Raw genomic sequence first — 83,157 nt, forward strand, 5'->3', positions numbered from 1 at the left:
TAAAGAATAGCTTTTTCTTATTAGTCTTATACTATAACATTATATATTTTTATAATTAATGTGTGAAACCATATGCACCTTTTTTAGTTTCTCTATCTTGAAGTACACGAGCTTTATTAAGAGCTTCAATACCATCTTTAATGTCTTGCATTAATTGTTCTGCCATATTATGACCAAGGTCAGCACGACATACAATACGTTGAATTATTACATCTTGTAAGTTTTCTGGTAATGGATAAGCAGGTACTTGCCATCCCTTCATTAATAGTCTATCTGCTAAATCGTATAATGTCCATTCTACATTAGCATCTTCTTTTAATTTAAAGCATACTATTGGTAAGTTTGATCCATCATTATATATTTCAAATAATCCCATATTTTCTATTTCTTTTGCTAAGTACATAGCTACATCTTTTGTTCTTTGATGTATTTGTCTATATCCTTCAAATCCATATCTTAAGAAATTATAATATTGACCTATGATTTGACTTGCACTTCTTGAGAAGTTAATAGCCATTGTTGGTAATTTACCACCTAAGTAACTTACTTCAAATACTAATTCTTTTGGTAAGTATTGTTCATCTTTCCACATTACCCAACCTATTCCTGGATAAACAAGTCCATATTTATGACCTGATGTACTGATTGAAACAACATTTTTTAATCTAAAATCCCATTCTAAATCTGGTTCAATAAATGGTGCAAATAATCCACCTGAAGCACCATCAACGTGAATTGGCACTGATAATTTTGCTGTTTTATTGTATTCTTCTATTTTTGCATCTAATGCCTTAATATCATCATATTTACCAGTATAAGTTATACCAAGTATACCAACTACACCAATTGTATATTCATCAACATAGTCTAATACTTTATCTATATTTAAACTCATATGTGTTTCATCTAATGGAACTAATCTCATTTCAATATCCCAATATACACAGAATTTTTCCCAACAAACTTGGTATCCTGATGATACTACTAAATTTGGTTTCTTAGCCATAACATCAATACCAGCTGCCTTAGCTCTGTTTCTCCATCTAAACTTCATTGCCATACCACCTAGCATACAAGCTTCTGATGATCCAACTGTTGAAGTACCCATATATTTCATATTTTCTGGTGCATGCCATAAATCAGCAAGTATATTAACACATCTGTTTTCAAGTTCAGTTGTTTGTGGATATTCTGATTTATCTATTGCATTTTTTTCTAATGTTTCTGCCATAATTTTAGTTGCTTCTGGTTCCATATATGTTTGACAGAATGTAGCTAAATTTAATCTTGCATTACCTTCATCCATTAATTCATCTTTAACTAATCTATAAGCTATTCTTGGTTCTATTGGATTTTTATGAAGAGTATATCTTGGTAACTCAACATCTTCCTCTTCAGTACCAAATATAGGTGTTCTATAAGTATCCTTTAACTTTTTATCATCTCTACTAAATAACATAGTAAATGCCTCCTTAAATTTTTATTTTCTAGGTTATTTATTTGAGTGTTCATTGGTAAAGTAGCACTTTCTTTAATAATTTTTTAGTCACTTACCTTATCAATGAACACAAATAAGCTATTTTTAAGATTTTTTATCTTTATCCATATTACTTGATTGATTCATAATATCTTCTGGATCTGGATTAATTTGATGTTGTCCTCTTGCAATCGGAGGAACAAATTTATTAACTTCATTATATTTTAATGCAACTGGTTCTTTAATATTTTTGTGTTCACTCTTATCATGTAATGCATAAATTGCAAATGGTATTATTAATACTATTACAAAACCTATTATAAGTATTGCTTCATACTCTTTAGCACTAGCTGCATCTAATGATGCTGGTGGCACAAAAGATATAACAAATGCAAATATTGACATAATAAAGCCAACTATACTAATTATCATTTTTACAATTGTTCCACCTGGTATTTGATACGCTCTTTTTAAATTCTTTTTCTTCAATACTAAAATAAAGTATGCTATAAAGAAGAAGAAATAAGCTACTAAGTAAACGACGACTGTAAGTGACATTGCAGTTAAGAATGAAACGTTATTACCACCGCCTCCAAATGTTAAAACTGCTGCCCATATTGTACATAAAATACCTTGAACAATAATTAATGGAACTGGAACATTATGTTTATTAACTTTTCTAAATGTTTTTGGAAGAATTCCTTTTTGAGCTGCTACATATAAACCTCTTGATGGTCCAACAACCCATGAACTAACTTCTCCCATAACTCCAACTGCAATCATTAATGCTATAATTTTTACAAGCCAAGTTCCGTGAGTAGTAAAATGTCCTATTAAAGCTGCAAATGTTTGAATAACACCTGAACTTAAATTTAAATCTGATTGTGGTATAACTGCTGCAACAGATAAACCACCCATAGTATCTAAAACTATTGCACATATTACTAATAGTAACATTGCTAATGGATAATCTCTTTTTGGATTTTTCATTTCATTAGCATGAGTAGCTGAAGCTTCAACACCCATATAAGCTAAAATAAATGATACGAAAATAACTAATGTATTTAATTTTGTAAAGTCTGGAAAAAATGTTCCAGAACTAATCTTAACGTCTATAGGATTTCCTTGAGCTATATAAGCTATTGCTAATCCAAATAATATTATTGAAGGAATTATTATACCTATAATAAATCCTGCTTTAGCTATTTTTGCTGTATACTTTGTACCAGCTAATTGAGTAAATGTTAATGCCCAAAATACTATTAATACACCGATAAATTTAATTGTTGGATTTGTATTAAGTGCTGGGAAATCAAATACATAAGATAATGCTCCTAGTATAAAGTAAAGCATTGTTATAAAACCGATTGATATTTCAAAAAATTGAAATGCAATTGCTGCAAAACCAAATCTTTCACCTAAAGTGTTTCCAACCCAAGCGAAAACACCACCTTCTTGCCAACCTTCAACAGTTGCCATTTCAGCTGCGCATAATGCTACTGGTATAAACCATAAGAATCCACCTGCTAATAGATAAAATACTAAAGTGAATCCAGATGTTGCAAATGTTGGATACTCATATGAAGCCATAACCATTGACGCTGTTATTGCAAAGAACCCAAACAAACTTAATGACTTAGCACTATTTGCTTTTGATCCGTTGTCCATATTTACACGACCCTTCAATATTTCTTTTTTATTAACTCCGATTCTTAAATTTGTCGACAAGTTTAAGTAAAGTAGGAGCTTTGGAACTCTATTGTTCCTGTCCATGGCTAAAGTATATCAACTGGTTTTTTTAGTGTAAATATTTAAAATTATCCATATTATACTATAAAACCAATATATATCTTTTAATCTTTAATTTTTAAAAACTATTTTCCTCTTTATCTATTTTCCTTAATTTTTCTTAGTTTTTCATACCACTTTATTTTTATAAGATATTAAAAGCCTTGTGTTTAAGCCATTTTTCACATTTATTCTTGTTTTTTCCAATTTATGAATTTTAATATCATCTACAAATACCCTATTTTACAGCATTTCAAAACAATTAACCTTAATATTATTTTCAATTAATTACTATTTATTTATAATTGTTACTTTTTTCAATTTATAGACACATACTAAAGTTCTTTCTTACTAATTTGTTTACTTGTTTCTATTTTGTTAAACTAAATAGACTATTTTTCTATAAAAATACATATTTTTAAGGCTTTATTGCAAAAAAGAAAGCAGTATTTTTAATTTTTAAAATACTGCTTCAGATTCAAAAAATATTTATTTATATATTTCAAAATATTTTTTCTCTAAATAATCTATAAAATATTTTGAATTTAATTCTTCTCCACTTACTTTTAATATAATTTCACTTGGTGAATATAAGCTAGCATATTTATGAATATTTTCATTTAACCAATTATGAATTCCACTTAAATTTCCATTTGTTATATCAGAATACATATCTTTATAGTCTTTTTTCATAACTTCTAGCATTTGAGCTCCATATAGATTTCCTAATGCATAACTAGGGAAATAACCAAATGAGCCATCTGACCAATGTATATCTTGTAATATTCCTTCACTATCATTTGAAGGTTCTACACCTAAATATTCTTTATATTTTCTATTCCACTCTTCTTTAACATTATCTACATCTAAGCTTCCATTTATAAGAGCTTTTTCAATTTCATATCTTATTATTATATGAAGGCTATATGTTAATTCATCAGATTCAGTTCTTATTAAAGATGGTTTTACACAATTTATAGCTTCATAAAATTCATTTAAACTTATATCTTTAAATTGTTTAAATTCATATTTTGCAAATGGTAAAAAGTATTCCCAAAATTCTTTACTTCTTCCTATAATATTTTCATAAAATCTTGATTGTGATTCATGAATACTCATTGAGAGTGATGTATCTAATCCTGTTTTTTGGAATTCATCTGGAATATCTTGATCATATATTCCATGACCACCTTCATGTATACAACTAAATAATGCTGATGTAAAATCAGGTACATTATAGTTTGTTGTTATTCTTACATCCCTATTTCCAAAGCTAGTTGTAAAAGGATGCATACTTTCATCTAATCTTCCAGCTTCAAAGTCATATCCCATTTTATTTAATATAAATTTTGATAGTTTTTCTTGAGATTCTTTATTAAATTCTCCTAATAGGAAACTTTTATCTACAACTTTGCCACTAGCATCTATTTTATTAAGTATATTTATTATACCTTCTTTAAGTTCTCCAAAAACCTTATCAAGTTTTTTAACTGTTAGACCTTCTTCATATTTATTTAATAATGTATCGTATTTATTGTCCTTATATCCTAAATAATCAATAAATTCTTTTTGAAAATCTATTATTTTCTTTAAATGCGGTTTAAATATTTCAAAATCTTTTTTCTCTTTAGCTTCTTCCCATGCACTTTCTGAAAGTGCTTGAGCTACTACAAATTTTCTATATCTATCTTCTGGAATTTTCTTTGTTTCATCATATTCTTTTCTTGCATTTTTAATTATAGCTTTATCAATTTTATTTAATCCTTCAACATTTTCATCAAAAAATTTTAGTAATTCTCCCATCTTATCTGATGTTGTCATCTTAAATATTTCACCTGATAAATGTTCAATTATTTCTGAGCGTTGCTCTATAGCCTTTCTTGGCATTTTAGTTTGCATATCCCAATAGATAATTTCTAAAGCCCCCATTGTCTTATGTATATCTTTAATATACTCTTTTAATTCTTTTAACTTTTCTTCTATCATAGCCCCCAAGTCTCCTTATTTTAATATTCTTTATCAAAATACAGTACAGATTCAGTTTCTCTACAGTATTTTGTTATTATACATTCACTTAATTTTCTTGGACATTTAAAACATACACATTGTAAGTCATTTCCATTACAGTTACCGTTTCTTTTTTCTGGACATTCTAAACAGTTAACTCCAACTCCTGCTGCCATAAAATATTCACTCCTTCATTAATCTTATAATCTAATTATATCAAAGATATAAAAAATAAGTTAGAAACCATTAAGTCCTAACTTATTTTATAAATTCTATTATTTAATTTTACATTAACATATCTCTCTTAATAAATACAAAATGTGCAACTATATATGATAATATAATTGTTATAATCATTGTTATAACCCCAAGTTGTGGAGTAAAGTGTATATTATTATGATACATAAACGCTATATCACCGGTAATTACACTTGGTGTACTACCATAATTTAAGAATACATATTGTGCTATTTCTGAAATCTTTTCACTTACCATAGGTAATACTGTTGATGCAACTGATATAATTACTGAAACTGCCATTGTTATCATACTACTCTTAAATAATGCTGATATCATAAATACAAATGCACAACAAGCTATTATAAATAATACTTGTAATAAGAAACTTTGAAGTACATAGTCACCCATAGTTGATTGATACCCAGAACCTATAACTCTATCTATTTGTTTATAACCATTTCTAAGAAGTACTTCTTGATTAACTTGATATTTGATTCCAAGCTCTACTGGCATCTTTAAATCACTAAATCCAGTAAATGCCCCTACAATCCCAAAGGTTGCAATTTCCGCACCACATATCAATCCTACAACTGTTATTATTACAGCTATGAATTTTGATAATATAACTTTTGCTCTTGATATAGGCTGAACTAATAAAAATTTAACAGTAGCAGGTGTACATTCTCCTGAAACTATATCACTCATAAATACAGCTATACCTGCAACTAATATTACCATCCCTAATATAGTCATCCCTTGAATTGCTAAGTTTCCAGGATATAATTCCCATCTTTCAACTGGTTTTATATTATTATCTAATAAATATTGCTTATTTTCTATTTGTTGCTTTACACCTTGTATATATTCCTTATTTTCTTTTGTCTGATCAGCACCTTTTAATTCATTTTTTAAATTCGCAATTTCAGTTTTAACTGTTTCTCTCCAATCAACAGCTACACCAGTTGCTAATATTTTTTCTTGGTGCTTTCTTTCACTTTCTAATCTATCAATTTCACTTTTTAAAGATAAAATATGCTCTTCTTGTGATTTTATAACTTCTTTACTTTCTTTTCTAGATTTAAAATCATTTAATTGACTTGTTGCGTTTTTAAGTTCTTCTTTTTGCCAATTTAAATTATTATCTATCATTTCTATTTGACCTTGAGGAGATCTCCAATGTTCCATACCATCTGCATTTATCTTTTGAACTGCAACTAATCCAACCATTGATAAACAGAATAATCCAAATACTATCCAAGTTTTTCCTCTTTTAAACATCTTAATTAATTCATTCTTAACTAAGGTAAATAACATTATCTTATCCCCCCTTCAACAAGCTCCATGTACCTTTGTTCTAATCCTTCTCTATTTTTATAAACTTCTTCTACTGATACATTTTCTTTTACTAATATTTTTATAAGTTCTGGAGTTGTTCCTGAGTGAATAACTACATTTATTCTAGAGTCTAATATAGTTGAAGTTATTACAAAAGGCTGTTTTGTAAGTATTTCACAAACTTTCTTTTGCTCATCATTAATTATTAGTGTTATACTTTCTTTTTCTGTCCCCGTTACTGCTTCTTCCATATTTTCAACAGCTTTAATAACTCCATCATTTATGAAAGCAACGGTATCACATAATTGTTGAACTTCACTTAATATATGTGATGATATAAATACAGCCATTCCTCTTTCCCTTGCTGCTTTTTTTACTATTTCTCTAAAATCTATAATTCCTGATGGGTCTAATCCATTTGTAGGTTCATCTAATATTAATAATCTCGGATTTCCTATAAGTGCTGCTGCAAGTCCAAGTCTTTGCTTCATTCCTAGTGAGTACTTTTTAACCTTATCATTAATTCTATTTTCTAATCCTACAAGTTTTATTAAATCATCAACTTCATCTTTAGTTACTTTTCTTATTCTTGCAATTTGCATTAAGTTTTCTCTTCCAGAAAGGTACTTATAAAGTTCAGGATTTTCAACAACTGCTCCTACATCCCTTAATGCCTTCTCTTTATTCTTAAAAAGATCTTCTCCACATATCTTAACATCTCCAGAAGTAGGATTAATAAGTCCAACTAACATTCTTATTGTTGTTGTCTTACCAGCACCATTTGGTCCTAAAAATCCATATATTTCTCCTTCTTGTACTGTAAAGTTTAAATCTTTTATTATTTCACGTTTACCGATTATTTTTTTAAGATTTTTAACTTCTAAAACATTCATTTATTAACCTCCCTAGGATTTTCTATATTCTAATTGTAAACACAACTTCTTAATATAAATTAATATTAAATCTTATTAAATTCTTAACAATTCCTTAACTATATAATTATAATTTAAATGTTCCAAATAAAAAATAGAAAGACTGTAACTAAAAGATGATTTTTAATCATCTTTTAGTTGCAGTCTCTACTTATACATAAATCTTACTATTTTTTAATTATTATTCCCAGTAAGCATCTTCACCTAATAAAGTATCATCTAATCCTTTTATCTGTTCCTTCTTAGTAGTTCTAATTGGGAATATACTATCTATAACCTTAAGTATTATAAATGTTAATATAAATGAATAAACAGCAACTATTGCTACTCCTAATAATTGTATTAAAAATTGATGCATTCCACCTTGAATATGATTAATTGTAGCACTTGCAAATATACCAACTAATAAACTACCTGTAAGTCCTCCCATTCCATGAACTCCCCAAACATCAAGAGCATCATCCCATTTCATTTTATTTTTAAATTCAATACTTAAAAAACAAACTATAGGTCCTATTATTCCTATTATTATAGCCATCTTTGGATCAACATAGCCTGCACATGGAGTAATTGTAGCAAGTCCTGCAACTGAACCTGTAAGCAAATCTGTAAATAATAATTTTTTATTTATTATTATTGAAATTATCATCCAAACTACCATGGCAACTGCTGCAGCTATTGCTGTATTTATAAATGCTGCTGCTGCAACACTATCTGCTGCAAGTGAACCACCAGTATTAAATCCAAACCATCCAAACCATAATAAACCTGTACCTATTGCAACTATAACAAGATTATTAGGATTCATCTTTTCTCCTGATTTTATTGCTCTTTTTCCTAAATACATTACTGTAGCTAATGCTCCAAAACCTGCACTAACATGAATTACTGTTCCTCCAGCAAAATCTATAAAACCTAATTTGCTTAAAAAGCCTCCACCCCATACCCAATGGCATACTGGAATATATATTAATATAGTCCATATTATAAGTATAGTTATGTATCCTTTTAAATTAAGTCTATCTGCAAAAGCTCCTGTCATTAATGGAGCTGTTATTACTGCAAACATTAATTGATATGCAAAAAACATTACAAATGGTATTGTTGAACCATAAGTTGGATTTGGTGCCAATCCAACTGATTTCATCGCGAAAAATTGACTAATATTACCTATTACTCCTCCATGATCCGCTCCATAAGCTAAACTAAAACCTCCAAATATCCATATTACAGTTACTATACCCATTGATATGAAACATTGCATCATCATTATGACTACATTTTTTTTCCTGACTAATCCACCATAAAAAAATGCTAATCCAGGTGTCATTAAACATACTAATGCAGTACATATAATCATAAATGCAGTATTACCTGTATTTATTGCTGCCATAATATTATCTCCTTTCATAATTTAATTTCTAATCTATCATTTTGATAATATTTCAGCTCTTATTTTATAACTAAGATTTACTTTTGTAATATAAAAATAGAAATTTTTACAAACCTAATATAACGTTAAAACTAAAAAGTAATTAATTTGAATTTATGTATTTTTATTGATTTTAAATCTTATATAAAGTTACTATTTATTGAATTATAAAAACTATAATTTTATAATCTTCATTTTTTAGTAAATTTATGGAAAAAATCACCTAAAATTTATATATTCTTATACTTTTTTTATACTATTTCCTCAAAAAGTTACCATTTTAAAAATAAAGAAACATTTCTAAGATATTTATTACATTAAAACTAATATTATTTCTCATATATATTTTAAAAATACTTTTATTCTTTCTCATTAAACTTCTTTATTTCTCTTTATTTAAATCATTTTTTAATTTATAAATCTCTCATTTTATATAGATTTTTTTGTTTAATTTATTTTACATAATTATGTAAATATTCATTTTACGTTAATTGATTAGAAAATATTACAGTGCTATGCTTTAGCTATACGCCAAAGTATTGACGCAAATAAATCAAATATGAGGTGAATGTTATGAATATGAATAATATTAATTTAGAAACTCTAGTAGAAAAAAATAAAAAATATATAAAAGATGGACACGTTGCTACATACATACCAGCTCTTGCAAAAGTTAATCCTAACCAACTAGGTGTTTCAATTTATAACCTAGAAGATAATAAAGAATACTCATCAGGTGACTATGAAGTAAGATTTGCAATCGAAAGTATTTCTAAAGTTCCAACTTTAATACTTGCTATATTAGACAACGGAATTGAAAATGTATTTAAAGAAGTTGGTACTGAACCAACTGGCTTTGCATTTAATTCTATTATGAATATGCAAATAAATCATAGAAATAAACCAACTAATCCATTTATTAATGCAGGAGCCATTAAAGTAACTTCTCTTGTTAAAGATAAAGATACAGAAGAGCGTTCAGGCAGAATATTAAATTTTTTCAAAAAAATAATGGGCGATGACGGAATTACATTAGATACTGAAATTTATTTATCCGAAAAATCTACTGGAGATGTTAACAGATCTCTTGCTTACTATATGAAGGGAAATAATATGATTAAAGGAGATATTCCTGATATATTAGATTCTTATTTTAGACAATGTTCTATGTTAGTTACTGCAAAAGGTTTAGCAAGAATGGGAGCTGTACTTGCAAATGAAGGTGTTATGCCTTGGAATAATGAAAGATTATTCTCAATTGAAACAGCTACTGTTGTTAAATCATTAATGACTACTTGTGGATTATATGATGAATCTGGAACATTTTCAGTTCACGTTGGAGTTCCTTCAAAAAGTGGTGTAGGTGGAGGAATACTTTCAGCAGTTCCAAGTAAATGCGGAATAGGTTTATTTAGTCCTGCACTTGATGTTCCTGGTAATAGTGCTGCTAGTATAAAATTACTTAAAGATATAACTGATACATTAGAATTAGATATTTTCAGATAAAAAAAGTCTAACCTTTTTATAAAAAAGGTTAGGCTTTTTTTATTTATAAATTTTTATTTAGTATTAAGTTATCAATTGCTTTATCTTACATTAATTTAATAAAAAATACTCTATAAATTTTTATAGAGTATTTTTTATGTTCTATATTATAAAAACATTTGAAATAATATTATTGCTATTACACCTGGTATCCCAAATATACCTGCAACAAGTGCAGTTATAACATTAATTCCTATATATATACCAAAATGTACACCTATTAAATTAATGATATATAATAACACAACTCCACATATACCATTTATTAATAGTTTAAGTGGCCACTTTAATAGCTTTAAAAGAACATATAATATTACTAATCCTATTATTCCATAAATAATTAAATCAAGATTCATAATCTCACCCTCTTTATTTTTAAATTATATTTTATATATACATTAAAACATTTTTATTTATAACAGATTATTATATTAACCATTGTTATCATTCATTATAATAGACAACATTTATAATATTAATACATTTAATAAAAATATTGTTTTTATTTAACTTTTAAGTAACACTTTTTTCTAAACATCATACATTGTTATCATAAGAAGCTTTTCACTCATTCTCAAACAAAACTTCTAACTCCCATCTATATTAAGGGCTCTTTAGAGCCCTTCTTTTTATATTTGAGTTCTTCCCTGTAATGCCTTTGAAAGTGTAACCTCATCTGCGTACTCTAAATCTCCTCCAACTGGAATACCTGCAGCAATTCTTGTTACCTTAACATCTAATGGCTTAAGTATTTTTGCTATATACATAGCTGTAGCTTCGCCTTCAATATTAGGATTTGTCGCTATTATAACTTCTTTAATTTCTTCTCTCATTCTTGAAACTAATTCTCTTATTCTAATATCTTGAGGTCCTCTCCCTTGCATTGGTGAAAGATTTCCATGAAGTACATGATAAAGACCATTATATTCTTTAACTTTTTCCATAGTCATAATATCTTTTGGCTGTTCAACTACACATATAGTGCTTTTATCCCTACTTGGGTTACTACATATTGCACAAGGATCTGAATCAGTGAAGTTACCACAAACTGAACAATATTTTATTGTTCCTCTAGCTTTAACTAATGCATCAGCAAATTCTCTAACTTCATCTTCTGGTAAATTTAATACATGAAGTGTTAATCTCTGCGCTGTTTTTTTACCTATACTAGGTAATTTCGCGAATTCTTCTATTAATTTTTCTATTGTAACTGGATAAAATTCCATAAATATCTCCCCTTAAATTTATATAAATTTATTTTTACTTTTATTAATATACGTAAAACTATCTTTTAGTTTAATATAGTTTATAACTTTTAACAACTCATATATAAAAATTATAAAAAGCCAGCTAAAAGCTGGCTTTAAATCTACTTTTTTTAATTAAAATAATCCTGGTATGTTTAATCCACCAGTTACTTTACCCATTTGACTTGCAGTTTCTTGTTCTGCCTTTCTTAGAGCTTCATTTACTGCACTTAGTACTAAATCTTCTAACATTTCTATGTCATCTTCATCTACTACTTCTGGCTTTATGTTAATAGATAATATATCTTTTTTACCATTTGCAGTTACAGTTACAGCTCCGCCTCCAACTGATGCTACAAATTCTTTTTCTTCAAGCTCTTTTTGCATTTGCTCCATTTTCTTTTGCATTTGCTGTGCTTGTTTCATTAAGTTATTCATTCCTCCCATACCGCCTGGGAATCCACCTCTTGCCATATATATATCCTCCTTATAAATAGATTCTAACTTTAATTATATAGCATTTTCTTTTACATTACTATACATATAAACTCAGTATTTACTAGTATGCTTACTATTATAGGTATGTTTTTTATTTTATAATGTACCAATTAATATTAGTCTTTATTCATCAATAATATCTAAAAACTCTGATCCTATGACATCCGTTAAAACTTGCTCTGGATCTGAATTTTCTTTATGTTCATCAATTACAGTAAAGTGAACTCTTACTTTATTTCTTAATACTTCTGAGAAAACTTCATTTATAATTTTATTGTTTTCTGGTTTTTCTAATCTATTTTTATTAAATGAATATTGCTCATTATATTGAATAGTTATTACACCATTTTTACAATCAACAGGTCTTCCTGTTGTTATTGATGCATAAATTATCATTGCTCTTCTATTTTTAAATTCTTCTAATATATCTTTCCAAGCAGATTTAACTAATTGAATTGTCACATCATTTGAAAGATTTTCATCTTCCATCTCTACATTTTTTGAAACTGTAGTTTTTAAATTATCTAAATTTTTTGCTGTATTATTAGGTGCAACTTGATTGCTTCTAACATTATTTGCATTAACAACATTGGCAACTGGAACTTGAATCTTTCCTGATTTTAATGCTGCTTCTAATTTATTAATTCTACTAAGTATTACCTCATTTGATGTGTCATATTCTATTTTGCATATTTTAATTATTGCAAGCTCTAAATATAATCTTGCTTGTTTTGACATCTTTGCATTAATTTCTGCCTCTTGAAGTATTCTTATACTTCTCATTATTTCTTCAACTCTTATTCTATCACCTTGCTCTTTTACTAAAGCAATATTTTCAAGTGACATATCAAGAACTTCTTCTGGATTATTTGTAACTTTAATCATTAAAAGATTTCTATAATGTGCTATTAAATCTTTTATAAATAAAAATACATCCTTACCTGCAAATACTATTTTATCAATTATAGTCATAGCTTTTTCTATATTTCTCTCTATAGTTGCAGATGTTAAATCAAATAAGTATTCATTAGTAACTAATCCAAGCATTGATACTAGCTCTTCATAGTCTACATTTCCATCACCCATAGCAATAGCTTGATCTAATATACTTAAAGAGTCTCTCATTGCTCCATCTGAAACTCTTGCAATAAGATCTAAACTTTTATCATCTGCAAAAACTCCTTTATCTTCTACAATAGTTCTAAGTCTTCCTGTTATTTCTGAATTATTTATTCTCTTAAAGTCAAATCTTTGACATCTTGAAAGAATTGTTATTGGAAGCTTTTGAGGATCTGTTGTTGCAAGTATAAATATTACATTTGCTGGTGGTTCTTCTAAAGTTTTAAGGAATGCATTAACGGCTCCAGTTGATAACATATGAACCTCATCCATTATATAAACTTTATATTTAGCTTCTTGTGGTGGATATTTAGAATCATCTATAATATCTCTAATTTTATCTACACCATTGTTTGAAGCTGCATCTAGTTCTGTAACATCAATTGCTAAGCCTTCATTTATTTTTTTACACATATCACATTCATTACAAGGCTCACCATCTTTAAGGTTTAAACAATTTAATGCTTTTGCAAATACTTTTGCAGTAGAAGTTTTACCTGTACCTCTTGTTCCACAAAAAAGGTACGCATGGGCTATTCTGTCATTTAATATTTGATTTTTTAATGTTGTTGTTATATGTTCTTGACCTACTACATCATCAAATGTTTTCGGTCTCCATTCTCTATATAACGCTGTATATGCCAAGGGCTTTCCACCTCTTTTTCTAAAGTTAAACTTAAATTAATTATACAATAAATATATTAATAAAACTACGGATAAACAGTTATTAGTAATTATGCCCCTTTATTAAGGTTTTCAATAAAATATTATATTTTTTATGTTAAATAACATAATATTTTTTTAAATTTAGTTTACATATAATAAAATCAAATACTTTAATGCTAATATAGTTATATAAAATAATTGAGGTGATTAACATGAAAAAAAAATTACTTCCTATGCAAAAAAGTCATCTAATATATTTTGTAGTAGGATTAATAGTTGCAATATTTTCTGCTATATTTATTTATTATTCAGTTTCAAATAATTATTTAATAAACTTTAATCCTAAAAGATTAAAAGATTTTGCAAAATCACTTGCAACAATAGCTGAAATAGGATTTTTCTTAGCAATTGGTTTATTTGTTCTTAGATTTATAATTAAAAATTTAAATCAAAAAGGAGTAACCATATTAGATAAAGGATTAAATAAAATTCATATAGATATTCCAAAAGAAGTTCAAAGTGAATTTTTAGAAAGTACTATATTAGCAAAGGTTAGAAAATTTTTATTAAGCATATCCAAAATTTTTCAAAGATTTCATATAATAATAGTTTTATTAGCTCTTTCAATAATAATAATTCATGCTTATATATTCTTGCATTTAGGATTTAAGTGGACTATTGGATATATTCTTGGAGTTTTAACTCTTATTGATTTAGCCTTAATGCTTATAACAGGTATATTTAGAATCTTTAATAAAAGCATCCATGCTCACAAAGGACTTGGCATAATTTTTATAATATTAATGTGCTTACACATAGCATTAGTTTAATTTTAAACTAATGCTTTTTTATTTTTTATAGTTTTTATTTTTTAACTATTTCCTACTAATAATATGATAAAATAATATGAAATGAAACGAGAGGAGATTTTTTAAATGAGCTTATACGATAATCAATATCTTGACATTGTAGAAAAAATTTTAGAAAACGGATATTATGACCAAAATAGAACTGGGGTGGCTACATACAAACTTCCACATCAAATAATGCAATTTGATTTAGAAAAGGAATTCCCTATTCTTACAACTAAATTCGTAGCTTTTAAAACTGCAGTTAAAGAACTTTTATGGATATATAAAGACCAATCAAATAGCGTTAAAAAGCTTCAAGAGCAAAACGTTAAGATTTGGAACGAATGGATGATGGATGACGGAACTATCGGTACATCATATGGATGGGTTGTTAAAAAATTTAATCAACTTGATAATTTAATAGATGCATTAAAAAATAACCCACAAGATAGAAGAATGATGATTAACTTATGGCAAATACCATACTTAGATACTGGTGCACTTCACCCATGCTGTTTCCTTACAATGTGGGATGTAACTGATGGAAGATTAAACTGTATGCTTGTACAACGTTCAGGAGATATTCCTCTAGGTGTTCCATTTAATACTAGTCAATATGCAGTACTTGTTCATCTTATAGCACAAGTAACAGGATTAAAACCAGGATTATTTACTCATGTTATAAATAATGCACATATTTATGAAAATCAAATTGAAGGAATGAAAATTCAATTATCAAGAAGAAATCAAGCATTTGAAGCTCCAAAACTATGGATAAACCCAGAAATAAAAGACTTCTATGATTTTACTCCAGATGATATAAAATTAGAAAACTATGAGCATCATCCTGCTATTAAAATGGAGGTATCTGTTTAATGTTATCTATAATAGTTGCAATAGCATCTAATAATGCAATAGGTAAAGATAATTCTCTTTTATGGCATATTTCTGAAGACTTAAAAAGATTTAAAGAAATAACATCAGGACATAAAATACTTATGGGAAGAAAAACTTTTGAATCTCTTCCAGGTATTTTACCAAATAGAGAACATATAATTCTAACTAGAGATAAAAACTTTAATTTAGATTCTGATAAAGTAACTGTTATCAATAATATTGAGGATGCTATCAAATTTTATAAAAATTCTGATGAAGAAGTTTTTATAATAGGTGGTGGAGAAATCTATAAACAATTCCTTAAATACGCAAATAAACTTTACTTAACAAAAGTTAATAAAGATTTTGATGCAGATACATTTTTTCCACAAATAAACTTGGATGAATGGGAAGTTATCCACAATTCAGAAACAAAAGTGGATGAAAAAAGTGGATTAAATTTTGAATTCATTGATTTTCTAAGAAAATAATTTTTTAAATAAATTAAATTAATTTAAGTGCGCCTCAAATTATATGGTTTTTTATATAATTTTAAGGTGCATTTTTTATAAAAATATTAGCCATATAAAGAAACTAAAAATAAAAAATTTATTTATAAACAAGAAAAAGAGGGTTACTTGCTCTTGGATGCAAGTTGCCCTCTCTTTCTTATCCTATTGTTTTTGTCCTATATTGTTAATCCTATTGAAGAGTAACCAAAATTAATTATTTACTGAATATATGTATTCTATCTTGAATATATGTATTCTCACGTTCAAAATAACATTAAAAAACCGTGCACCTCGCTTCGACAGTAGCTTATATGCGTTACCTATGCAGTTAGCTCAGGCCAGATTGATCCACGGCACACGGAAGGAACCACTTATTGCTGCTTCCTTCCGGACCTGACAAGGTTCATGGGCTCCCGTTGCGTGGGACCCAGCCATCAACACCACTTACATAGGGCAGGCCATACAAGCTAAAGCCTCCCCGAGGAATTCGATCCTGCTGTAGCGGATTGCAGGTTACAGGGCACCGCTAACTCCCCATCTAGCACGGTCTGGCGGAGAGAGTGGGATTTGAACCCACGGTAGAGTTTCCCCTACACACGCGTTCCAGGCGTGCTCCTTCGACCACTCGGACATCTCTCCAGATCAAAAACTTAAGCTTAAATAGTTTAACCTATCCAAATCTTAATATACAAAGTGTATTATAAACATATTAACTTTTAATACTGTTTCATTCTATCATAAATGTTATTTTAGTTCAATAGAAACATTTTCTTTATTAGTAAGCCTAATTATATAAAGAGATTAAACTTATACATAATATTATTTTTTATCATCTTCTGTTTTATTTAAGTCCTTATCTCTCATTTCTTTTTCTTCCTTAAACATTTGTTTTTTCATTTGTCCATTTATAAGTAAAATAGGCATTAAAAATACAAACAAAGCTATTCTTATTACTCCCGTTTTAGCAACAAATATTATACAAATAAGTACTATTAATTCTATTACGGTTAGTACATTAGATATTTTTCTCATTTCCATATTGTATTCCCCTAACTAAAAATATTTACTTTAAATTATATCAAATAATTGTTAAGTATATATAAATAAAAGCTAATCTATTATATATAGATTAGCTTTTATTTAATACTATTTTTAGAAAATATACTAACCTAATTAGAAAACGTTTTCTAATAATGTATAATTAATTTATTAAACTATTTAAGCCATAAACTAAATAGAATACCGGCTACTACTAATATTAATGCTCCACCTAATCTTGTAGCAATTTGTGCATAAGCCATTAAATTCATTCTTTTAGCTGCACCTAATATTTCTAAGTCTCCTGAACCACCTCTATTAACGTGACATAATCCAGCTGCTATTGATGCTTCTATTGGATAAAATCCAAATATTTTTGATGTAATCCAAGGACCTACTATAGCTCCAACAACTGCAAATAATGATATTACAATAGTTGTTAAATTAAATGAATGTAATAACTCTCCAAAATCAACCATTGCTATTCCAACACCTGCTATTAACACATAAAATAAATTTCCTACCATAAACTTTTGAACTTGCTTTGCTCCAACTCTTATATTTTCTGGAACTATATTTAATGCACAAGCTATTAATACAAACACAACCATATATGCAAATGGATGTATTACTATTCCCCCTATTGTTGGGAAAAATCCTTTTCCAAATAAATTAGCTAAGCAATAAAATGCTAATGTTATAAATAATCCAGCTGCTGCATCTTCAAAAGTAGCTTTTATATTAACTTTTTCTGATTTTGCATTAGCACTACCTTTTATTAATTCACCATGACCTGTCCATTGTGGTTTTTTATTACCTATACCATTTAAAATTGCACCTGCAATTATAGCTATAATATTTGCAATTGTAAGTATTGCCATAGCTGATGAATACCATATCTTTGGATCTTTTCCTGTAACTTGTCCCCAAATTTGGCTCATAGGTATTGCTCCAGCTCCATTACCACCACCCATTATTGGAAGTGCATAATTTAATATTACTTCTTTAGGTGATACTCCTGTTATTAATCCACCAATTACTGCTCCACCTGCTGCTGTAAGTGTTGCTATAAGTACCATTGGAATAAATCCACCAATTGTTTTTGCTAAAAACTTTCTATCAATAGATAATAAAGCTCCACAAATCATTATAGATATGTATAATTCTAAGAAACCACTATCAAAAAGTTGTTTTACATTTTTAACGTAAACAGTAGGTATAAGTCCTATATAAACAGCATATGATGTTGCTAAAAATGCAAGTATAGCTCCACCACCAAGGTAATCTTTCCAAATTGGTATTGAATCACCAATTTTACCCAAAACTATTCCTGATGTAAATACTAAAAATATACTTCCGACCATGTCTTTAGGTAATGATTTAGTTTCTATACCTAAAATAATTATAATTGCTCCAACAAGGAATAATGGCATAGGTATTCCAAAAAAACTTATTTTAAAAAACTTTTTTATAATTCCATCACCATGATCGCTTGTTTTATTTTTGCTTTGTATTTCCATATAACTTTCCTCCTTAAATACCTTTTATCTTAAATATAGTCTTACTGTTTCTGAAACTGCTTTGACTATATCACCCTCAAATACACCTGGTATAATTTTATCTTTTGTAGGATTTTCTACTAATGAAGCTAAATTCTTTGCAATAGCAATCATAAGATCATAACTTACTTCTTTAGCATTAGCTTCTAAAAGTCCTTTAAATAATCCTGGGAAAACTAATATGTTATTTATTTGATTTGGATAAGCTGGTCCACCTGTAGCTATTATAGCGGCACCTGCTTCTTTTGCTATTTCTGGTTTAATTTCTGGTGTAGGATTTGCAAGAGCAAATATGATTGGATCCTTACTCATAGTCTTTACCATATCAAAAGTTAAAACATTTCCTTCTGATAAACCTATAAATACATCTGCACCTTTAATTACATCTTCTAATTGACCTTTTATATGATTTGGATTTGTTATTTTTGCTATTTCTTGTTGAGGTTTATTTAATGTTTCATCTCCGCATACTAATGAACCATTTTTATCAACTAAAATTATATCTTTTATTCCTGCTTCATTTAATAATTTAGCAGTTGCTATTCCTGAAGCTCCAGCTCCTAATAATACAATTTTTAATGAATTAAAATCTTTATTTACAATCTTTGAAGCATTATACAATGCTGCTAATACAGCAATAGCAGTTCCATGTTGATCATCATGATAAACTGGTATATCTAGCTCTTTTTTTAGCATATCCTCTATATAAAAACATTCTGGTGCTTTTATATCCTCTAAATGTATTCCACTAAAACTATGAGCTATATTTTTTATTGTTTTTACTAATTCATCTCTTCCAACTTGATCTATACATAAAGGAATTGCATTTACTCCAGCTAATTGCTTATAAACTAAAGCTTTCGCTTCAACTATTGGAAATCCTGCCAATGTACCAATATTACCAAGCCCTAATACTGCTGTTCCATCAGTTATTACTGCTATTGAATTTCCTGTTGATGTTAATTTTCTTACACTGTTAGGATGATGTTCAACTTCTTTACAAACAGTTGATACTCCTGGTGTATATATTTGTGATAAATCTTCTTTATTCTTAATATCAAAATTTGAATTTATACTAATTAACCCATGTGCTAACTCACGTGTTTTTAATATCTCCTCTTTAGTCATATTAAAATACCTCTTTTCTAAATTTATACCAAATTTTTATTCAAAACCATGTTCAATATTATTTAAAATTTATATACACTTTTCCTTATATTCATTTATTAAATCATTTATAAAAGCTGTTAGTTCTTCTACTGAATGTTTTCTACTTCTTCCACATTCAACCGCGTCATTATTACATAGAAGGCATTTTCTTTTTGGCATACCTATATCTTCTCTACTTATTTTCAATAAATTTTTATAGAAAATATCTATATCAAACAATCTTCCTAAAGGATGTTCTTCTTCTAATTTAGCTGTTAACTCTTTAATCTCTTCTGGAGATTTATTTATTAAAAAATAAGCTTCGAATCCTGATGGACGTTCTACCTTATTTAGTGCTTTAGCATTTAGAATATTTTCTAATGATAAAACACCTTCAGAAAATGTAAAGCGATAATTATCACTTAATTTATAAGGGCCTGGACTATTAACAGTAAAGCACACTATAGTCTCTTTATTTTCTTCATTTAATTTTTTTATAAAAACTGCTCTCTCTTCTCGTCCTCTTAATATTTCATGTAGCAATTTGTTTTCAGCTCTCATACTTAATCCTCTTTTACTTTACGTATAACATCTATAATAGAACCATCACGATACTCTACAACTCCAACAACCTTATCTTCATATTTAATTGGTTCTGGATTTCCTGTAATGCTTATTGCCTTTTTATATAATTCTTCTATATCAAATACAGGTATATTATGATTCTTTTCTAATTTTTCTTTTAATTCTTTATTCTTAGGATTACTCAAATTAACTGCAACTCCACGTTCTGTAACTAATACATCTATTGATTCTCCAGGAGTTATTACAGTATTTACTTTTTCAACTACTGTTGGTATTCTTCCACGAACAAGTGGTGCAACTATCATTGCTAATTTAGCTCCCGCTGCTGTATCTGAGTGTCCACCTGATGCTCCACGTATTACTCCATCAGAACCAGTAATAACATTAACATTAAAATTTTTATCAATTTCTAAAGCACTTAAAATAACTATATCTAATTTATTTGCTATACAACCTTTATTATGTGGATTTGCATAAAGTGATGCATCTATCTCTACGTGATTATTATTTTTTCCTATTGATTCAACTGCTTTTAAATCAAATCCTTGTACATCAAATAAAGTCTTTATGAAACCTTCTTCATGTAAATCTACAAATTGCTTACTGATTCCACCTAATCCAAAGCTTGCTGTAATATTTTTTTCCACCATTTTATCCTTTAAGAAACGTGCAACTGCAAGTGATGCTCCTCCAGTACCTGCTTGTATAGAGAATCCATCTTTTAAATAACCAGATGCTTCTATTACAGCAGCTGCATATTTTGCAATTAACAATTCTTTAGGGTCTTTTGTAAAACGTGTTGCTCCTGATGATATTCCATTTGGATCTCCAATCTCATCTACCTCAACTACATAATCAACATCTTGTTGTGATATACTTGCTGGAACATTTGGGTATGGCATCATAGTATCTGTTATTAAAACAACTTGATCTGCATATTTAGAATCTATAATAGCATAACCTAATGAACCACATTGTGACTTACCATGTATTCCATTTGCATTTCCATAATCATCAGAACATGGAACTCCTAAAAATGCTACATCAATCTTGGAATCCCCTGCTTCAATAGCACGAGCACGTCCCCCATGTGAACGAATAACTATAGGTTTTTTCATAATTCCATTTGAAATAGCTTCTCCTAATTTTCCACGGACACCACTTGTTTCTATTCCAGTAACAATACCATCTTTTATATAATCAATTAAGAAATTATGTGCACTTGTTAATGAACTTACAAATAAAGTTAAATCCTTTATTCCAACCTTTTTGATTTCTTCCATAACCATTTTTACTACATAATCTCCTGCACGGAAATGATGGTGAAATGATATTGTCATTCCATCTTTAAGCCCTGTCTTTTTAATAGCTTCAGCTATAGATGGTAATTTTTTTTCTTTATCTTTAAATGTAGCTGTAATTTTTTTTCCTTCTATATTGCCTTCTGGTTTTAAACTATATTCACCTTCAAAGGCAACTGTTTTTCTATCCTTTAATATTTCATCAGGTATATTTATTCCTATACTATTAACTCCCATAATTACACTTCCTCTTCATATGATATTCCTGAAGCCTTAGCTAACATTAATACACGCTCCGCTCTAGCAATAACTGGTTTATCAATCATTTTTCCGTTGAGAGAAACAACTCCTGAACCTCTCTTTTCTGCTTCTTTAGCTGCATTTATTATATTTATTGCCTTATCTATTTCCTTTTGAGTTGGCTCATAAATTTTATGTAATAAATCTATTTGTCTTGGATTTATAAGTGACTTTCCATCAAAACCTAATTGTTTTATTAATGTAGCTTCTCTAATAAATCCTTCTTCATTATTAACATCTGAATATACTGTATCGAAAGCTGAAATTTTTGCTGCTCTTGAAGCTAATATTATTTGGCTACGTGCAGCAAATAATTCACTACCTTCTGGTGATCTATTTGTCTTCATATCAGTTACAAAATCTTCTGCCCCAAGAGCTATACCCATTAAACGTTTTGATGATTTTGCTATTTCATAAGCATTTAAAACTCCTAAAGCAGATTCTATAGCTGCCATCATTTTTGTAGTTCCTATAGGTAATCCTATTTCTTCTTCAATTGATGCAATTACTTTCTCCATATCTATAACATCTTGTGCTGTTTCTGTTTTAGGTAAACGTATAACATCAGGTTGTGCTCTAACAATTGCCTTTAAATCTTCTATTCCAAATTCAGAATCTAAAGCATTAACACGTACAACTGTTTCTGTATTTCCAAAATCCATTGATGTTAAAGCGTGATATACAAGTCTTCTAGCTGAATCTTTTTCAGCAATTGAAACTGAGTCTTCTAAATCAAACATTACTGAGTCTGCACCATATATAGTACAATCTTTTATCATTGCAGGTTTACTTCCAGGTACAAACATCATTGATCTTCTTAACCTTGCCATTAATAATTCCTCCAATCAAATTCATTCATTTCACAAGCTCTGCAAACTGCTGCTTCAATACGAGCTTCAATAACACAATCTAAAGCTCCCTTATCATTAATCTCCATAATAACTGAGTTAACACCAAGTTTTTCAAGAGTTTTTCTTGCAACTTCTAATATTTCTTTACCAAATTGTTTCTTAACTGTACTAGTTAAATTTATTTCTATCTCATTTGTGCTTGCTGGTTCTACTGAAACTATGCAATCACTTGATTCTAGTGTTCCTGCAAGTGCAGGTTTTTTTATTTCCATATTAAATACCTCCCAAAAATTTATTTTAAATTCATTAAATAATCAAATGTTGTTTTTGGTACAAGCTCTTTAACTTCCTGTATCTTTCCTTCTGACAATAAATTTCGAACCTTAGATGCTGATATAGCATTTTTATTGAATTCTTTTCTAGAAACTTCTATTACACTTATCCCAAACTCTGGTAATATTTCTTTCATGTAATAATTATATTCTCTAGTTAAATTAGAATAAGGTTCTTCACCAACATATCTCCTATTAATATCAAGAGCTTTTGCTATATATTTAGAAAACAATGTTAAGTCTAAATACGCATGAGCTTTTACAATGTTCTTTTCATCTTTTATAAAATAAGAAGGAAAAGTAGCACTTGAAATTATATATTTTCCAGCAGGATGTATGATAACGTTTTCTAAGTGTTTTGTTCCTAACTTTACCATTTTCATTCTATCTTCTGCACTAAATTCAGACTTATCTTCTGTTAATACAAATAAATGAACTATATCATTTTCTCTTGCTGCCTTTTCAACTAAATAAAGATGTCCATTAGTAAATGGATTACAATTCATAACTATTGAAGAAATTTTATTACCATCTACTTTATGTTTTTTTAATCTGTCTAAATATTTTTTTAATCCGTTAGATTTATTCTCCATTAGAACAACCAATTCAGGAATTTTTATTATTTTGTGATAGCCAAGACTTTCAAAAAGCTCACAATTTTCAGGTTTAGTATATATAAATAAGTGTGTTTTATTATTTTTAAAAGCCTCTTCTGTCAATATATTTAAAATTTTATTTGTTAAACCTTTTTTTCTAAAATCTTCTCTAATTGCAAAACATTTTAGTACATCATCATCTAAAGAACCAGTAGCTATTAATTCTTTATTTTTAAATACTGCTAAAGTAAATTTAATCGTATCTACAAATCTAAGATTTTCTCTTAATAAAAATTCCTTAACTTTTGTTCTGTTTTTTTCATCTACTTGAGGATTAAATAAAACAAAAGTTAAACTATCAATAAAATCATCTTCACAATTCCAATCTGACATATCCTTTCTCCTTATAATTTTAACATTTGTTTATTTTTTAAACATTTGTTATTTATATTTTTATTTTATCACATCTTTTCAAAAGAACAATATTTTTTCACAATTTCATTAATTTATAACGTTTACAAGATTTATAAAGCCTTTTTTTATCATATTATTTATATTTCAATGTTTTTTGTGATAATTTAAAAGTAATCTTATATTATTTTTAAAAATCATAATTTGTTAAGCTCAATCATTTGTGATATATTTTTCATATGTTAAAAGAAAGGATGATGAATTTTGAGAGTAGAAAAGCAAATTTTTATAAATAAAGTTAATAGCTTAATAATAAAATCTTTATTATATGAGGTTAGTTGTTACCCCTCTCCTGGTCTAGTATCTCCAATATCAAATGGAGCTCACGAAGATATGAATTATTACACATTTCTTGATAGCATTTCTGAAATCGGACCTTTGTTTAAAGAGATATGCGAGTTAAGTATGTCAAAAATACCTGAAGATAAATTACTCTCAAAAATTAGACCAATCGGAATTAAAATAGAAAAAAATATGTTTTCTGTTACAAATGATATAAATACTCACAAAGGATTAATATTTTTACTAGGAATTACTTGTGCCGCTGTCTCTAGGGCATTTTATAACAATCTTCCATTTTCAGAAATTCCTAATATAATAAAAAAAATATCATGTAATTTAGTAAAAAACGAATTGAAAACAAAACTAAATACCAAACCAAAAACATATGGTGAAAAAATATTTTTAGAATACGGAATAACTGGAATTAGAGGAGAAGTAGAACGAGGACTTCCAACTGTTTTTAATTATAGCCTTCCATTTTATAAATCTCATTCTTATATAGCTAAACGTCAAAGATTATTTATGACACTTTTGTGCATAATGGCTCATTGTGAGGATTCTACTCTTTTACATAGACATAAATTATCTGTATTAAAAGAAGTTAATTTAAAATCAAAAGAAATTTTAAGTATGTTTAACGGAGAAAATATAGACTTTATAGAATCTAAAGTAGAAAACTTAGATAAAAACTTCTCTGAAAGAAAAATCAGCCCTGGTGGAAGCGCTGATTTATTAGCCATCACAGTTTTTTTAGATGGAATTAAGCAATATTTTACTTTATAATTAAGTGTAGTTAACCGAATGTATTCTTAAAATATATAAACTTATTTTAAGAATGCATTCAACAAACAATTAAAAGCTGAGGTATGGTCACATGAAATTTGAAGAAAATTTTGAAGAACAATATAATGAATTTTTAGCTAATATATCAAATTTATATTACAACGAAAATAAAACTCAATCAGAAATAGCAAAAGAATTTGGAACTACTCGTTTTAAAATAGCTAAATACTTACAAGAAGCTCGCGATAAAAATATCGTTACTATAGAGATAAATCACCCAGAAACTAGGGTAACTTATCTTGAAAATAAATTCAAAAAACATTTTAACTTAAAGGAAGCAATCATACTTAAAGTTAATAATAATGATGTTATATCTATTTCTCAAACAATAGGCAAGACAGCCGCTGATTATATTCAATCTATAATAAATGAAAATAGTACAATTGGATTAACATGGGGAAAAACTTTATATCAAGTAATAAGCAATATAAAACCTCAAAAAAAATTACCACTTACTATTGTTCAGCCATTTGGTACATCTGGTAAAAAAAATATAACCATGGATACACCAAGTTTAGTTCATTTATTATCAAGTAAATATGATGCGAATTATAGACTTTTATATGCACCACTTTATATAATGGATGATATGGTTAGAAAAAACTTAGCTATGGAATTAGTAATAAATCAATCTCTTCTAAAGTCAAAAAAAATGGATATATTACTTACAGGACTTGGTACTCCAGAAGCTATATATTCAACGCTACTTTGGAAAGAATCATTTTATCAAAATGAGTTTAAGTGTCACGAAGCTGTCGGTGCTATTTACGGTAGATTATATGATAAAGACGGAAAATTTTTAGATGTAAATTTAAATAATAAAGTTTTTGGTGTTGATATAGATTGTATAAATTCTGTAGAAAATAAAATTTGTATAGTAACCGGAAAATTTAAGTGTTTTGCTATATTAGGAGCTCTTAAGGGTAATTTAATAAACACCCTTATAACAGATGAGCTAACAGCAACAAAAGTGCTACACTTAGAAAATATTGAGTAAAATAAAAAAGGAATGCATTTTAAATACATTCCTTTTTATTATGTATAAATTTATCCAAAAATCATTCTCTCTTTATTTTTTCTCACAATAATTATAATAAATATAACACCTAAAATAATTCCTGCAAGAGAAATTAATTGAGCCACTCTAAGCCCTAAAAACATTAAACTATCTGTTCTCAATCCCTCTATAAAAAATCTTCCTAAAGAATATAAAATCATATAAGAACTTATTACAACTCCCTCATAGCCTCTTTTAACCTTGTAAAGTATAACAACCAATACAATACAAATTAAAATATCCCATATTGATTCATATAAAAAAGTTGGATGATAATACTGTCCATTTATAAACATTCCACGTTGAATAAACATTGGGAAATTTGATATAAATTCTTTAGAAACAGGTCCACCATGAGCTTCACTATTCATAAAGTTTCCCCATCTTCCAATACCTTGTGCTAATATTATTGATGGTGCAACTAAATCAGCATAAGCTAAAAAATTTATTTTCTTAACTCTAGTATAAATAAAAGCAGCTAAAAATGCGCCTATAAGACCTCCATGAATAGCAAGACCCCCTTGCCTTATGTTAAATATATCAAAAAGATTATCTTTATAATTATTCCATTCAAATATTACATAATAAGCTCTAGCCCCTATTATTGCGCAAGGAAAAGCAATTAAAAACATATCTATTAAATTATCAAAACTCAATCCCTTTTTCTTGGCATTAAAATAAGCTAATATAAATGCCAACACTATACCAGAACCTATTAACACACCATACCACATAATATCAAAACCAAATATTTTAAAAGCTACTGGATCATTCATAACATCTCTCCTATCTTTCTTTTATGTTTTTCTCTTTTCTTCTCTTCCTAAAAAAATCTTTTAATAAATTACTACACTCTTCATTATATACCCACTCAATATCAATAAAACTACCTAAATGCCTGTTATTAACAATATCCACAACAGTTCCACAAGCACCCATATCCTTATTGAATGTTCCTATATACAATTTAGAAATTCTACTTTGAATTATTGCACTTGCACACATAGGACACGGCTCTAAAGTAACATACATAGAAGCTCCATTGAGCCGCCAATCCCCAATATTTTTACAAGCATTTTCTATTGCAATAATTTCAGCATGGGATATAACACTCTTTTTAGTTTCTTTAAGATTATATCCACTACCAATAATTTTATCGTCTTTTACTATAATAGCCCCAACAGGTATTTCCATTAATTCTAATGCTTTTTTTCCTTCCTCAATAGCTAACTTCATGTAATCCACACAATCACCACTTCAAATACAATTTAAATATAACTAAAGGACAGCTTAACTGTCCTCTAATTTAAGTATATATTCTTACTTTTAAGATTCTATTTTTTTCAACTTCTTCGACTACAAATCTTATCTTTCCAATCATAACTTCTTGCCCACTACTTGGAATTGTACCAAGTTCTCCAATGATAAGACCTCCAACAGAATCAAATTCTTCTGATTCCATATTAACACCTATAAGATCACTTATATCATCCAATCTAGCACTTCCATCAACAACATATTCATCCTCTTTAATGACTTCAATCATTTCTCTCTCTTTATCATATTCGTCTTCGATATCTCCAACTATTTCTTCAACTAAATCTTCAATTGTAACAATACCAACAGTTCCACCGTATTCATCAAGAACAACGGCCATATGATTTCTAGATTTTTTCATTTCATTAAAAAGTTCAATTATCTTTTTAAACTCAAATGTATATAAAGGTTCACGCATGTATTTCTTAGCATCAAATTCTCCACCTTCATATCCCGCCATAATAAGATCCTTAACATTAATGATTCCAACTATATCATCTATAGTGTCATCATAAACAGGTATTCTTGAAAATTGATCTTCTTTTATTACTTTCATAAGTTCTTCATAACTTGAATTAATCTCTACAGCAGTAACATCTACCCTTTGAACCATTACATCTTTAACTTGTAAATCACCAAAATCAAAAACGTTAAATATCATTTCTTTTTCAACATCTTCAAGTACGCCTTCTTCTTCGCTTACTCCAACCATTGTTTTAAGTTCTTCTTCAGTAATAAATGGTTCTGTAGCTTTAGGGTCACCCCCTAAAAGCCTAATAAAAACTGATGATATAACAGTAAATATTGAAACAAAAGGCTTAAATATTAAAACACAAAATTTTATTGGTTTACTAACCTTTAAAGATACTTTTTCTGATTTTTGCTTCGCAATTGATTTAGGTGTAATTTCACCGAATATAAGAATAAGAACTGTCATTATTCCTGTAACAATTGCAACTGCAGATTCACTTCCGCCTGAAATTTTAACAGCCAAAGAAGTTGCTATCGCTGATGAACCTATATTAACAATATTGTTTCCTATTAAAATAGCTCCTAAAAGCTTATTTGGATCTTCTATTAATTTCTCTACGAGCTTAGCTCCCTTTACTCCTTCTTCTACCATATGTCTAATTCTAATTTTGCTTAAAGACATTAAAGCAGTCTCTGACATTGAAAAGAATCCAGAAAGCATAAGTAGCACTATTAATAATATTATTTGCCCCGTATAACTAGAGTCCAAAAGTTATCACTCTCCCATAATTCAAAATTAATTATATTATTTTCCATTATATCACAGAGAAAAAGATTTACATATATACAAATTCAAACCTTTGGTTTGAATTTGTGAAAATTTTAACTATTTTTCTCGCTATCGTTAACTTTTTAACAATACCTTGTATTTTTATGTCATAAAAAGTCTATTAATGCTAGTGTTTTTAATGCTTTGAAGTTTGTCGATTTTTGCTGGTTATTTTTTTAACAAATACTTTTTAGCTTCTAATTCTAATTTTTTTTCTAAATTTTCTACTAAGTAAGCCAAATTGTCTCTCCCTTTATTTTTTATCAAATCAACATTTTCTATTCCTATTTCCCTTATTTTATATGCCCAATCAATAACATTTTCTTTATTTTGCTTATTTTCATCATAATTTATAATTACAAAACCATTATTTGAATCTAAATTAACCTCTGTAACTCCATTTAACTTTGTTATAGCCATCTTTAAAAATTTTTCATACTTATTGTATTTGCTATTAACCTTTCTTAGACACTTAATTTCCATAATAATTTTGCCTCTTTCACATTTATACACATTTATTTTCACTAACTTACTTATTACCTTTGATTGCATGCTCATAATACATTCTCCATCCTATTGAAATTTCAAAATTATATTAATTATTTATATTTCGACTATCATATGTATATTCGAAGTAATATACTTAATTTATAGAATTTATTTGGAGGTGTTAGTTTTGAATATTTTAAATTCTTTTATAACTAATTTATGTGGAAATTTTAATAACGATGAGCAAATAAAACTAGAAATAGAGAAAAATAATTTAATACATCCTAAAGCTAGACATATAAACAAGGTTTGCAATGATAAAATTTCTAATATTCCTGATAATTTTAATGGATTTTTTGTGTTAGAAGAAAGCTATTATGAAATGGGAACATTCAAAAACTCTCTTCCACACTTATTTTTATTCACTTTAAATTCTGATGGAAATATTGTTTTAACTTCATATGATATTCCTAGCGAAATAAAAAAAGAAGACTTTAGAAATGATAATTCTAATTTAAAAATGGATTTTAACCAGTTAAAAGTATCAGAAAAGTTTACTCCAATGACTTATATTTATGAGAACGGTGAATTTAAAGGAGAAAGTATAAGTCACTTTACACCAGTTACAACCTTTATTTTAAAAGAAACTGTTAAAGATGGTATTTTAGAAGTTAGTGAAGTGTTTAAAAAAGATGGGAAAATAACATTTGGCTTTGAAAGTCCTATAATTTATAAAAAAACTTTAGATTAAAATATATTAAATATCAAAAATTAAATTATTTTACTTATAAATAAAGATTTTTTTATCTTTTATTTCTAAAAAAATAAGGATATACTCAAATTTTTGAGTATATCCTTTATTATTATTCTATAACTTCATATTTACTGCCTTTGTATTTCCAAAATAATATTCCTGAGATTAATAGTATTACACAAAATAATGTATAAATCCAAAATAATTGATTTCCCATACTTCCAAATAATATTATAAGTGAACCTAAAGTTGCTAATATTGGATTTATTAAACCTCTCCAAACACCTTTTATCTCTCCACTTCTTCCCATTTTAAATACTTTTATATATAAAAGTATATATAAAACATAATTTATAGTTATTGATATTTCTGATATATCAGAGTTTGGTAAAACTCCAAACTTTTGAGTTATGTAATGAATTATAACCCAAAATAAAACTACAACTAATGAAACTATGGCAGAGTTTACTGGCATTCCTATTTTTTCATTTATCTTTGATACTTTATCTGATTTAGGAAACATTCCTCTTATAGCAAGTGAATACGGTGATCTTATTATTCCCATAATAAGTCCATTAACTGTTCCCATTATTGATATTATTACAAATGTTATAAATACTTTAGCTCCCATTGGTCCAAGTATTTTATTTGCTGCCAAATCAACATGCGCATCTCCAAGATTCATAACTGAATCTACACCAATAAATGTACTTATTCCAACGAAATAAGCTATGTATATTATTAATATAAATAATGGTGCTATAATTAAAGCTTTAGGTAAGTTCTTTTTTGGATCTTTTATCTCATGACCTATAGCTGTTGCTACTATCCATCCATCAAAAGAAAATGCTATTGGTGCAATGGCTGAAATCCACCCTATAGATTGCATATTAGTAACTTCCGAAACTGATATACTTTGTACATCTCCATACATAATTCCTACTATAGCCATAAGTATTAAAGGAATTAATTTTATTATAGTAGAAGCATTTTGAAAATATCCTCCAAGTCTTGCTGATAATATATTAAAGAAATATAATATTCCAACAACTGCTAATCCTATTAATATTTGAATTTCTAAAGTTCCATCTATACCAAATAACATACATGTATATATTCCAGTAACCCATGAAACAACTGCTATAAGCGTTGGATAATATAAAAGTGTATGGAACCAACCAAATGAACATGCTATAGATTTATTATAAGATTCCTCTGCATAAGATATTATTCCTCCTGCTTTTGAATTACGAGCTGCAAGCTCTGATACTGTAAGACTTCCAAATATAATTCCAAGAGCTGCTATACAAAATACTAAAACTCCAAGGCTTACACTCCCACCTGTTGCTATAAGTATATTATCACTCTTAAAAAATATACCTGAACCTATAACTACTCCAACAATCATTGCTATTGCTGTAAATAGCCCATACTTATTTTTATTCAATTTTATCCCCCCCAGTCCCTTTATTTAAAATAAGTTTTTGCTGTATTATAAAAGTATATAATATAAAATGTTTATTGTGAATAATTTGTTACAAACAAATTTTATTGTGTTCCTATATAAATAGATTTTTAATAATTTATTTATTCTTTCTTGGCTTTTTATTTAGCTTTATACTAGAATTTATAAGATTTAATTTATAAAAATTATTTTTAAATATTTTATAAATTATAATAGGTAGAATATTATATTATTTATAAAATTATAATATTTTACTTATTGTTAAGTTTACATTATAATTCTAGGTGTTCAAGTAATTATTTTCGAAAAAATTATCTTAATCGATTTAAATATATTAAAAACTAAAGATAAGAAGGTGAGAACTTAAGTATGAAAAAATACTTAGATAAATTAAAGAATTATCCAATAGGAATTAGTGGAACTTGCCTAGCATTTATAACGTTAAGTAATTCCTGGAAAATAAAAGGTATAAATTATTTTAAACCTATAGCAATTACTCTTGCAGTCTGTATGTTAATTCTAATGTTAATAAGACTAATAAGATTCCCTAAAGTTATGTTTGAAGAATTAAAAAATCCTGTTACAGGTACTTTCTATCCAACTATGGGTATGGTAGTTTGGTTAATATCATCATTTTTCTATTCATCTTTCCCAGTTGTTTGTAGTTATTTATGGATTGCTGCAGTAATATATCATTACGCAATAGTAATTTTCTATACAATAATAAGATTTAAAGAAAAAAATTTTAATAATATAATGCCAACTTGTTTTATTGTATATACAGGTATGATAACAGGTAGTGTCGCTAGTAAAGGAATGGATGGTGTTATTCCTCAAATTCCACAAATAGCTCACTTCATGCTTATGTTTGGATTTATCTTCTACACATTATTACTACCAGTAGTACTTTACATTGTATTCAGAAGTGAAAAATTAGATGACCACAAGCTTCCAACAGTAGGTATAATTTGTTCACCAGCTCCACTTGGAGTAGTTGGAATATTAACAATAGAACCAAATCCAAATAAATATATGCTAGCTTGGTTAGTTATTACAGGTTTAATATTACTTGTAGTTGTTTATGGATATATATTGAAACTATTTAAAGAAGGCTTTAAACCATCTTATGCAGCATTTACATTCCCCCTTGCAATTGCAACACTTGCAGCTTACAAGTTATCATCTTACTGCATAGGATTAGGAAACATCGTTTTAGGCGATATTTTTAGATTCTTAGGAGATATAGAAATCTTTATAGCAACTTATGTAGTACTATTTGTATTACTAAACTTCCTTAATATGTTTGTTAAAGCTATAAGTCCTAAAGCTTACACATATATAGAAAAAGAGGAAGAACTAATAGGAGGTTCTTTATACTCCAAATAAAATAACTAACTTTTAAATTTATAATAAAAAAGAGACATAAAATATGTCTCTTTTTTTCTATTTATTTTACTAATAACTGCTCTTTTGCATGAATAAAACTAGTAATTAAATCATTATATGGTGTATTTATATTTAATTCTTTAGCTTTTCTTGATACATATCCATTAATATAATCAATTTCTGTAAGACGATGATGTTGAATTAAATCTTGATGCATTGATGGATAGTGTTCTCCAGCTTGACTTGGATCATAAATCGCTTCAATTCCCTTAGCAACTTCTTCAACATCAAGTTTTACTCCATAAGTGTTAGCAACTTCTGAGAATTCACTAATTATTTTACGTATAATGCTTGATGCTTCTTTTATTTCACCAAATTCTTTTATATTACAATCTAAAATTGTACAACAACTATTTAATGTTCCATTAACACAAGCTTTACGCCATATTGAAAATAAAACATTTTCGCTATAGTGTGCTTTTAATCCAGCATTATTTAATACTTCACATATTTTTTTTGCTTCATCTTCCATATTAGGATAAATATTTTGTACCTCTAAACTACCATCACCAGTTAATGTAACATGTCCTGCTCCTACTAATCCAGCTGTCCATAAAGTTACTCCCATAAAAATATTTTTTTTATCAACATGTTTTGCAACTGTATCTTCATGTCCTAATCCATTTAATAAACATAATACTTTTGTATCTTTACCCAAAATTCCTTTTATAGACTCTAACATACTTTCAAGACCCATTGATTTAGTAAAAAGTATAACTAAATCTGGTATTTCCTTTGCATCTTGTGGTAATACAGCTGGAATTTTAACTTGTTTAGTTGTTCCATTTTCATCAATTGTTAACCCATTCTTATTAATAGTATCCACATGCTCCTTCCAAGCATCTATTAATACAACTTGGTTACCTGCCTCATGTAACATGTATCCAAAACGTGAGCCCATTGCGCCGGCTCCAGCAATTGCAATTTTCATTTGATACTTCACTCTCCTATTCTCATTAGTTAATTTTATAAATTAAATGTATTTAAAGATATCGTTCTCATATAAGTGTATAACTTTTCTAAAGAATAAATCAATAAAATATCCACCTACAAATGGTATTATAAAGAATGCCATTATAACACCAAAGATTGTTCCTCCAAATCCTTCGGTTGCTCCATTAATTGCTGCTATTGGTCCAACTAATCCTACAATTCCAAATCCAGCACTACTTGGTGTACCTAAAATATTAAATATATAAGCTCCTATACCACTTAAAATTCCATTTGCTATAACAGGAACCGATAATATTGGATGTTCAACTAAATTAGGCATCATCATTTTCATTGCTCCTAATAAAACTGCAAGTGTTACTCCACTTTGATTTACTCTTCTAGAGCCTATAACTAAAATTGCTGTACAAGCAGTAACTCCTATTGCTGCTGCTCCAGCTCCTAATCCTGTAACTCCTATTGCAATACCTATTGCAACAGTTGAAATTGGTGAAATAATTAATATTGAGAATGAAATACTAATTAATATAGACATTAATAATGGTTGTAAAGTTGTAAATGTATTAATTAAATTTCCTATTGCTATAGTTATTTGTCTTACATAAGGTAACATAAATAAACCTACAGCTCCAACTCCCGCACCTGCAATAATAGGTAATAATAAAATAGTTAAAGAGCCAAGTTTATCTCCTATTAATCTAATAACAAAAACAGCTATAAAAGAAACTAACATTATATTTATTAAGTCTCCAATTCCAACTAGCTGTATTCCCGTTTCTGTTACTTTATAAGCACCAGATCCTAAAAATGCTGCTGCCCCAACAATTACTGATTGCATAGCATTAAATTTAAATTGTAAACCAACTAACGTTCCAACAAGAACTGGAACTACGAACTGCATTATGCTTACAACATTATAAAGGCTAGAGAATATAGGTGAGTACACTTTTAAAGCTTTAAATATTTCTCCTAAAATAGCATTAGGAATTAATCCAACAACTATTCCAGTTGCTGTTCCTGCAAGAACTTTGTCTAAGTAATCCTTAGGTGTCAATTTAATTTTTTCAACTGTACTACTTTTAGTCATTTTTCTCCCTTCTTCCTTCAATTTAATCGTTTACTCTATAATATTCTATCACATATAAAAAATTATATGTAAAATATTATAATATTTTGGATAATATTTCTTTTTAATTTTAATTATATTAATTTTTATATAATAAATTTATTATTTATCTTTCTAATATGTGCTTTATACATTTTTTTATACCTCTTACTTCTACATACATACCACTTAATCTATTTCTCTATGTATAAATAGTTATTAATACTATAATATTCCTATAATCAATAAATAAGGAGAGGCTTTATGAAGATAAATATAGATGTAAATGAAAGTTATAAAGACCTAGAAGTAGTAGTTAAAACACCTAAAATTACAAATGAAGTAACAAGTATTTTGAAAAAATTAAAGTTACAGCAACAAAAAAATATTATAGGAAATAAAAACGAAAAAATTTATATTTTAAATCCAAAAGATATTTTAATTTTTTACACATCTTCTCAAAAGGTATTAGCTGATACTTTAGAGAATAGCTTTGAAATAAAAATGAAGCTTTATGAAATAGAAGAACTATTGAAAGATACCTCTTTTGTTAGAATTTCAAAGTTTTCTATTGTTAATGTAACTAAAATTAAAAATATAGAATTATCTTTTAATGGATATTTAATAGTAAATCTAATTAATGGAAAGCAAGAATCTATATCAAGAAGATATACGCAAAAAGTAAAAGATTTTATAAAAATGGGAGGTTATTAAAATGAAACTTTTAATAAAATATTTGAAATTACTTTTAAAAGGCATACCTATTGGAGTTTTTATAGGACAAGTTTTCTTTACTATATCAATAGTTTCTTTTAAATTTTCAGTAAATTGGGAATCAATACTTTATGGTAATATAATTTCAGCGCTTATTGGAGCTTACTGTTATGGAACATCAATAACTTATACAATTGAAAAGTGGAGTTTATTAAAACAAACATTAATTCAATGGACTCTATTATTACCATTTTTACCTCTTGCCTGGTACTTAGGTTGGATGCCGCGAACATTATTTGGCATTATATCTTTTATAATAGTTTATATATTAGTTATACTAGGATTTTGGCTTTTTTACAGAGCCAAGTACACAAAATATGTTAATGAAGTAAATGAAAGCTTAAAGGCTTGGAAACCAGATAAATAAAAATAAAATGGCTGTATCAATTAATAATTAATGATACAGCCTTATATATAAATTTTTAACTATTCCATAATATTGTTTTCACTTTTAAAACTAACTTTCTTTTATATACTCTCTTGGACTAAACCCTGTATATTTTTTAAAATTTAGAGAAAAACTCCTATAATCTATATATCCTACTTCCTTTGATACTTCTTTTATTGTTTTACCTTCTTTTAAAAATTCTATAGCCTTTTCCATTCTTATTTTAGTAAGATATTCATTAAATCCTACTCCAACAGTACTTTTAAATCTTCTGCTCAAATATGATTCATTTAAATATAATTGTTTAGCCACATCCTTTAACTTTAAATTATTCATATAATTATTCTTTATAATATCTATAGATTTATCAATACTTCCATCTTCCCTAATCCAATCAGCTTCCTTCTTAAATTCAATATATTTTTCTACTTCTATTAATACAATATCTTTTAAATAATCTATTGTTAACCCTATTTCTTTAATTTCAATATTTTTTTCTTTATTTTTAAAATTATCAATACTTCCTCTTAATTTTAATAAAATATCAAAAGTTATACTTATACATATCTCTTTATCAATTTTATTGTTCTTTAAAAATTTAAATAACTCTTCAATACTCGTCATTATAATCAAATTACTCTTACTACCTAATGCTATATAAACTTTATCTAATTTATCTCTTATTTCTTTTTCTGATACTTCAATGTTAACTTTACTTCCTGTAATTATATTTCCATATCCTAAACAAAAAGTTTCTTCCATTAAATTTTTGCCTTCAATATAACAATTAATTATATTGCTTAATTTATATTGTTTAGTTATTGCAATAGATACCTTCTCTTTTGGTATAATATCCAATAAATATTCAATTGTATTTATTTTTCCTTCTATAACTAATACAATTCTATAATTATGTGGTTTTAATATATAATATTTATTGTTTATTTTTAAATTGCTATATATAGTATCTATTAAATTTTGTATTTCATCATCATCTCTTTTATCAATATCTATAAATATCATTGATACAAAATCATTTTTAAAATAATGATATATATCATTTAAATCAGTTTCACCTCTAACAATATCAAGTAATTTTCTATCTGCTTTAACAACATTATTAAATATTTCAAGATTATTTATAGATTTCTTTATAGCACAAATTAATTCTTCTTCATCTAATGGCTTAAGAATAAAATCTATAACATTTAATTTTATAGCTTTTACTGCATATTTAAAATCATCATATCCAGTTATTACTATTCCTTGAGATTTTGGTAACTTATCCTTTAGTATGTCTAATAATTCAAGCCCATCTATACAAGGCATATTTATATCAGTAATAATAATATCTGGCTTTTCCCTCATGGCAATATCTATAGCTTCTTTAGATTCTGTTGTTGATCCACAAACAATACATCCTATCTCCTTCCAAGGAATAAAAGATTCCATTCCCCTTAATGAATATATTTCATCATCAACTAAAAGAACTTTCTTCATTCGCTGCCTCCCTTAACGGTATTTTTATAACAAATACAGTTAACTCTCCCTCTTTTTCATAACTTATACCATATTTTTCTCCATACTGTATTTTTATTCTAGTATCTACATTATCAATACCTACACCTTCCCCAGTATGTTTACTATTTCCAAGTCCAACACCATTATCTTTAATTTTAAATACTATATCTTTTCCTTCTATTTCCCCATTAATAATCAATTTCCATTTTCCTGATTTATTAGAAAGTCCGTGAACTATAGCATTTTCTACTATTGGCTGAAGTGTCAATCTTACCATTTTATATTTTTTAATTTCTTCATTAATTAAATACTCAATATTAAGTCTATCTTCATACCTAATCTTCTGTATATATAAATAATTATCTATAGCTTTAAGTTCCTCCCCTATAAGAACTTCTTCCTCCCCATTTCTACATAAATATCTAAAAAGTCTTGATAAAGCATTTATCATCTTTATAACTTTATCTTTTTCATCTAATTTAACCATCCAATTAATAGTTCCTAGTGCATTGTATAAAAAATGAGGATTAATTTGAGCTTTTAGCGCATTAAATTTAGCTTGATTTATTAATATTTTTTTATTATAGTCCTCTTCTATAAGTCTATTTATTTCTTGTATCATTGAATTAAATTTATTACAAAGCTCTCCAATTTCATCATTACCACTATATTTAACCTTTATATTACGATTTCCAGATTCAATCTTTTTAATAACCTCACTCATTTCATGTACTGGGTCTGAAATTTTTCTACTAAGATTATAAATAACTATAATTCCTAATATAATTACTATTATTATTAAAATAAAAAATACTTTTATATTATTTAATAATTCATAATATAAATCTTTTTTAGGGATAGTAGATATAACATTAAATTTTTTTCTATTTTTACTTGAATAATAAATTATATCTTTTTTATTAACGACTTTATTTAAATTCTTTCCTACATTCTCTATATGATTTCTATCCACGATTATCTTGTTATTAATATCCGTAACATATACATTGCTATCTTTAAAAAATGTTACATCATCAATATATTGATTAAAATATTTTTCTAAAATTTCAATAACTATGTATCCTATTATTTTTTTGTCATTATCAACTATAGCCTTACCCAAAACTAAAACTACATCTTGATCTAATTCACTATCAAATTTCCTATAAATTTTTTGATGAACTCTATTTTCCTCATCGTCTAAAACCTTATAAAAATCAAAATAAACATCTTTATATATAGGCTTATAGTAACTAGTTGAAGAATATCTACTAATTTTATTTTTATCTATAATATGTATAGGCATCTTCATTGGCATTGTTGAAATTAAAGTTGATGTTATATTATATAGTTTCTGTGTATCTTTAAATCCTTCTTCTTCATTTCCTTTATTACACTTTTTAACTATATCTATTATTTCTTTATTAGAAGCTATAAAATCTACCATATTACTGAATCCAGTCATTGAATTTGTTATATTTTCAGAACTATTTTTAATACTTGATAAAGTAAATTTTTCAACTTCTTCTTTTGTTGAATTATATGTATAAATCAAATTATAAATCCCGAATATTAAAAATGGGCATATAGCAACTATTATAAATGCAATTGTAATTCTATCTTTAAATGTTTGATAACGTTTAACCATAATTTGATTATACATAGAAAATTGTAATTTTTACTTTTTTATAAACTTAATTTACATATTATTAATATTGTGAATGTATAAAACAACTATTATTTCTTTTAAATTTTATATTTTGCTATACAAAAAAGATGTTACAAATTAACTTTATAACATCTTTAATCTTCTATTATCTCAATACTAAAAATAGTATTACTTCTAGATAGTCTACTTATTAAATTACTTATTTTTATACTCCTTGGAATTTCAATTGTATATAAACAACTATCAATATAATCATTTTCTTCATCATTATCTTTAATGTAAAACTCTATATTTTTTATTTTTATTCCTTTTCTCATTAAGTAATCGTCTATATATTCTAACGCTTCTTTTTTATCATCATATGAAACTTGAAGTTTTACAAGATTTGGTTGAATTATAAATTTATTTTGGAACTTTTTTAATGCTCCAAGCACTAATACTATACATACTCCTGAAAGTATCGCTATTACATAATATCCCATACCTATAGCTAGTCCTACACATGCAACTACCCAAATTGATGCAGCAGTTGTAAGACCCTTTATAGAACCTCTATCATGTAATATAGTTCCTGCACCTAAAAATCCAACTCCAGTTATTACTTGAGCTCCTAGCCTTGCATAATCAACCTTTATAACATTACTTAGTTCAGGATGTAATAATATATTATTCATTGCTGTTTCAGCCATATGAGATTGTATTAATGAAACTACAGTAGCTCCTACACAAACTAATATATGTGTCCTAAAGCCAGCAGGCCTATTTTTAAATTCTCTTTCATATCCTATAGCTCCACCTATTAAAACAGCTAAAAATAATCTAATTAAAATATCACTTATAGACATTCTTTTCCTCCTCTCCCCACATTATATATACTCTATTTCTATATAATATTTAAGGTTAAGTAAAAGGAAAAACTAATTTTAAACAATATGAAGAACTTCTGGATTAAAGTTAAGTTTAACTATATCTCCTTCTTCAAAACTTTCTTTTTCTTTAGGATTAGTTACTTCTATACATATATTTTCACCATCAACTTCTACTATATAATCTTGATATGATCCCATAAATGTTGAAGATATAACTTTACCTTTAAGTATTCCTTCTCTTCCAATATCTATTGCCTCTGGTCTTAAAACTATACTGACTTCATCAGAAACCTTTTTATCTCCACTATAATTAAGTTTAAATTTATCATTACCAACTTGGACAATAGCCTTTCCATCTTCTATTTTTTCAATTTTTGATTTTATAAAGTTTACATTTCCTATAAATTGTGCAACAAACTTATTGCTTGGCTTCCCATATATTTCTTCTGGAGTTCCAACTTGTTCTATAATTCCATCTTTCATAATTATAATTCTATCTGAAAGACTCATAGCTTCTGACTGATCATGAGTTACATATATAGCAGTTATTCCTGTTTTCTTTTGAATCTTTCTTATTTCAGTTCTCATATAAACTCTAAGCTTTGCATCTAAATTTGATAAAGGTTCATCAAAAAGCAAGACTCCAGGTTCCATAACTAATGCCCTTGCAAGTGCAACTCTTTGTTGTTGACCTCCTGAAAGCTGATTTGGACTTCTATTTTCCATTCCTTTAAGTCCAACAAGATCTATTATGTTATTTACTTTCTTATTGATTTCTTCTTTATTCATTTTTTTAAGTTTTAATCCATATGCAATATTATCAAATATATTTAAATGTGGAAAAAGCGCATAACTTTGGAACACCATAGCTGTATCTCTTTTATCTGGAGTTAAATCATTTATTAAATCTCCTCCAAGATAAATTTCTCCAGAAGTTGGTATCTCAAATCCAGCAACCATTCTTAGTGTAGTTGTTTTTCCACAACCTGATGGGCCTAAAAGAGTTACAAACTCTCCTGCTTTTATATCTACTGATATATTGTCAACAGCCTTAAATTCTGAATTTTTATTATGACTTAAATATATTTTAGTTAAATTTTTTATATTTACACCTTTGCTTCTTTCCATAATTACTACATCTCCTTATTTTCTATATAACGCTATCGCTTGATTTACTTACACCCATTTTACTTAATCCAAGATACATAAGTGCTATAGCTATATAAACTATTACTATTAATATTGTTGAATATGCTGATGCAACACCAAATCTTCCTGTATCAACTTGTGAAAGTATTGATGCTGTTAATAATTGATACTTAGGTGTAACTAAGAATACTACTGCACTTACAGCTGTCATACTTCTTACAAATGTATATACTAATCCACTAAAAAATGCTGATTTAATAAGAGGAAGTGTCACAGATGTAAATACCTTTTGAGAATTAGCTCCTAAATCTTGTGCTGCTTCTTCTATAGCTGGATCTATTTGTCCAAGAGAAGTTATTCCAGCTCTTATTCCTACAGGTAAACTTCTAACTATAAAAGCAATTACTATAATTAAACCTGTTCCAGTCAAAAGTAATGGCTTTGTATTAAATGCATTTATGTATCCAAGTCCTAATACTGTTCCTGGTACTGCCATTGCTAAAAGTGATACAAATTCAATATATCCTCTTCCTATAAATCTTTTTCTTGCAACTAAGAATGCTATAACCATTCCTATTATTCCTGTTATAGGCGTTGCCCAAAGTGATAATATTGCAGTATCTTTAACTGATTCAAAACCTAAATCAAAAACATATTTAAAATGTTCTAAAGTTAATGAGTAATCTACTCCCATTACTTTAAAGAAACCACCTAAAGGTATTAAAATATAAAATGATAATACAAATATAGTAACTAATAAACAAAATATATCTATTGGCCATACTATATGAGAATCTTCAATTACTATTCTTTCTTTTGCTGCCTTACCTGTTACTGTTACATATGATTTTCTTTCAATCCAAAACTTTTCTAATACAAATAAAAGTATTGAAAGAACTAAAAGTATAACTGCAACTGCAGCTCCACCACTCATATCATAATTTCCTATAGCTTGCATATATATCTTAGTTGCAAGTGTTGAGAAACTTCCTCCAATAACCATAGGATTTGAGAAGTCTGCTACTACTTCAATAAATGTTAATAAAAATGCATTTGCAATTCCAGGTAACATAAGAGGTAATGTTACTGTTTTAAAAGTTACCCATCTTGATGCCCCCATGCTTCTTGAAGCTTCTTCTAAAGCTGGATCAATCTTTTTAAGTAATCCGATTAATAACAAATATGCTATTGGGAAAAATGTCATTGTTTGAACCATAACAATTCCTTTAAATCCATAAATATTAGCATTTGTCATTCCAAATAATTGTCTAGTTATAAGTCCAAATTGACCAAATAGCATAATTGCAGATAAAGCCAATACAAAAGGCGGTGATATTATTGGTAATATTGACACCAATTTAAATAATTTTTTAAAATGTGATCTTATATATGCATCTGCATATGCAAAAATAAATCCAATTACAGTTGATAATACCCCAACAGTAACCCCAAGCTTTATAGTATTCCAAAATGTAGTTCTAAAATCCAAATCATTTAAAACCTGTTTATATGATGCAAAAGAAAACTCTCTACCTGCATCTATAAAACTTACCTTTAAAACTGAATATAAAGGATATAATATAAATATTGATAATGAAATTATAAGAAATATTATTGTAGTTAACAGTATTGGATCCCTCCAAATTTTTTTCATATCTCTTAATTCATGTTTTAATTTTAACTTTCTAGTACATATTGACATGATTATTTTCTCCTTTCAGAGTATAAAATTAAGTAAATTTAAATAGGACAACATACTAGTTTTATCTAGCATGTGTCCCTTAAAAATTATTTTTTAATTGCTTTGTTCCACTCTTCTACTAGCTTACTTCTATTGCTACCTGCCCATTCTAAATTGTAATTTATAAGTTTAGTATCTTTTATTTCTGCTGCTTGACTTGGAGTATTTGCAGCTGGATTAGTTAAGAATTGATATGAACCAACACTTTGTCCAATTTCTTCACCTTTTTTAGATAAAACAAAATCTACAAACTTTTTAGCTCCCTCTTGATTTGGAGCACCCTTTAATATACCAACTGCACCAACTTCATATCCAGTACCTTCACTAGGTGCTGTTAAAACTAAATCTTTCATACCTTCTTCTCTATACTTAATTGCATCATGTAAAAATGATATACCAACCATTACTTCTCCTTGTCCTGCCATTCTAGCTGGAGCAGTTCCTGATTTTTCATATGACTTAATATTTTTATTTAATTTAGCCATATATTCCATTCCTTTTTTCTCTCCCATAAGTTGAACAATTGTAGCAAGCATTGTATATGCTGTTCCTGATGAACCTGGATTAGCCATAGAAACTTGTCCTTTAAATTCTGGTTTTATTAAATCTTCCCAACTCTTTGGAGCTTTTATTCCCTTTTCTTTTAATAATTTAGAGTTTGAAGCAAATCCTAAATACCCAACATAAATTCCAGTCCATAATCCTTTTGGATCTTTATATTTTTCTGGTATTTCTTTTGCTTCTGGTGAATTATAAGCTTCTAATAATCCTTCATCTCCAGCTTGAACAAATGCGTCTGCTGGACCTCCAAACCAAACTGAAGCTTTAGGGTTATCTTTTTCCGCTCTTATTCTTCCAAGTATTTCACCAGATGACATTCTTACTGCTTGTGCATCAATTCCAGTTTCCTTCTTAAATTCTTCAACAGCCTTTACCATGTGATCTTCCATAAGTCCACAGTAAATTGTTAAACTTTCATTTGATGCCTTTTCCTCATTTTTACCTGAGCCGCATCCTACAAATAAACTTAAGCTCATTACCGCTGAAAGAGTTAATGCAATTAAACTTTTCTTTTTCATTATTATTTACCTCCTAAATATTTCATCTACTTTTATGTTAACGTATTCATTTTGATTGATATAAAAAAGGTAAGTTTTAATTACTTAAAAAGTAAAAATTTATTACATCTAAGAGATTATTAACCTATAAATTATATTTATTATAGTTTTTTTAAGTTAATTTTTTAAAAATACTAAACACACAAAAATCTCTTAATTTTTTATAAATCTTTTCAACAAGATATATTAATGAAGTAAATAAAAACTTAAAAACTTGGAAATCAAATAAGTAAAAAGGCTTAACTTTTTAGTTAAGCCTTTTTTAATATATTCTAATTTTATAAACCTCTTATTGTACTATAAATTAAATCTGCTTCTTTATATAATTTTTTAAATTCATTATAAGCTTTGCCATTACTTGTATCTAAAAACATAACTGGAGCATATCCCATAGCGTAATCTACTCCATTTATAGTTTTATATCTAATTGAATCAAGAGTATTATTTTTTAAGCGTCTAGCTATACAATATAATGGTTGTCTTGTATTTTTCCCATCACTTACAAATTCAAAGTTTACCCCTTTTAATTTTCCTTCATTATATTCATATACTTCATAATGACCTTTCCAATCTCCTGGTAATTCCATTTGTATTCCTAATTCCTTATTTACATAATGTATATTACTAGTTGAGTTTTTTTCCGTATTAATAGAATCTATTTTTTTTCTATTTTCATTTGAATTTACTATATTATTATTTTTTGCCTTTTCTTCTTTAGCCTTTTTCTCTTCCTGTTTTAATTTTTCTTCCTTCTTCTTTTGTTCTTCTAATTTCTTTTTTTCTTCTTCAATCTTTTTATTAAAAGTAATTTTTAATTTATCTAGCTTTTCTTTTTGTTCTTTTGTAGCATCTTGCATTTTTATATTATTTATCTTATCTTTTACTTCATATAATTTATTATTGTCTAATAAATTACTAATTAAATTCAAATTATTATTTATATTTTTTATATTATCTTCTTTTATTTTTATTTCATCTTTTAACTTTTCAATATCATCTTTAATTTTATAATTATTATATTTTGATGATATCTCTCCTATAAGTTCATTAGCCTTACTTAAATTATTTTCTTCAAAATTCTTTTTCGCTTCTTCATAGTTATTTATTATAGCTTTTAAACTTTCAGCTTCTTTATTTTCTTTATCTAATTTTAAAACATTATTAAAATTTTCTAATGCCTCTTTGTAATGTCTACAGTTTAAGTTATTTACACCACTTTCCATGTTTTTCTTAATTTCTTTACTATTACATCCAAATAATAAACTTGATGCTACTACTATTAATATTATTGATGTAATTAATCCTTTGTGTTTTCTTTTCAAAAAATTTCCCCCTAATTTTTATAATATAATTACCAAGCAATTATACCATTATTCTACATTTTTCTATATTAAATATAATAAAAAAGACTTACCAACAAGTAAGTCCTTTAATTATTAAATCAATATTTATTTATTAAATACCTTAGGATTGTAGCCCCTATCAGTTACATATCCAGCCTTTGACCAAATATTTAACTTATTTTCCTTTGCATAATCTTGAGCTTCTTTTAATTCATTTAAGTGTTCTTTATCCTCATATATATATCCAACTCTTGCAAGACCATTCGCTACTAATGCTTCATTGAGCATTTCCCATTTACCATTATTATTATAATAAATAAATCCTAAACGTCTTCCATATTTATCTGATTTTGATTTTCCATATTCTATATAAATTTTTGCTCCCTTTTTTAAAGCATCTTTTGTAAATTGCTTTGCCTTTTCACCAAATGGTTGGACAGGTGTATTAGGCTTACAAGTTTCTGGGGTATCAACTAAAAGAAATCTAACCTTAATCTCTTTATTATGTTCTTTTACAACTATAGTATCTCCATCAACTACCCTTTCAACTGTTGCCTCCTTTGTATTTGGAGGTTGATTTTTATATTGCTTTAAATTATATCCATTTGAACTGGAATTTGAATCATAAGCAGCCTTTTGCGATACAGTGTTATTATTTGTTTTATCCTTTACACTACACCCATTTAATATGATTGTACTAAATATAGAAACTATTACTAATAAAGTTCCTATAATTCGTTTAAATCTATTATTCATCATTAGTTTCTACTCCTTTATAATATTTTTTTAAACTACATAATTATTATAAATCAATTTAATTTATAAAAATTAAAAATATATTTAATCATTTTTAATTTTCAAATATATAATACCTTTACATTAAATAGAATAATATTACTTTATTAAAATATTACCTTAAATTAAGTAAATTTTATAAAATTAATGCTAAATATTAAATAATATTGTATACTTATTTTAATCATTTTAAAAAAATCAAAAAAATACTAAGGAGGAAAAAATAATGCAAGTTTTAATTGGAACAGGACTTTTATTATTAGTTTTAGGTTTATTTACATTATTTAGTTACAAAGCCCCCTATGGAATGAAAGCAATGGGTGCATTGGCTGGTGCTGCATGCGCAAGCTTTTTAGTTGAGGCATTTCACTCAGCTTTTTTCGGTAGTATATTAAATATTGAATTTTTAAAAAAGGTTGGAGATTCAAATGGCAGTTTAGGTGGAGTTGCTGCTGCTATCCTTGTACCACTAGCACTTGGTGTTTCACCTATATACTCAGTATTAATAGGTTTATCATGTTCAAGTTTAGGTATATTACCAGGATTTATTGCAGGATATTTAATGTCATTTGTAGTCAAATTTCTTGAAAAGAAATTGCCTGGTGGCTTAGATTTAATTATTATAATTATATTTGCAGCACCACTTACTAGACTTATAGGTGAATTAACTACACCTTTAGTTAATTCAACATTATTAAACATTGGACAAGTATTAATAGCTTCTGCTAATTCTAATCCAATAGTAATGGGAATAATTCTTGGAGGAATAATTACAGTAGTAGCAACTGCACCACTTAGTTCAATGGCACTTACAGCTATGCTTGGACTTACAGGTGCTCCAATGGCAATAGGTGCATTATCAGTTTTTGGATCATCATTTTTAAATTTTATTTTATTTAAAAAGATGAAATTTGGAAGTAAAAAAGATACAATATCAGTTGCTATAGAACCATTAACTCAAGCTGATTTAATTTCAGCAAATCCAATTCCTATTTACATAACAAATTTTATAGGAGGTTCTCTATGTGGTATTATAATTGTTTTAATGGGACTTACTAATATGTCTCCAGGTACAGCTACTCCAATTGCTGGATTTGCAGTAATGTTTGCATATAACCCTGCTTTTAAGGTATTATTAACATCTTTATTTTGTGTAATTATAAGTATATTTAGTGGTTATTTAGGATATTTACTGTTTAAAAATTATAAAATTCATACAGCTGATGAAATTAGAAAAAATTCTTTAGAACCTGAAGAATTAGCTTAAAACATTTAAAACTAAAAAGGATGATAATATTATCATCCTTTTTTATTTAATACCCTAAAAATACATTTTAATTTTTAAAAATACGTTTATTTATAAAGAAAACTTATTAATTTAATAAGACATCCTAAAAATAAACAACCATATATCACCATTAGCATTTCCAAATTAATAAAACCAAACCATGAATATATAAATATAAATCCAAGACCTAAAACTATAAGAAATTCAGATACAATATCAACTATAGAAAAACCTACTGACCTATTTTCTAATGACTTATTTTCTAATACTTTACTCATAAAAAACCTCTCCTTTATACCATTTTTATATAGAGCATTTTTAAAATTAAGTATTTATTAAAAATCATACACATAAATAACATCAGACTTTTAATAATTGGCTATAATATAGAATTTTAAATGCTTTTTAGTAAACATAGTTTACTATAAGTATATATTATATATTTACAAATTCAACCAGTTAATCGTTTATTTAATTTAAGTTTAATAAATTTCTTTTTTTATTAATTAATTTTTAATTAATATATAATTTTTTATTTAAATTTTATCATTTTGATAAATATATTTTATATCTTTTATTAAACATACTAATTTAAAAGTAATATTATTAATTTTGATATTTTTCTTTTTCATTACTACTACTTAATCCATTTATCCAAATATGATTAAATATAGTACTAAAAAATATTTTTCAATAGTTCTATTAAAAATATGTACATTCTTTCTACCTATTCTATATCCATATGCTCATTAATCGTATGAACATTAAATATGTTAGGTCCAAAACTTATTATTTCAATATCACTTGATAATTTTTCTTTAAATATTCCACATTCTAATCCAGCATGCAATGCTGTTACTGTAGGCTCCATATTAAATAATTTTATATATATTTCTATACTTAAATCTTTTATTTTTAATTCAGAATTATATGGCCACTCTGGATATTCTCCATTTTTTTAATTTCAAATCCAAAAGCTTTGCCCATTATATCAATCTTATTTATAATTTCATATAACTTACTTTTCAATGAACTCCTTAAATCAATTTTAAAAATTATTTTATTGCTTTCTGTTTTAATTATTCCCAAATTTAAACTACTTTCAACTAATCCATTAATATCTTCGCTCATTGTTTGAATTCCATCTGGTATTAAAACTAGGAAATCTATTACCTTATTTGTTATTTCTTGCGTAAATTGTTTTTCTTTATTTTCCTCAACATTTTGATTTATATTAATAAATAACCCTTCATACTTATATTCATCCCTAAATATTTTCTCTATGTGTAAACATATTTTTTTGATATTATTTATTTCACTCTCGTTAGAACTAATTATAGAACAGCAAAAGTTTGGTATAGAATTATACTTTTCTCCTCCATTAATTGAAATTATATTTATATCAAGTTGTTTGTTTAATTCAAATAACAATCTTCCCATTAATTTATTTGCATTTGCTCTTTTTCTAACATTAATTTAATATTTATATTAATACCAAAAATTTTTAAACTTAAATATTTAATTTATTTCAATTCATTTTTAGCTTTTTCTGGGATTTTTGATATATCTACTTCCTCAAATCCTTGTATTTCATTTGTATTTTCAATAGAAGGTTCTTTTACACTTACTTTTAAATATACATCTTTTTTTAATTCTTTATCTCCTAATGTAGATATATTGACCAATATTTTTTGTCCATCATTATTATATGCTGGCACATTGTTATATTCATAATAATGATCAATTACATTTTTATTATCTTCTAATCTATATGTTTCTTTTCTTTCACCATTTCCAACTATTTTTACATAATATTTCTCAGTACCTATCTCCCTAAATTTAATTGAACATCCAGTTATTGAAAATATAACTGATATTAATATAAAAACCGTTATTCCTACTTTTCTCATAAGTATTTCCCCCATATATTTAGCATTTAATATTTATTTATATAATAAATGCTAAATATTAAATTAGAATAAAGATTATATATAAAATGTCTTAAATAAATTAATTACATTATTTAATTTAAAATTTATTCTTATAAAAAATGATAAATATATAGCTAAAATATAAAAAAACAATCAAAGATAATACTGCTGAATTATTAGATAATTTATTTAGCTAAAAGGAGACTAAATTTACTCAAAAAACTTTTAGTCACCTTTTTTATACGTTTTTGAACAAAATAAAATGGCTTAAACCTCAAGGTTTAAGCCATCCTCTAAACATATGTGGCACTCCCAACAGGAATCGAACCTGTATCTATCCCTTAGGAGGGGATTGTTCTATCCATTAAACTATGGGAGCTTACTATTTAAATTTTATTATAGTAATATAAATATGTCAATTTAAATAGTAATATTTTTACAAACAAAAAGATGACTTAAAGCCATCTTTTAATTTATTGTTCAACATTTTTCTTTGTTCTTAATACTGTTACAACAGTTGCAAGTATAGGTACTGATAACGCAATTGCGCCTGCTGATATTAACCATTCCATTGGTGGTATCTTAGTAAGTGTAAATATCTCTCTTCCTATTGGAGTAATAAATCCAAGAAGTATTATTCCCATCATTAAAGTCACAAGTCCAACTTTAAATGGTGTTATAGGAAGTGCAACCTTAAATAATATTACAAGACTCACTCCTGCAAGCATAAGTACTGCAAGCGTTCTTGCAAGCTCTAATGATGCACCAAAATGATTATATGATATTACAAATGTTGCTGATACAAATATTGCTATAAGCACTCCGTTTGGAATACTAGCAGTTAATATTCTTCCTAAGAAACCTTTTTTAACTCTTTCTTTATTAGGAAGCATAGCTAAGAATAATGCTGGTATACCTATTGCACAACTTCCTATAAGTGAAAGCTGTATTGGTTGTATTGGAAATGGTAAAAGTAATACTGAGAATACAACAGCTAAAATTATTGAGTAAGTTGTTTTTGTTAAAAATAATTGTGCAACTCTCTCTAAGTTATTTATTTGTTGTCTTCCTTCAGCAACAACCTTTGGAAGTGCACTAAAGTTTGACTTCATAAGAACTAATTGTGATACAGCTTTTGCTGCATCTGAACCATTTGCCATTGCAATTCCGCAATCTGCTTCTTTAAGTGCTAATACATCGTTAACTCCATCACCTGTCATAGCTACAGTATGTTCATTTTCTTGAAGTGCAATTACTAAAGCTTTCTTTTGATGAGGTGTAACTCTTCCAAACACACTATATTTTTCAACTTCATTTTTAAGATCTTCCATATTATCTGGTAATTCTCTTGCATCTATGTAATTTTCTGCGCCTTCTACACCAGCTCTCTTAGCTACTGCAGATACTGTAACAGGATTATCTCCTGATATAACTTTTACTTTTACACCTTCTTCTTTAAAGAATTTTAAAGTTTCTGGTGCATCTTCTCTTATTATATCTTCAATTAAAACTATAGCGGCTTCATTTATATCTGTTAAATTTTCATGCTTTAATGTTTCAAGATTTGATTCTGCTAAAATTAATACTCTTCTTCCTTTTTTAGCTTCATCTTCTACTTGCTTTTTAACATTTTCATATTTGTCTCCCATAACAATTTCAGGAGCTCCAAATACCCAAGTTCCTTTATCTTTTGTAACTATACCTCCCCATTTTCTCTTTGATGAGAAAGGTACCTTTTCTACTATTTCAATATTTGAATCTTCTTTATATTTATCCAATATAGCTTGTTGAGTTGGATTTTTGCTTGGAAGATTGTGTGAAATAGCTGCTAAAATATCATCTATATATTTATTATCATGCTTTGATACATTTTTTACATCTATAAGCCTTAAAGCGCCTTCAGTAATTGTACCTGTTTTATCTACACATAATACATCAACTCTCGCAAGAACTTCTGTTGCTGAAAGCTCTTGAACTAATGTATCATACTGAGAAAGCTTTATTATAGCAACTATAAATGTTGCACTTGTTAAAAGCACTAATCCTTCAGGAACCATTCCTATAATACCTGATACAGTACCTATAACAGCATCTTGCCAACTAGACTTTATAAATATAAGTTGAGTTGTTGCAAGCAATATACCAATTGGAACTATTAGTATTAAAAGCACTTTAAGTATTTTATTTAATGAATTTTGAAGTTCTGAATTTGTTATTTTAAACTTTCTAGCCTCATCTGCAAGTTTTGATGAATATGTATTTGCTCCAACTTTAGTTACTTTCATATACCCATCACCTGCAACAACAAAACTTCCTGATAAAAGTTTACTTTCTTGTCTTTTATGTATTGGATCTGACTCACCAGTAAGCATTGATTCATCAACTTCTAACTCATTACCTTCATATAAAATACCATCTGCAAGTATTTGATCTCCAGTTTTTATATATATAATGTCGTCTTTTACTATTTCTTCTATTCCTATTTTTTTAAGTTTTCCATTTCTAACAGCCATACAGTTTGCTTCACTTATAACAGATAACTTTTCAATTATATTTTTTGCCTTAACTTCTTGTATTACACCAATTAAGCTATTTACAACTATAACCCCAGCAAATATTGCGTTCTTAGGTGAACCTGCTATTATTACTGCTACAGCAAGAACTAAGTTTAAAGCATTAAACATAGTAAAAAAGTTTGATCTTAAAATCTGTAAAAATGTTTTTGATGGAGCCTTAGGTAGTTTATTTACATCTCCACTTAAAAACCTCTTCTGTACTTCTTTGTCAGTTAGACCTTGTATACCTTCATACTCAAATTTATCTTCAACCATCTTACATTCCATTATATAACTCCTTTATTAAGTTGTGATTTTATATGTATTAGTTTAATTTACTAATCTTAATTTAATCTTAAATTTTTAAGAATATATAATAAATTTATCCTTAAATCCTACTAATACCTTAATTTTTCAACTACTATTAAAGTTCTTTTAAGTTTTTCTCCAACTTATAATACTTATGGAATTTTATATCTAAGTCATTTCTTTCCTTAAGTTTAATATAAAACTTTTTAGCAGAAATTTCACCTTCTGATTCACCAGATATTATCCATCTTTTAATGCCATTATTTGAATTTATTATTTTATTTCCTATTTTGTTTGTGTTAAAATTCTTATGCAAAGGACTTTCTACTATATAAACATTAAAACCTCTTTCTGAAAGTTTACTCATAATTGGTATGTAAGAATTAACATCCTCATCATTCTTAGGATAAAATATATATCCTATAATACCTTCTCTATCTTTAGGAGTTAAAATTACTCCATTATCAAAGTTATTAACAGATACAAATCTTTTATCCACAAGATTTTCTACATATTCTCTATCAACCTGTGAATAATTTATTTTTGAATATATAGATGTCCCTAAAAATAAAAGGACAATAATACTTATAAGAACGGGTTTTAATCTAGTCATACTTATCTCTCCTATCTTATTTATATTATTGCCCAAAATTTTATAATCTCTCTACTTTTTTTATTTCTATTCTACTTGTTTTAATTAAAAATGTTATTTCATATTGTGATTCTTTATTGTGATCCCTAAATAGTCTAACCTTTACATTATAATTTTTGACTTTACTATCATCATTTATTTCTTCTATCTTTATTATTTTTATATTATCTTTATAATATTTTTCCTTTACTTTTTTCTCATAATACATAGCTCTTTCAATATAAGGAAGCAAAAGAGTTATTATAATATTATCTTTATTATCACTGTATTCCTTACATATACTATTTTCATCATCTTCTTTTAAATTTCTATCCATATAATCCTTTATTACCCCATAACATTCTATTTTATTAAATTTTTCTATTTTGGAATTAAAATAAACTATTATTGGAGAATCTAAAAGCTCCTTGTTTTTATAAAAGAATTCATTATCTCCATATACAATAGCCTCTAATGCTAACTTAAGCTCTCTTCTAAAAATCATATCCCTTACACTAGGATCTTGACCATCTATAGGCGGATCTATATGTAAATCCACCTTCAAAACATATCTATTTCCTATTTTAGTCCATTCTCCAAGTACTTCATCTCTTAATGCAGTTATTTTATTATAAGCAAATTTTATACCTATATCTAAATATAACTCACCTGTTATGTCGGAATGAGTTAATGTATACAACCTTGGTATTATAGGTTTATCTTTATCTATATTCTCCATATAATTAACATTCAATTTATCTTTATTAAGAACGCTCATAAATTCTCCTATTTTATTATTTATATTTTAAGTATATGTACTAAAAAAATCTTTAGTTCTTTAAAATTCCTAGAAATTATACTATACTTCTTTTATGGGATTTATTTCTTATTAAAATTTAAAATTCAAGAGAGGATTGGTATTATGCTAAGAACAATACTTTTCTATCCTGGAATAATACTTAGCCTAATTATCGCTCCTTTAGCTTTAATTAAAGTAAAATATTTAGAGCATAAAGGAAAAGATAAAGAAAGAACTGAAGCTATATTTAAAATAACTTCTTCTTGGGCAAGATATGTTATGTGGCTTAGTGGTGCAAAGGTTAAAGTTTTTGGAGAAGAAAATATTCCTAAAGATGAAGCTGTTTTATTTGTTGGAAATCATCAAAGTAACTTTGATATACCTCTTATAATGAGTAGCATTAAAGTTCCTAAAGGATTTATAGCAAAGAAAGAGTTAGAAAAATGGCCAGGCATCAGTATGTGGATGAGATATATACGATGTGTATTTATGGACAGAAGTAATATGAGAAAATCTGCTGAGGCAATAGTTCAAGGTATACAAACCTTAAAATCAGGATATTCAATGGTAATATTCCCAGAGGGAACTAGAAGTAAGGGTAAAGCTGTAGCAGAGTTTAAAGCAGGTAGCTTTAAGTTGGCACTAAAATCAAAAGTTAAAATAGTTCCATTTACTATTAATGGATCATATAAACTTTTAGAAGCAAACGGAGGCAAAATAAAGCCTTCTACAGTGGAAATATATATTCATAAGCCTATTGATACAACTAAGCTATCAAAGGAAGAAATAAGTGAATTACATACTACAGTAAGAAATATAGTAGTATCTGATTTACCAAAAGAGCAACAATAAAGAGGATGGACTTAATACTCCATCTTCTTTTTTAACATTTTTATATTGTTAACAGTTTTTTTGTTATATTTTTCATATTTTTCATTTATACTAGAAAATATTAATAAATTTTAAAACGGAGGTATGCCTTTTTATGAAAAAAATTGTTATAGGTCTACTTATTTTAGGAAATATATTTATAGTATCCGGTTGTGATACTAATTCAAATCAATCAGCTCAAAACAATACAACTACTCAAACAACACAAGAAGCATCACAAAATAATAATCAAACTGTAGTTGATGAAAATAAATCAAATGATAAAACTTCAAAGAAAGAAGAAATAAATAAAGATAAAGTTTCAACAGATTCAAATAAATCAAATAATAGTTCTAATGAATCTACTGATAAAATTAAAAAAGATAATAATTCAAAAAATACTAGTTCAAATTCAAATAAAGTAGCTTCAACTGAAACTACTAAACAGGCTCATAAAAATACTCCAAGTAATAATAAAACAGTTGAAAACAGAGTAAAAGAAAAAACTAAAAATAATGAGTCAACTCAAGATGCAATGACTCCATATTACGGAACTTGGTCAATAGATAAAGTAATTGGTCATACTTTATATTCAACAAATAATACAAGTCCATTAAATAAAACATTAGTTATTTCTAAAAATAAATATGTTAATAATGCCTTTAATGTTGAAATTGATAAACCAAAATATTTAATAACAAAACTATCTGAGAAAGATTTCTGTAAAGGCTATAAAATGGAATCTTTAAAAGGAACTGGACTTAATGAAGGTCCTATTACAGCTTTAGATATTACAAGTTCAACAAATCCAAACAGTGATTTTGATGAACTTTATATTCAAAATGGATATTTAGTATATTTACAAGATGGAGTATTCTTTAAATGTAGCAAAAATTAAATAAAAATAGTATCGACATTGTCGATACTATTTTTTTATACTACTGCTTTTACCCATTTTCCTGATTTTAATCTTATAAATTCAAATATTATCTTAACTATTTCTTCTAAACATATTAAGAAATAAACTGCTGTTACAGGTAAATTTAAAATTGTTGCCCCTATAAATGCAATAGGAACTGCAAATCCCCATACAGTACCAGCTTGTACCAACATTGAATATTTAGTATCTCCACCACCTCTAAATATTCCAATTATCATAACTATATTAAAAAACCTTATAGGACAAAATACAGCCATTATATATAAAACTCTAAGAGTATCAATATATGTTTTATCAGTAACATTAAAAGGCGCTACTATAAGTGGTGCTAAAAATACTATAGAGAGACCTATAATTAATCCTATTATAGGTGAAATTATTCCTATCTTCTTTGAATAATCAAGTGCAACATCTTCTTCATCTGCTCCAATTTTATTACCAATCATAATAGATGCTGCAGTTGCAAGTCCAATACAAAGAACCATAAACATATTATTTAATGTAGTTGCTATTTGCATAGTAGCTACTGCACTTGTACCAATTTGTGCATAAGCTATTGAAAAAGCAGTCATCCCAAAAGACCAAACAAGTTCATTTAATATTGTCGGAGTTGCTGTATTAAAATATTTTTTAACAAACATCTTATTAAAATTTGTAAGTTCCTTAAAACTAGAAGCTACTTTATTTTTCTTAATATAAACTACTGATATTATAAATATCATCTCTATTCCTCTAGCTAAAACTGTAGCTAAAGCGGCACCATTTACACCTAGTTCTGGCATACCTAAATTACCAAATATAAATAACCAATTTAAAAATGCATTACTTAAAACCCCAATTAAACTAGCATACATTGGTATATTAGGTTGCTGAGTACTTCTCAACACTGATGAAAAAGCCATAGTTAAATTAGTGAATATATAGCTTATAGAAACTATTTTTAAATATGAAGCTCCAAATTTTATAACACTTGAATCATTTGATAATATACTCATTATATTTTCTGAAAAAAATATAGCTCCTAATCCAAATAATACTGTTGCTCCAATACCAACTAATATATCAAGCCCTAATACACTCTTTATATTTTTTAAATCCTTCTTCCCCCAATACTGTGCCATAAATACACTCGCTCCTGCATTAATTCCTGTTAATGCAAGCATAAAAATGAAGAAATATTGATTTGCAAGACCTACTGCTGCAATAGCATCCTCTCCAAGTTTTCCTATCATAAGATTATCAACTAGATTTAATGATGATGTTATAAAACTTTGAAAAGTTATTGGCAATGCAAGTATCAACATTGTCTTTATAAATTTCTTATCTTTTAGTATTCCTTTCATTTATTCATCCCTTTCCATATGCTAAAAAAGTTGCTTTTTATTATGTTTAAATCTTCTTTTTTAGCTGTATTAACTTATAATAACTATAGGTTTTAAACCTTTTACACACTAAAAAAGAGCCTACGGGTAGTCCAGCCGCCCATCTGCTCTCTTTTTAGAATCTATAAATATTTTGAATTGATGCCATTGAATATTTTCTAATATTAAATAAAATATGTCAATAGTTAATATTTTGTTTCGTAATTATTTATATTTTATTAACCTATTGTAATTTTTTATTATATTTTCCTTTTAATTTAATATATGTATTTTTATTGTATTAAGATTAAAGAAAGTCAATATCAATTTATAAAAATAATAAATTTTTTATTATTGAATTTTATTACATTTTTATAAAATATTTACTTTATTTTTATTTTCTTTTTTCCCTGTTTTTCACCGTATTTTTACACTTTAATACCATTTTTTCTCCCTCTGTTTTATTTATATGTCTCCCTGTATTTATTTTTCTCTCTCCCTCCGTTTTATTTGATTGCTCAATTAGGTTATATACTTAACTTTTTTTATTAATTGCTGTACAATATAGAAGTTATTTTAATATTTTTTAATCAAAAGGTGGTGTTTTTATGACTATGCAAAAGCTTTTAAGCAAAACTAGACAAGCCATTAATGATTTTGATCTTATTCAAAACGGAGATAAAATAGCCGTAGGCCTTTCTGGTGGTAAAGATAGCTTAACTTTATTACATATATTAAAAAATTATCAAAGATTTTCACCTGAAAAATTTGATTTAATAGCTATAACTTTAAATCCTGGTAATGTTGATAATTCCCCTCTTCATGAGCTTTGCAAAAATTTAAATATTGAATTCCATGAAATACAAACTAATATAGCTGAAATTGTATTTGATATAAGAAAAGAAAAAAATCCTTGTTCTTTATGTGCTAATTTAAGACGTGGTGCTTTAAATGATAATGCAAGACGCTTAGGATGTAACAAGATAGCTCTTGGACATCATAAAGATGATGCTATTGAAACTTTTATGTTATCTATTTTCTATGAGGGAAGAGTTAACTGTTTCTCACCAAAAAGCACTATGGAAAAATATGGAGTTACTCTTATAAGACCTATGGTTTATATAGAAGAATCTATGATTAAAAAAGCTGTTCGTGATTACAATTACCCAGTTATAACTAATCCTTGTCCTGCTGACGGTAAAACTAAAAGAGAAGATTTAAAAAATCTAATAAAAACTATGAATAAAGATATCCCTGGATTTAAAAAAAGCTTATTTAGCGCTTTAAATAATTCCAAACAATTATTTATATGGGATAAAAATGAAATTAGGAGGATGTAAATTTGTCTAATTCAATTAACAATAAAGGAAAGGCTATTATTTTTATGTTATTAGCTTCTTTCTTTTTCACTACAATGAATATGTTTGGTAAGTTAGCTTCTGGAATAACTCCTTATCAAAAAACATTCATTACAAATGCAGTTGCAACTATAATAGTATGCATAATTATACACAAGAGAAAGGTTTCATACTTGGGAAATAAAGAAAATAGAAAATATCTTTTTTTAAGAGGTGTTATGGGTACTATATCTATATGCGCGTTCTATTTTTCATTAGATTATTTATTATTATCTGATGCAACTATGTTAAACAAACTAAGTCCGTTCTTTGCTATAATTTTTTCTTTCCTTTATCTTAAAGAAAAGATTACTGGTAAGCAATTACTTTTACTTTTATTAGCTTTTGGCGGTAGCTTATTTGTAATAAAACCTCATTTCGACTCTTCAATAATACCTTCATTAATGGGAATAATAGCTGCAGCTGCTGCTGGACTTGCTTATACTATGATTAGAGTTATTGGAGATAAAGAAGATTTCTTTACTGTTATTCTTTCATTTACAGGAATTGCAACAATTGTATGTTTTCCATTTATGTTTATTAATACTTCAGGACTTACTAGAAATAACATTATATATATGATACTTGCAGGTCTTTGTTTTATTCTAGGGCAGGTTTTCTTAACACTAGCTTATAGAAATGCTCCTGCATCAGAAATATCTATGTTTGATTATGTAGGGCTTATAATAGCTGCTGTTTATGGATTTATATTATTTAGTGAAATACCCGATATTTTATCAATAATAGGTTATGTAATAATAATAGTAGCATCATTCTTTAATATATTAACGAAAAGAACATCATAATAAAAAACTCTCATACAAATAATATTGTATGAGAGTTTTTATTATGCATAAATATTCATTTTTATATAATTATATTTCCCTAAAAATGAATTTGGATTAATAGTAGTGCTGCTGCAAATACAGTTATAATAACCATTAATGGCATTATAAATTTAATCCATTTATTATAAGTAACATCTACCATAGCTAATGTTGCAAGTATAAGACCTGTTGGTGTTATAAATGATATTAGCCCTTGACCAAATTGATATGAACTTACTATTACATCTCTTGGAAGTCCTACTGTATCTGCAAGTGGTGCCATTATAGGAATAGCAAGTACTGCAAGTCCTGATGATGATGGTATAAAGAATCCTAATATAATGAATATTATAAGCATTAATATTATAAATATAGATCCATTCATACCTTGAACTCCCTTTGAGAAGAAGTTAAGTAATGTATCTGAAATTTGACCATTTTCAAGTACTAAGTTTATAGATCTTGCAACACCAATTATAAGTGCAACTCCAACAAGATCTCCTGCTCCAGCTATAAAGTTATTTACAAACTCTTTTTCACTTAATGTTGATATAAATCCAAGTATTATGGAAACAACTAAGAATAAAGCTGTCATTTCAGTAAACCACCAGTGCTTAACTGATACGCCATATATCATAACTACAAAAGCTAAAGCAAATATTATAAGCATTAACTTTAATCTAAAAGTGAATTTTGGAACTTCTTCACCTTCATCTCTTAAATATTTAGCTTCTATTTCTTCTTTTTGATCATATATAAGTGATTTAGTAGGATCTTTCTTTACTTTATTTGCATATCTAACTATGTAAACTATAGTTATTACAGTTGCTAATACAAGTCCTATAAATCTGAAATTTAATCCTTCAGTGAAATTAATTCCTGCTGCATTTGATGCTATTACTGATGAGAATGGATTTACTGTTGCAAACATTGTTCCTATTGATGAACCCATATAAATACTTGCAATACAAACCATAGCATCATATCCAGCTGCCAAGAATACCGGTATTAATATTGGATAAAGTGCTATAGTTTCTTCCGCCATACCAAATGTAGTACCACCTATTGATATCAATATAGTAAGTAATACAATAAGTAAATATTCTCTACCCTTAGTTGCTTTTGAAAGACTTGCTATACCTGCATTAAATGCTCCTGTTGCATTTAATATACCAATAATTCCTCCTATAACTAATACAAATAATATAATATCGATTGTGTCATAAGTACCTTGTATTGGTGCTTCAACTATTTCTTTAAGTCCTTGAGGTTTTTGTTTAACCTTTTCATATGTTCCTGGAATAGCAATAGGCTTATTTATACTTTCATCCTTAAACTTATCTATACCTATTTTTATTCCTAATTTATTTAATGTTTCTTGAGTTGCCGGTTCTGATTTTTCATCACCATTTGGCATAGTAACACTAAAATTATTATTATCCTTATTGTATGTTAGCTTTGCATAAGATCCAGCTGGTACTACATAAGTTAAAATAGCTGAAATTATCAAAACTATAAATAAAACTGTAAAGGCTGTAGGAAAGCTTAACTTTTTCTTCTTCTTTTGTTTTGTCATAACATCTCCTCCTTTGTATAATAATAAATAATATATATTTTTTTACAATTATATCAAAACTTTGTTTATAAACAATGAACAAAAGTAAAATCTTTGAATTTTTATACACTGATTTTAAATAATTATTACAAAAGATTGGAGGAATAATTTATGAAGCAAATCATATTAGCTGGAGGCTGTTTTTGGGGTGTTGAAGAGTTTTTATCTAGAATAAATGGTGTAGTTAATACTGAGGTTGGATATGCAAATGGTAATACTATAAATCCAACATACGAAGATGTATGCTACAAAAATACTTATTTTGCTGAAGTATGTAAAGTTACATATGACGAAAATATTTTATCACTTCAAAATCTTTTAAAAAAATTTTTTACTATAATAAACCCAACATCATTAAATAGACAAGGAAATGATGTTGGCAGTCAATATAGAACTGGTATTTATTATTTAGACGAATCTGACCTTCCTATAATTAAATCAATAAAAGAAGAAGAACAATCCAAATATACTAAAAAAATAGTTACTGAAGTTAAACCATTAAAAAATTATTATAAAGCTGAAGATTATCATCAAAAATATTTAAAGAAAAACCCAAATGGTTACTGTCATATAAAATTAGATTAATAAAGATATAGGACATATGCAATAAATTGCATATGTCCTAATAATACAAGAATCCTTATAATCTAGATAATTTCTCTCCCATCATTACGCCCATAGCTGAAGCCATCATAAGACCTCTAGTCCAACCACTAGAATCTCCTAGACAGTGAAGCCCTTTAATATTTGTTTCAAAATTCTCATCAATTACAACTTTATTGCTGTAAAACTTTATTTCCGGTCCATAAAGTAGTGTTTCTTCACTTGCAAATCCAGGTACTACAACATTTAATGATTCTATAAAATTAATTATATTTGTCATTGTTCTATATGGTATAGCTGATGTTAAATCACCCGCAACTGCATCTGGTAATGTATATTTTACATTTGATCTATCTAATTCTTTTGGCCAAGTTCTTTTACCTGCAAGTATATCCCCATATCTTTGAACTAGTATACTTCCATTTCCTAGCATATTTACAAGTTCAGCAACTTTTTTTCCATATTCAATTGGTTGATTAAATGGTTCTTCAAAGTTATGTGAACTAAGTATTGCAAGGTTTGTATTACTTGACTTTTTGTCCTTGTAAGAATGTCCATTAACTATAGCTAAGTTATTATCGTAATTTTCTTGTGATACAAAGCCACCTGGATTTTGGCAGAATGTCCTAACCTTATCTTTAAAAGGTGCTGGGTATCCTATAAGCTTTGATTCATAAAGAACCTCATTTACTTCTTCCATAACTTCATTTCTAAGTTCAACACGTACACCAATATCTACTGTACCAGCTTTATGATTAACATTATGTTCTATACACATATCTTTAAGCCAGTCAGCACCCTTTCTTCCTGTTGCAACAATAACTCTATCTGAGAATATATCTTCATCTTTTTTCTTAGTTAAGGAATCAGTTATTTTAACCCCTTTAATTTCTCCTGATTCTATAATTAAGTCTTTAACTTGAGTATTGAATCTAATTTCAATACCACTTTTAATTAAATGTTCTTGTAATCTTAAATATATTTCTTGTGCTTTTTCCGTTCCTAAATGTCTTATTGGACAATCAACAAGCTTTAAATTCCCCTCTATTGCTTTTCTTCTTATTTTTTTTACCCCATCTGGATTACTTACACCTTCAATTCTACTATCAGCCCCAAATTGTAGATATATCTCATCAGTGTAATCTATATATTTCTGAACTAAATTGCCCCCTATAAGTTCAGGTAAATCTCCTCCAACCTCATAATTTAATGATAGCTTTCCATCAGAAAATGCACCTGCTCCTGAAAAACCAGTTGTTATATGACAATAAGGCTTACATGAAACACATTTATTTGTCTTTTCTTTAGGACAGCTTCTTTTATCTATACTTCTACCTGCTTCTATTAATAATATTTTCTTATTAGGTTCCCTTTTATTTAACTCCAAAGCAGTAAATATCCCTGCAGGACCTGCTCCAACTATAACCACTTCATACTTCATAAAACTATTCTCCTCCATAATTAAAGAAATAATATTGTGATCCTATAGCCACTAGCTCTTTACGGTAGCTCGGTAGAAACATCTCACCATATTAGAGATTTATATAGGATTTAATGTTCGGATTTTTTATTTAATTAATCCATATACTTGAATTATAATCTATACAAGCATTAAAATCAAGTGTTTTTACGAATTTTATTTTTTAATTTATTTTAATTATTCGTATTTTTGTTTTCTTTTCTTTTTATCTTCTCTAATCCGCTTATAGTCTTATTTTACCCTTATTTTCCTGTTTACTAAAAATTTATATTTATTAAATAGCTTTTAAATACCCCTAATAATCAGGTATATAACCTTTTGCATATATTACCTAGAAAATAAAACTATTTAACATATATATTTCCAAATGCTAGTATTGAGAGATGAACAAATTTAAAGCTTTATTTTATATGAAAAGCTTTATTTAACTAATTGCATTTGTTTTATTGATATAAAAAATAAGTGCTAAAAATAATTCAAATAAATTTTTATAAGAGGAGTTATTATGGACTGTGTAATTATTAATGGAAAAAAAGTTCGAGCTAATAAGGGAGAATCCATATTAGATGTTGCAAAAAACAATGGAATAGAAATACCTACTCTATGTTTTTTAAAAGACTGCGATAATATGGGAAACTGTGGAGTATGTCTTGTTGAAGTAGCTGGAGAAAAAGATTTAGTTAAGGCTTGCTCTTACAAGGTTAAAGATGGAGACATAATAAATACAGCAAATGAAAGAGTTCAAACAGCTGTAAAACATAGAGTATCTGAAATACTTAATGACCACAATTTAAAATGTGGAAAATGTAAAAGACTTAAAAATTGTGAATTATTAAAATTAGCAATTAAAGTTAATGCTAAAAAAGCAAAAAATTTCATTAATGATGATGAAAAATACATAGATGATAGAAGTAAATCTATAGTTACAGACAGATCAAAATGCATAAAGTGTGGAAGATGTGTTGCTGCTTGCAGAGAAAAAATCGGAACTGAAATAATGAACTTCAGAACAGATAGCGATAATAATTTATGTGTTGGACCTGAAAGCTTAGCTTGCTTTGATGAAACAAAGTGTTTACTATGTGGCCAATGTGTTGCCGCTTGTCCTGTTGGTGCATTATCTGAAAAATCACATATTGATAGAGTTATTGATGCATTAAATGATGATGATAAACATGTAATAGTTGGAATAGCACCATCTGTAAGAACAGCTATTGGAGAATCATTTGGAATGGGCTATGGAAAAGATGTAACTTTCAAATTATATGAAGCTCTTAGAAAATTAGGATTCAATAAAGTATTTGATGTTAACTTCGCAGCTGATGTTACTATAATGGAAGAAGGAACAGAGCTAATTGGAAGAATTAAAGAAAATGGACCATTCCCAATGTTTACTTCATGTTGTCCAGGATGGATTAGATTAGTTGAAAATTATTATCCTAACTTATTAAATAATATTTCTTCTGCAAAATCCCCTCAACAAATTTTTGGAGCAGCAAGTAAAAGCTATTATCCTCACATTGAAGATATAGATCCTAAAAAAGTATTTACTGTATCAGTAATGCCTTGTACTGCTAAAAAATTTGAATCTGATAGAGTAGAAATGATAAATGATGATATCAAAAATATAGATGCTGTTCTTACAACAAGAGAACTTGCAGATTTAATCAAAAAACATAATATAGACTTTAAAAACTTAAAAGGCCAAGATGCAGATCCTGCTATGGGAGAATATACAGGCGCTGGTACAATATTTGGTGCAACAGGTGGAGTTATGGAAGCCGCACTTAGAACTGCTAAAGATTTAATAGAAGGAACTTCTCTTGAAAATGTTGATTATAAAGAAGTAAGAGGATTAGATGGTATCAAAGAAGCTACTGTGAATATAGGTGGTACTGATTATAAGGTAGCTGTAGTTCATGGTGGAAAAAATCTTTTTGACTTTATAGAAAGCGGAATGATGGATAAAGGAAATTATCATTTTATTGAGGTTATGGCATGTCCAGGTGGATGTGTAAATGGTGGTGGACAACCTCATGTAAATTCACTTGATAGAGAAAATATTGATATAAGAAAAGTTAGAGCATCAGTTTTATATAACCAAGATGCCACTCTTTCAAAAAGAAAATCTCATAAAAATAACTCTGTATTAAAAATGTATGAAACATATATTGGTGATCCAAACAAAGGAAAAGCACACGAGTTATTTCACGTTAAATATACAAAGTAATATGGAGGCATTTATATGGATTATAAATTATCAAAAGTTCAAAGCGATGAACTAATAAATAAATTAAAAGAAGATTATAGAATTTATGCACCTATAAGTTTTGATGGTGAAGGAAGACATAGTTATACTAATAATATTAGATATGGAGAAATAAATTCTTTCAATGACGTAGTTTATAAAGAAAAATCTCAATTTTCACCAAAAGAATTATTAATACCAATAAACCATACTCTAGCATTAAAATTTGACGGAAAAGAAATTGATGCAATTAGTGATGAAGATGATAGAGATATTATTATAATTCTTCGTTCTTGTGATTTACACGGAATAAAGAGAATAGATAACTCACTTAAAAATGATAAATTTTATAGAAATAGAAGAGATAAAGTAAAATTTATGCTTATGGGATGCCCTAAATCATTTGATACTTGTTTTTGTGTTTCTATGGGAACTAATACATGTGATAACTATTCACTAGGTATCAAATTTGATGAAGATAGTATTTCAATAAAAGTTAAAGATGATGCTTTTAATAAATATTTTGAAGACTCAATAAAAACAAAATTTGAAATGGAATTTGCAAAAGAAAATGAAATCAAAGTAAAAATTCCTGAAATAGAAACTTGGGACAAGATAGTTCTAGATAAAGTTAAAAATTTAGATTTATGGAATACTTATAAAAATCGTTGTATAGGTTGTGGAAGCTGTAATATGAGTTGTATAACTTGTTCATGTATGCTTACTCAAGAAGTTGTTCATACTGATAATTCTAAGTTAAAAGAAGTAAGAAGAACTTGGAATGGATGTCAGCTTATAAAATCATCTGCTTTAAAAAACAAAGACTTAAATGATATTGTTCCTATAAGAATAAGACAAAGAGTTTTAGACAAATTTTATAGACCAAAACTTGATGTATCAAGAGAACAAATATGTGTAGGTTGTGGTAGATGTACTGATATATGTCCTAGATATATAAATTTTGCGGTTACAGTTAATAAATTAAGTGCTGAACTTGATAAAATTTACGAAGACTTAGGAAGAACAATAAAATAGTAAAAAGAGGTAGATAATATGAATAAAGATATTGATATTAATAAATTGCGTACTAACTGTTTCCGTGAATCTAAAGTTCCTGGAGAATTTATGTTCCAAATGAGAGTTCCAGGCGGTACTATAAGTGCTAAACACTTAAGTTTAGTTCAAAAATTAGCTGAAGAATACGGAAATGGAAGCTTTCACTTTGGAACTAGACAAACTTTTAATATTCCAGGAATAAAATATGAAAATATAGAAAAAGTAAATAAATTAGTTAAAGATTACATAGATGAAATAGAAAATAAAGAATGTGGAGTTGATATCGAAGCTGATGAATTTGGCTACCCAACATTAGGCGCTAGAAATATTTCAGCCTGTGTTGGTGCTGACCATTGTATTAAAGCTAATGCAAAAACTCCTTATTTAGCTAGAAAATTAGAACAAATAATTTTCCCAAGCAATTATCATATAAAAATATGTATTGCTGGATGCCCAAATGACTGTATTAAAGCTCATATGACTGATTTTGGAATAATAGGTGTAACTATTCCTCAATATGATTATGACAGATGTGTAGGATGTGGAGCATGCGCTAGAGCATGTGCTGCTCACTCAACATCTGCCATTAAAGAAATAAACGGTAAAATAATCAGAAATGAAGAGCTATGTATTGGTTGTGGAGAATGTGTTGAAGCATGTCCTACTAGAGCCTTTACTCGTTCAAAAGAAAATTATTATAGAATTTTAATCGGAGGAAGAACTAGTAAAAAGACTCCAAGACTTGGTGAAGTTTTCTTAGATTATATAACTGAAGATGTATTATATGCTGTTATAAGAAACTGGGAAACATTCTCTAAAGAAGTTTTAAATGGTTCTCCTAAATATCTTCATGGAGGACATTTAATGGATATGGCTGGATATAATAAGTTTAAAGAAATTATGTTAAGTGATGTTGAATTAAATAAAGAAGCAAAAGTTGCAACTAGACTTAATTGGAAAGAACGTGAATATAAAGCTAATATTAACGTTAAATAATTTACTATAAAAAAAGAGCTACTTTAAAAAGTAGCTCTTTTTTATTTATGTATTTTAAGTATTTACTTTGATATTTATAATTTTATAATCCTAAAAATTTTATCAAAAATACTATTAATTTATACTTAAAGTGATACAAATAAATCTAATTACTTTCTTGGAAAGTACTTATTTTAACTTTATACTATTTTAATTGTAATTTTTCAATTAATGGCATAATGTATTGTTTTGAATCTGATGGAACTTTTCTTATTTCCAATTCAATACCTTTATCATTTAATTTTTTAAATGCTTCTATATCTATATTATCTACTGAAACTGCATTTTTTATTTGTTTCTTTCCTCTTTTAAATGACATTCCACCAATATTTACACTATTAATATCAACACCTTGTTCTACCATTCTTAATACATCTGTTGGGTTTGTAAAAAGTAATAAAACCTTATCATCAATATATTTATAATCATTATAAACTTTTATTGCTTTATCTACGCTTATAACATGTGATTTCACTCCAGGAGGTGCAACTTGTGTCAATAAAGTTTTTCTGATATCATCATTTGCAACGTCATCATTACAAACTATTATTCTTTGACATCCTGTTTGTTTGCTCCAAATTGTTGCTACTTGACCGTGTATTAATCTATCATCTATTCTTGCTAAAACTACTTTCATTATAAATCATCCTCCTCTGTGTTTTTAATTACTTTTATAAGTGACTTTATACTTTTATTTCCTGCAGTTAATGCTACACTAACTAGTTCTTTTAAATTTAAAAATTTCATACTTCCGAAAATTTCAAGTACCATTGGAAGATTCACTCCAGCTACTACTTCCATATTATCATTTTTAAGTGCCATCATACTCGCAACATTATACGGGCTTCCCCCAAACAAATCTACCATAAATAGAACTCCATCTTTAGTATCTAATTCACTAATTACTTCATTATATTTATCAACTAAATCTTCTAAGCCTTCTCCTGGCTTAAAAGTTATATATCCTACATTTTCTTGCTTTCCAAAAATCATTTCAGAAGAATTTAATAGTTCTTCCGAAAAATTTCCATGTGTTCCCAAAATGACAGCAACCACATCGATCCCTCTTTTCTTTAGTTTTAATTTACACGACTTATATTTAAGAAGGCAATTATCATGCCAAAGTTGTGTATTAAATGAAAAGTTTTCACGATGGCTTATTAATTAGCGTATAACCAATAAAATTTTTTAATTTTTTATTGATACAGTTTATTTTGTTTTTGATACTCTTTTAATACTATACTAATATACTTTTTGATACTTTATATGTTTTTTAATACTATAGTAATAGTATCTCTGCTAAGTAATATATTTCATCATCACTTAGTTGTAAATTTAAAGCCTCTTTGAACATATATGTAGCCTGTTTTATTCCACTAACAATACTTTCATCAAGAGCTCCTATATCATAAGAATACTTAAGTTCATCATTAGTTAGTACTCTTTCTAATGCACAAGCTGTATGAAGCACAATTCTAACTTTCATTGAATTCGTAAAATCTCTATGTGTTATCTCCTCTAATATATTAGTGAATTCTAATAATAAATTATTTATTTTATCAGGATTTAAATATGTGATAGTTTCTTTTAAACTATCATAGCAAAGATTGTTTAATACAATATCACCTTGTATATCCTCTTCTAATAATATACTTTCTCCCTTAAATATTTTTTCAATAATTTTTTCTCCCTTTCCTGATATAAGGCTTTCAAGAGAAATAAAAGGTACATTAAGATTTGGATCAATACTTCCTACTATAGCCAAAATCTTATTATTTTTTCCTATCTTCTTTATTTCTTCCTTACAGTTTTTTATTCCTATAGGTATAACATCCACATTTTCATCTGATATATTTTTTACTATATCAACAACTAACTCTTTAAGTTTTATTGCTGCTCCTTTTCCACTGGAACATACTGTTATTATTGCACCTTTATTTTCGTTTTTATTTTCATTTTCCTTTTTATTAATACTGTATCCTTTAAACTCTTTTAAGTATTGATACAGTCCTTCTAAATCAACGTCATTTAATGATGATTTTCTAGCAGCTTCTAATACAGTAGGTGTTGATACCATATCAAGAGTCCTTATTTTTATACCTGTTTCCTCATATATTATATTTCCGAAACTATTTAGCGACCCCATATCAACAAGAAGCATAACTCCCTTGCCCCTATCTATTTCTTTTACCTTATGAGTAACAAGTTCTAATGTTTGTTTAGGACTTATTTCAAGCGGCATATCAACTGCAACTATATTATCACTATCAAATAACTTAACTGCTACATTAACCATACTACTTGCTGTGCTGCTTCCGTGAGCTGCAACAACAACTCCAATTTTTTTATTAACATCAGTATCTTCTATAGATGTTAATAATATTGTTATATATGTAGCTTCCCCTTTTGGAATTTGTGTATTAAAATATACTTCCGCTCTCTTACATATTTCTTCTGCAACTTTATATTCATTAGGGTGTTCTGCTATTATATCTTGCATTTCTTCATAATCTTGTTCTATATTTTGGTTTAATCTATTAAAGAAAGCACTCATATGAAGACTCATTGCATATAAAAATCTATCATTATAACTTATTCCAAGTTTTTCTTCAGCTAAAGCTTTTATTTCTTGTGAAAAGTTTATTATTTTCTCATCAACTATTTTTAATAATCCTTCTCTTGAATATTTATCATTTTTTATTTTATCGTAAAAGCATCTTATATGTACTATTATATCCGTAGTTATAAATTTATTTATAGCCTCTTCATCCATTCCTTCTTCTCTTAATATTGATGCTTTATCTTCTATTATTTTATATAAATTAAATGGAGGTTCATAATTACCTTCTTCATCCAATAATATTACATTCTTATCAGGATTAATTACTAATTCAGATGGAACTAAATTTATTATTTCTTCCTTCTCCTTAATTTTTGAACTTATTCCAAGAAGTCCACTTTGAATATTATTAGGCATCATTTTTAAATTTATATCAATATAATTCTCTCCACTTATACTATTTAAAAATCCCTTTGCACATAATAATTGTATATTTGATTTTAATTGTCCTATGTTACCAAAAGTAGTGCTTCCTATAAGAGCCTTTATTGCTTCAACCGATATTTTTATTGGCTTATTAACTCTTATAGCCTCATTATGAAAAAGGTGTTTTATAATATCTATCTTATCTGCTATTGACCTTTCTTCAAAACTAGGAATTCTAATTGTTATAGGTATTCTTCTAACAAAAGTGCTAAGTAATGCTGAATTTGGATCTTCAGTTGTAGCTCCAATAATTAATACATTAGCTTTTCTTTTTCTTTCTGTCTCTCCTAATTTATTAAACGTACCTGTATCCATAAAATAGAATATCATCTCTTGGCCTTCTGGAGGTAGTCTATGTATTTCATCTAAAAATAATATTCCTCCATTAGCCTTCTCAACTATACCATCCTTATCAGTATCAGCCCCAGTAAATGCTCCTTTAACATGTCCAAATATATATGATAAAAGAAGCTGTGGGTTATTGTAATAATCTGCACAATTGAATATTATAAACGGAGCATCTTCATCTAACTTTCCAATATATTTTGCGTAGCTATACATTCTATTTGCAAATAAACTTTTCCCTACTCCCGTTGGTCCTACTATTAAAGTATGTAATCCATTTGGAGGATACATAATTGCTGCTTTAGCTTGCTCTACTTGAGTTTTTAAACTAGTGTCATGCCCTATTAAGTAGTCAAAAGGAGACTTTTCTTTTACTTCTTCTACTGGTTTTACTAATGATTCTATATCGTCTATTTCAATTAAATCATCTGGAAGGGTTACATTAAATAAATCTTCAAATATTTTTCTGTCAAAATATTTTACAGGTCTGCATTTAACTTTAATTGCTCTTTTTTCTCTACAAAGATCATTAAGTTCTTTACTTACATTATTTCTCAGTATTCCAAGTGCATCTCCAATTTCTTGGGCACTTATTCCTACACATTCCTCTAAATTATTTTTTGAATACTTTGAACAAACTTCATTTAAGTAATTATAAATTTTCTCTATTCTCTTCAAATGTATAGTCCACCTTTCTTATAAATTTATATATTGTGATTGTAAACCTTATCTTTATTGTATTTCAATTTAAATCTAATTAGTTATTATCTTTTTACACTTTATTAATACTTTATATGTATATTTAAACTTATTCCCTATTCTAGCTTATTTAATAACTTTATCATAAATAAAATAAATTGTTAACAAAAAATGTAATCTAAATCACATTTAATAAATATTAATTATGATATTCTTACTTTATTGAATGTGATTTTAATAGGAGATGTTATATTATGGATGAAAAAACACAAGAAATATTATGTAAAGTTACTGAAGAACATACTTTTAGTAGATTAGTTGCTATACTAAGAAAAGCTATGAAAGAATCTGATGAATACACAAGTTCATTACTTTCAATAACTGAAAATCAACCTTATGAATATGAATATATAAATGAAATAGAAGAAGCAACTTTAGATGATTCTCTAATTTCTAAGTTAGAAGATATTGAAGAAATACTTAAATGTTTACTTAAAGGCTCAAATAAGTTGCAAGCATTACAAAGAGCATTTAAAGAATTTTCAAATGGTTCTTATAATGGATGTAAAGATTATTTAGATTTAAATACTTTAAAGAAAACATTAAAGAAAGTTTTAACAGAAAAAGGTTGTACTGAAAATATTGATTCAATAATTGATATTTGGGTTAAAAAACTTTTCGAATAATATATTTTTAAATATAATAATTAAGTTTATAAAAGTTGATTTCTAAAACACAAATCAGCTTTTATAAACTTTATTTTTTAATATTATTTTTTAAATGTTATAACATCAACATTATCTAATATTGCTATTTTTCCTGTTTTTATCATTGAAGAAGCTATTTCTATTATTTCATCTACTCTATCTTCTTTCGCAACAATTTCTATAACTATTGGTAATTTCCTTGATAATACCTCTAAAAAATCTGAATGGATTTTCTTATCTTCTCCAAAGCCTTCAATTCCTCTTATTATAGTTGCACCTGATACACCACTTTCCTTAAGTTTATCAATAATTGACGTATAAAGTGGCTCTCCCTTATATTTATCTTCTCCTTGAATAAATATTTTTATTAATTTACCAGTACTTCTCTCTTCCATTTTAAATCTCTCCTTTTAACCAAAAATTATACTAATAATTTAGCAATAGACATTCCTATCACTACTCCAATAAAACTAAGTACAACATTTAAACCTAAATTTAATAAACCTACCATATACTCACCTGCATTTAACATACTAACTGTTTCATATGAAAATGTTGAAAAAGTTGTAAGTCCTCCCATCATACCTGTTGTTAAAAATAATTTAGTGTTTGGGGATATTATAGCTGTATCTAAACTAAGTCTCATAACAAATCCTATTATAATTGCCCCTAGAATATTTGCTATTAAAGTTCCATATGGAAAATCTGGTCCAAATACTTTTGCTGCATTTATTGATATTAAATACCTAAGAGCTGCACCTATAAATCCCCCACATCCAACTATGGCTATAAGCTGGAATTTTTGCATTTTATTCACCTCATTCTATATTATGTATTTTAACCAATAAAAAAAGCCAATACTCCTACAGATATAAGAGTCCCTAATCTGCAGGAGTCATTAGCTTTTTAAAGCGGTTAAAGGTTAACTCCATAACCTATAATTACATTTCAATATAATTCTATTATATTGTGTATCCGCCATTATTTCAATTTAAGTTTCTGTTAATACTATTCTTCTCCATAGAACATTTTCATGTCATCTTCTACATTTGTTATTCCACCTATTCCAAAGTTTTCAACTAAAACTTTAGCTACATTTGGTGAAAGGAATGCAGGTAATGTTGGTCCTAAATGAATGTTTTTAACTCCTAAGTGTAATAATGATAATAATACTATTACAGCCTTTTGTTCGTACCAAGCTATGTTGTAGCTTATTGGTAATTCATTTACATCATCTAAGCCAAATACTTCTTTAAGTTTAAGTGCTATTACAACTAATGAGTATGAATCATTACATTGACCAGCATCTAATACTCTTGGAATTCCATTTATATCTCCAAGTGGTAATTTATTATATTTATATTTTGCACAACCAGCAGTTAATATTACAGCATCCTTTGGTAATTTTTCTGCAAATTCTGTATAGTAGTTTCTTGATTTTGCTCTACCATCACATCCTGCCATTACAAAGAATCTCTTTATAGCACCTGATTTTACTGCATCAACTACTTGATCAGCTAAAGCTAAAACTTGATTATGAGCAAATCCACCAACAATTTCTCCTGTTTCTATTTCTGTTGGAGCTTCACACTTTTTAGCTAATTCTATAATACTTGAGAAATCTTTATATCCATTTTCATCAGCTTCAATGTGTGCACAACCTTCGTATCCAACTGCACCTGTTGTAAATATTCTATTTCTGTATGAATCTTGAACTGGTGTTATACAGTTAGTAGTCATAAGAATTGGACCGTTAAATGATGCGAATTCTTTATTTTGTAACCACCAAGCATTTCCATAGTTTCCTGCAAAGTTCTCATACTTTTTAAACTCTGGATAATATTGTCCTGCAAGCATTTCTCCGTGAGTATATATATCTACTCCTGTTCCTTGTGTTTGCTCAAGTAACATTTCTAAATCTTTTAAATCATGTCCTGAAATTAATATACCAGGATTCTTTCTAACTCCAATATCAACTTTAGTTATTTCAGGGTGTCCATAAGTTCCTGTATTTGCAGCATCTAATAATGCCATTCCATCAACACCAAATTTACCAGCTTCTAAAGCTAATGCTGTTAATTCATCAGCTGTTAAGTTGTCATTTAAAGTTTGAACTAAAGCTCTTGCCATAAATTCATGAATTTCTTCTTTATCATAGCCTAAATTCATAGCATGTTTCATATATGCTGACATACCTTTTAATCCATAAACTATAAGCTCTCTTAAGCTTCTTACATCTTCATTTTCAGTTGATAAAACACCAACCTTTGATGCCTTTTCCATCATTTCTTCTTCACTATCTGATGTCCAAGTTGCACATCCGTGGAAATCATCTCCCATTGGATTTCCGCCTGCAGCTTGTACTTTTTCTTTTAGCTCATCTCTTAAAACTAAAGTTTCTTTAACTCTTTTTTCAATTGCTTTAAAATCAAAGTTAGCATTTGTTATTGTTATAAATAAATTTTCAACTATATATTTATTTATTTCATTACTTATAATTCCTACTTTTCTTCCTTCATGAGCTACTGTAGCTAATCCCTTTGTTACATAAACTAAAAGGTCTTGTATCTTTGCTACATCTTCAGTTTTTCCACATACCCCTCTTACTGTACATCCTTTGCATCCTGCTGTTTCTTGACATTGAAAACAAAACATTGACATATAAATTCCTCCTATTTATCTTAATTATTTTACGTTTAAATTTAATTCTAAAAATTTATTTTTTATAGATGATATTTACTTTTTTTATTTTTAAAATACATAAATCGTATAATTTATTTTTCTCTCTCTGACAATATCGAGTATACTACTCAGATTTTTTTTATTCTGTAACATTAGTTACAACTAAAAAAATTTTTTAATGAATATCATTCTTACTAATATCTAAATAATTTCTTTTGGTGTGAAACTACAATATCCTATTTCATCACATCTCTTTTTCATTTCATTCCAAGTTCCTTCGCTATTTATACTTTCTATAGCAGTAGGATATAATATGGTATTTTCCTTAAATATATGATCTCTTAAATTAAATACTAAATATGATGTAAGTTCATTTAATCTTTCTTTAAAATCATCAAACCCAATATAATTTATACAATTTAAAAGTTCTTTTATAGATTTCTTCTTACCCCTTAAATCATCATGTTCCATTCTCATAATTCTAGTTGGTCCTGTTATATCTCTATCTTCTAATTCTAAAAATAAAACCTCTTCTTCTCTTTTATGATGAAGTTCTGCATCAAGTATATTATCAATTACTTCATTTAACTCACTAACTAACTGATTTAAATAATCCTTATTACTATTTTTGTTATCTAACTTTTGAACATTACTATTTAATTCTTCTAATCTAGTTAAAAATTCTAATATTTTATCATGTTCTACAATCAATGTATTTACTACATGACCGATTTCTAATTTGCTTTTAATCTTATCTAATTCATCTTTAAGTACTTCCATATGAATATCACAAAGATGTCTTAAATCATTTGGGTTCATTCCTTCATCAATTAAATTTTGTTCTGCAATAGATAGCTCTATTGGATCTATATTTTTTACTATATTTAGAGCTTCAGCTCTTAATTCATCTGATATATTTCCTGAATTCAATTTTTTTAAAAGTATAGTTAATTCCTCAATTTTATTTTTGTTTATATTTAAATTATTAATAATAATCACTCCTTCAATTAAATTTTTAATCCAATCGTTAATTTCTGACTTCATTTTAATTTAATCCTTAGTCTTTTAATATGATTTAAATCAAATTTTAAAAATAACGTATAGTTTACATTACAAACCATACGTTATTTTTAATTATCAATACTATCTCTAAATATTAACTATTATCGTTGCTATAACTTTAATGGTTTAAAAGCTTTTTATGTATCAAAAAAGCAATATAATAATATAAATTTGATTTTAAAATTTATATTATTATATTGCCTATAAAATCTACCCTTTAAACAGTTATTGAATTCCCTTTAATTTATCAATATCTTTTATTAAAATTTTTTTATTTCCTTGCAATTCAAGAATATTATCTGATTCAAACTTTGATAACTTTCTACTAATAGTTTCTCTAGTAACTCCACAATAATTTGCCATATCTTCTCTATTTAAAGGAAGTTTAATTATAATATTATTATCAATGATTTCTCCATATTTATTTATAAACTCTAAAAGCATACTTGCTATTCTTGCTTCAACATCCTTTGTTGCAAGTACTGTTGCTAAATCCTCTGTTTCTGATAATCTTCTTGCCAAAACCTTTAAAATTTTAATTGCTATAAATGCATTTTTCTTTAATATATTCTCCAAATTTTCCTTTGATAAACTACATATTTTAGAATTCTTAATTGCCATTGCAGTAAATCCACTTATTATATTATCAAAAAGATTAGTTTCACCAAAAAACTCTCCTTTATTTAATATATGTATTATTTGCTCCTTACCATCAGTTGTCATTTTAGAAAGCTTAATTTGACCTTCTCTAATTAAAAATAAATTTTCGCAAATCTCTCCTTCTATACAAAGAACTTCTCCTTTTATATACTCTTTTTTATTTAATAATTGAACTATATTTTTTAATTCGGAATCTGATAACTCAGAAAATATAGATATATTTCTAGCATAAATAGAGTCTACTTCCTTATTACATTTACATAAATCTTTCATGGCAGAATTCCTTCCTTAAATTAATATTATAATCTATTCTATTTATTTATTATATATTTTGAAAGTTAACCTTTTTTTATATTGAATTATATACTCACCAATTTAATTTATTAAATTGGTGAGCTTTTTTTTAAAATATTATCCATTATTTGGTTAATAAATTAGCTATCTCCTTCATATCCACATCATTAACTTCTTCAAATCTATATTTTTGTTTACACTGTGGATATTTTTCTTTATCAACTTCACTTAAAAACATATCTTTAGGTCTTACAAACAATCCAAATTCACCATATAAAGCTTTATATACAATTAATTCTTCCATAGTTTCCGAATGTTTAGCAACATCAATAACCAAATATAATTTTCCTTTAAAATGTTTAACTAATTTCCCTTTTAAACTGCTTATATCTCTATCCAAAATAATATCACTCCACTCTAAATCTAATATAGATACTTTTTATACTCTATATACTAACTTTAAATTCAAATATTTTTTTCTTATATCCAAACAATATTTTTAACAACTTAATTTTAAACATAAACTATTTTTATCTATCAAAAATTAAAGATTTAAAAAAGGCAAAAAATTCTCTAGCATATAACGTAGGCACCAAATACCACTTAGTATTACTACTATAAAAGGTAACATTATCATAATTATTCCTTTTTGCTAATATACTGCTTCTTAAAACATGAAAATCTGTAGTTATTACCTTTACTTTATAATTATCAATACTATTTCCTGTTATGTTTTTAATTTTTTCTTTTGAAAACTTAAAATTTTCAAAAGTATTTGTAGCCTTGTCTTCCATTATTATGTCATTTTTAATTCCATTACTAATTAAATACTTTTTCATAGCTTCAGCTTCAGTTATAGATTCCCCAGGTCCTTGTCCACCAGAAACTACTATTTTTCCATCAAAGTTTGATTTATTAACATAATCTATAGTTGCATTCAATCTATCTCTTAAAGTTGCTGTTATACTATCTCCCCTTAGTCCAGCTCCAAGAATAACTACATAATCACTATTATCAATATTTTTTTTAGGATACATTATTATTGCTCCTTCAATCAAAATAAATACAGCCATTCCTATAAAAAATACTATCTTCATAATATTCCACAATTTATTTAGAAGAAAGTATTCCTTTATTTTGCGTGAGCTAATATAATAGATTATTAAAATTAATCCTAATATTAGATAAAACTCACTAAATGTAGTATAACCAAATCTTATATTTACGAATGCATAATATATTAAACATAATATCCCTAAAAGAAATATTAAAGCATTCAAGACTTCACCCCCTTAGTTTAATAATATCATATTAAATTACATATTTTATAAAATGAGGTAATTAAAAAAATTAAATAATTATAAATGTATAAACTAATATCCCTGTATATTAGTAATCTTATGATTATATAAATTTAATTTCCAACTTATTTAAATTTATTTTAAAATACTTATGTAATAATATTTTGTTAAACTTGTATATGCTAATAAAGTTTTATATAATTTCAAAAAAATAATGTAAAAGCTTTCTATCATTTTATATAATAATGACCTATGCTTTTACATTACTCTTCTTCTAAATATAGTTAAATTTTATATATTCTAATTTTTTAATAACTTCTCATTCATTCTCTTCCATTCATATTACTTATAAACTTTTAATTATATCTTTTATAAATAGTCTAAATTTATAATTAATATTCCTTTTAATTAACTAATTCTGTTTTACTCAAAATTTATAAATACATCATTTACTGATATTTTATTCTTTATAAAATCTTTACTATAAAGCCAATCTATATTTTTTTGCCAAACTTCTTTATTTTGTGAAAGAAACTTTGCATCCTTAGTTTGCATTTTAGGTAATAATATTTTAATACTTTGCTCTTCTACACTTTTTGTTAGTGGGAAATTATCCTTTTCTTGATTTTTTAATAATAAATCTAATGATTCATCTGGATTATTTTTCATATCTTCAAATCCCTTTTTAGATGCACGTAAAAATTTCTTTATAAGTTCTGGATTCTCATTTATTGTTTTATTATTTGCTACAAATACTAATTCATAAGAGTTTGGAATTCCATAATCTGAAGGATAAAAATAATTTACAGGAATGCCCTTATTCTCCATTACAGGTACTTCATGATTTACCATACCACCAGTAGTTGCATTAACTTTATTAGTTACCATAGATGAAATTATATCAAATCCTACATCTACCAATTTCATTTTATCTGGATTACCTTTATCATTTTTGATCATTTCTTTAATTATTGCTTCACTTAATGGATCTCCTGAATATCCAACAGTTTTATTAACAAGATCTCTTGGTCTTGTTATATTTTGATCCTTTTTAGATATTACAACATTTAATTCTGATTGAAGTATTGCTCCAACTGATTTTACTGGAACATTCTCATTTGCTATAGCATTTATTAATTGGTGTGGGTAATATATTCCAAAAGTAGCCTTACCTGCTCCAACTAAAGATAATGGATCTGATGCATTAGTTGGAAATTTAATATTAACCTTTAATCCTTCTTTTTCATAATAGCCTTTTTCTATTGCATCATATATAAAACTATGTACTGCATTCGGATACCAATCTAAAACTAAATCAACCTCCTGAACATTTTTATTAGCTGTTTCATCATTCTTTTTAGTACCACAAGATACAAGAGTTAATATTAAGGATAATATAATTAATGATGACAGTAATTTAAATTTTTTCATTATAATTCACTCCTCCATTTTATAAACTTTTTTTCTAATATGTTTACTATTGTTACTAAAATAATTGCTAATAATGAAAGTATTAAAATAGGTGCAAAAACTCCAGCACCATTTAATTGCGTCATCATTCTTTTACTAAAGTATCCAAGTCCAGCTTGTGCACCTAGCCATTCACCAATAGCTGCACCAATTAAACTAATAGGTACTGCCATTTTTAAGGCTGAAAAAAAATAAGGTAATGATGATGGTATTTTTAATTTTATAAATATATCTTTTTTAGAAGCTCCATATGTAAATAAAAGCTCTTCCATTTCTCTTTTAGTTGACTTGAATCCATCATATACATTTACTGTAATTGGGAAAAAAGTCATTAATACTGTAACTACTACTTTACTTGAAATACCATAGCCAAACCATAATATAAATAATGGTGCTAGTGCTGTAATTGGTATAGTTTGTGTAATTACAACTAATGGGTATAACGCTCTTTCTACAGTTTCATTTAAATTCATAATTATTGCTAAAGACACTCCTAAAAATATAGAAATAACTATACCTAACACTGCAACTTCTAATGTTGCCTTCAAATGAACTGTAAATAAAACATCTCTAAGTTTCCAAGTTTCCTCAAGCACTTTAGATGGAGATGGCAGTATGTACATAGCATTAATATATCTTGCAACTACCTCCCATATAAATAAGAATAACGTTAATATTATTATTGATGGCATATACTTTTTCATAAATTCACCTTCTGCCTTAATTCTTCTATAAGATTATCTTTTAACAATAATAACTCTTCTACCTCTAACATTTTCCTACTTCTTGGATATTGAAGATTAATATCTATCTTTTTTAAACTTGTTATTGGATTATTATTTACAACAAATATTTTATTTGATAAAAACATAGCTTCTTCTACATCATGAGTTATAAATAAAATAGTTTTTTTATATTTTTTCCACTGATCTAATATCCATTCTTGCAGAGAAAGTCTTGTTATTGCATCTAATGCACTAAATGGTTCATCTAAAAGTAATATTTCTGAACCAGTCAACAATGTCCTTATAAATGAAATTCTTTGCTTCATTCCACCTGATAAGTCCTTTGGATATTTATCTTTATAACCATAAAGGTTAAATTTACTTAATAGTTCTTCCCCACGTCTTTTAGCCTCAGTTTTAGAAATCCCTTGTATTTCTAATGGAAGACAAGTATTTTCTGAAATTGTCCTCCAAGGTAAAAGTAAATCTTTTTGCGGCATATATCCTATTGGAGATTTTAAATCTTTTATATTTTCACCTTTAATATAAATATTTCCTTTTGTAGGTTTTTCTAATGCTGCAATTAATCTAAAAATTGTACTTTTCCCACAACCACTAGTTCCTATAATACTTACAAAATCCCCTTTATCTATATTAAAAGTCAAATTTTCAATTATATTCTCCTTACTATTTGAATACTTAAAAGTAACTTCATTAAATTCTAACATAGTAAATTATCTCTCCTCGTTATAAGCCATATCCCAAAACATATACTCATATTTACTTGTTGTTATAAATATATCTTTTAATTTTTCAATTTCTTCTTTAGATGAATCCTTTGTTATTTCATCAAGTAATCTTATATTCCAATCTACTGTTTCTTTATAACTTTTTGATGTATATCCTTTAATCCAATCACCATAAAATTCATCTTCTAAAGAATTTGGAATTTCACTAAGTCTTTCTCCTATAATTTGATAACTCCATCCACATGCTAAAACCGCTACTGTTATTTCTTTTAATGAACCTTTTAAAGCCTCTGCTAACATATAACTTGTATATGATTTATTTGTTAAAGTAGCCTTTGCATTTTTAAGTTCCTCCTTTGTTATATTTAATTTTTTCATATACCCGTTATGTATACTCATTTCATTATTCAATATATCATTTACCATATTTGAATATTCTCTCATTGTTTCTTCATCATTGGCCTTTACAATACCTAAAGCAAAAACTTTAGCATAATCTAAAAGATAAAGATAATCTTGAATTGTATAGAAACGAAATTTATCAACCTCTAAGGTACCATGTCCAATTCCTTGAACAAAGGTATTATTGATACAATCTTCCCAAATATCTTTTACACTTTCATATAAATACTCTGAAACTTTCATAATAAAAAACCTCCTAAATTTTATGTTACATTTCAAATAATGCTTATTAATATAGCCTTAAAATTCTATATAAAATCAACACTTATCTAAAATATTTATAAATAAAAAAAACCACTTTCAAAAGAAAGTGGTTTTATATTTACATAACTTATAAATTACTTATATTTAATATCAATATACTACAATTATATATCTTTAAAATTAGCTTAAAAGAACTAAAAAAATATATAACATGCACGTCCACTTCCCTACGCTAGTATTATCTAGATCAGGTTAAAAGGGTATTTCTCAGCTTTACGCACCCCTAGTGTATTTTTCTATTCTATTTTCCTTATCATTATAGCATAACTTTTTATCAATTAGCTATTTATTCTAATAAAAAATCTATACTATATTAAAAATTAATTCGTAAATATATAAAAATAACCTATATTTACGAATTTCTTGTGCTATAAGTAAATTTAAAAAACAAATAACTTATCTATATAAAAAAATAATTTCATCATCAAAATTCCTATAAAATAAATTGTATTTTTTTAAATTTTTAACGAAAATAAATAAAAACTAAAAGTTAAATAAAAACTAACTTTTAGTCTTTTTATATTGAATATATAATTAAATATTTTTACTATTTGTTTGATATTTATAAAATATTTTTTGTACCATTATAAAATTTATTTATAAAAATAAAACTTAATAGTAATAGTAAATAACTCGTTAAATTTTTATATACGAAAAAAGAGA

General features: G+C 27.0%; 78 protein-coding genes, 2 tRNA genes, 1 other RNA gene and 3 riboswitches. Of the genes, 20 read left to right on the forward strand and 61 right to left on the reverse strand.

The window, feature by feature from the left end; translation table 11 throughout:
- Nucleotides 1-55: 55 nt before the first annotated feature.
- The 7 genes from O212_RS0105925 to O212_RS0105955 all read right to left on the reverse strand — a co-directional run bounded on the left by O212_RS0105925 (nt 56) and on the right by O212_RS0105955 (nt 9,172).
- A complete protein-coding gene (locus tag O212_RS0105925) occupies nt 56-1,459 on the reverse strand; it encodes a glutamate decarboxylase (protein ID WP_024614213.1) in 1,404 nt (467 codons plus the stop codon).
- A 123-nt stretch (nt 1,460-1,582) separates the two neighbouring features.
- Entirely contained in the window at nt 1,583-3,145 is a 1,563-nt protein-coding gene (gene gadC / locus O212_RS0105930) for a glutamate:gamma-aminobutyrate antiporter (protein ID WP_029699211.1), read from the reverse strand.
- 609 nt (nt 3,146-3,754) lie between these two features.
- Nucleotides 3,755-5,251, reverse strand: coding sequence for a carboxypeptidase M32 (locus tag O212_RS0105935; RefSeq protein WP_029699212.1), 1,497 nt, complete (start codon nt 5,249-5,251; stop codon nt 3,755-3,757).
- 20 nt (nt 5,252-5,271) lie between these two features.
- Nucleotides 5,272-5,448 (reverse strand): hypothetical protein, encoded by a 177-nt coding sequence (locus O212_RS16835; RefSeq protein WP_024614216.1) that lies wholly within the window; start codon nt 5,446-5,448, stop codon nt 5,272-5,274.
- A gap of 109 nt (nt 5,449-5,557) precedes the next feature.
- Entirely contained in the window at nt 5,558-6,826 is a 1,269-nt protein-coding gene (locus tag O212_RS0105945; protein WP_024614217.1) for an ABC transporter permease, read from the reverse strand.
- Nucleotides 6,826-7,740 carry an ABC transporter ATP-binding protein gene (locus tag O212_RS0105950; protein ID WP_024614218.1) on the reverse strand — a complete coding sequence of 305 codons (915 nt, stop codon included), beginning with the start codon at nt 7,738-7,740 and terminating at the stop codon, nt 6,826-6,828. The genes O212_RS0105945 and O212_RS0105950 overlap by 1 nt, the downstream gene beginning before the upstream one ends.
- A 220-nt stretch (nt 7,741-7,960) precedes the next feature.
- Nucleotides 7,961-9,172 carry an ammonium transporter gene (locus O212_RS0105955; RefSeq protein WP_024614219.1) on the reverse strand — a complete coding sequence of 404 codons (1,212 nt, stop codon included), beginning with the start codon at nt 9,170-9,172 and terminating at the stop codon, nt 7,961-7,963.
- Nucleotides 9,173-9,790: 618 nt separating this feature from the next.
- Here O212_RS0105955 and glsA point away from each other — a divergent pair.
- Nucleotides 9,791-10,717 carry a glutaminase A gene (gene glsA / locus O212_RS0105960; RefSeq protein WP_024614220.1) on the forward strand — a complete coding sequence of 309 codons (927 nt, stop codon included), beginning with the start codon at nt 9,791-9,793 and terminating at the stop codon, nt 10,715-10,717.
- 146 nt (nt 10,718-10,863) lie between these two features.
- Here the strand turns inward: glsA and O212_RS0105965 are convergent, their stop codons facing one another.
- The 4 genes from O212_RS0105965 to dnaX form a co-directional block, all read right to left on the reverse strand.
- Entirely contained in the window at nt 10,864-11,112 is a 249-nt protein-coding gene (locus tag O212_RS0105965; RefSeq protein ID WP_024614221.1) for a pro-sigmaK processing inhibitor BofA family protein, read from the reverse strand.
- A 273-nt stretch (nt 11,113-11,385) separates the two neighbouring features.
- On the reverse strand, nt 11,386-11,982 hold the full coding sequence (gene recR / locus O212_RS0105970) for a recombination mediator RecR (protein ID WP_024614222.1): 597 nt from the start codon (nt 11,980-11,982) through the stop codon (nt 11,386-11,388).
- Nucleotides 11,983-12,138: 156 nt separating this feature from the next.
- On the reverse strand, nt 12,139-12,477 hold the full coding sequence (locus O212_RS0105975; RefSeq protein ID WP_024614223.1) for a YbaB/EbfC family nucleoid-associated protein: 339 nt from the start codon (nt 12,475-12,477) through the stop codon (nt 12,139-12,141).
- Nucleotides 12,478-12,624: 147 nt separating this feature from the next.
- Entirely contained in the window at nt 12,625-14,265 is a 1,641-nt protein-coding gene (gene dnaX, locus O212_RS0105980) for a DNA polymerase III subunit gamma/tau (protein WP_024614224.1), read from the reverse strand.
- A gap of 233 nt (nt 14,266-14,498) precedes the next feature.
- Between dnaX and O212_RS0105985 the strand changes: the two genes are divergently transcribed.
- The 3 genes from O212_RS0105985 (at nt 14,499) to O212_RS0105995 (ending at nt 16,504) form a co-directional block, all read left to right on the forward strand.
- The gene (locus tag O212_RS0105985; protein ID WP_024614225.1) at nt 14,499-15,116 is read left to right on the forward strand and encodes a hypothetical protein; all 618 of its coding nucleotides are present in this window, start codon (nt 14,499-14,501) and stop codon (nt 15,114-15,116) included.
- A 105-nt stretch (nt 15,117-15,221) separates the two neighbouring features.
- Nucleotides 15,222-16,013, forward strand: coding sequence for a thymidylate synthase (locus O212_RS0105990; protein WP_024614226.1), 792 nt, complete (start codon nt 15,222-15,224; stop codon nt 16,011-16,013).
- Nucleotides 16,013-16,504, forward strand: a complete 492-nt coding sequence (locus tag O212_RS0105995) for a dihydrofolate reductase (protein WP_024614227.1) — start codon at nt 16,013-16,015, stop codon at nt 16,502-16,504. Before O212_RS0105990 ends, O212_RS0105995 begins: the two co-directional genes overlap by 1 nt.
- A 303-nt stretch (nt 16,505-16,807) precedes the next feature.
- On the opposite strand, the gene ffs is transcribed toward O212_RS0105995, so the two are convergent.
- The 10 genes from ffs to citC all read right to left on the reverse strand — a co-directional run bounded on the left by ffs (nt 16,808) and on the right by citC (nt 24,629).
- Nucleotides 16,808-17,072: signal recognition particle sRNA large type (gene ffs, locus O212_RS16380), an RNA gene on the reverse strand.
- A gap of 2 nt (nt 17,073-17,074) precedes the next feature.
- Nucleotides 17,075-17,164, reverse strand: a tRNA-Ser gene (locus O212_RS0106000).
- A 180-nt stretch (nt 17,165-17,344) separates the two neighbouring features.
- The gene (locus O212_RS0106005) at nt 17,345-17,563 is read right to left on the reverse strand and encodes a hypothetical protein (protein WP_024614228.1); all 219 of its coding nucleotides are present in this window, start codon (nt 17,561-17,563) and stop codon (nt 17,345-17,347) included.
- Nucleotides 17,564-17,739: 176 nt separating this feature from the next.
- Nucleotides 17,740-19,083: a 2-hydroxycarboxylate transporter family protein gene (locus tag O212_RS0106010; protein WP_024614229.1), complete on the reverse strand. Its 1,344-nt coding sequence runs from the start codon at nt 19,081-19,083 to the stop codon at nt 17,740-17,742.
- Nucleotides 19,084-19,107: 24 nt separating this feature from the next.
- Nucleotides 19,108-20,250 (reverse strand): NADP-dependent malic enzyme, encoded by a 1,143-nt coding sequence (locus O212_RS0106015; protein WP_024614230.1) that lies wholly within the window; start codon nt 20,248-20,250, stop codon nt 19,108-19,110.
- Nucleotides 20,251-20,319: 69 nt separating this feature from the next.
- A complete protein-coding gene (gene citX, locus O212_RS0106020; RefSeq protein ID WP_024614231.1) occupies nt 20,320-20,832 on the reverse strand; it encodes a citrate lyase holo-[acyl-carrier protein] synthase in 513 nt (170 codons plus the stop codon).
- Nucleotides 20,833-20,834: 2 nt separating this feature from the next.
- Complete coding sequence (gene citF / locus O212_RS0106025; protein WP_024614232.1) at nt 20,835-22,394, reverse strand: citrate lyase subunit alpha; 1,560 nt, start codon at nt 22,392-22,394, stop codon at nt 20,835-20,837.
- Nucleotides 22,395-22,396: 2 nt separating this feature from the next.
- On the reverse strand, nt 22,397-23,287 hold the full coding sequence (gene citE, locus O212_RS0106030) for a citrate (pro-3S)-lyase subunit beta (protein WP_024614233.1): 891 nt from the start codon (nt 23,285-23,287) through the stop codon (nt 22,397-22,399).
- The gene (gene citD, locus O212_RS0106035) at nt 23,287-23,580 is read right to left on the reverse strand and encodes a citrate lyase acyl carrier protein (RefSeq protein WP_024614234.1); all 294 of its coding nucleotides are present in this window, start codon (nt 23,578-23,580) and stop codon (nt 23,287-23,289) included. The genes citE and citD overlap by 1 nt, the downstream gene beginning before the upstream one ends.
- 20 nt (nt 23,581-23,600) lie before the next feature.
- A complete protein-coding gene (gene citC, locus O212_RS0106040) occupies nt 23,601-24,629 on the reverse strand; it encodes a [citrate (pro-3S)-lyase] ligase (RefSeq protein ID WP_024614235.1) in 1,029 nt (342 codons plus the stop codon).
- A gap of 282 nt (nt 24,630-24,911) precedes the next feature.
- Here citC and citG point away from each other — a divergent pair, with 282 nt between their 5' ends.
- Nucleotides 24,912-25,772 carry a triphosphoribosyl-dephospho-CoA synthase CitG gene (citG, locus tag O212_RS0106045; protein WP_024614236.1) on the forward strand — a complete coding sequence of 287 codons (861 nt, stop codon included), beginning with the start codon at nt 24,912-24,914 and terminating at the stop codon, nt 25,770-25,772.
- A gap of 91 nt (nt 25,773-25,863) precedes the next feature.
- A complete protein-coding gene (locus tag O212_RS0106050; protein ID WP_024614237.1) occupies nt 25,864-26,829 on the forward strand; it encodes a sugar-binding domain-containing protein in 966 nt (321 codons plus the stop codon).
- A 50-nt stretch (nt 26,830-26,879) separates the two neighbouring features.
- Here the strand turns inward: O212_RS0106050 and lgt are convergent, their stop codons facing one another.
- From lgt to O212_RS0106070, 4 genes are all read right to left on the reverse strand, one after another.
- A complete protein-coding gene (gene lgt / locus O212_RS0106055; protein WP_024614238.1) occupies nt 26,880-27,665 on the reverse strand; it encodes a prolipoprotein diacylglyceryl transferase in 786 nt (261 codons plus the stop codon).
- A gap of 10 nt (nt 27,666-27,675) precedes the next feature.
- Nucleotides 27,676-28,134: a nucleoside deaminase gene (locus O212_RS0106060; RefSeq protein WP_024614239.1), complete on the reverse strand. Its 459-nt coding sequence runs from the start codon at nt 28,132-28,134 to the stop codon at nt 27,676-27,678.
- 61 nt (nt 28,135-28,195) lie between these two features.
- Complete coding sequence (locus tag O212_RS0106065) at nt 28,196-29,446, reverse strand: hemolysin family protein (protein WP_024614240.1); 1,251 nt, start codon at nt 29,444-29,446, stop codon at nt 28,196-28,198.
- Nucleotides 29,447-29,674: 228 nt separating this feature from the next.
- Nucleotides 29,675-30,064: a hypothetical protein gene (locus O212_RS0106070; RefSeq protein ID WP_024614241.1), complete on the reverse strand. Its 390-nt coding sequence runs from the start codon at nt 30,062-30,064 to the stop codon at nt 29,675-29,677.
- A 118-nt stretch (nt 30,065-30,182) separates the two neighbouring features.
- Between O212_RS0106070 and O212_RS0106075 the strand changes: the two genes are divergently transcribed.
- Nucleotides 30,183-30,746 carry a hypothetical protein gene (locus O212_RS0106075; protein WP_024614242.1) on the forward strand — a complete coding sequence of 188 codons (564 nt, stop codon included), beginning with the start codon at nt 30,183-30,185 and terminating at the stop codon, nt 30,744-30,746.
- Nucleotides 30,747-30,858: 112 nt separating this feature from the next.
- Here the strand turns inward: O212_RS0106075 and O212_RS0106080 are convergent, their stop codons facing one another.
- A complete protein-coding gene (locus tag O212_RS0106080) occupies nt 30,859-32,196 on the reverse strand; it encodes an amino acid permease (RefSeq protein WP_024614243.1) in 1,338 nt (445 codons plus the stop codon).
- Nucleotides 32,197-32,583: 387 nt separating this feature from the next.
- Here O212_RS0106080 and O212_RS0106085 point away from each other — a divergent pair, with 387 nt between their 5' ends.
- Nucleotides 32,584-33,600: a TDT family transporter gene (locus O212_RS0106085; RefSeq protein WP_024614244.1), complete on the forward strand. Its 1,017-nt coding sequence runs from the start codon at nt 32,584-32,586 to the stop codon at nt 33,598-33,600.
- A gap of 61 nt (nt 33,601-33,661) precedes the next feature.
- Here O212_RS0106085 and O212_RS0106090 read toward each other — a convergent pair whose 3' ends face one another.
- Both O212_RS0106090 and O212_RS0106095 read right to left on the reverse strand, forming a co-directional pair.
- On the reverse strand, nt 33,662-34,591 hold the full coding sequence (locus O212_RS0106090; protein WP_024614245.1) for a 2-dehydropantoate 2-reductase: 930 nt from the start codon (nt 34,589-34,591) through the stop codon (nt 33,662-33,664).
- A gap of 42 nt (nt 34,592-34,633) precedes the next feature.
- The gene (locus tag O212_RS0106095) at nt 34,634-35,698 is read right to left on the reverse strand and encodes a PTS sugar transporter subunit IIC (RefSeq protein WP_024614246.1); all 1,065 of its coding nucleotides are present in this window, start codon (nt 35,696-35,698) and stop codon (nt 34,634-34,636) included.
- A gap of 282 nt (nt 35,699-35,980) precedes the next feature.
- On the opposite strand from O212_RS0106095, the gene O212_RS0106100 reads away from it, so the two are divergent.
- Both O212_RS0106100 and O212_RS0106105 read left to right on the forward strand, forming a co-directional pair.
- Complete coding sequence (locus tag O212_RS0106100) at nt 35,981-36,430, forward strand: LytTR family DNA-binding domain-containing protein (protein ID WP_024614247.1); 450 nt, start codon at nt 35,981-35,983, stop codon at nt 36,428-36,430.
- 1 nt (nt 36,431) lies between these two features.
- The gene (locus O212_RS0106105; protein ID WP_024614248.1) at nt 36,432-36,857 is read left to right on the forward strand and encodes a DUF3021 domain-containing protein; all 426 of its coding nucleotides are present in this window, start codon (nt 36,432-36,434) and stop codon (nt 36,855-36,857) included.
- Nucleotides 36,858-36,947: 90 nt separating this feature from the next.
- Here O212_RS0106105 and O212_RS0106110 read toward each other — a convergent pair whose 3' ends face one another.
- From O212_RS0106110 to O212_RS0106145, 8 genes are all read right to left on the reverse strand, one after another.
- Nucleotides 36,948-38,378: a response regulator gene (locus O212_RS0106110; RefSeq protein ID WP_024614249.1), complete on the reverse strand. Its 1,431-nt coding sequence runs from the start codon at nt 38,376-38,378 to the stop codon at nt 36,948-36,950.
- Nucleotides 38,356-40,047 (reverse strand): histidine kinase, encoded by a 1,692-nt coding sequence (locus O212_RS0106115; protein WP_160166404.1) that lies wholly within the window; start codon nt 40,045-40,047, stop codon nt 38,356-38,358. The genes O212_RS0106110 and O212_RS0106115 overlap by 23 nt, the downstream gene beginning before the upstream one ends.
- A 155-nt stretch (nt 40,048-40,202) precedes the next feature.
- Complete coding sequence (locus O212_RS0106120) at nt 40,203-40,913, reverse strand: MgtC/SapB family protein (protein ID WP_024614251.1); 711 nt, start codon at nt 40,911-40,913, stop codon at nt 40,203-40,205.
- A 78-nt stretch (nt 40,914-40,991) separates the two neighbouring features.
- Nucleotides 40,992-42,065 carry an ABC transporter ATP-binding protein gene (locus tag O212_RS0106125; RefSeq protein ID WP_242829561.1) on the reverse strand — a complete coding sequence of 358 codons (1,074 nt, stop codon included), beginning with the start codon at nt 42,063-42,065 and terminating at the stop codon, nt 40,992-40,994.
- A gap of 22 nt (nt 42,066-42,087) precedes the next feature.
- Entirely contained in the window at nt 42,088-43,788 is a 1,701-nt protein-coding gene (locus tag O212_RS0106130) for an iron ABC transporter permease (RefSeq protein ID WP_024614253.1), read from the reverse strand.
- Nucleotides 43,789-43,874: 86 nt separating this feature from the next.
- Nucleotides 43,875-44,906, reverse strand: coding sequence for an ABC transporter substrate-binding protein (locus tag O212_RS0106135; RefSeq protein ID WP_024614254.1), 1,032 nt, complete (start codon nt 44,904-44,906; stop codon nt 43,875-43,877).
- A gap of 317 nt (nt 44,907-45,223) precedes the next feature.
- Nucleotides 45,224-46,267 carry a hypothetical protein gene (locus O212_RS0106140; RefSeq protein ID WP_024614255.1) on the reverse strand — a complete coding sequence of 348 codons (1,044 nt, stop codon included), beginning with the start codon at nt 46,265-46,267 and terminating at the stop codon, nt 45,224-45,226.
- A gap of 126 nt (nt 46,268-46,393) precedes the next feature.
- On the reverse strand, nt 46,394-47,047 hold the full coding sequence (locus tag O212_RS0106145) for a thermonuclease family protein (RefSeq protein WP_024614256.1): 654 nt from the start codon (nt 47,045-47,047) through the stop codon (nt 46,394-46,396).
- A gap of 262 nt (nt 47,048-47,309) precedes the next feature.
- Between O212_RS0106145 and O212_RS0106150 the strand changes: the two genes are divergently transcribed.
- Nucleotides 47,310-48,350, forward strand: coding sequence for a PTS sugar transporter subunit IIC (locus O212_RS0106150; RefSeq protein ID WP_024614257.1), 1,041 nt, complete (start codon nt 47,310-47,312; stop codon nt 48,348-48,350).
- Nucleotides 48,351-48,436: 86 nt separating this feature from the next.
- Here the strand turns inward: O212_RS0106150 and O212_RS0106155 are convergent, their stop codons facing one another.
- The 8 genes from O212_RS0106155 to O212_RS17085 all read right to left on the reverse strand — a co-directional run bounded on the left by O212_RS0106155 (nt 48,437) and on the right by O212_RS17085 (nt 54,575).
- Nucleotides 48,437-48,649: a hypothetical protein gene (locus O212_RS0106155; RefSeq protein ID WP_024614258.1), complete on the reverse strand. Its 213-nt coding sequence runs from the start codon at nt 48,647-48,649 to the stop codon at nt 48,437-48,439.
- A gap of 449 nt (nt 48,650-49,098) precedes the next feature.
- Nucleotides 49,099-49,242 carry a hypothetical protein gene (locus O212_RS16650; protein WP_160166405.1) on the reverse strand — a complete coding sequence of 48 codons (144 nt, stop codon included), beginning with the start codon at nt 49,240-49,242 and terminating at the stop codon, nt 49,099-49,101.
- Between the two features lie 44 nt (nt 49,243-49,286).
- Nucleotides 49,287-49,847 (reverse strand): peptidase dimerization domain-containing protein, encoded by a 561-nt coding sequence (locus tag O212_RS15950; protein WP_278244692.1) that lies wholly within the window; start codon nt 49,845-49,847, stop codon nt 49,287-49,289.
- Between the two features lie 47 nt (nt 49,848-49,894).
- On the reverse strand, nt 49,895-50,281 hold the full coding sequence (locus tag O212_RS0106165) for a YxeA family protein (protein ID WP_024614260.1): 387 nt from the start codon (nt 50,279-50,281) through the stop codon (nt 49,895-49,897).
- Between the two features lie 325 nt (nt 50,282-50,606).
- Nucleotides 50,607-50,681: transfer RNA gene (locus O212_RS0106170), tRNA-Arg, on the reverse strand.
- Between the two features lie 94 nt (nt 50,682-50,775).
- Nucleotides 50,776-53,145, reverse strand: a complete 2,370-nt coding sequence (locus tag O212_RS0106175; RefSeq protein ID WP_024614261.1) for an HAD-IC family P-type ATPase — start codon at nt 53,143-53,145, stop codon at nt 50,776-50,778.
- A 136-nt stretch (nt 53,146-53,281) separates the two neighbouring features.
- Nucleotides 53,282-53,779 carry an alpha/beta hydrolase gene (locus tag O212_RS0106180; protein WP_024614262.1) on the reverse strand — a complete coding sequence of 166 codons (498 nt, stop codon included), beginning with the start codon at nt 53,777-53,779 and terminating at the stop codon, nt 53,282-53,284.
- A 40-nt stretch (nt 53,780-53,819) separates the two neighbouring features.
- The gene (locus O212_RS17085; protein ID WP_024614263.1) at nt 53,820-54,575 is read right to left on the reverse strand and encodes a staygreen family protein; all 756 of its coding nucleotides are present in this window, start codon (nt 54,573-54,575) and stop codon (nt 53,820-53,822) included.
- 144 nt (nt 54,576-54,719) lie between these two features.
- On the opposite strand from O212_RS17085, the gene O212_RS0106190 reads away from it, so the two are divergent.
- Together O212_RS0106190 and O212_RS0106195 are read left to right on the forward strand one after the other, a co-directional pair.
- Nucleotides 54,720-55,448, forward strand: a complete 729-nt coding sequence (locus O212_RS0106190) for a lysophospholipid acyltransferase family protein (RefSeq protein WP_024614264.1) — start codon at nt 54,720-54,722, stop codon at nt 55,446-55,448.
- Nucleotides 55,449-55,581: 133 nt separating this feature from the next.
- On the forward strand, nt 55,582-56,364 hold the full coding sequence (locus O212_RS0106195) for a hypothetical protein (protein WP_024614265.1): 783 nt from the start codon (nt 55,582-55,584) through the stop codon (nt 56,362-56,364).
- Nucleotides 56,365-56,399: 35 nt separating this feature from the next.
- Here the strand turns inward: O212_RS0106195 and O212_RS0106200 are convergent, their stop codons facing one another.
- Nucleotides 56,400-57,749: an MATE family efflux transporter gene (locus O212_RS0106200; RefSeq protein WP_024614266.1), complete on the reverse strand. Its 1,350-nt coding sequence runs from the start codon at nt 57,747-57,749 to the stop codon at nt 56,400-56,402.
- A 632-nt stretch (nt 57,750-58,381) separates the two neighbouring features.
- On the opposite strand from O212_RS0106200, the gene O212_RS0106205 reads away from it, so the two are divergent.
- On the forward strand, nt 58,382-59,107 hold the full coding sequence (locus O212_RS0106205; protein WP_035279222.1) for an ATP-binding protein: 726 nt from the start codon (nt 58,382-58,384) through the stop codon (nt 59,105-59,107).
- Nucleotides 59,108-59,121: 14 nt separating this feature from the next.
- Nucleotides 59,122-59,970 carry a DMT family transporter gene (locus O212_RS0106210; RefSeq protein WP_024614268.1) on the forward strand — a complete coding sequence of 283 codons (849 nt, stop codon included), beginning with the start codon at nt 59,122-59,124 and terminating at the stop codon, nt 59,968-59,970.
- 79 nt (nt 59,971-60,049) lie between these two features.
- Here the strand turns inward: O212_RS0106210 and O212_RS0106215 are convergent, their stop codons facing one another.
- A complete protein-coding gene (locus O212_RS0106215; protein WP_024614269.1) occupies nt 60,050-61,567 on the reverse strand; it encodes a YfcC family protein in 1,518 nt (505 codons plus the stop codon).
- A gap of 150 nt (nt 61,568-61,717) precedes the next feature.
- On the opposite strand from O212_RS0106215, the gene msrA reads away from it, so the two are divergent.
- Nucleotides 61,718-62,191: a peptide-methionine (S)-S-oxide reductase MsrA gene (gene msrA, locus O212_RS0106220; RefSeq protein WP_024614270.1), complete on the forward strand. Its 474-nt coding sequence runs from the start codon at nt 61,718-61,720 to the stop codon at nt 62,189-62,191.
- A 55-nt stretch (nt 62,192-62,246) separates the two neighbouring features.
- On the opposite strand, the gene O212_RS0106225 is transcribed toward msrA, so the two are convergent.
- On the reverse strand, nt 62,247-63,650 hold the full coding sequence (locus O212_RS0106225) for an FAD-dependent protein (RefSeq protein WP_024614271.1): 1,404 nt from the start codon (nt 63,648-63,650) through the stop codon (nt 62,247-62,249).
- 25 nt (nt 63,651-63,675) lie between these two features.
- Nucleotides 63,676-63,777: riboswitch (purine riboswitch) on the reverse strand.
- A 417-nt stretch (nt 63,778-64,194) separates the two neighbouring features.
- Here O212_RS0106225 and O212_RS0106230 point away from each other — a divergent pair.
- The 3 genes from O212_RS0106230 to asrC are packed head-to-tail and all read left to right on the forward strand — an operon-like array spanning nt 64,195 to nt 67,989.
- Nucleotides 64,195-65,919 carry a ferredoxin hydrogenase gene (locus tag O212_RS0106230; RefSeq protein ID WP_024614272.1) on the forward strand — a complete coding sequence of 575 codons (1,725 nt, stop codon included), beginning with the start codon at nt 64,195-64,197 and terminating at the stop codon, nt 65,917-65,919.
- A gap of 15 nt (nt 65,920-65,934) precedes the next feature.
- The gene (locus tag O212_RS0106235; protein WP_024614273.1) at nt 65,935-66,972 is read left to right on the forward strand and encodes a 4Fe-4S dicluster domain-containing protein; all 1,038 of its coding nucleotides are present in this window, start codon (nt 65,935-65,937) and stop codon (nt 66,970-66,972) included.
- 18 nt (nt 66,973-66,990) lie between these two features.
- Nucleotides 66,991-67,989, forward strand: coding sequence for a sulfite reductase subunit C (asrC, locus tag O212_RS0106240; RefSeq protein ID WP_029699216.1), 999 nt, complete (start codon nt 66,991-66,993; stop codon nt 67,987-67,989).
- Nucleotides 67,990-68,173: 184 nt separating this feature from the next.
- Here asrC and O212_RS0106245 read toward each other — a convergent pair whose 3' ends face one another.
- From O212_RS0106245 to O212_RS0106255, 3 genes are all read right to left on the reverse strand, one after another.
- The gene (locus tag O212_RS0106245) at nt 68,174-68,665 is read right to left on the reverse strand and encodes a mannose/fructose/sorbose PTS transporter subunit IIB (RefSeq protein WP_024614274.1); all 492 of its coding nucleotides are present in this window, start codon (nt 68,663-68,665) and stop codon (nt 68,174-68,176) included.
- Nucleotides 68,665-69,084 carry a mannose/fructose/sorbose PTS transporter subunit IIA gene (locus tag O212_RS0106250; protein ID WP_024614275.1) on the reverse strand — a complete coding sequence of 140 codons (420 nt, stop codon included), beginning with the start codon at nt 69,082-69,084 and terminating at the stop codon, nt 68,665-68,667. Before O212_RS0106250 ends, O212_RS0106245 begins: the two co-directional genes overlap by 1 nt.
- Nucleotides 69,085-69,307: 223 nt before the next feature.
- On the reverse strand, nt 69,308-72,097 hold the full coding sequence (locus O212_RS0106255; protein WP_024614276.1) for a sigma-54-dependent transcriptional regulator: 2,790 nt from the start codon (nt 72,095-72,097) through the stop codon (nt 69,308-69,310).
- A 275-nt stretch (nt 72,098-72,372) separates the two neighbouring features.
- On the opposite strand from O212_RS0106255, the gene O212_RS0106260 reads away from it, so the two are divergent.
- Nucleotides 72,373-72,804, forward strand: coding sequence for a hypothetical protein (locus O212_RS0106260; protein ID WP_024614277.1), 432 nt, complete (start codon nt 72,373-72,375; stop codon nt 72,802-72,804).
- An 83-nt stretch (nt 72,805-72,887) separates the two neighbouring features.
- On the opposite strand, the gene O212_RS0106265 is transcribed toward O212_RS0106260, so the two are convergent.
- The 11 genes from O212_RS0106265 to tenA all read right to left on the reverse strand — a co-directional run bounded on the left by O212_RS0106265 (nt 72,888) and on the right by tenA (nt 82,413).
- Nucleotides 72,888-73,220, reverse strand: a complete 333-nt coding sequence (locus O212_RS0106265; protein ID WP_024614278.1) for a DUF190 domain-containing protein — start codon at nt 73,218-73,220, stop codon at nt 72,888-72,890.
- A gap of 26 nt (nt 73,221-73,246) precedes the next feature.
- A complete protein-coding gene (gene crcB / locus O212_RS0106270) occupies nt 73,247-73,633 on the reverse strand; it encodes a fluoride efflux transporter CrcB (RefSeq protein ID WP_024614279.1) in 387 nt (128 codons plus the stop codon).
- A 74-nt stretch (nt 73,634-73,707) separates the two neighbouring features.
- Nucleotides 73,708-73,770: riboswitch (Fluoride riboswitch) on the reverse strand.
- Nucleotides 73,771-73,833: 63 nt separating this feature from the next.
- Complete coding sequence (gene hcp / locus O212_RS0106275) at nt 73,834-75,486, reverse strand: hydroxylamine reductase (RefSeq protein WP_024614280.1); 1,653 nt, start codon at nt 75,484-75,486, stop codon at nt 73,834-73,836.
- Nucleotides 75,487-75,708: 222 nt separating this feature from the next.
- Nucleotides 75,709-76,482 carry a DUF438 domain-containing protein gene (locus tag O212_RS0106280; protein WP_024614281.1) on the reverse strand — a complete coding sequence of 258 codons (774 nt, stop codon included), beginning with the start codon at nt 76,480-76,482 and terminating at the stop codon, nt 75,709-75,711.
- 312 nt (nt 76,483-76,794) lie between these two features.
- Entirely contained in the window at nt 76,795-77,502 is a 708-nt protein-coding gene (locus tag O212_RS0106285) for a Crp/Fnr family transcriptional regulator (protein ID WP_024614282.1), read from the reverse strand.
- Nucleotides 77,503-77,647: 145 nt separating this feature from the next.
- Nucleotides 77,648-77,923: a DUF1653 domain-containing protein gene (locus O212_RS0106290; RefSeq protein WP_024614283.1), complete on the reverse strand. Its 276-nt coding sequence runs from the start codon at nt 77,921-77,923 to the stop codon at nt 77,648-77,650.
- Nucleotides 77,924-78,053: 130 nt separating this feature from the next.
- Complete coding sequence (locus O212_RS0106295; protein ID WP_347452292.1) at nt 78,054-78,620, reverse strand: YdcF family protein; 567 nt, start codon at nt 78,618-78,620, stop codon at nt 78,054-78,056.
- A 627-nt stretch (nt 78,621-79,247) separates the two neighbouring features.
- Nucleotides 79,248-80,255 (reverse strand): ABC transporter substrate-binding protein, encoded by a 1,008-nt coding sequence (locus O212_RS0106300; protein WP_024614285.1) that lies wholly within the window; start codon nt 80,253-80,255, stop codon nt 79,248-79,250.
- Complete coding sequence (locus tag O212_RS0106305) at nt 80,255-80,998, reverse strand: ABC transporter permease (RefSeq protein WP_024614286.1); 744 nt, start codon at nt 80,996-80,998, stop codon at nt 80,255-80,257. The genes O212_RS0106300 and O212_RS0106305 overlap by 1 nt, the downstream gene beginning before the upstream one ends.
- Nucleotides 80,995-81,747: an ABC transporter ATP-binding protein gene (locus O212_RS0106310; RefSeq protein ID WP_024614287.1), complete on the reverse strand. Its 753-nt coding sequence runs from the start codon at nt 81,745-81,747 to the stop codon at nt 80,995-80,997. The genes O212_RS0106305 and O212_RS0106310 overlap by 4 nt, the downstream gene beginning before the upstream one ends.
- A gap of 6 nt (nt 81,748-81,753) precedes the next feature.
- Nucleotides 81,754-82,413 (reverse strand): thiaminase II, encoded by a 660-nt coding sequence (gene tenA, locus O212_RS0106315; RefSeq protein WP_024614288.1) that lies wholly within the window; start codon nt 82,411-82,413, stop codon nt 81,754-81,756.
- 228 nt (nt 82,414-82,641) lie between these two features.
- Nucleotides 82,642-82,729: riboswitch (TPP riboswitch) on the reverse strand.
- Nucleotides 82,730-83,157 lie beyond the last annotated feature (428 nt).

The organism is Clostridium sp. Ade.TY, assembly GCF_000498355.1.
GTDB lineage: Bacteria > Bacillota > Clostridia > Clostridiales > Clostridiaceae > Clostridium.

Coding starts and splice junctions, on each gene's coding strand:
- O212_RS0105925 (WP_024614213.1), bottom strand. CDS start 1,459: ATGTTATTTAGTAGAGATGATAAAAAGTTAAAGGATACTTATAGAACA.
- gadC (WP_029699211.1), bottom strand. CDS start 3,145: ATGGACAACGGATCAAAAGCAAATAGTGCTAAGTCATTAAGTTTGTTT.
- O212_RS0105935 (WP_029699212.1), bottom strand. CDS start 5,251: ATGATAGAAGAAAAGTTAAAAGAATTAAAAGAGTATATTAAAGATATA.
- O212_RS16835 (WP_024614216.1), bottom strand. CDS start 5,448: ATGGCAGCAGGAGTTGGAGTTAACTGTTTAGAATGTCCAGAAAAAAGA.
- O212_RS0105945 (WP_024614217.1), bottom strand. CDS start 6,826: ATGTTATTTACCTTAGTTAAGAATGAATTAATTAAGATGTTTAAAAGA.
- O212_RS0105950 (WP_024614218.1), bottom strand. CDS start 7,740: ATGAATGTTTTAGAAGTTAAAAATCTTAAAAAAATAATCGGTAAACGT.
- O212_RS0105955 (WP_024614219.1), bottom strand. CDS start 9,172: ATGGCAGCAATAAATACAGGTAATACTGCATTTATGATTATATGTACT.
- glsA (WP_024614220.1), top strand. CDS start 9,791: ATGAATAATATTAATTTAGAAACTCTAGTAGAAAAAAATAAAAAATAT.
- O212_RS0105965 (WP_024614221.1), bottom strand. CDS start 11,112: ATGAATCTTGATTTAATTATTTATGGAATAATAGGATTAGTAATATTA.
- recR (WP_024614222.1), bottom strand. CDS start 11,982: ATGGAATTTTATCCAGTTACAATAGAAAAATTAATAGAAGAATTCGCG.
- O212_RS0105975 (WP_024614223.1), bottom strand. CDS start 12,477: ATGGCAAGAGGTGGATTCCCAGGCGGTATGGGAGGAATGAATAACTTA.
- O212_RS0105985 (WP_024614225.1), top strand. CDS start 14,499: ATGAAAAAAAAATTACTTCCTATGCAAAAAAGTCATCTAATATATTTT.
- O212_RS0105990 (WP_024614226.1), top strand. CDS start 15,222: ATGAGCTTATACGATAATCAATATCTTGACATTGTAGAAAAAATTTTA.
- O212_RS0105995 (WP_024614227.1), top strand. CDS start 16,013: ATGTTATCTATAATAGTTGCAATAGCATCTAATAATGCAATAGGTAAA.
- O212_RS0106005 (WP_024614228.1), bottom strand. CDS start 17,563: ATGGAAATGAGAAAAATATCTAATGTACTAACCGTAATAGAATTAATA.
- O212_RS0106010 (WP_024614229.1), bottom strand. CDS start 19,083: ATGGAAATACAAAGCAAAAATAAAACAAGCGATCATGGTGATGGAATT.
- O212_RS0106015 (WP_024614230.1), bottom strand. CDS start 20,250: ATGACTAAAGAGGAGATATTAAAAACACGTGAGTTAGCACATGGGTTA.
- citX (WP_024614231.1), bottom strand. CDS start 20,832: ATGAGAGCTGAAAACAAATTGCTACATGAAATATTAAGAGGACGAGAA.
- citF (WP_024614232.1), bottom strand. CDS start 22,394: ATGGGAGTTAATAGTATAGGAATAAATATACCTGATGAAATATTAAAG.
- citE (WP_024614233.1), bottom strand. CDS start 23,287: ATGGCAAGGTTAAGAAGATCAATGATGTTTGTACCTGGAAGTAAACCT.
- citD (WP_024614234.1), bottom strand. CDS start 23,580: ATGGAAATAAAAAAACCTGCACTTGCAGGAACACTAGAATCAAGTGAT.
- citC (WP_024614235.1), bottom strand. CDS start 24,629: ATGTCAGATTGGAATTGTGAAGATGATTTTATTGATAGTTTAACTTTT.
- O212_RS0106050 (WP_024614237.1), top strand. CDS start 25,864: ATGAAATTTGAAGAAAATTTTGAAGAACAATATAATGAATTTTTAGCT.
- lgt (WP_024614238.1), bottom strand. CDS start 27,665: ATGAATGATCCAGTAGCTTTTAAAATATTTGGTTTTGATATTATGTGG.
- O212_RS0106070 (WP_024614241.1), bottom strand. CDS start 30,064: ATGAGCATGCAATCAAAGGTAATAAGTAAGTTAGTGAAAATAAATGTG.
- O212_RS0106085 (WP_024614244.1), top strand. CDS start 32,584: ATGAAAAAATACTTAGATAAATTAAAGAATTATCCAATAGGAATTAGT.
- O212_RS0106090 (WP_024614245.1), bottom strand. CDS start 34,591: ATGAAAATTGCAATTGCTGGAGCCGGCGCAATGGGCTCACGTTTTGGA.
- O212_RS0106095 (WP_024614246.1), bottom strand. CDS start 35,698: ATGACTAAAAGTAGTACAGTTGAAAAAATTAAATTGACACCTAAGGAT.
- O212_RS0106100 (WP_024614247.1), top strand. CDS start 35,981: ATGAAGATAAATATAGATGTAAATGAAAGTTATAAAGACCTAGAAGTA.
- O212_RS0106105 (WP_024614248.1), top strand. CDS start 36,432: ATGAAACTTTTAATAAAATATTTGAAATTACTTTTAAAAGGCATACCT.
- O212_RS0106110 (WP_024614249.1), bottom strand. CDS start 38,378: ATGAAGAAAGTTCTTTTAGTTGATGATGAAATATATTCATTAAGGGGA.
- O212_RS0106115 (WP_160166404.1), bottom strand. CDS start 40,047: ATGGTTAAACGTTATCAAACATTTAAAGATAGAATTACAATTGCATTT.
- O212_RS0106120 (WP_024614251.1), bottom strand. CDS start 40,913: ATGTCTATAAGTGATATTTTAATTAGATTATTTTTAGCTGTTTTAATA.
- O212_RS0106125 (WP_242829561.1), bottom strand. CDS start 42,065: ATGGAAAGAAGCAAAGGTGTAAATATAAAAAATTTAACTAAAATATAT.
- O212_RS0106130 (WP_024614253.1), bottom strand. CDS start 43,788: ATGTCAATATGTACTAGAAAGTTAAAATTAAAACATGAATTAAGAGAT.
- O212_RS0106135 (WP_024614254.1), bottom strand. CDS start 44,906: ATGAAAAAGAAAAGTTTAATTGCATTAACTCTTTCAGCGGTAATGAGC.
- O212_RS0106145 (WP_024614256.1), bottom strand. CDS start 47,047: ATGATGAATAATAGATTTAAACGAATTATAGGAACTTTATTAGTAATA.
- O212_RS0106150 (WP_024614257.1), top strand. CDS start 47,310: ATGCAAGTTTTAATTGGAACAGGACTTTTATTATTAGTTTTAGGTTTA.
- O212_RS0106155 (WP_024614258.1), bottom strand. CDS start 48,649: ATGAGTAAAGTATTAGAAAATAAGTCATTAGAAAATAGGTCAGTAGGT.
- O212_RS16650 (WP_160166405.1), bottom strand. CDS start 49,242: ATGGAGCCTACAGTAACAGCATTGCATGCTGGATTAGAATGTGGAATA.
- O212_RS0106165 (WP_024614260.1), bottom strand. CDS start 50,281: ATGAGAAAAGTAGGAATAACGGTTTTTATATTAATATCAGTTATATTT.
- O212_RS0106175 (WP_024614261.1), bottom strand. CDS start 53,145: ATGGAATGTAAGATGGTTGAAGATAAATTTGAGTATGAAGGTATACAA.
- O212_RS0106180 (WP_024614262.1), bottom strand. CDS start 53,779: ATGACTAGATTAAAACCCGTTCTTATAAGTATTATTGTCCTTTTATTT.
- O212_RS17085 (WP_024614263.1), bottom strand. CDS start 54,575: ATGAGCGTTCTTAATAAAGATAAATTGAATGTTAATTATATGGAGAAT.
- O212_RS0106190 (WP_024614264.1), top strand. CDS start 54,720: ATGCTAAGAACAATACTTTTCTATCCTGGAATAATACTTAGCCTAATT.
- O212_RS0106195 (WP_024614265.1), top strand. CDS start 55,582: ATGAAAAAAATTGTTATAGGTCTACTTATTTTAGGAAATATATTTATA.
- O212_RS0106200 (WP_024614266.1), bottom strand. CDS start 57,749: ATGAAAGGAATACTAAAAGATAAGAAATTTATAAAGACAATGTTGATA.
- O212_RS0106205 (WP_035279222.1), top strand. CDS start 58,382: ATGCAAAAGCTTTTAAGCAAAACTAGACAAGCCATTAATGATTTTGAT.
- O212_RS0106215 (WP_024614269.1), bottom strand. CDS start 61,567: ATGACAAAACAAAAGAAGAAGAAAAAGTTAAGCTTTCCTACAGCCTTT.
- msrA (WP_024614270.1), top strand. CDS start 61,718: ATGAAGCAAATCATATTAGCTGGAGGCTGTTTTTGGGGTGTTGAAGAG.
- O212_RS0106225 (WP_024614271.1), bottom strand. CDS start 63,650: ATGAAGTATGAAGTGGTTATAGTTGGAGCAGGTCCTGCAGGGATATTT.
- O212_RS0106230 (WP_024614272.1), top strand. CDS start 64,195: ATGGACTGTGTAATTATTAATGGAAAAAAAGTTCGAGCTAATAAGGGA.
- O212_RS0106235 (WP_024614273.1), top strand. CDS start 65,935: ATGGATTATAAATTATCAAAAGTTCAAAGCGATGAACTAATAAATAAA.
- asrC (WP_029699216.1), top strand. CDS start 66,991: ATGAATAAAGATATTGATATTAATAAATTGCGTACTAACTGTTTCCGT.
- O212_RS0106245 (WP_024614274.1), bottom strand. CDS start 68,665: ATGAAAGTAGTTTTAGCAAGAATAGATGATAGATTAATACACGGTCAA.
- O212_RS0106260 (WP_024614277.1), top strand. CDS start 72,373: ATGGATGAAAAAACACAAGAAATATTATGTAAAGTTACTGAAGAACAT.
- O212_RS0106265 (WP_024614278.1), bottom strand. CDS start 73,220: ATGGAAGAGAGAAGTACTGGTAAATTAATAAAAATATTTATTCAAGGA.
- crcB (WP_024614279.1), bottom strand. CDS start 73,633: ATGCAAAAATTCCAGCTTATAGCCATAGTTGGATGTGGGGGATTTATA.
- hcp (WP_024614280.1), bottom strand. CDS start 75,486: ATGTCAATGTTTTGTTTTCAATGTCAAGAAACAGCAGGATGCAAAGGA.
- O212_RS0106285 (WP_024614282.1), bottom strand. CDS start 77,502: ATGAAAGATTTATGTAAATGTAATAAGGAAGTAGACTCTATTTATGCT.
- O212_RS0106295 (WP_347452292.1), bottom strand. CDS start 78,620: ATGAAGATAGTATTTTTTATAGGAATGGCTGTATTTATTTTGATTGAA.
- O212_RS0106300 (WP_024614285.1), bottom strand. CDS start 80,255: ATGAAAAAATTTAAATTACTGTCATCATTAATTATATTATCCTTAATA.
- O212_RS0106305 (WP_024614286.1), bottom strand. CDS start 80,998: ATGAAAAAGTATATGCCATCAATAATAATATTAACGTTATTCTTATTT.
- O212_RS0106310 (WP_024614287.1), bottom strand. CDS start 81,747: ATGTTAGAATTTAATGAAGTTACTTTTAAGTATTCAAATAGTAAGGAG.
- tenA (WP_024614288.1), bottom strand. CDS start 82,413: ATGAAAGTTTCAGAGTATTTATATGAAAGTGTAAAAGATATTTGGGAA.